Consider the following 115,343-nt stretch of genomic DNA (forward strand, 5'->3'; position numbering starts at 1 on the left):
TGGTTAAAATACACCAAGGCTACGGTGCTCTCAATCACAATAGCCAGCTATTGCTCAATCAAGCGTCTTGCCCTGATGCATTTTCTCTGCGCACAACAAGATCACAAATTTAATGAAAGTGGTATTACTCTTGGTTTTGCTTAAGCTTCTATAGCAAACGCCTAGATCTAGCTATTCAGACTACTCATAGCAGCGAATGCTGTCTTCTCAAGTGGCTTACTCTATTCTTCCCTAAATGCCTCTGCCGAAAGATGGTGGCGATTAAGCAGTTTGTAAAATTCGGTGCGATTTCTTTGTGCTATTTTTGCTGCTTGTGAAACATTCCCGGCCGTAATCTTTAACAGCTTGGCAAGGTAATCACGTTCAAATTTATCTCTGGCTTGGACAAATGAGGGTAAAATCGTGGTGTTATCGCGCAGTGCATTCTTTACCAACATTTCGCTAATTAATGGCTCAGTAGACAAGGCGAGTGTTTGCTCAACAACATTTTGTAATTGTCTGATATTGCCTGGCCAAGTTGCGCTGATCAACACTTCCATGGCTTCTTGCGAAAAACCAGTAATATTGATGTGTGATTGGTCTGCAGACTGACTTAAAAAATATTGCGCAAGTAATGGGATATCTTCTCGACGTTCAGACAAGGGTGGCAACTCTAATTCAACGACATTGAGTCGGTAATACAAGTCTTCACGAAATGTTTTGTCAATAATGGCTTGCTGTAAATTTTTATGGGTTGCTGAAATAATTCTAACATCAACTTTAATCGCTTGTGTGCTACCCACGGGGCGTATTTCTCGTTCTTGCAAGGTACGTAGCAGTTTTACCTGAAAACTCATGGGCATATCACCAATTTCATCCAAAAATAGTGTACCGCCATCTGCTGCTTGAAATAAGCCAATATGATTTTTTTCCGCGCCGGTAAATGCGCCTTTGCTATGACCAAATAATTCAGATTCTAGCAGCTGCTCAGGAATAGCAGCGCAGTTAATAGCGGTAAATGTTTGTTGATGTCGAGGGCTTGCCAAATGAATCGCTTTTGCCAACAGCTCTTTACCTGTGCCACTTTGGCTTTGAATAAGTAAACTAAAATCACTTTTTGCCACTTGCTTACTTTGTTGTAAAAGCGACTCCATAATAGTACTGCGACTAATAATTTTATCACGCCATCGGTTATCAGCCTGACTGTGGTTGAGTTCTGCCGGTTGCAGGCGAATGGCTTGTTGTACTATTTCCAGTAGCTCTTTACTTTCAAAGGGCTTAGTGAGAAAACTAAAAACCCCTTGTTTAGTGGCATTAATCGCATCAGGAATAGTGCCGTGGGCGGTCATGATAATGACCGGAATATGGGGGTGCTTAGCTCTTATTTGTTCAAATAGTGCCATGCCGTCCATGCCTTCCATTTTAAGATCGCTGATTACTAATTGCGGATGAAAACTCTCGAGTCGGCCTAGGGCTATTTTGGCATTTTTTGCTGACTCAACTTGATAGCCTGCTGCAGCCAAACGGATAGCAAGTAGTCGCAGCAAGCTAGGATCGTCATCAACGATTAGAATTTTACTGTCTGTTTTAACGGCAGTTGGATTAAGATTGGTCATGGGTTATTCTCGGTGCTTATCTATGGCTAAAATATAGTGCTAAAAATAGGACTTAAATTGATCGATAATCGCTAGTGCACTCAATAGTACCTTTAACTAGCAATTACTAATCTCTTTTATCAATAGCTTGTTCAATGTTTTTTAGTTGTTTAATAGTTTGCTCTAATAACTTCACTTGTTCGATTAATGTTTCTTGTTGTTTTATTGCTTGCTGTCGTTGTGATTGTTGAAGCTCTTGTTGCTGAGCGAGCAAGCGACTTCTCATCAGTAAATATTGATTTAATTGATCGCGCAATAAGGAAATAAAAGCCTGTTCGCTTGGGCTGATATTAGCGAATGCGGCATTGTTATCCTCACTGTTCAATTCATTTAACAACACTTTAGCGTTTAACGCATTGTAAATAGGTGACGTAGGTAGGCTATAAAGTAGCAGAAGTTTTATCTGCGCTTCATGATAGTGCATCTGGCTGTTTTTTTTTGTTGGTTTTTCAAGTGCTTTTTTTTGCTTACTAATCTCATCGGTTAGTTGTTGTTGGTCAAGTTGTTGCAATGTTAGGTAATACTCACCATAACTTGTGCTGCTATTATCGTGCTTTGTCATGAGTTGACAACCAGATAACAGTAGTACCACTATGCTTAGTACTATCATTACTGATGAAAATCGCTGTAAATTAGCCATTAAACAGATTCCTCTTGGCGAAAAGCGCGTGGTAAGGTGATTTTTATTTTAGTCCCCTGTTGGTCACTTTTTGCAGTCAAAAATTCAATATCGCCATTGAGGCGTAGTATGAGTTCTTTAACTATGGTGAGACCGAGACCACTGCCTTTGATTAAATTTTTCTCAGGTGGCGGACCTTGATAAAAAGCATCAAATATTTTGTCTTTATTTTCCTCAGTAATCCCCATACCTTGATCGCTAATAAAGAGCTGCAAGTGGCCATCTACTAATGCCGAAGAAATATCTATAACGCCTTCATCCGGTGAATATTTTATCGCGTTGGACAAAATATTGTCGATAATAACCGCTACTTGTTTACGATTACTAAAAAGAGCGATATCACTCAATTTATTATTAAGGATGATTTTTTTACGCTTTATAGCTAACTTTTGCTCTGCGATCACTTGATAGACTACCTCATTAATCTGTATTAACTTAGAATCTTGTAAACTGGTTGAGTCGAGGACAATATTGAAATCGAGTAAGTCTTCAATATGCTTTTGTAAGCGAAAGACGCTGTCTTTAATAATGTGAGAAATTTCTTGTTGCTCGGCATTGAGTTCACCAACACTATTATCATATAACAGCTCTGTGCCTTCTCTAATTGCTGCTAGGGGAGTTTTTAATTCATGTGATATATGGCGAATAAAGCTCGATTTTTGTAACTCTAATGCTTGTAAACGTGTACGCATGTTTTCCAAGGCTAGCACTATTTCTTGAATTTCTGGCGAACCTGTTACTTTGATTTCATGATCAAAATGCCCTTGTTGTAATCGAAAAATACTCTGGGCAAGTACTTTAAGCGGGCTAGTGATTAAGAAAATAAATATAGCCGCAATAAGTAGGCTAATAGGAATAATAATTAAACTCTGGATCATAATATCGCGGACAGCTTGCGCGGCCTGTTTAATATTTGTGATATGTAAGGTATTAAGTTCACCACTTCGCTGAGTAATTTGCTCATAAGTCATATTTAGGGCACTAAACTTGACCTGTATTGGCTTGATGATTGTGCTGTCAGTAGGCGATTTTTGTACAGCTTCTGGCATGGTCTGTTCAATCAGTGTCGTAACAGTTTGGGCATATTCAGTTACTAATAGCCGTAATTTTTGGTCTTGACTCGCCGCCATTAATTGTTGAGCTAAGTGTAATATTTGCTTGCACTGCTCATTATAGCTGGTTGCCAAAGCTGGATCTCGCAGTACTAAATATTGTGCAGCACTGCGTTCCAGTTTGATTTGACTACTTTTCAGTAATTGTTGCTGATCCAATATCTCCGTTATACCGGTAATTGCACTGGCACTTTTTTTAGCAAGCGTATTGACTTGCGAGGCACCAAAAATTAAAGCAATGACCAGAGGTAAAGCGACTAAACCAAAGCCTAATAAGGTTAATGATTTTATTGATAAGCTCTTTATCGAAAAATTTCTATTATGCGCTTTATTGGCGAGTGTGGTTGAATTGCTCACAATGCGTGCTTGGGCCTTTTTTCCTCATAAACATTTATATAGTGTTAGCTAAAAACGCAAAAAAAACAATGCTGTCTCAATACGGAGACAATAGTGCTGACAGCTTTTAATTTTTTTAAATTATTGTTTTATATGTATATTTTTTAAGTTAGTTAGTTTCAGTCACTATTTATAAATTATGGTGCAGACAAGTTGTTGCTAATTAGAGACATCCATTAGGAACGTTTATTATTTAAATCTATAAAAATCAATTGCCTATGTTTTGGCACGGGATGTGCAAAGTATCTATTGTAAGTGGCACGGGCCATGCTCGGCATATTTTTTGATGTGCTATTAATTAAAAGGATTCAGATATGAATAATATGAGCTTAAAAAAACTGTCTATCACTGTTGTTGTCGCATCACTGGCATCAAACCTTGCTTTTGCTAACAATGATGTTACTAAAACAACGCTTAAAGTGGCAGAGCCTACATCTTCTTTTTCTCAATTAGTCACAGATTATGACGTCGATAAAAGTAATAGCTTAAGTGCAAATGAATTAGCTAAAAATGAGACATTAACAAAAGTTTTTGTTCAGCTCGATATTAATGGCGATACAGAAATTAATGAAGAAGAATTTAACCAATATCTAGCTAAGATGAAAAAGCATTTATTATAAAAAATAATTTTTGTCTGTTAATAGCTTGTTTTTTCGACTGCTAGTGTTTTTTTAACCAAGCAGTCGATCATTTTTACTGACTTTAAGGACCTCCCCACATGAAAGATCAGTCTTCTGAAGATAGTTTGTCGCGTTATGTTAAAATTGATAAATGGATTTTTGAAGTGAAATCAGTACGGGCAATACGCGTTGAGGATTTTGGTAAACCTTACACTGCTGTTGCCAACATTGCCTTAAATGGTGACAGCGCATATATTGATGGCCTGTTGACTCGTGAAGATGATGACTTTACACGTGAAGACTATCAAACCTTTGGAAAAATGAGTCAGCAATTAGGACTTGAAACCATAAGTTTTGATCGTTTTAAGCAACAGCGAAAATTTTCAGATACGGTTAAAGTGCCGCCAATAAATTGTGTTCAACCCGATTTAAAATTAGTTATAGTATAGTTATTAGCACTGATTGCGTTTAGCATGGTGCGTTAACGTATTTTAAAGGCAGTCTAATGAATTCGGTTAAAGTTAATAATACTTATATTACACCATCTAAAATTATTTGTGTTGGTCGAAATTACACTTTACATATCAGTGAACTAGGTAATGAAGTTCCTGATGATATGGTGTTATTTATGAAACCCAATGCGGCTATTGGTGAGCAACTTTGCTCTTACCATCAAGAAACCTTGCATTATGAAGCTGAGCTTTGTTTTTTGTATCAAAAAAGTAAATTTTCTGCCCTTGCTATAGGTTTAGATTTGACTAAAAGAGCCTTGCAAACTCAGTTAAAATCTAAAGGCTTGCCATGGGAGCGCGCTAAAGCCTTTACAGGTTCTGCACTATTTAGCGATTTTGTGACGATAGATGTTATTGATAAATGCCTATCGTTAGCGCTTTTGATCAATGGTGAATGCCGACAATCTGCTTCAATAGCGATGATGTTACATTCACCGCAAGCCATATTGGATGAAATTCGTTCTTTTATTACCCTAGAAGACGGCGATATTGTGATGACAGGCACACCTGCCGGTGTCGGTGAAGTGGTATCGGGTGATGTCTTTGAAGGGCGAGTACTAAATAAAGATAAGGTTCTAGTGACTAAACAATGGCAAGCAACTTAGCTTGCAACCAATATAATATCTCACTGTAATGAGTGTGTTACGCTCATTCTATGCGATAATTGATTAAATTAACTTAACTGTTTAAAACTCACTTTATGCAACGTATCACGCTTTATACCATGACTAATTGCCCACATTGCCAGACGGCAAAACGCTACCTTGAAGAAAAAAAAATTGCGTTTCGTTTATGTAATGTAAAGACGCCAGCAGGCCAGAAAGAGTTTGCCAAATTAAACTTACGTGGTGTACCGGTATTAAAAATCGGTAATCAAGTTCTCAGAGGCTTTAACATTAAAAGCTTTAATGAACTATATCAAGATAACTAATCCTCAACAGACCAATACTAAAGCCATAAAAAGTACCTTTATTATCGAGAAGCTTGAAGAAATTGTTCAGAGGTTTTTCGCCAAGAGAATATTTTTTGGTATTGGCCTTGCAGTATCCTTGTGTGCTACCCAGAAAAAATATTGTTGTAACAACTAGGTTAAAGTCAAAAGTCACCAGTCACAGCCAAAAAAATCACAGCAAAACATTGTTGAGCAACTCTTAGTTAATTCATCACTGAACAATAGATAAATAACATCAAGCTAGTGTGACTATCAGTATCACGATTGCGACATTTATTTGTCTTGTCGTCCCAATCTGAAAATAATGTTCATTTTTATCTCAATACTGGTCAAGCTTTATATCAAGCAAAATACCAGAATAACAATCAAGTTAAAGTTTTTTAATCCTAAATCATTATTACTACGTATAACAAAACTATAAGTTACTTAGCTATAATTTTTCCTATTATCCAAGTATATTCAAAATATCAACGTTCAAGTATTTATCCATTATGAATAGTTTAAATAGGCTCGCAGAAGCCATAATTTCTGGTCTGCAAGATTACATCAATCAACGCGGCTTTCGCGCATTAATACACTTTGAATTGGAAGGGTGTTATCAAAAGCCAAAAGATAAGCATATAGATTATAGGCAGGTGAATAGAAATTTATTAGCACTGGGTATTGATGGTGAAGTGGTTGCTGAGTATTGGAGTAATCAGTGGGAGTATGTGTCTATTTTCAATGGCCAAAGCCCATTAAAAGAGGCACAAAACCTTAGTCGCGCTATTGAAATATTGCCGAAACTGTTTGCTGCTCAAGGCGCGACAAAAACACTTATTAAGCCTGTTATTTGGGCGGGTGACCATGGCAAGTTGGCTGCTGGGTGTGAAAGTATTTTCAGTGGCGATAACCGTGCGGTACATATCCCTAATGCGGTACAAATTAATGTTAGCGTACAAGATGTCAGTGGAAAAAATTTACTGGTTTCTGGTGATTTTGGTGAATGTTTACAGCAACATTTTTTACGTACAAGTTTAGCTTGTTGCTTAATTTATCTGCCAGAAGAAGAAGCCTTTGAACGCTTAGCATTAAAGTCGAAATATGGCTTAGCAGAAGAACTATGCTCCCCTGTTGATATTTCTGGCGGGCATCAAGGCAGTATTGCTTTGTACAGAGACATTGGTAAACACAATCAAAAAATGGGTGTTGAGCCACTATTATATGATGATAAAAATAATGTCATCGTGAGTCAGAATAATTGGCATAAAACCGCTAGGATTGAACACAGGTTAGGTGCGTCAAGTGAGCACTACAACCCCTATTTGAATGTGATTTTTGCTTTGTTAAATGTTATTGAAGCTATTGATGAGATGAAAAATGGCTACCAGGTGCAGAGTGAAACGTATGGCCAGTTACCGAGCTCGTTACATGATCAAGCCAACAGTGTTGGCGCTATTACGTTATTTGCCAATAATGATTGGTTCAACCAAAGTATAGACAAAGCACTCAGTGTAACCGGCAGTTATGGTGAAAAAACAACAGAGTTAAGTATGGGGCAATTATTGCAACATGGTTATTTAAAACAATTTCAACGGCCAAGTATCATTATTTAAAGCGTGAGTTTTGAAATACTAAGTCGACTACCAACATATTTAGCGAAGAATTAAATGATAAAACAATTAAATACCCCGACACTTGATGGCAACTCGACAGCAGAAAAGCGACAAGAGTTGACTGAATACTTTAAAAATACTTGGTCGACATATGAGTCATTATTCTCACTGATCAATCATGACCATGCCTATTTTTTAAGGCCAGAACGGTTACGTCACCCGTTAATTTTTTATTTTGGACATACCGCAACTTTTTATATCAATAAGCTGATACTGGGTAAATATATTAAGCAGCGAGTCAACAGCCGTTTAGAAGCTATTTGCGCGGTCGGGGTTGATGAAATGAGTTGGGACGATCTTAATAGCGAACACTATGATTGGCCAAGTGTCGATGAAGTTCGAATTTATCGCCAGCAAGTTTATGATTTAGTACTCGATTTAATTGACAATATGGCGTTGAGTTTACCCATTACGCAAGACTCGTTAGCATGGATGATATTGATGGGCTGCGAGCACGAACGTATTCATCTTGAAACGTCATCGGTGATTATGCGTATGTTGCCATTAAAGTGGTTAACAAGCCAAGATCAATGGCAGCCGTGCTTAAATTCATCAGTTGCACCTGAAAACCAATTAATACCGGTTAAGTCTCAGCACTTATCGTTAGGAAAAAAAGCAGATGACAAAACCTTTGGCTGGGATAATGAATATGGCCATCAAGACGTTGATGTTGATAACTTCAGTGCCGCTAAATTTCTAGTGTCTAATGATGAATTCATGGCTTTTGTTGTCGCCGGTGGCTATCGAACAGAGCAGTTCTGGTGCCAAGAAGGCCAAGCATGGCTGGAATTTACTCAAGCTGAAATGCCGAGATTTTGGCGCTATAGCAATGGCCAATATGCTCAGCGTAACTTAACAAGTGAGATGCCTTTGCCATTAGATTGGCCGGTAGAAGTTAATTACTTAGAAGCAAAAGCGTTTTGCCAGTGGCGACAAAAAACTACCACAGGTTTTGTTCGTTTACCCACAGAAGCCCAGTGGTATTGTCTTCGTGAGCATGTTGCTGGTGACCAACACCAGTGGCCTGAGGTGCCAGGTAATATTGACTTAGCTTATCAAGCATCATCATGCCCAGTTAACCGACATCAGCAGGGTGAATTTTTTGATGTTATTGGTAATACTTGGCAGTGGACTGAATCAGCCATTGACGGCTTTGCTGGCTTTAATGTTCACCCTTTATACGACGACTTTTCGACACCGACCTTTGACGGCGAGCATAACTTAATTAAAGGCGGGTCTTGGATCTCTACGGGTAATGAAACTTTAGCCTCTTCACGCTATGCCTTTCGTCGACATTTTTATCAGCATGCAGGCTTTCGTTATGTGGTTAGTGAGCATGCAGAAAAACCACCAACAGTAGTTAATAAATATGAAACAAGTAAAGATATTTGCCAGCAGCTTGAATGTTATTTCGGCGCTAATGCGCTTGGCCATGAAAATTATGGTCAACAAATAGCACAACAGGTGGAAAGTTTTATCGCCGCTGAAAATGTTGCGACTGAGCGCTTACTTAATTTAGGCTGTAGTGTTGGGCGAGTAGCATTTGAACTGAGTCAATCTTTTCAACATATTGATGCGGTAGACTTCTCTGCGCGCACCATTCAATATGGTGTGCAATTACAAACTGGCGCTAGTGTCCGTTATACCCATACGATTGAAGGAGATATCTGTGAGTATAATGAAATTACCCTAGCGGATAAGGTTAAACAGGCTAATAGTGACCGGATATTGTTCAGTCAGGCAGACGGTTGTAATCTCAAAGATAACTTTAAGCACTATGATGTTATTTTGATTCAAAATGCTTTGGAGCAGAGTTACGATCCTAAGCGTTTATTGGCTAATGCCGTAAGCCGTTTAAACCCGTTAGGGTTACTGATTATTATTTCAGATTACCATTATCAGTTGCAGACAACTGATAAAGCTAAATGGCTAAGTGGCATAAAAGTTAATGGCGAAAACTTATCAGGTATTGATGCCTTAACCAGTGAGCTCAATGATGAGTTTGACCTTGTAGCGACCAAAGATTTACCGCGCGTTGTTGCAGACTCTGCGCGTAATTTCAATGTCTCTTACTGTCAGCTTAGTGTTTGGCGAGCAAAATAGCTTGCTGACTTATCGCCGTATTTACATAAGCATTTATATAAAGAAGAATAGTTAACCTATGCCAACTTACTCACTGCCTAAACATATTGCTTATAGTCAAAGTCTTGCGGGTTATATACAGCATAATTTAAGTGATTCGACCGCACAGGCTTTGACATTAGCTCAGTTGTGTCAGCTTGGCACTGCTGGTTTAGACGCTAGCAGTTTAGGCACTAATAATCTAACTATAAGCGCTGTTGAAACAGACCCTATTGGCGCAACACTTTTAAGTTACTCGCCTGTTCAAGGCGATGAAGCGTTGCGGCAAGAAATCGTTAATTTTCACCAAGGGTTAAACTGCCATCGCCGATTAATAACAGCCGATAGCGCGGTGACATTTTGCGGCGCGCAGGAAGCCCTTTCAGCCATTTATCAAGCAGTATTAAGTGCCGGCGATGAAATAGTTGTCATGACACCCAGTTATCCGTCTTTGGTCAGTATGGCGAAGTCGATGGGCGTTATCGTCAGAGAAATAGCACTTTGCGCTGACAACCATTGGCAAGCCAATATTGACGATTTTAAGCAAGTGGTGAATAACAAAACCCAGCTTATTGTGCTGAATTCACCACATAACCCAACGGGTAGTGTTATTGACAGTGAACTCGCTGAGCAAATACTGCAACTGGCGCAGCATTATCAGTGTTACTTGTTAAGTGACGATGTTTCACAAGCCAGCAATTACGATGATTTAGCTTTAGCTCATGGTTATTTAGACTACGCAAAAAGTATTGTTGTGGGTGTGATGTCTAAGAGCTTAGGATTGGCCGGCGTTCGTATTGGTTGGGCGGTAACACCCAATAAGGCATTACAGCAAAGCTTAATGGCAATTAAAGCCGTTCATTCTATTTGCTGCTCGAAAATTGATGAAAAATTAGCGCTGCAGGCATTGCAAAATAGCCAAGAAATTTTAACACGCAATAATCAGCTTATTGCCGACAATATAGCGCTTTTTTTGGCACTTGTTGCACGACACCCAGAAAAATTACATTGGCATAAGCCTCAGGCAGGTATGCTCGCATTAGTTGAGGTTAAAAATATCGACTCAATAATATCTTGGTCAGATAAACTTGCCAAGCAAAGCGGTATATTAGCGCTGCCAAGTGAGCTTTTCGGACTTTCAGGTAATTATTTTCGCTTAGGGCTAGGCCAAAAGAGCTTCGCCAACACACTAGAAAAATTTGAAGATTATTTGCTAACAATGAATATGGATAGCGCTTAACAGCTGACAGTTTATAACGGTCAGCAATCACTTTTTAGTTATTTACAGTACGTAAAAAAACATCATAAAAAAGTGGCACAAAGCGGCTAAAAATACAAAAACATGCCAAATAGCATGACTATATTGCTTGTCTTTTCTGACGTAAAAAATAGTACCCAAGCCATAAATAATACCACCTAAAGCCAGTAAAATCATGCCTTCATAGGCAAGTTTAGCATTGAGCTTATGTATAAAGGTTAGGGAAATCAAACCCAAACCTAAATAGGTTGATAGCGATAACTTCTTATATTTGTTACCAAACTTAACTTTAAAAGCGATACCTAAAATGGCTAGCCCCCAAATAAGAGCTAACATTAGCGGGCCAATGTCATCAGCTAATGTAACTAGCATGAGTGGGGTATATGTGCCGGCAATCAATAAATAAATCGCACAATGATCGAGTAGCTTAAATACTCTTTTTGCCTTTTTATGTAATAGCGCATGATAAAGTGTTGAGGCACTAAACAGTAAAACCAGACTAGCGCCATAAATACTAAAACTGATGATTTTAACCATGTCAGTTTGTATCCAGGCTAAAGTGACTAAAAGTGTTAAGCCGGCGACACTAAGCAATGCTGCCAGTCCGTGACTAACTGCATTGACAATTTCTTCTGCTAAACCGTAATCTTGATTTTGCACGTTATATATTCCTATTTCAGTGTACACGTGTACGCCGAGCATGATAACAAGCCACAGATTGGAATGCTAGAGGCCTGACCTTTAAGCTTGTGAAGCATGATACAAAAGCTAACATGGTTTCATCATTGTTGAGAAATAAGGGCGAAGAAAAGTTACTTGAAAAAGGTGACTAAGAAAGCGCGTTTGAATAATATTTTTTAGAAAAATTTTTGTCATAACAGCAAAGGCACTATCCATGAACGGGTAGCAAGAGGGGAATTCAGTACTATTGCTTAAAATAAGTTGGAAGTTTTATTTATATCATTAAAATCAATAGGTTAAATTTAATCGTCAAGACACATAAAAATGCGCTTATATAGCGAGCGATATACAAGCGCAAATAAGCACTATAGTGCTAGATCGATAACCATTTCACGTAACTCATCTTTGGAAATTGAGTTGTCATGATTTTTATCAAAGCGATTGAATATGGTTTCACACATACGAATGCCTTTATCTTGTAGCAAGCAGTCAATCAATTCGACAAACTCACTTCTATTGATGACACCGTCTTTATCTTCATCAAACAATTCAAATAATTCATCTACCCACTGATTTAATTCCATCAGTCATCCTCTTATCTGGCGAATAATACTTATAACAGACTTTATCGTTATTTTAGGACTATGTGAATGATTAATTCTGTTATTTCGTGCAATCGTGTGTTTTTGCCACATAAGGCTATTTTTATAGAGCAAAGGGCATTGCTGATATCGAATAGCATGATGATCGCTCTTTAGCATGATAAATATCACAGCAAGTCATGTTATTTTTCAATTAACTATTTTTTACTTTATTTAGCGCTTAGCAACTTGGTTATGTGTTAACTTCTTAGCGGCTCTATCTCGCGGTAGTCGGTCGTGTTAGCCATTAAAAATAGTTTGAATTGAATTTTAAAAAAAAAGATGTAATAGAATCGCCAATGATAAGACTATGCAGTCAAGGTTTTAAAGGGAAGATAAAATGAAAATAAATTGGAAAGGTTTATTGAGTGCAAGTTTACTCATTGCAATAACCAACAGCAGTTGGGCTGAGAATAGTGTAAAACAGCCATTAACCTTAACAAGCTGTTATATAGAGGGTATTAGACAACAAGTACAGTGCGGCACTTTAGTTACACCAGAGAATTATGAAAAACCAGATGGCGTAAAAATTGATATAAATTTTGTGTTGTTACCGGCAATAGATAATAGTCAAGAAAAACACCCGCTAATGTTTCTGGCCGGTGGCCCGGGTCAAGCCGCAACTGAGCTGGCTAGCCATATTTTTCGCGGTTTTAACGAGATTAGAAAAACCCGCGATTTAATTCTTATTGACCAACGCGGCACAGGTCAGTCACATCCTCTGCAATGTGAAGACTCATTAGAGATTGATCCCTACACCAGTATACCTGAAGATTTTGCCCTTACTGATATTGAGCAATGTCTAGCGCAGCTTACGGGAGACTTAAGCCAATATAACTCAGAAAATTCGATTCGAGATTTTGAGGCGGTGCGAGCGGCGTTAGGTCATCAACAAGTACATATTTACGGCGGCTCTTATGGCACCCGTGCCGGTTTGGTTTATATGCGTATGTTCCCAAATTCGTTAAAAAGTGTGGTACTCGACAGTGTTGGCCCAATCGAAGTGCCTATTGGCTTATTTGGTAAAAGCGCAGAGCAGTCCTTTATTAAGCTGGTTGAAAACTGTCAGAACGAACTAAGTTGTGCGGCACAATACCCAGAATTGGCAAATGAGTTTGCCGCCATCACCAATAAATTATCGCAGGCACCGGTGACGGTAGAAATTGACCATCCAAGATTAGGCACTAATACCGCCTTTATTATTAGTAAGGATAAATTCATTTCAACCATACAAATGCAACTGTACTCGATGGAAACACGTAGCCTAGTGCCGCTGTTAATTCATCAAGCCTATTTAGGTAACTATAAGCCATTGGCGGGTGTTATTGCTCAAAGTGAAGGTGGCATGGGTATTTATATAGCTTTGCATTTTAATATTGTTTGCAATGAAGACTATCCCAGAATATCTGCCGGTATGAAAGCTGACGATGCCGACAATAATTTTGCTAAAGGCATGAGCTTAACTATGGTTGGAAAAGTGTGTGCTGTTTGGCCAAAGTATCAACCGAGCGACGATTTTTATCAAACCGTTAGTGCGGATATTCCAACCCTGATCATGTCGGGTGCATTAGACCCGGTCACGCCGGCCAGTAATGGTGAAAAGTCTGACGCGCATTTACCCAATAGTCATCATATTATTTCTAAAAACAACGCGCATATCGTTGCCTCAACCGCTTGCGGTATTAAAATCGTTAATGAATTTTTAGAGCAACAAACGCCAAAGGAACTTGATGAGTCATGTCTTGAAGAAATTCCTGACGAGTCATTTATGGTGGGTTTAAATGGTGGTGCAGCCCAAGTAACGCCTAGCGCTATGCCAACAAAAGCAAAGGAATAAATCATGATTGAAGTTAATAATTTACATAAAAGTTTTGTCAGCAAAAAAAATACCGTTAAAGCGTTAGATGGTTTGTCGTTTACTGCAAAAGATGGCGAAATTACTGGTATTTTAGGCCCCAATGGTGCCGGTAAAACTACTTGTTTGCGCACACTATACGGTTTACTTCGTGCCGATGAAGGTTATGTGACCATTGATGGTATTAAAGTGACAGAAGAGCCGATTAAAGCTAGAAAACTATTAGGCATATTTCCCGATAAATTTGGCTTGTATGAGCGCTTAACCGCTTATGAACAAATTGATTATTTTGCCAGTATTCATGGCATGCAAGGCGCAAAAAAGCATGCCGCCATTGAGCAAATTCTATCTGATTTAGAAATGACTGAATTAGCGCATCGCAAAACGGTGGGGTTTTCGCAAGGCCAGCGCATGAAAGTGACCTTGGCTCAGGCATTAGTTCATCAACCGAAAAATTTTGTACTTGATGAACCCACCCGTGGTTTAGATGTGATGAGTACGCGCGTGCTGCGTAACCACTTAGCTAAATTCAAAGCCAAAGGCCACTGCATTTTATTTTCCTCACATGTTATGCAAGAAGTTGCTGCGTTGTGCGATCGCGTGATCATAGTTTCAAACGGTAAATTAGCGGCCCAAGGCACACCGCAAGAGTTGTGTGATTTAGCAGGAGAAAGCTTATTGGAAGAAGCCTTCGTGAAACTCATTGGCTCTGATGAAGGAGTCGCCGCATGATGCAATTGAAAGCCTTAATGGTAAAAGAGTTTAAAGAAGCTTTTCGCGACCGGCGCGCACTAATGGTAGCGATGAGCATGGCTTTATTGATGCCGGTCATGATCATGGTCATGTTAAAAGTCGCGATTAAAGAAGCGGTAGACAACCCGCCAGTTTATGTGAAATATAGTGGTGAGCAACATGCACCAAAACTGATTAACGCCCTCAAAGACGAGAATATTTTATCTTTTGCTGATGTACCCGAAGATGAAGAGCGTAATTGGAATGAACGTAATATTGAACTGAGCATTCCTGATACATTCATTGTCGATATGGCAGCAGGTAAGCCGATTGAATTAACTTTGCGCGCTGATTATAACGAGAAATCGTTAACGTCACCTATTCGCCGAATTAAAGCTGTTATTAGCGAACACTCGTTAACTATTGGTTACAAACGGCTATTAGTACGCGGTATAGACACTAAATTATTGCAACCCATTAAACTGCTTGAGCAAGACACCTCACTGCCTAGTAGCAATGCAGTGATGATCTCACTCATTTTAGGGGTTTATTTAATGATGGCGGCGTTTATGTCGGGTTTACCTGTGGCGATTGATTCGAGCGCAGGTGAACGAGAGCGTAATGTTTTAGAAATGCTGCTGTGCCAGCCGGTAAGTACGTTGAAAATAGTGCTGGCGAAGTTGAGTTGTGCCAGCGCTATTTCAATTATCTCCATTATATTAATGCTGGTGTTGACCTCAGTGGCGATGAACTTTGTTGACCTAACTAAAATAGGGGCAACTTTTAGTATTGACGCTAGTACCTTTGTTATATTGTTGTTGTTATTGGTACCTATTTGCTTTCTCGCCGCGGCACTACAGCTATTATTCGCCTTTCAGGCCAAGAGTTTTAAAGAAGCACAATCAACCGTGACCATGTTAATTATGGTGCCTAGTGTTATTCCTTTTGCCTTAATGATGATGGATGATAAGCCTGCTTGGATCGATTGGATGCCAATATCTGGTCAGTCATTGTTGATGGAAGATGTTTTTAAAGGCTTAGCTATTGATTGGAGTGCCTTGCTATTTACCAGTGCAGCCACTATTGCCTTAACTGTGGTCTTGGTGTTAATTTTGGCGAAACGATTAACCTCTGAAAAAGTGGTGATGTCGTTAAGTTAGTCACAGTAAGTCAGTAACAGATAGAGCCGTTCCATAATAAGATATAGCTCGAGAACGGCTTTGGTTAAGCGGGTATAAAAAACTTCAGGTAAGTCGCATTAGTGTGCAAAAAAAGCCAGTGCAAAGTGGCTAAAGAGCCATTGAGTTATTTATTGAATTAGTTATTTACTTAGTAAGTAAGCAAGGCATATTGATTCATTGTCTGGGTAGGTTAACCAGGATTAAAGACTGCTACATCCTAGGAGCAATAGTTTTGAAACAAACTCTGCGATTCAAAACAAGCTGCTTTAATATATCGTGTTAACTATACGCGCGCATTACTCAGCTTTTCCGCCATCTCAAGGGGTAACGCTTTATTGCCCTTAAATATTTGAGTCATGCTTGCGTTTATTATTTGAGTTGGGGCTTAGATCGATAACAACGCCTTGCCACCTTGCTAAGCGCAGGATCTGGTTAACAGAACTAAGTGTTATTGGTGCCGAATAAATCACAGTTTATTTTTCTTAATTTGCATTTAATTTGATTAAATGTGTTGTTTTATGAATTAAATGTATTGTTTTTGCGCTTTTAAGACAGTATATTAGTTTCAACTATCTATTGATGTTAGTACTAAAAACTTTTACAGCTAACTGCAAAGTATATTTGATTGCAAAATGAACTAAGAGAGCACGGTTTTATCGTGTACAAGCTCAGCAAGTTCAGGCAAAATATGCCGCAATTAATTTAGAACTAAAGCCAACCCCCAGTATTGCCAATGGCAGACTATTTGAGGATATAACATGTTTACACGTGATATGAATATTGCTGATTTTGATCCAGAACTTTATCAAGCAATGAGTAACGAAGTTGTTCGTCAAGAAGAACACATTGAACTCATCGCTTCGGAAAACTACTGTAGTCCACGTGTACTCGAAGCTCAAGGTTCACAACTGACGAATAAATATGCTGAAGGTTACCCAGGTAAGCGTTATTACGGTGGTTGTGAGTATGTTGATATTGCCGAGCAGCTGGCTATTGATCGCGCAAAAGAATTATTTGGCGCCACTTATGCTAACGTGCAGCCACATGCTGGTTCACAAGCAAATTCCGCTGTTTTCCAAGCCTTAGTTTCTCCAGGCGGCAAAGTATTAGGTATGAGTTTAGCGCATGGCGGTCACTTAACGCATGGTTCACACGTAAACTTTTCGGGTAAGTCATATGAAGCTTTTCAATACGGTTTGCACCCTGAAACCGGTGATATTGATTATGTTGAATTAGAACGTTTAGCATTAGAGCATAAACCAGAGATGATCATTGGTGGTTTCTCAGCCTTTTCTGGTGTGGTTGATTGGGCTCGTATGCGTGAAATCGCCGATAAAGTCGGTGCTTACTTTTTCGTTGATATGGCTCACGTTGCCGGTTTAGTTGCTGCGGGTTTATACCCTAACCCAGTGCCACATGCCCATGTTGTAACGACAACAACACATAAAACATTAGCAGGCCCACGTGGCGGCTTAATTGTTTCGGGCTGTGATGACGAAGCGGTTTATAAAAAATTGAATAGCGCGGTATTTCCTGGTGGTCAAGGTGGACCATTAATGCATGTTATTGCCGCAAAAGCCGTAGCATTTAAAGAAGCATTAGCGCCAGAGTTTAAAGTTTATCAGCAAAACGTGCTAGATAATGCTAAAGCTATGGTGGCGGTATTACAAGAACGTGGCTATAAAGTTGTCTCTAATGGCACAGATAACCATTTATTACTGCTTGATTTAATTGATAAAGATATTACGGGTAAAGATGCTGATGCCGCATTAGGTCGTGCTCATATCACAGTGAATAAAAACTCTGTACCTAATGATCCACGTTCACCTTTTGTCACTTCTGGCCTACGTTTAGGTACACCAGCTATTACTCGTCGTGGTTTTGGTGTTGAAGAAACTAAAACAACTACAGGTTGGATTTGTGATATTTTAGATGATATCAACAACGAAGCCGTGATCGCTAAAGTTCAAGCCGGCGTTAGTGAGCTTTGTGCACGCTTCCCGGTTTATAAGTAATTATTTTTAGCTTTTAACTAATCTTGTTATTTCCTGATTAAATTTAAAATGGCCACTTTCGTGGCCATTTTTTTTGACTTTTTTTATTGGGCTAGTAATCGTTTGCCATTAATCGCAAACTATTTGGCTTAATGAAGTGTTTTCAATTAACATACCAAGATTAAATTGCTCATGACCTGTTAACTTTGGAACTCATCAATGTATTGCCCCTTTTGTTCAGCCAACGAGACTAAAGTTATTGACTCACGTTTAGTGTCAGATGGTCACCAAGTCCGTCGTCGTCGTGAATGTTTAGCGTGCCATGAAAGATATACCACCTTTGAAAGTGCTGAGTTAGTGATGCCACGCATTATTAAGCGTGACGGTTCTCGCGAACCTTTTAACGAAGATAAAATGCGTAATGGCTTATTGCGCGCGTTAGAGAAAAGACCGGTGAGTACTGAAGAAATAGAGTTGTCGATTAATAAACTCAAATCACAACTTAGAGCAACGGGCGAGCGCGAAGTGTCAAGTGAAATGCTGGGTACCATTATTATGGAACAGCTAAAGGTGTTAGATAAAGTTGCTTATATTCGCTTTGCTTCAGTGTATCGCTCGTTTGAAGATATTAAAGAGTTTGGCGAAGAAATCGCTCGTTTAGGCGATGAAAAATAATGAATGAATTCGACGGGTAGAAGCTTCATCACAGTTTAACTTTGAGTCCAGTAATGAGCCATTTTTCGTTAAAAGATCATCAGTTTATGCAGCGTGCCATTAGTTTGGCAAAGCGTGGCCATTTTACCACTTCACCTAATCCTCGTGTCGGTTGTGTCATTGTGTTAGAGGGCGAAGTGGTTGGTGAAGGTTTTCATCAAAAAGCAGGGCAAGGGCATGCTGAAGTTTATGCACTAAAACAGGCTGGAAGCAAAGCCAAAGGTGCCACTGCTTATGTCACGCTTGAGCCTTGTAGTCATTTTGGTTTAACACCGCCTTGTGCAGAAGCGCTGATTAAAGCACAAGTGAGCCATGTTATTGCTGCTATGGTGGACCCGGATCCAAGAGTTTCGGGTCGTGGCCTTGAGTTGTTAACTGAGGCAGGAATAACCACAGAGTTTGGCTTGCTTGAACAAGATGCTCGGGCATTAAACCCTGGTTTTATTCACTTAATGACTACCAAATTACCTTTTGTTCGTTGTAAATTAGCGGCAAGCTTGGACGGAAAAACGGCTATGGCCAGTGGTGAAAGCCAGTGGATAACCTCAAGTGAAGCCCGCACTGATGTTCAGCGACTAAGAGCGCAAAGTTGTGGCATTATTTGTGGCGCCGATTCTGTTATTTTTGACAATGCTCAAATGAATGTCCGTTGGGATGCATTAGGTGAGCTAAAGCAGCGTTATGCACAAGCAGATATTAGGCAGCCAGTTCGTATTATTATTGATGGTAAAAACCGCTTAACACCTGATCTTGCTGTCTTTAAAACCAGTAGTAAAATAATATTAATTCGACAAACTATTGAAAATAGCCAAACTTGGCCGCATTTTGTAGAACAAGTGATTATTTCTAAAGCGGTCGATAGTGAATATATCGATCTCAGTTTATTGTTAGCTTACTTGGCTCAACAAGGTTTGAATGACATTTTAATTGAGTCGGGTGCTAAGCTAGCGGGCGCTTTTATTAGCGCAAACTTAGTTGATGAACTGGTACTTTATCAAGCACCAAAACTTATCGGTAGTGATGGTAAAGGCTTACTTAATATGCCGGCGATATTGCAGCTATCAGCGGCTAAAAACCTCGATATCAATGATATTCGCATGGTGGGTAAAGATATTAGGATAACGGCAAAATTTAGTCGTTAACGTGAAGGTTTTGATTGGCCAAACAAGGCTCTGGCCAAACTAGGGTCAGTAGTAATAAACAATAAGCTATACAGACGACGAGACATAATATGTTTACAGGCATTATAGAAGCCGTAGGGCATTTACAAGCAATTAATAGCTCAGGTGATGGCGCGCGTGTCAGCATTAATACGGCAAGATTAGACTTATCAGATGTTAAATTAGGCGACTCAATTGCAACCAATGGTATTTGTTTAACCGTTGTTGCCTTAGATAGCACCAGCTTTAGCGCAGATGTATCTAGCGAAACCTTAACACGCACTGGTTTCGCACATTATAAAATGGGTGCTAGCGTTAATCTTGAAAAAGCCATGCTACCTACCACACGGTTCGGTGGCCACATGGTGTCGGGTCACGTTGATGCGGTGAGTGAAATTAGCGCCATTGAACATAAAGGCAATAGCATAGATTATTGGTTAACTATGCCGGCAGAACTATCAGCCTATATTGCAGAAAAAGGCTCAGTGACTATCGATGGTACTAGCTTGACGGTCAATAGTGTAAGCGCAGATCAATTTCGCTTAACGATTGTTCCACATACCACAGGTCAAACAATTATCAGTACATACCAAGTGGGTACTAAAGTTAATCTAGAAGTTGATTTAATTGCCCGCTACCTAGAAAGATTACTTACCAAGCAAACAACTGGCAAGCAAGACCCGTCAGGTGTTACGCATGCGTTATTAGCGCGTAATGGTTTTATTAAATAAAGAGGTTGTCATGAATTTACATACGCCACAAGAGATTATCGACGATATAGCTCAAGGTAAAATGGTCATCTTAATGGATGATGAAGATCGCGAGAATGAAGGTGACTTCATTATGGCGGCAGAAAAAGTAACGCCTGAAGCGATAAACTTTATGGCAACACATGGTCGTGGTCTTATTTGTATGCCAATGTCGGCCACGCGTTGCGAGTTGTTAAAGTTACCGTTAATGGTCGATAAAAACGACGCCCAGTTCACCACTAATTTCACTGTCTCTATTGAAGCGGCTGAAGGCGTAACTACCGGTATTTCTGCCGCTGATCGTGCTACAACCGTTTTAGCCGCGGTTGGTAAAGACGCTGATCACAACTCGATTGTGCAGCCTGGCCATATTTTCCCACTGATTGCCAAAGATGGTGGTGTGTTAAACCGTGCGGGTCATACCGAAGCCGGTGTTGACTTAGCGCGTTTAGCTGGCCTTGAAGCCGCAGCGGTTATTGTTGAGATATTAAATGAAGATGGCACCATGGCGCGTCGTCCAGACCTAGAAATTATTGCTGAAAAACATGGCATAAAAATGGGGACTATTGCGGATTTAATTGAATATCGTAATGCTAACGAAACCACTATTGAACGGATCTCAAAGTGTAAATTACCGACCGAATTTGGTGATTTTGATTTAACCGTATTTAAAGACACTATTGACGGCCAAGCACACTTTGCCTTAACTAAAGGTGAAATTAAGCCTGAAGAGCCAACATTAGTGCGTGTGCACTTAGAAAATACCTTTACAGACTTATTATTGAGTCAACGTGAAAGTGTCGCTAAATGGCCGATGTCGAGTGCAATGGAAAAAATTGGCAAAGAGGGTGGTGTATTAGTCTTATTAGGCAAGCACGAGTCACCTATAGAGCTTATTGCCCAAGTACAGAAATACGCTAAGCTTGACGCGGGTGAAACCGTGAAAGAAGTGAAACGTCATGTCGGTTCACGTAACGTTGGTGTTGGATCGCAAATTTTAGCTAATCTAGGTGTCAGTAAAATGCGCTTATTAAGCTCACAAACGAAATATCACTCGCTTTCAGGCTTTGGCTTAGAAGTCGTGGAATATATTGCTGAGTAAACAATTTTTTAGTGAATATTGTTACTATTTCACGGCTAAGTGAGTGCGATATAGCTAAGGTGCGACAAGTAAAAAAGCGATTTGAAGTCATTCAAATCGCTTTTTTGATGCCATATGAAACTCAGGTCAACAATATTTAAAGCTCTGGCGATTTTCTATGTAATGTTGATTGCTCATAATCATAGGCAACTTCAATCAGTTTACCTTCTTGTAATTTACCTGAAAACATTGATAAACCAACAGGTAAGCCATGAACATAGCCCATAGGCACTGTAATATGGGGATAACCGGAAATGGCTGCAGCAGAGGACGCTGCGCCTAAATAATGATCACCGTTTATCCAATCAGTTTTCCAAGCTGGCCCGGTTGTTGGTGCAATTATCAGATCAAGCTGGTGTTCAGCCAAGAGGGCATCAATACCTTCGTCTTGAGTTGATTTTTTTGCTAGCAGTAATGCTGCACGATAACGCTCATCAGTGAGTGCTCCTTTAGCTTGTGCCATCTCAAATATTTCTTGTTTAAAATAAAGCATTTCTTTATCCGCGTTTGCAAGATTAAAGGCAATTAAGGCTGCAAGTGACTTAGGGATATTATCACCTGTGTCTGCAAGGTAAGCATTTAAACCCTGTTTAAATTCGTATAGCAGCACTTCAAACTCTGCGTCACCCCAAGCATCAGTATTGGTGAAATTAGTTGCATCAACAATAATTCCGCCTTGAGCTTGTAAGTCGGCAATAGCTTGTTCAAAGACCGCATCAAGTTGGCCATGATAACCCATAAGGTTTCGGGCAACCCCGATGCGTTTGCCTTTAATGCCGCCTATTTTTAAATGACTAATATAATCAGTGGTAGTCGATAGTGCACCATGGTCACTGTTGTCGACCGCAGTTAATGCGTCAAGCAAAAGCACAGCGTCAGTTACTGTGCGCGCCATTGGGCCAGCAGTATCTTGGCTATGGGCGATAGGGATAATGCCATCTCGACTTATGGTACCTAAAGTAGGCTTGATACCGACAATACCGTTTATTGCTGATGGACAGGTTACAGAGCCGTCTGTTTCTGTACCTACAGCCAATAATGCCAGATCTGCTGCAATGGCTACACCAGAGCCTGCACTCGACCCACATGGGCTTGTAGTTAAGTCGTATGGGTTTTTACTTTGCCCCCATAGGCCACTCCAACCACTTGACGACGAGGTTGAACGAAAGTTTGCCCACTCACTTAAATTTGTTTTTCCTAAAATAATCGCACCAGCATTTTTAAGTTGCTGAACCAAAAAAGCATCATTTTTAGGGTAGTGGTTTTTTAACGCCCAAGAGCCTGCAGTATTGGCCATACCGTCAATAGTATCGATATTATCTTTTAATAAAACAGGAATGCCGTGTAATGGTCCTACTTTGCCTGATTTTTTATAAATCGCATCAAGCTCTTGCGCTCTTTTAAGCGCATTTTCATTGAGCTGAACTACAGCGTTTAGTTGTGGGCCTTGGTCATCAATTTTGGTTATTCGCGCTAAGTAATAGTTGACCAACTCTTCACTTGTTAGCTGTTTATTTTCCATCATGCGGTGAACTTTTGTCACCGTTAATTCGTGATGATTTATATTTGTTTTTGAACAAGCTGACAAAGTGCAGAGCATTAGCGCTGCTATAATGCTAATAAAAATTCGCATGGTACTTCCTTTTATTATTTGTACGCTTATATAACGTTAAAAAAAGCCACTTGTCGAGCCTTAAAGGTAAGCGTGGTAGTGAGGTTTAGCATGAGAGGTAAACATTTTTTGACGAAATGTGTTTGTACTGTGTTTAGTGTCGAGTAAGGAAGTACGCCATTTGCTTTGTCAAATGGCGTGTTTGCTATTAGCGGTGAATTAAGGCTTTTATAGTTGCATAAATTGTTTGATTTTCTCGATTATCCCTTGGCTATCTAAGCCTAATTCCTGATGAATTTCTGCTTGGGTGCCGTGCTTAATAAAACTATCAGGTAAGCCTATATTGAGAATTTTTTTCGCGATACCTTGGCTTAAGACAAATTCGTTAACACCAGAGCCGGCACCACCAGCAATGGCGTTGTCTTCAACGGTAACAATACAGTCGTGACTGGCACATAGTGTGTTGATAAGCGCTTGATCTAAGGGTTTAACAAAGCGCATATCAACTAAAGTGGCGTTAAGGGTTTCTGCCGCTATTTTCGCTTGCGTTAATAGAGTACCGAAGTTAAGCACAGCCACTTTACTTGGCACCTGGATGTTATCGTCTATCGCACGAATAATATTAGCTTTGCCGATCTCAAGTGTTTCTGATATTGCCGGTAGTGTTGCACCATTGCCACTGCCACGAGGGTAGCGCACGGCGGCAGGGGTATTTAACTGATAACCGGTATTTAGCATTAGCTGACATTCGCGTTCATCAGAGGGCGTCATGATAGTGAGGTTAGGAATGCAACGCATGAAACTTAAATCAAACGCACCTTGATGCGTCGCACCATCAGCGCCGACAATACCGGCTCTGTCAATGGCAAATAATACCGGTAAATTTTGAATCGCCACGTCATGAATAAATTGATCATAACCGCGTTGTAAAAAGCTCGAATAAATAGCCACCACAGGTTTTTGTCCACCAATAGCTAGGCCGGCAGCAAAGGTGACTGCATGTTGTTCAGCAATAGCCACATCATAATACTGCTTGGGAAAGCGCTGGCTAAACTCTACCATACCTGAGCCTTCACGCATGGCTGGCGTAATTGCGGCAAGCTGACTATCTTGCTCAGCCACTTTACATAACCAATCACCAAATATGGCTGAATAAGTGGGCAAGCTTGGCGCGCTTTTAGGTAGGCTTGTTTCTGTGTGATCAAATTTAGGTACGGCATGATACTTGATTGGATCTTGTTCAGCCTGTTGATAACCTTTACCTTTTTTAGTGGCAATATGCAGTAATTGTGGTCCTTTGAGGTTACGCATATTAGAAATAGTCGCCACTAAGCCATTTACGTCATGACCATCAATGGGACCAATGTAGTTAAAACCCAGTTCTTCAAATAAGGAGCTTGGCACAACCATACCTTTTAAATGCTCTTCAGCACGACTCGCTAATTCTTTAATCGGTGGAATGTTTTCAAGTATGCGTTTACTCCCTTCACGGATACCGGTATATATGCTGCCAGAAAGTAATTTTGCTAGATGATTATTCAACGCACCGACATTTTCCGATATCGACATTTCGTTATCGTTTAAGATAACTAACATGTTTTTATTGATATCACCGGCATGATTTAAAGCTTCAAAAGCCATGCCTGCTGTCATGGCGCCGTCACCAATGACTGTAACCACCTTACGATTTTTTGCTTCTTGATCAGCCGCAACGGCTAAGCCTAATGCAGCAGAAATTGAAGTGCTTGAGTGACCGACACTAAGCACGTCGTATTCACTTTCTTCACGCCATGGAAATGGGTGCAAGCCGTCTTTTTGTCGAATAGTGTGCAGTTGATCACGTCGGCCAGTGAGTATTTTGTGTGGGTATGCTTGGTGTCCAACATCCCAAAGTAAATGGTCAAATGGCGTGTTATAAACATAATGTAAGGCAACGGTTAATTCAATGGTACCTAAGCCCGAGGCAAAGTGACCGCTACTTTTACTGACAGAATTTAAAAGATAACGTCTTAGCTCTTCACTGACTTTTGTTAATTGCTTTTGCTCTAATTTTCGTAAATCAGCCGGGAAATTGATCTTGGCCAATAAAGGATATTCAGTTAAGTTTATAGTCATATGATTCTATTAAATTTAAAAATTAATGTTTGCGGCTGACAATGAAAGTCGCAAAGTCGGACAAGCTCTGGGTATTGTAAGGCAAAGTGGCTAAAGCTTGAAGCGCTTGTTGATATAAGTTTTCGGCCTTTTCTTGTGCGCCTTGTAAACCTAACAATGCGGGATAGGTACTTTTATTGGCGGCAAGGTCAGAGCCCGTGGGTTTACCCAGCTCTTCTTCTGTTGATGTTATATCGATAATGTCATCACGTACTTGGTAAGCCAAGCCAACAAGCTTAGCATAAAGGGCTAATTGTTCTTTGTCATATAGCGTGGCTTTATTGCTACATTCTGCGGCCATTTTTACCGAAGCTTCAAGTAAAGCGCCGGTTTTTAACGAGTGTAAATTTTCTAATGCGGCCAGTGAAATAGCTTTATCAGTGGCGGCTAAATCTAATGCTTGGCCACCACACATGCCTTGATAACCGGCGGCATTGACAAGGTGGCGTAATAAATTAATGCGCTTAGTGTCCACAGCCTCAGAAAACTCATGGTTGGCAATAATATCAAACGCTAGCGTTTGCAAACTATCACCAGCAAGAATAGCGGTCGCTTCATCAAAAGCTTTATGACAAGTGGGTTGGCCGCGACGCAAATCATCGTCGTCCATTGCCGGTAAGTCATCATGCAACAGTGAATAAGCATGAATGCACTCTATGGCAGCTGCTACACCGTCAATATCACTTTGCGTGGCGTCTAATGTTGCCCCGGTAATATAAGCTAAATATGGCCGCATACGCTTACCCCCAATGAGTAAGCCGTAGCGCATAGCGGCTAATAACTTTTCATCGTTAAGTGTTAAGCTTGCAAGCTTTTTACTGAGATAATCATTAATGCGCGTTTGCACATCATCAATATGGGCGAGTTTAGTCACGGATGTTAGTCTCATCGGTATTAAATTTTTCTAATGGCGCTTGGCCGTTTTTTTCCAGCAAAATATTAATTTGCTGTTCGGCACCTTTAAGTTTTTCTTGATTATGCTGGCTCAGGTGCAGGCCACGTTCAAATAAGGCCATTGAGTCTTCAAGGTTAAGATCACCTTGCTCTAAATTTTTCACAATGGTTTCTAATTCAACTAATGATTCTTCAAAGCTTAAGTTTTCAATTTTTTTTCTGGCCATGGACTTTTTTTTTGCGTGATATGAACTCTAGGCGCAAACTTACCTTAGCTAGGGCGCGGGGTCAATTAATGATGAATTGCTGCTGATAGCGATAATATTGATATTAGCTTCTTAAGTTATTGACAATATGGGCGATAACACAGGTATAACGAAAAATATAAGTATTCGCGTCAGACCTATTCATCAGGTATTATCAGCCTAATGAGTATATCTAAGAAAATTTATCGGAGGCATTTGTGGATTTAGCAACATTAATAGGCATAGTCGGTGCAATAGGGTTACTGGTTATGGCGATGTTACTCGCTGGCGACATTAGCATGTTTTTAGATACTCAGTCGGTGATTATTGTCTTTGGTGGTTCGATTTTTGTTGTTTTATCCAATTATAATTTAGGCCAGTTCTTTGGTATTGGAAAAATTATTGGTAAATCCTTCATGTTTAAATTGGAAACACCAGAAGAGTTAATTGAAAAGTCAGTAGAAATGGCTGATGCAGCTCGTAAAGGTGGTTTTTTAGCCCTAGAGGAAGCTGAAATTTCAAATGCTTTTATGCAAAAGGGTGTCGATATGTTGGTTGATGGCCATGATGCTGATGTTGTGCGAACCACGATGCAAAAAGATATCGACCTTACGACCGAACGTCATGAAACCGGCTCAAACATGATGATGGCCCTAGCCGATGTTGCACCCGCTATGGGCATGATAGGCACCTTGATTGGTTTGGTTGCTATGTTATCTAATATGGATGACCCAAAAGCAATTGGTCCGGCCATGGCGGTCGCATTGCTAACAACCTTATACGGTGCATTTTTGGCGAATGTTATTGCGATACCTATCGCGTCTAAATTAAAATTACGTTTAGCAGAAGAAAAAATGAATCAAGAACTGGTGCTTGATGCCGTTTTAGGTATTCAGGATGGTCAAAATCCACGTGTTATTGAAGGCTTGCTAAAGAGCTACCTTGCTGAAGGTAAGCGCGCTGTTAATACAACTGAAGAGTAGGGGGAGTCAATTATGGCAGATAAATGTAAATGCCCACCCCCAGGGTTACCGGCATGGATGGGCACATTTGCCGACTTAATGTCGCTATTGATGTGTTTTTTCGTCTTACTTTTATCATTTTCTGAAATGGACGTATTAAAGTTTAAGCAAATTGCGGGCTCAATGAAATTTGCCTTTGGTGTACAAAATAAAATAGAAGTAAAAGACATCCCTAAAGGCACCAGTATTATTGCTCAGGAATTTCGCCCAGGTAAACCTGAACCAACCCCGATTGAAGTTATTCAACAACAAACGATGGAAATGACCCAACAAATGTTGGAATTTCAAGCAGGTGATGAAACCTCCGCCGGTGGTCGACAAGAGCAACGCGGCACCCAACGCGGTGGTCAATCACAAAACACTGCAGATGCCACCTCAACACCGGCATCACAACAAGCTAGAGATAAACTAGAGCAAGCGTCTCAAGAGCAAGTTAATGATCTAGTGAAAAAAATAGCGGAGCAATTAGAAAAACAAATTCAAGACGGCGCTATTGAGTTAGAGTCATTGGGGCAGCAAGTTATTATTCGCATTCGTGAAAACGGCTCATTTCCATCCGGCTCAGCATTCTTACAACCCCAATTTAAACCCATAATGCGAGAAATTGGTTTGTTATTAAATACTGTGCCCGGTGAGATCATGATCTCTGGCAACACCGATAACCAAGGTATAAGTTCTGAATTGTTTACCTCTAATTGGGACTTATCAAGTAAACGCGCTGTGGCTATTGCGCATGAAATCATTAAAGTGCCTGATTTTGACCAGTCTCGTTTACTGGTTGTTGGCCATGCGGATACACGGCCATTAGTGCCTAATACTAATCGCTTAAATCGTCGTCGAAATCGTCGGGTTGAAATTGCTATTAACCAAGGTAAAGCGAAAGAAACAGCGCCAATTTCAATCCAGTGATGATAAAAATTTATCTCACCTGAAAGCAAATTATATGAGGAGTACCAATGAGGTACTCCTTTTTTATGGCTGAGCTTAAATCTAGTCTATCGCTACTGCTTTTAAATAGGCAGATTTTTGCACGTTAAGCACACGCCATTACCTTGATTATTTTGTTGTGCATAGAGATATACGCTAACTATTGTGCAATAACAGGTTTTAAGATGAATAACTTTTCTAATTTAAGAGCGCTTTATACTTAAACGCTTTGGCATTATTTTACAGTTAATGTTTATTACCTAGCAGACAAGCCGTTATCATTTTATATTAGGGTGCTTAGCGCTGAAATTGCATATTAGAGTAGAACAGGTATATAATGCGCGCCATTCTAAATAAGGGCGTTATTGTTGATGAGATTCATTGTTAAGCTACAGGCTGAAATAACCATTAAAAGCCGTCCAGTGCGTAAGCGTTTTACTAAGATTTTAGAATCAAGTATAAAAAATGTGCTACGTCGTGTTGATGAACAAGTGACAACACAAATGCACTGGGACAACATTGAAGTTAATACGGCCAATAATAGCCCCGAAAACCGTTTAAAATTAATAGAGACCTTAAAATCCACGCCAGGCATCCCGACGTTTCTCGAAGTGCAACAAGCCAGCTTTACTGACCTTAATGATATTTGTGAAAAAACCTTAGCGGTTCATGCTAAGAATATCGAAAACAAAACATTTTCTGTCAGAGTAAAGCGTTCAGGTAAGCACGACTTTAATTCCATGGACGTCGAAAAATATGTCGGCAGTGGACTAAATTTGCACGTTGAATCTGCTAGCGTTAAATTGACAAAACCTGATATAACTGTGTATTTAGAAATTAAAAACACACATTTATATATTGTTACCCAGCGTCACAAAGGTATGGGCGGTTTTCCCATTGCCACACAAGAAGATGTGCTATCGCTAATGTCGGGTGGTTTTGATTCAGGTGTTGCTAGTTATCAAATGATTAAAAAAGGTGCCCGAACGCATTATTGTTTTTTTAATTTAGGCGGTGCGGCGCATGAAGTGGGTGTTAAGCAAGTCAGTTACTATTTATGGAATAAATACGGCGCGTCACATCGAGTGAAGTTTTTCGCGGTTGATTTTGAACCCGTAGTTGCAGAAATACTAGAGAACATTGAAAACGGTCTAATGGGTGTTGTGCTTAAGCGTATGATGATGCGAGCGGCAACCACAATAGCCGACAAAATGGGTATTCAAGCTTTAGTGACCGGTGAAGCAATAGGCCAGGTATCTAGTCAAACATTAACTAACTTGAACGTTATTAATCGGGTGACAGACACCTTGATTTTACGACCATTAGCCGCCTACGATAAACAAGATATTATTGATATTGCGCGTAAAATTGGTACGGAAGACTTTGCCAAAACCATTCCTGAATATTGTGGTGTTATTTCTAAAAAGCCAACGGTAAAAGCGGTATTGTCTAAAGTTGAAGCAGAAGAAGCAAACTTTGACTTCTCAATTCTTGACAAAGTCGTTGATGAAACACGCATATTTGATATTCGTGATATTGGCAAAGAAAGTGAAGCAGAAATTCATGCGGTGGACACCTTAGATAACATTCCTGCCAATGCAGTTGTGCTAGACATTCGTAGTCCCGACGAAGAAGATGACAATCCATTAGCGTTAGAAGGTGTAGAGGTTATACATTTACCATTCTACAAGCTAACCAGTCAATTTGGTGACTTAGATAAGTCTAAAGATTATTTACTTTATTGCGACCAAGGTGTGATGAGTAAATTGCAGGCGCTCTATTTATTAGGTGCAGGCTTTACTAATGTGAAAGTGTATCGGCCATAAGTAACCACTCTGTTTCACCAAAATGTTGTTCGCTGATTAAGTCTAGCCTAAATGGAACCTAGGAGATAATAGCGTATTGGGCCATTTTTTCTAGGTCGAATTTAAGTCCGGCAAGCGTTAAATAGGCAATTAACCTAATGGGCCAAATATGCATAGGCTATTTATACATAGCCTAGTTATGAATAGCCCAGTTGATTTTATTTGAGACGACAAAAATCAACGACAACTACAGCTAAATAACGCTATAGGTTCAACGGCTATAGTTAACATTAAAAAACCCTTAAATAAGTCATTGTTTAAGGGTTTTTTAATGTTAAGTATGTCAGAGTACTAAACTTCTAACGCTCTAACTTGCTGTATTATTTTTTCATTTTGGGGGACACCAAGACCTGCCTTTCTAGCCAGATTAACAATGTAGCCATTGATATAATCAATCTCAGTTTTTCGTTGCTGTAGAATATCACTACGCATTGAAGAGCAATTTTTAGTGGTGTTTCTCGCTACCTGCAGTATGCTTGCTTGCAGTTCGTTAAAGTCAAAGTTAATGTTTTCATAAGCCGCTACAGCGATGATCTCATGAATTAATTTAGTGATGAGTGACTTGAATTTATCATCAAGTAGCTGACCATTATCGATGTTTTCTATCGCGGTTATCGGGTTAATAACACAATTTATCGCTAATTTAAGCCATTGCTTGTCTTTAATATTCTCTGTAAAGGTCAATATTGGCAAAGCTTGGCCCAATGTGGCGGTAAGTTCATCACGTATTGTTGAGCTCATATCACCAGAAATCAAGCCTAAATCATGGTGACCTAAACCCGTGTGCTGAGCATGAAAAGGGCGGGTTATTTTACAGCCATGGGTGGTTAATAGCGCTAAACAAGGTTGCTGAAGTTTGGCTAAGTCCTGGTATGCGCCCATACCATTATGACAAAAAACAATGATGGCTTGAGTTGATGTTTTATTGGTTAAAGCTGCTATGGCGGCTTTAACCTGATAAGACTTTACGCAGAGCAATATCAAGTCTGCCTTGGCAAAGCTAGTGTTATTGGCGAGCGTTAATAAACCCTGTGCGCTGTGGTTGTTAAGGTCAGTAAAGTGGTAATGTCTAGGCACAGAGCTTGCACTTGCTGAGCAGGATAAACTGACTGAGTTTTTCTGCGCTTTAGTTAAATGATGATACCAGAGCAGTCCGATAGCGCCTTGGCCAATAACCACAATATTCATGATGTTGACTTATTACTCGAACGATTACGGTAGATCAAAATTGCCCATCTAATAACGCCAAATAACGCTATACCGATTAAATCAGAAATAAAATCACTTACTTGCGCACTGCGAAAGCCTAAATAATATTGTCCTAACTCGGTGAGTATGCCGTAAAAAGCGACGGTTAACATGGTATTAAATAACGGCAGTTTTAATATGCTGTGTAGCACCCAAGTTAAGCAAAAAAAACTGATAATATGGCCAATAGAGTCGATTTCTGTGCTACGAAAAACCATGCGTCTCAAGTCTTCAGAACTAAAATAAAAGCAAAAAAATAGCATGACAATAATGGCGAGAATAGATAAGTGATAGCGACTTTTCATTGCGGTGTAGGTCATTGTGCTTAATAAAATCAGATGTTATTAATCATATCAGTGCTAAGCAATGAAAACTATCATTGTTGTTTTGAACTAAAGGCTTTATTTCAATTAACATAAATAATCGATCGCTGAGTTAATTCAACGGCTATTATTCCTAGTCAAAGCAATAATTTGTTATCTTGTGCATTGGTATTAATTTCATATATTGATAATATATGCCTAATTATTGTTAGATAGAGAATCATCATGCCTTCAATGGATATTGTTTCCGAAATTAATTTGGAAGAAGTTAGAAACGCAACTGAAAATGCTAACCGTGAGTTATCGACTCGATTTGACTTTCGAGGTGCAGACGCAAGCTTTACTTGGAAAACGCCAACAGTAACGATGAAAGGTGATGCTGACTTTCAACTTAAGCAAATGGCGGATGTGCTAAGAAGCCAATTAGTCAAACGCAATATTGATGCTAAAGCGCTGACACTGAGCAACACTGAGCACACAGGGAAAAACTTTAGCCAAGAGGCGACTTTTAAAGAAGGCATCGAACAATTGGTGGCCAAGAAAGTGGTTAAATTGATCAAAGACAGCAAGTTAAAAGTGCAGGCTTCAATTCAAGGTGAACAAGTGCGCGTTACCGGTAAAAAGCGTGACGATTTACAAGCGGTAATGCAATTACTCAGAGAAAATGAGTTTGAACAATCATTTCAATATAATAATTTTAGAGATTAATGCGCTAGTCATAGCATTATTTTCTATTGGTTAGTGTCGAATTTTTAAAAGAGGCTTTGGCCTCTTTTTTTAGCTTTAATCGTTCTCAAAGCTATAGCTAGTCATAAAAATACTATTGACTGTAATTTAGCCAGTAATGAAATGTTTACGCGAAAAATAGCGATTAAAAGCACTTTCATGAGCTTTTTTACCAACAAACACTGTTTATTTCTTAATACTTTAAGTAAATTAGCTTATTCAAATAATAATAATGATGGTTTTAAATGGCTGCTTCTAGAGGTGCGTTCAGTTCTCGTTTTGGTTTTATCATGGCGGCGGCGGGTTCTGCGGTAGGGTTAGGTAATATATGGGGTTTTCCAACCCAAACGGCAAGCAATGGCGGCGCTGCATTTGTGCTAGTGTATTTAGTGCTTGCCTTTTGTTTAGCGTATCCCGCTTTTATGGCGGAGTTACTGATAGGGCGATATGGCCAAGCCAATGCGGTGACGTCACTACAAAAAATATCACGCAATATTTTTCACAAACGTTTTGCTTTTGTCGTTGGCTTTGGCGGTATTGTTTGTGCGGCATTAATTTTAAGCTTTTATGGCATTTTAGCGGGTTGGATGATGTCATTCGCGATTGAGCCGATGACGACTTTGTTGGGCTTTAATGAAGCGTCAAACTGGCTAACCTCACAATCTATAGCGCGTAATTTAATTTTTTCTGCGTTATTTATGATGCTTACTATCGCGATTATTCGCCGAGGTGTTGAGCAGGGTATTGAAAAATGGTCTAAGCGCTTAATGCCTATGCTAATAGGTTTGCTGATTTTATTGATCTTCTATGTCTTTACGTTAGAAGGGGCAAAAGAAGGCTTCGCGGCGTATTTAAATCCTGATATTTCTCGTTTATTTGAGCCTGATTTACTGATTAGCGCATTGGGGCAAGCTTTCTTTTCTTTGTCACTAGGAACTAGTGTGATGGTGATTTATGGTTCATATATATCTAAAAGTGAAAACTTAGTATCGCTTGGTGCGCAAGTGACCTTAATTGACGTCTCGATTGCCTTCCTGGCCGGTTTGCTTATTATTCCATCCATGTATGTTGCTCAGGCACAAGGTGTCGCCATCTTTAGTGCAGATGGTAGTTTAATTTCTGGTCCTAATTTAGTTTTTGATGTCTTACCGACGTTATTCGACGGCATGGGGGCTATTGGTTTATTTGTTGGCTTTGGTTTTTTTGTTTTAATGTCAATTGCCGCGTTAACATCGAGCATTTCAATGTTAGAAGGGCCGGTTTCTTTTGTGGTAGAACGCCATAATATTGAACGGAAAAAAGCCACCACCTTTATCGGCCTGGGTATCTTTATGTTAAGTACCTTAATTGTATTTAATTTTGATGTGCTTTTTGGTTTAGTTATTTCGACTTCTACCGTTTATGGTCAGCCACTGATTGCTATGTTGTGCTGTGTGTTTGTCGGCTGGATTTGGTTTCGTAATGATATTTTAAATGAACTCAAGCAAGGTAATGATATGGTTGAACATTCGTTATTTTGGAAGATTTGGCCTTGGTACACTAAGTTTGTTTGTCCCACCGCAATCGGTATTGTTTTCTGGCATTCATTGTAATAAAGCCACTTTAAAATTTAGTGATTAAAAAGGGAGCTATTTTAGCTCCCTTTTCTTATGCTATTTTTTGCCATAATGGTGGTTAAGTATAGATTATAATGCCGGCCATGATTGTTGCCATGGTGGTGTCAGTTGCTTTATAACCGCAAGCGTTGAAGTGTTGTTGAAAACAGCCCCCGTGCTTGGCGGCAGGCAATACTGATATTGTTTATTGTGCAAACTAAAGCTTAAGGCAAAGGCGTGTAGATAACCTCGGTCAGTATTGAGTGCACTGTTGTATAGCGGATCACCCAGTATGGGTACGCCTATGCTATTTAGCGCCACTCTAATTTGATGTGTTTTACCCGAATGAGGCTTGATTAAATAGAGCCGTTGTTTGGCGGCGATAGTGAAAGACAAGAATTGGCTGATGGCTGGATTATCCATAGTGCGGAGCAATTTCCACATACCTCTGCGGCTTTTCTCCATATCACCTTTAATTAAACCTTGTTTTTTTTTCGGCTTACCCTCTGCTATTGCCAGGTAATATTTTTGCACTTGGTGTTGCTCAAATTGTTGTTGAAACGCTCTGGCGGTCGCACTATTTTTAGCCACTATAATCAACCCTGAGGTCATCTTATCTAATCGATGAACAGGATAAAGCTCAGTGAGGGAAAACTGGGTTTTTAGCTGCGCTTTTATTTGGGAAAATAAACCGCTGCCAAGGGTATCTTCATCATGAAAACTCAGCCCTTGGGGTTTATCAATGACGACAAAGTCAGCTTGGTGATCAATCACAGTTAATGTTTGCTCAGTCATTAAAAGCTCAACCCTATGATAATATAAATAATCAGTGTGAGTACCGCGCCCACTAAGGCATAAGGTAATTGGGTTTTAACGTGCTCAAAGTGATCACAGCCACTGGCAATTGAGGCGACAATGGTAGTGTCGGAAATAGGTGATGCATGATCGCCAAATATACCGCCACCAAGAACAGCAGCCACCAAAAATTCAATAGGCAAACCGCTTTGTTGCGCGATAGGTACAGCAATGGGGATCAGTATCGCAAAGGTGCCCCATGATGTGCCGGTTGCAAAGGCCATTATAGCCGCGGCAATAAATAAAATGGGAGCCATTAGATATAACGGTACTTCAACATTAATTAATTGGCTGACATAAACCCCGGTACCAAGCGCTTTAATAGCGTCGCCAAAAGCAAACGACAACACTAAAATGGCGACAACAGGTGACATATACTTAATACCGGTAACAATGGTTTTAACGATAGTCGACCAGGACATGAGCTTGTGGCCGATAATTAAGAGCACTAAGAATACTAGCGCACCAACCACAGACCAAAACACAGAGAAAGCACCAGAGCCTCGACGTATATCACCGTCACCAGTAAACCAAAGCAGTATAAAAGTGCCCATTAATAGCGTTAGCATCGGGAACCACATAATATAGGCGGGGGCAACATCATCAACAGTGGCTTTTTTTTGCACTTGTACTACTGATTCAGCACGCTTTAATGGTCCAAAAACTCGGCCACTAAATGCGGTGTAATAAGCTAAAGCAACCGCAATAATGGCGTAAAAATTATAGCCAATGGTAGCAATTAAAATACCGACCGGATCCTTAAATGAATAACCATCAAGTAAACCTAAAACATAAGCTCCCCAGCCATTAATCAAAAATAAAATACTGATGGGCGCACAGGTTGAATCAACCAAGTAAGCTAGCCTAGCTCGGCTAAGCTTGTGCTGGTCGAATAGCTTTTGACTCGCCATGCCGGCAGTAAACATACTGAGATTAGTATCAGTAAAAATGGTGGTACCGATCACCGTGGGCAACATGCTAGCTTGTCGGCTGTTTTTCACTAAGTTTAATGAGGCGAGGTGGTTAATAAAGCCGTTTACCGCGCCCGATTGATTCATCAAGGTGACTAACGCGCCAATTAATAAGCTGAAACTGACAATATATACGTTACCTAAAGAAGTAAATACTTGCGCAATACCAAGTGTAGTGCCAGTTAAACCGTCAATAGGATTGCCATTTGCTATCATGACATAACAAAGCATCACACCACATAAAAGTGCAAAAAGTGCTTTTTTTCGCCATATGGCAATGATAATAGCAACAAGCGGGGGGAGTAAGCTAAAAACACTGTCTTGCATAGTAAACCTTCATTATTTTATGTTTTGGGGGAGGAACTTGTAGCTATAACTTAAAAATTTACAGCAGTTAACTTTACCGTAAGCTCATTCAATAAGAAACTGTATGCTTGCAGACCTGAGGACAAAATTTTCAAAAAAAGAAACATACTTTCACTGAATTGCTGCAATATCTGAGTTAGATAAAGATAAGTGCAGCAATATAGCGTATATTTTATCAGAGTAAGGTGGTGAGTTTAAAGTTAGAGAGCAAATTTTTACCGTTTTGTTGGTACTTTATTTACTTGACCTACTCATATTTAAAGAATAATAAATCATTGTAGCCATTGAAAAATTCACATTTCACCCTTAAATAACAGTCACTCACTGGCGTAACGCATCAGGAACTATTTTGACATTAACATTAAACGAATATATCACGGCTTTTACTCAAGAAAAGCATCAAACTTCTTTGAGCCAATTTGGTCGAGGTATAGAACGTGAAGCACTTCGGGTGCTACCACAAGGCGGGTTGTCTGAACGCCCGCACAGTGAACGATTAGGCTCGGCGTTAACCCACCCTAATATTACCACCGACTACTCAGAAACCTTGATGGAATTTATCACCCCGGTCAGTTATAAACCTGAAACGGTTATTGCCCAACTCGAAGATGTGCAAAAGTTTACCTTAAGCCAACTTGATGGCGAGCTATTATGGCCAATGAGTATGCCGTGCTTTGTTGATGATGACGATAAAATACCCTTAGCTCAGTTTGGTAAATCTAACATAGGTAGAATGAAAACTGTTTATCGCCAAGGCTTAAAAAATCGCTATGGCAGCATGATGCAGGTTATCTCTGGCATACACTTTAACTTTTCCTTTCCAAAAAGTTTTTTTCAATCGCTGCAGACCATCGAAAAAAATACTGATGACATTGATGATTATACTTCTGATAAATATTTTGCACTGTTAAGAAACTACAAACGTTTTTGCTGGCTGATTCCATATTTATATGGCAGTTCACCCGCTATTTGTGGCTCTTTTTTAAAAAATAAACCGACTGATTTACCGTTTAAAAAAACCGAAAAAGGTTATTTGTACCTTGAGTATGCCACGTCGTTACGTATGAGCGATTTAGGTTATACCAACAGTGAACAGTCATCGTTGCAAATTTGCTATAACAACTTGTCAGGCTACTTAGACGGGGTGAAAAGCGCGATTAACTTACCCTCGAAAAAATTTGAGAAAATTGGTATTAAAGTGGATGGTAAGTACCAACAGCTCAATAGCAATGTTTTGCAAATAGAAAACGAATTATACGCGCCAGTGCGACCAAAGTGTGTTGCTAAAGCCGGCGAAAAGCCATCAGAAGCTTTAAACAATAGGGGCGTTGAATATATTGAAGTTAGAGCACTTGATGTTAACCCTTTTTCTGCCACTGGCATTACGGTTGAACAAGTACGATTTTTAGACATTTTTCTGACTTTTTGTATGCTGGAAACGAGTCCAATACTTGACTGCAAAGCACAGGCAACCAGTGAAGAAAATATGGATGCTGTGGTAGTAAGAGGTCGTGACCCAAGCTTATTATTACGAGATATTACAACAAGTAGTACAGAAGACAACCTAGCAAACAGCGCAGCAGAAAAGTCTGTACAGCAATGGGGTGGCGAAATTTTCGCTAAAATGGCCGGTATCGCTACGTTATTAGATCAAGCTAATGACAGTAAGTTATACAGCCAAGTACTGGCGGCGGAAGCGGCTAAAATTAACGACGCGAGTTTAACGCCGTCAGCACAAATTTTAGCGGCAGTGGTGGATGAAAATCAATCATTAACGAAAATGGCACTTACTAAGGCTGTTGATTATCGCCAACAGCTTTTAGCTAATGATTACCAAGAGTTTAACGAAGAATATTTTATTGAAACTGTCACCGATTCATTGCAAAAAAACGCCGAGATTGAAGCAAATGATAAAGTAGATTTTGATACGTTTTTACAGGATTACTTTTCCTGAGTAGTACTTAGCTTTTAATATCACGGTAATCGCCGGTCATTCGATTGTCATTATCCGTGGCGGTTATGATCGTCGTAACCGTTACCTAAATTGTTAGTAAAATTTTCAGTAAAAAAAAGCGCGTTAAGGTAACGCGCTGTAAATAATAAGAAAGCAATCCAGGAAGGTTTTACTTTCATGTATTATGACTGGTTATTTCTTTTGCAGTTCATTTTTTATACGATTTATTTGTTCTTTCCTCCTCTTTTTTCTTCATTTCTTAATGAACACTCAGCAGGAACTTGCTTCCATGACATGACATTAACGTTTGTTTTGTTTGTTTTATAATCAGCATGATTCACCAACAAGTCCATCAAAGTTAACTTAATAGTTAACATAAGTTTAGGGTAAAAAAATTCCCCTAGTAATGTAGATTCAAACAATGAATCTGCTGTGAAATAAATAAAGTCACTAGCTAGTACGTGCTTATTCACGAAACGAACATGACTAAAAGGTAATAAGTGCCTAAACGTAGATAAATTTTATATAGTATGTAGCGTCTATTTGAATATGATGTGATTATTGTGTTTTTATTTTATGCATCAGAATAGATTTTCCAAGCGGGTGCTAGAAAAAAGTGCCATATATGGCGACTTTAATCTGAAAATTCGACAATATTCTGGCATGATATTATCACTCAAAACTAAGTAACTGCATTCATGGCCTTTTTTAAAACACTTATTATTTCTGCGTTAGCTTGCTTAACGTTATCAAGTTGCGCGACTAGCCCACCAAAAAATCCAGAAAATTTATGCGAAATATTCCGTGAACATAGAGATTGGTACTTTATTGCAAAAGAAGTGCGCGAACGTTGGGGTGTACCTATTCATGTGCCGATGAGTATGATGTATCAAGAAAGCTCATTTAAAGCGGGTGCATTGCCTCCTAGGGACTACCTGCTAGGGTTCATTCCTTGGGGTAGAGTTAGCAGCGCTTATGGCTATTCACAAGCAAAAACTATGACTTGGGCAGACTACGTGAGAGAAACTGACAATTCGGGTGCTGATCGTGATGACTTTGAAGATGCTATCGATTTTATGGGGTGGTTTATTTTTAAAACTCAAAAAATTAATAAGGTCTCTAAATGGGATGGCTACAACCAGTATTTAAATTACCATGAAGGTTGGGGCGGCTTTAAACATAAAAGTTATAAGAAAAAACCTTGGTTAAGTAAGGTAGCCCGAAAAGTCGATCGTCGTGGTAAGAGTTATTCAAGTCAGCTTAAAAGCTGTGAAGAAGAACTTAATCATGGTTGGTTATGGCGTTTATTTTTTGGTGATTAATTCATTTACTACGACAGAGGTTAACAAGTTTTTAGCCTCTCGTTATTTTTGTCGCTTTATTACTAGCAATATTACTAGCCGCTACTAAAGCAATGGCAAGCTTTTATCCCACTTCAGATTGCCGATGCCTTACACTGTTAGTCTATTATGCTTGGCTCCTACGACTTATCCTTACCACGGGTTTTTATTCAATAGCGCGAGATTAATAGTAGAAAAATGACAATATAGTCAAGCTTGTAGGTGATTTATTTGGTTGAGCATACCGCTGTGTTGGGGGGTTAACCAACACAAGTGGGCCATACTTAATGAAATGGCTATTAGCTCCACTACTCTAAAAGCTGTGCTGTTGTTAAAGCTTAATCAAATGCCTGCTGACTGAATTAGTCCCATCTCGCTTTATAATTAGACTGTGCTATTACATAACTTTACTGCACCCTTTTATTCGTTAGTTCCATAGCATAGTTCTTGCCAAAGTTGATAAAAATAGTATTATTTTTTAACAACTCAATGTGAATAAGGGCTAGAAAATAAACGCAGTGATTTTTAAAAAAAAATTCATTTTATTTCAAAAAACCGATTGCAAAATTCAAAGGCTATTTGTTAGAGGGCTGGCATTTGTTATCCACAGAAATTGTGGAAAAATCGTCTTCAGATCTAGAGCTGTGTATAACCTTGTTAGTAAGTCTCGTTGGCGAACGTTCTATCCACAAAAAGCCTTAAAAATGAGCTGGGAATGCTTTGGGAACAATGTCATTTACTGATCGGCATTATAAGATAAAATGAATAACTGAGTAGGGTAGCTCGCTATTAAAGCTTAGTTATTGAAGAGGTCATAAGAAAAAGGCACCGTTGACTTACGTTCAACGATGCCTTTGCGCGAAAAGGTAGTTTAGCCTTTAAATCGCTAAGATTTCATACCATCATAAAAATCAGGTAAAATTCTAACTGTTTTGATCATATTGTCTTTTACTGCAATTATTTCCAACGGGTAGCCTGCTATTCTAACGCTTAAGTTTGCTTCTGGAATATCTTCAAGGTATTCCAAAATTAAGCCATTGATAGTTTTTGGGCCATCAGTGGGAAAATTCCACGCCATTTCTTTATTCACGTCACGTACAGTGGCACTGCCATCGACTAAATAGCTACCGTCGGGTTGAATATTAACTTCATCACTGGTGGTTGGCGTCATCGTTGTAGTGAAATCACCGACAATTTCTTCAAGAATATCTTCTAAGGTGACTAAACCTTGAATATCACCATATTCATCAACCACTAAGCCTATGCGCTCTTTTGCATGTTGAAATTTTAACAGTTGTACATTGAGAGGAGTACCTTCAGGAATAAAATAAATTTCTCGCACAGCACGTAACAAGGTTGCTTTGGTGAATTGTTCTTTTGAGACTAATCGCAAGGCATCACGCATGTGAACATAACCTACTACATCGTCAATATTGTCACGATATAATAATACTCGGGTATGGTTTGACTGAGTAAGTTGTTTTTGGATGCGTTTCCACTCGTTATTGATATCGATGCCAACCAGTTCATTACGCGGGATCATAATATCTTCAACGGTGACATTTTCTAAATCGAGAATACCCACCAGCATGTCTTGATCTTGAGATTTCAATAAGGCACCTGATTCATTTACCACGGTGCGTAATTCTTCAGAGCTTAAACTGTGTTGTTCACGTTGTTCTGAACTAATCCCTAATATGGCTAATATGCCATTGGTGATCCAATTGACCGCAATAACGAAAGGGTAGAGTAGCTTTAAAAGCAAAACGAGGATCAATGAACTCGGAAACGCAACTTTTTCTGGATACAATGCGGCTAAGGTTTTTGGCGTTATTTCAGCAAAAATCAAAATAACCAACGTCAGCAACAAACCGGAATAAAACACGCCTGCGTCGCCGTACAATCGTTGCGCTATGATGCCGGTAATTAGGGTGGCAAAAATATTGACTAAGTTATTGCCAATCAGGATCAGGCCAATTAATTTATCTGGTTTTGCCAGTAATTTACTGACCCTTTTTGCGCCACTATGATTTTGTTTTTCTAAGTGTTTTAACCGATACCGGTTAATTGACATCATGCCTGTTTCAGAACCAGAGAAATAGGCTGATATGAATATGAGAATGCCGAGTACGACAAACAGCATATCGGTAGAGATGTTATCCAAAAGGGATCCTATTGATGCGTTATTTATAAGCAGTATTACAAGACCAAGGTGGAAAAGTAATACAAAGTTAACTTATACCCTAAAAATTATAATAAGAGAAATTCTTTCACAAATCGGCTACCAAAATAAGCTAAAGTCAGTATGAAGGTGGCAATTACGGTTAATACTAGTACCCGTTGGCCACGCCAACCTTGTTTAAAATGCCCCCATAACGTTAAGAAATAAATACTGCAGGCGATCAGCGATAAAATAGTTTTATGCGCATTTACTTTTGAGATCATGCCGTCAAGAAACACAAAGCCTAATACTTGGCTGAGCAATAGGCAGATGCTACCCAAGAGTAAAATAATATATAACTGGCGTTCAACTTGCATTAAAGGCGGTAAGTGATGCACAGCTTGTATATTTTTACTTTTTAATTTTTTATTGATATAGGCAACTTGGAAGGCATACAAAGTGGCGATAACTAAAATACAATAGGCAATAAGGGCTAAAGTAATGTGGCTTAACATGGCAAGCTTATCGCTAACAATTGCCATATTACCTACAGGTGAAATGAAAATCATACTGAGTTGCCAAAGGCCAGCAAAACCATAAATCACGGGTAATAATAAATTTACCTTAAAGCGTAAAGCGACCGTAGAAATAACTAAGGTAATAATTAAACTGACCAGCGAAACCACATTAGGTAGTGAGAAATTAAGGTGGTTATGGGTAAATAAAAATTGTGAGCTACTTAATACATGAAAAACAATTGCCAAACAGGCAAAAATCAAGGTAATGATTAAGTTCGGTCCTTTCGGATGAAATAAACGCGATAAAATTGATACCGTCGCCACGCTGTAGCATACAAACGCAGTAAATGAACTGATACTTGAAAATTCCACAAAGAGCTCCAAAAAAATTAAAAATTGTCCACAAGGTAAATAATACGGCTAGTTAATATTTACTATAGCGATTCTAGCAGAACCACTAGCAGACTCCATACTATTGTTTATTTTATATCAAGAGTTTACGCAAAGGTTTAATGGCTAAGAATGTTAATATGCCAAGACAAGTTAAGCCAAACCAAAAAGGTATTAATTGGTGACTGTGTTGCATTTGCTGACTAATATCAATGTTAAAATAGACTAGCCCCCAGTCCAATAATAAACCAAAACTAATGGCAGAAATGCTAATGCCTAAAAGGTACTTTATCAATACACTACTACCCATTTCATTTTTGATCACGCCTAAGGTTGAAATGTTAGTGGCCGGCCCTGCCATCATAAAGACTAATGCAGTACCTGGAGAAATGCCTGCCATAATAAAGCCAGCGGCAATAGGTGTTGAGGCAGTAGCACATATATACATAGGAATCGACAGTGCAATCATCACCCACATAGCGCCTAAGCCACTGCCATAGCTTAATAAAAATGATGTAGGTACAAATGTTCTTACTGCAGTGGCAAACAATAAGCCTAATAATAGCCAGCGCACTAAGTCATCAATTAATTGTGTTGCGCTATAGCGAATGCCGGCTAATGTTTTCGCTATTACTGAATGGCTAAGTGCTGAATGGCTAAGCTTTGTTGACTTGTTTTCACAGCACGAACTGGATGGCTCGGCAGCTTTGGCTTTAGTTGCGGCTGTTGTTTTTGCACAACAAGTTGTTAATTCACCATGCGTGTTGTGACTTTTTACTCGGGTAAAGCTATCTTTGGATGTTGCAACTATCATACCGGTAAAAATTGCCGATAATATTGCCGTTACTGGGCGATAAATGGCGAGAACAGGCCCTAACAAAGCATAGGAAACCGACACCGAATCTACGCCAGTTTCAGGTGTTGCGACTAAAAAAGCTGCAGTGGCAGGAGCTGAAGCGCCTGAGCGTCGTAGCTCAGTCGCCACAGGGATCACACCACATGAACATAAGGGCAATGGAGCACCAATAAATGCCGCTTTAATAATAGCTTTATTCCCATGACCTAAATGCTGGCTTAAAATTTTAGTGGGTACCCAAGCTTTCATTAGGCCGGCAATAAGTAAACCGAGCAATAGCCACGGGCTAGCTTCGACGCTGAGCTGTAATAAATTGTCAAAAAATAAAATAAAGGTATTCACACTTGGTCCAAAAGTGAGGTAATTAACAAGAGTTTATCATAAATTTTTTCACTGTTATTGATCTATAACTAGGCTTTTTTGTCTACATATCGTGAGATTAAATCTCATCATTAGCTTAAAAACATAACTTCTACTTTCGCTAATTAATTGTACGGGTATAATAGAGGTAATTTTTTGCGCAAAGTTAATATTTGAGTCATTTATGTTTGAAAATCTTTCCGATCGTTTAACGAAAACACTAAAAAATATCAGTGGCCGTGGTCGCTTAACTGAAGACAATATAAAAGAAACTTTACGTGAAGTACGGATGGCCTTATTAGAGGCTGATGTCGCTTTACCGGTTATTCGTGATTTTATTGCCAAAGTAAAAGAAAGTGCTGTTGGGCAAGATGTTTCTAAAAGCTTAACGCCAGGTCAGGTTTTTGTAAAAATTGTTCGCACTGAACTTGAAATGGCCATGGGTGAAGTTAATGAAGCCCTTAACCTAAAAACAGCGCCACCAGCTGTTGTGTTAATGGCCGGCTTACAAGGTGCAGGTAAAACTACCTCTGTTGCTAAGTTAGCTAAATTTTTAACTGAGCGTGAAAAGAAAAAAGTGCTTGTGGTGAGTGCTGATGTTTATCGCCCCGCAGCGATTAAACAACTGGAAATGTTAGCCACTGAAATTAACGTTGGCTTTTTCCCGAGTGACATTAACCAAAAGCCTATTGATATTGCCAACGGAGCGATTGACCACGCGAAGAAAAACTTTTTTGATGTCGTTATTGTGGATACCGCCGGACGTTTGCACATCGACGGCGAAATGATGGCTGAGATCCAACAGTTACACGCCGCCATTAACCCCATTGAAACCTTGTTCACGGTTGATGCCATGACAGGTCAAGATGCGGCTAATACCGCTAAAGCCTTTAATGATGCTTTACCATTAACCGGTATTATCTTAACCAAAACTGACGGTGATGCTCGTGGTGGTGCGGCGTTATCTATTCGCCATATTACTGGTAAACCCATCAAGTTTATGGGGGTTGGCGAAAAAATTGAAGCCTTAGAGCCTTTTCATCCAGACAGAATTGCTTCTCGTATACTGGGTATGGGTGATGTACTTTCTTTAATTGAAGAGGTCGAGCAAAAGGTTGATCAGAAACAAGCCGAAAAATTAGCCAAAAAAGTAAAAAGTGGTAAAGGTTTTGATTTAGAAGACTTTCGTGACCAACTTGTGCAAATGAAAAGCATGGGCGGCATGATGGGCATGATGGATAAATTACCCGGTATGGGCAATATGTCGGAACAAGTTAAAGGCCAAATGGATGACAAAGTGACCATTCGCATGGAAGCTATGATTAACTCGATGACCAAAGCCGAACGACAACGCCCTGACGTTATTAAAGGTTCACGCAAGCGTCGTATTGCTGCCGGTTCGGGTACGCAAATACAAGACGTTAATAAATTGCTCAAACAATTTACTCAAATGCAAAAAATGATGAAAAAAATGTCGGGTAAAGGTGGCATGCAAAAAATGATGCGCTCAATGAAAGGCATGATGCCTCCAGGTGGTGGCATGGGCGGCGGTATGCCGGGTCGTTAACCTATTAAGCTAAATCATATTTTGAAACCAAAAAAGGTAGCATGTGGCTACCTTTTTTAGTTTCTACACTTTTCTATTCTAGAATTACATGACAGGAGTTTGTTATAAATCTCTGCTCTCATCTATGATTTTTCTTTACTCAATGTGGGTCATAGCGGCTAAATCAAGCGCTTTTATTGTTAAATCTTAAGTACTCTTTAACTGCATTTATATTTTTTCTATTAAGTATTCTATTACCGAGGGCAGTCAGCATTGAGCCTAACACCACAAAGCTGGCTCCAATATAAGCGAGCGCATTTAACTGTTGTGCTTGGAATGCGGTTGGCCAAATTTGCTCAGCGATAGTGGCAAACATCACGGTAAGTAAGGGTGTTATCGCCAAGGTTGCACTCACTTTGGCGGTTGACAGATATTCTAATGACTTGGCAAAAGTGCCATAGGCAATGAGAGTGTTAGCGCAGCAAAAAAATAACAAAAGTAATGCGGTATCATCTAAAGACTTTATTTTTTCCGGGCTTGCCAAGGGTAAAAAAAACAGGGCACTTAATAAGTAAATACACCACATTATTTGGTTTGAGCTGTAATAACGTAACATTTGTTTTTGCATGATCGCATAGGCCGCCCAAGTTATTGCCGCCCCAAACATAATGATAAAGCCAAGTAAAAAATCATGTCTATCAATACCACTGCTATTAATAAATTGTTGATTAAAAAACAATAACAAACCTGAGATAAGCACCAAAGAGCCGACCATTTGACCACGGCTAAAGTGTTCCTTCATTACAACAACACTGCCCAGTAACATGAAAAAGGGCGCCATTTGAATGAGCATTTGTGCAGTTTCTACTGGTATATAGTGCAATGAAACCAGATACAGTATGTAGTTAAAACTCAACAGAATAGCAGCAAGCAATAGTCGTTTCATGACGCTAGTTTGTTGCAGTGCTGAGCTAGGTATTTTTCTGGTTGCTGATAAAAATAGGGTCACAAAAAATGCAGCGAACACGAAGCGATACCAAGTAATAGTATAAGCGTCCATTAATACTAAAACAGATTTTAGCGCTAATGGCAGTAATCCCCACATAATAGCCGTGGTCATCGCTAGCATTAATCCTTTTATACGGGTGTTTGCGAGCTGAGTCATAGTTTTCGCCGGCTAGAAAGAGTGAATTAAAGCGCGGGTATATGGCGCTTGGTTTTGCAGACGTGGATTATATCGTTATATTAGTAACACAGGTAACTAATTTACGAAATAATTCATCCAAGGCTAGCTTTAGGTTGCTTTGTCAACAGAAAAGCGTAATATACGCGAGCTTTTCTGTTGCTTAGTCGACGGAAATGTCTGGGAAATTCGTTTTAACACTTAAATTATATAGAGGACGATATGGTTACCATTCGTTTAGCTCGTGCCGGCGCAAAGAAGCGTCCATTCTATCAGGTTGTTGTTGCAGATAGCCGTAACTCTCGCGATGGTCGTTTCATCGAGAAAGTTGGTTTTTTCAACCCTACAGCGCAAGGTCAAGCGGAAAAATTACGTTTAGACTTAGACCGTGTCAACCATTGGGTTGGTCAAGGTGCAACTGTATCTGATCGTGTGGCCAAATTAATTAAAGATGCTAACAAAGCAGCTTAATTTAATTGGTAGGTTTTAGGAGTTTGTTGTGGAAGTTATTGGTAAAGATGTCACTTTAGGTAAAGTAGGCGCAGTCTACGGTATCAAGGGTTGGTTGAAAATTCATTCATTCACAGATGACCAAGAAGCCATTCTAGACTATTTTCCTTGGTCTTTAAAATTAGGGAATAAGATTCAATCAGTAGAGATTACCGATTGGCGCAAACATAACAATGGTCTTGTGGTTAAAGTGGCAGGTATTGATGATCGCGATGTAGCCCAAAAGCTCGTCGGTTCAGAGATATTTGTCAGCGAAGAGGCGCTATCAGACTTACCTGAAGGTGAGTTTTATTGGCGTGATCTAATCGGCATGGCCGTAGTTACTGACAAAGGTTACGACCTGGGTCGGGTTTCCGACATAATGGAAACGGGCGCTAACGACGTACTGGTTGTTAAAGCTAATCTGAAAGATGGCTTTGGTAAAAAAGAAAGGTTAATACCTTACTTAATGGACCAAGTTATACTTTCGATAAGCGCTGAAGATAAACAAATTTGTGTTGACTGGGACCCAGGTTTCTAACTTGAGTAAGAGTGTATTAACAAACATGCTTAGTGATAAGAAAATGTGGATTGGGGTGATAAGCCTTTTTCCCGAAATGTTTGACGCAATTACTGAGTATGGGGTGACAGGCCGAGCGATACGTAATGGTCTAATTGAGTTTCATAAGTGGAACCCAAGAGATTTTACTCATGATAAACATCGCACTGTGGACGACCGACCTTACGGTGGCGGCCCAGGGATGCTTATGATGGTTAAACCATTACGTGATGCTATACAAGCTGCAAGAAAAGCTGCAGATGAAGATAGCAGCCTTGATCTTATTAAAGAAAAGGGTAGAGCGAAGGTTATTTATTTGTCGCCGCAAGGACGGAAATTGGACCAAGCTGGTGTACGTGAATTAGCACAACATGACCGACTGATATTTATAGCAGGACGTTATGAAGGTATAGACGAGCGACTAATAGAGTCTGAAATTGACGAAGAATGGTCGGTCGGGGATTATGTCTTAAGTGGCGGGGAATTACCTGCTATGAACATAATCGATGCCGTAGCACGCTTTGTGCCTGGAGTATTAGGACATCAACAATCAGCTGAGCAGGATTCATTTTCTGACGGCTTATTGGATTGTCCACATTACACTCGGCCAGAGGTTATGGACGTTTCGGTAAACGAAGCAAAGTCTGTTCCTAAAGTGCTATTAAGTGGTAATCACGAACATATAAGGCAATGGCGCCAATATCAGTCGTTAGAAAGAACTTGGACTAGAAGACCGGAACTTTTAACTAACCTAGCTCTGACAGCAGAGCAGCAAAAAATGTTAATTGCCATTAAGGCTAATAATAAAAATGCTGCTGATGACTGTGAAACCTAGGAAGAAGGTATTATGAGTAATATTATTAAGCAGCTCGAAGCCGAGCAAATGAGAACAGATGCACCAGACTACCGCCCAGGCGATACAGTTGTGGTACAAGTAAAAGTTACAGAAGGTGAAAAATCACGTCTTCAAGCATTTGAAGGTGTTGTAATCGCTATTAAAAACCGCGGCATCAATTCTGCATTCACTGTTCGTAAAACTTCGAACGGTGTTGGTGTAGAGCGTGTATTCCAGACACATAGCCCAATCGTTGACTCAATTGTAGTCAAGCGTCGCGGCGATGTACGTCAAGCTAAGCTATACTTCTTACGCGAGCTATCTGGTCGTAAAGCACGTATTAAAGAGAAATTGGGAAAAAGATAATTCCCCTTTAATACGCGTATTGTTAGTTAGTTTGAGAAAAGCCTGTTTGGGAAACCAAATAGGCTTTTTTGTGTGTTTTTTACTTATCGAGAAGCTGTAACGTTAGAAAAACTACAATAAAAGCAGGGAATATCCTTACCGTAGCAGTGCCTGAGCCAGCGACTGTAGGTTTATTTTCGTTGTTATTGTGTTTCTGTGCTTAGGCAAGTACAGAAAATAGTCAACACTGGTTTTATTTTAACGCCTCAATATTTGCTAGAGTTTATTCTATCCTCTTGATTTAAATATTTTATTTATTTTTAAAACGCTATTATGCCGTATTTCAAACATTCCTATTAGACTTATTCCATCTCAAACTTATATAAATAATTCATGAATATTCGACTTAAGTGGTGTGTCCCATCACGAAAAGTTAAGCTATTATGTTGGTAAGTTAAAAAATTGATCGATAGTTGAATGAGGTTTTGCTTCGACGTCTCAACAAGCCATTAAATAACAAGATTTCAAGGATTAAGCATGCAAAAACTAAAAAGCCATTTTCCCGTATTAGCACAAGCAAAAGCCCACACCTATATTGATGCAGCGAAATATGACGCAATGTACAAGCAGTCAATTGAACAACCTGATGTTTTCTGGGCTGAGCAAGCTGAACAGTTCCTTGATTGGTATAAGCCTTGGGACAGTGTTTCAGATGTAGACCTTAAGTCTGCTAATATCAAATGGTTTTCTGGTGGTAAATTAAATGTTAGTTACAACTGTATTGATCGTCATTTAGTCAGCAAAGCTGATGATATCGCTATTATTTGGGAAGGTGATGACCCTAGCGAAGATAAAAAAATAACCTATCAAGAGCTGCATGATCATGTCTGTCGTTTTGCTAACTTACTCAAAGCACGTGGCGTGAAAAAAGGTGACCGTGTCTGTATTTATATGCCAATGATTCCAGAAATTGGCTATGCCATGTTAGCTTGTGCCCGCATAGGCGCAGTGCATTCAGTGGTATTCGGTGGTTTCTCTACTGAAGCTATTCGTTCACGTATCGCTGACGCTGACTGTAAAGTCGTTGTTACCTCGGATGAAAGTCTTCGAGGTGGTCGCGTTATTCCATTGAAAGTAAATGTTGATGCAGCCGTTGCTGAATGTCCAAATGTTCACTCAGTTATTGTTGTGCAACGCACAGGTGGCGATGTGGCATGGAATGATAAAATTGATGTGAACTACCAACAAGAAGTCGCTAAGCTTCCTGCCGTTTGTGAGCCGGAAGTGATGGACGCTGAAGATCCACTCTTTATTTTATATACCTCTGGTTCAACAGGCACACCTAAAGGTGTATTACATACTTGTGGTGGCTATTTACTTTACGCCGCTATGACCCATAAATATGTTTTTGATTACAAAGACGGTGAAGTTTATTGGTGTACGGCAGATGCAGGCTGGATTACTGGCCATTCTTATATTTTTTACGGCCCGTTAGCCAATGGTGCAACCACACTGGTTTTTGAAGGTGTGCCGACTTATCCTGACGCTAGTCGTTTTTGGCAGGTGTGCGATAAGCACCAAGTCAATGTTTTTTATACCGCGCCAACTGCTATTCGCGCCTTGATGAGTGTTGGTGATAGCTTTGTTGAAAAAGCGGATTTATCATCGTTGCGTCTTTTAGGTACGGTAGGTGAACCGATTAACCCAGAAGCATGGCATTGGTATTATGAGGTTGTGGGTAAAAGTAATTGTCCTATTGTTGATACATGGTGGCAAACAGAAACGGGTGGCATTTTAATTACCTCTTTGCCAGGAGCTGTTGATATGAAACCAGGGGCAGCAGGTAAACCATTTTTTGGTGTTAAACCAGCACTCTTTGACAAAGACGGAAATACGCTTGAAGGCGCAAACCAAGGCTTATTAATGATGACAGGCAGTTGGCCTGGTCAATTACGCAGTGTTTATGGTGATCATGATCGCTTCTATCAAACCTACTTTAGCCAATATCCAGGTAATTATTTTACCGGTGATGGTGCTAAGCGTGATGAAGACGGTTTTTATTGGATAACCGGTCGTGTTGATGATGTGCTGAATGTTTCTGGTCACCGACTAGGTACAGCTGAAATTGAGAGTGCTTTGGTATTGCACCCCGCCGTTGCTGAAGCGGCTGTTGTTGGTTATCCGCACGAAATTAAAGGCCAAGGTGTGTATGCTTATGTCACCTTAATGAGTAATGCGACAGAGTCAGATGAGTTATTACGTGAGTTAACTGAGTTTGTAGCGAAAGAATTAGGCCGTTTTGCTAAACCTGACTACATTCAATATGCTCCAGGACTACCTAAAACCCGTTCAGGTAAAATTATGCGTCGTATTTTACGCAAAATTGCTGAGAATGACGTAGATACCTTAGGTGATACCTCAACTTTAGCTGATCCCGCAGTTGTCGAGAACTTAGTTAAGAATCGTATTGTGCATAAATAAAATTGTTTATATAAACAATTAAGAAAAAAGCGCCATTTGGCGCTTTTTTTATGTCATATATTTGATAATAGGGCTGTACGTGAGTAAATTATAGTGTAATATAAATGATACAAAACAAGTAAACTTTATTTTACAGTAAGAAGGGCGTAAGAAATGTACAATCTGCAGTATCGATATTATTACCTCCCATACTTTAACTAGTTGCTCTTCTCGTCCATGACTATTGATAGAAATAGTGGCTAGCCAAAATACTTTACTTAACATTCACATTTATTGTTCTATATTTAGGAAAGAATCATGTCAAACAATACCTTAACGGCGTCAGACGCAAACCAAATACCTAAAAGCAGGTTGAACGATATTCACGTAAATGCCGAAGATGTCTTAATTACCCCTAATGCTTTACGAGAAGAGTTACCGCTGCCAGAAGCAGGCCGTGTTTTTGTTAAAAATGCTCGCGAAATCATTGCTAATATTATTCACAAAAAAGATCATCGCTTGTTAGTCATTGCCGGCCCCTGTTCTGTACATGATCTTGAAGGTGCCAAAGCTTATGCAAGACAACTAAAAAAATTACACGATAAATATCAAGATAGTTTATATATTGTTATGCGAGTTTACTTTGAAAAGCCGCGCACTACGGTTGGCTGGAAAGGTCTGATTAATGATCCGCATATGGATGGTTCATTTGATGTGGAAACTGGCCTTCGCAAGGCCCGTGCATTATTGATTTATTTAACCGAGTTAGGTTTGCCGTTGGCGACTGAAGCGCTAGATCCAATCAGCCCACAATATTTAGCTGAGCTATTTAGTTGGTCGGCTATTGGTGCACGCACCACAGAGTCACAAACCCACCGTGAAATGGCCAGTGGCTTGTCGATGCCGATTGGCTTTAAAAATGGTACCAGTGGTGGTCTTGGTGTTGCTATTAATGCTTTGCAGTCAGCCGCCTCTTCACATCGTTTTATGGGTATCAATCGCTTAGGGCAAGTGGCACTGATTAAAACTTCTGGTAATCCTGACGGTCATGTCATTTTGCGTGGCGGAAAAAAGCCGAACTACGATGCGGTTAATGTCGCTTTATGTGAAGAAGAACTGGCCAAACAAAATTTAGAGCCGGGTATCGTTGTCGATTGTTCGCACGGTAATTCTAATAAAGACTACCGTCGTCAACCGTTAGTGGCTGATAATGTTTTCGATCAAATTTGTGCTGGCAATAAGACTATTATTGGCATTATGTTAGAGAGTAATATAAATGCGGGTAATCAAAGTTCAGAGTTACCCATTGACCAGCTGAAATATGGCGTTTCTGTGACAGATGCTTGTATCGATTTTGAAACTACAGAGCAGCTTATTTCAGCGGCGAGTGCTAAACTTGAAGTGGTTTTAAAACAACGGATTAATTCAACCGTTAGTGAATAGGAATAAGCAGCTACAATGAACAACGAACTTACATTTGAGCAAAGTTTAGGTGTGTTACGCGATGAAATTGACGATATTGACGGTCAATTAGTGGCATTGTTGGCAAAGCGTCGCCTTGTTACCACCAAAGTGGGTTCATTAAAAAGCGCAGCGGGTATGCCAATTTTTGCCCCTGAGCGTGAAGCGAGCTTATTAAAGGTACGTCGCCAGCAAGCAATAGATGCCGGTTTGTCGCCAGAATTAATTGAAGATATTCTGCGACGCTTGATGCAAGACTCTTATGTTAGCCAAGATGCTAGTGGCTATCGTTGTGTCAATCCTGATTGCAAAAAAGTCATTGTCATTGGTGGTAAGGGGCAATTGGGGCGTATTTTTGTTGATTTATTTACTCGTTCTGGCTATCAAGTACAGGTTTTAGAGCAAGCTGACTGGCCAAATAGTGCTGATATTTTAGCCGAGGCGAGTTTGGTCATTGTTGCTGTGCCGATTCGATTAACCACTTTAGTTATCCAAAAATTAGGCACCTTGCCTGAAAACTGTATTTTGGCAGACGTTACCAGTATTAAAGAAGCGCCATTATATGAAATGATGAAAGTACATGCTGGCCCTGTGGTTGGATTACATCCGATGTTTGGGCCTGATGTCACCGGTTTAGTTAAGCAAACTATTATTGCTTGCGAAGGTCGCTTTCCACAACAGTATCATTGGCTACTAGAGCAATTTAATGTTTGGGGGGCAAAAATCCATCCGGTTGAAGCACACACACATGATCAAGCCATGTCTATGGTGCAAGTCATGCGACATTTCTCAACCATAGCTTATGGTTACCACTTAATGACTGAAGGCGCTGATATAGCGCAATTGGTGGAGATGAGTTCACCTATTTATCGTTTGGAGTTAATTATGGTCGGGCGTTTGTTTGCTCAAAACCCTGAACTTTATACTGATATTATTTTCGCCAATCAAGACAACATTGCTATGATGAAGCGTTTTGCCTATCGATTTTTATCATTACTTGAAGATGTGCAATCAAATGATAAAGCCGCTTTTACTGAGACATTTTCACAGGTTGCTGATTACTTTGGTGATTATGCTGATATTTTTATGCAGGAAAGTAAAGTGATGTTGGCAAAAGCAGACCAGCTAAAAAAATACTAAACAAGGAATGAGATGAGAAAATTTGCGGTGACGCTATCAAGTATTATGCTTGTTGTTGTTTCTGGCTGCGCCAATAGTCAGGGAGAAAAAGCGCCGATGACTATTGGTGAAATTAGCCAACAGCAACTGATGGCTAATCATAAATTTTTCCAGCAAAATTATCAGGCATCTCAACTGTCTGCGCTTGAAATTACTGAAATTAACCGTTGGCCAAAGGATTTATACATAGAAGTTTACTTTGGCTCTTGGTGCCATGACAGTGTGCGTGAAGTGCCTAAATTTTTAAAAATAGTGGCTCAAAGGCCAACGCTTTCAAATCGCTTAATTGCCCTCGATTATGCAAAGTCAGAGCCAAGCGGCTCAGCTAAAAACCACGATATAAAATATACCCCCACTTTTATTGTTTATCAAAACGATAAAGAAATTGGTCGTATTATTGAACGTCCAAAAGTGTCATTAACCGCTGATATCTCAGCGATGTTATAGCTTAGTTTGCAATGCAAGTATGAGCATGTAGAGATAAAATCGCCGATGAATTATATTCTCTGCGATTTTTTTGATCATGGCTTACTTTTTTGATAATAGCTGAATTAGTAATAGCTTAATGGATAAGTAGACTTGATAGCTTGTCGTCTGATGATATTCTGTTACTCATTAAAGCAACAAATACCGTTATGATTAAGCGACTATAAAGTACCGCTGTGCTGGCTTAACGGATGGTGAGTTAACATATGGCAACAGGCATGAACTCGTTACATGGTAATGAAAGTAAGCACTTGAAATTTTAAGGATCTTTTTACGAATCTGTTGTTTTTTACATTATTTTACATTATTTTACATTGTTATATATTGCCTAGAGTAACAGCTTCAAGCTAAGAATAGGCGGATGCTGGCAGATGACTTAAGCGCTTATCAAGCTAAAATTTAATGGCGATTCCGACCGCAATTGAACTCTCTATCCAGAGCGAATCGCTAAAGTTTGCGCTGCAAATATCCTGCTGGCAAAACATGGCGTCATCCTCATCAATTAAGGTGGCATAGGCACGTAACTCGGTTACTAATGCCATTTGCGGAGAGACTTCATAGCGAGTACCCAAGGCGACACTGGCAGAAGGATACACTTCTTCACTACCTTGTTCGGCATCAAAATAAGCACCACCTAGCCCTAGACTCAAAGTCGTTACATAGTTTTGCTGACGGTACAAAGCGATACCATTAAAATGTGCATAAGTGATATCTAGCTCATTATTAGCTTGATTTTCGCCAATAAAATCATGACTAACGCGGTTCAACAGTATCTGACCTTGGCCATTAACATTTTCTTGCCACGCTATACCAACAGCCATGTTATTGCCAGAGTCAATATTGATATGGCTATTGTCACTAGTAACCAAGTCAGGACTGTATATTTTACCGAACATAACGCTGAGCTCTAATGGCTGTGCTATAGCGGCATGTGATAACAAAAAAGTGCAAAGCATTGCTAGCGGTGTTAATCGGTTATTTACTTTCATGATAAGGTGTCCTGTGATTTTTTTATAAACTCAGCCAAATGTAGTGGTTAATTTTGGCCAGTTTTGACCAATTTTGACTGAGTTTTAAGACCGCTAAAAACTAAAGTTAGCCAAATAAGTCAGTTAGTTTTTTCTTGGCTTTTTCTTGTAATTTCTCTTTAGCACTGTCTGTTAACTTTTTCTTTTGTGTGGCTTTTGCTTGTTGCCAAATTTGAGATAGTGCTTGTTTAACAATCTCGGCACCGAGTTGGCTTGCAGGCAAACCCGTTTCACCACCAACATTACTTAATGTGATATCAGGTAACGTGGCATTATGTACTTTATTACCAAAAGCACTTAAATCAAGCGTTAGCGCCGTGCCAGCAAGGATAATTTTACTGACTTTTATTTTAGGCTCTTCAGCCGCGTTAGTTTCAACAGCACTTGTCCCAGTTTCAGGGGTATTACGCTTGATAGCATCGAGAATATCTTTAATATTAGAGCCACCGGTTTGGGTGAACTGGACAAATGCTTGCGGTGATTTTATGATGATAGCATCAATAATAATAGGTGATGAGGCGAAGCTTTCTAAATTAATATCAAGCGTTACTTCCTCTAAAGCGAAGGCGTTTGGTTGACTATAAGTTTTAGGGTTGGCTAAATTAATACCTAAAATACTACCTGCGCCACTAGCGATCTTAATGTCAACGGTTTTTACTGTAACCGTTTGTTCAGTGACTTTGCTGCCCACCGTTTCAATTTGACCTTTAATGTAGCCATTAAGTGAGTTTCCTGCTAAAAACCAAAGAGCACCACCACTAAGTAATAATAAAACAATAATAATTGAGGCAATAATTTTCACGAGTTCAATCCTTAAAATGTAAAAATGAAGCATCGAGCGTACTCGCTATACTTCATTTGGTTTATGTCTCATTAAATTATATCTTAATAAGTACGAAGTTAATTACTTTTTCTAATTTGCGACCAAAGCCTTAAATCTTAGGTTAAGTTGTCTCGAGCGCTGTCAGTATCTAAGTTATAGTAATATTATTATAATTTACTCAATTTTAGAGAGTTTTGTTTATGTCTACTGCCATTGGTCGTCGCTTACCTTTATTATTACTGGTTGGAATGTTAGTTGCCTTAGTCATTTATTTACAATGGCCTGAAAAGACCTCCAGCAAAGAAAAATATCAACGTGTTGTCGCAGTAAAAACGGTTAAAATCGATTTAGTTGATTTTAACGATTCTGTCGAGGCCATTGGTACTTCAAGGGCGAATGAGCAGGTGTACATTACCAGTAAATATTCAGATGTTGTTGCTGAGGTTTTATTTCAAGATGGCGAAACGGTTAAAAAAGATGACATTTTAGTAAGGCTAAATAGCCAAGAGGAAGCGGCTAAAGTCGAAGAACTTCAGGCTAATCTTGCCGAATCTGTCGCGCAACTCAATCGTTTTCAAGGTTTGTACAAACAAAAAGCCACCGCTAAGTCGCTGGTTGATGAACAAGAAGCAAAAACTAAGGCCATTTCAGCACAACTACTCAGTGCCAGAATAAAGCTAGCTGAACTTACCATTAAAGCACCATTTTCAGGCATTTTAGGCTTTCGCGAAATTAGTCTCGGTGCGTTAATTAATGTTGGCGATGTGATCACCAGTTTAGATGATCTGAGTATTATTAAAGTTGATTTTTCAATTCCAGAGCGTTACTTAACTACCGTAGCGATTGGTCAGCGCATAGAAGCGAGCAATATAGCTTATAAAGACAAAGTATTTGTTGGTAAAGTCACCTCGATAGACTCTCGCATAGACAGTGTTACACGAACCTTAAAAGTACGTGCAAAAATTAACAATGCTGATAATCAGCTACGTGCGGGCATGTTGTTAAATTTGCATGTGGTACGCAAGGTTGAGCAAATATTACAGATACCAGAAAGTGCCATTATTCCGATTGAAGACCAACATTTTGTTTTTGTTGTTGAAGCGGGTAAAGCTATTAAGAAACCCTTAGATATTGGTCGTCGCTACCGTGGTTTTGTTGAGGTCATTGGTGGTCTAGAGGTAGGCACAGAAGTGGTTGTCGAAGGCGCTTTAAAACTACGTGATGGTACTAGTGTCAATACCATAGGGAATAAATCGTGATTTTATCTGACCTGTCAGTTAAGCGACCAGTCTTTGCCACAGTAATCAATTTACTCTTGATCACTTTTGGTATTGTCGCTTTTTTAACCTTACCCCTTCGAGAGTATCCTGATATCGACCCGCCGGTAGTGAGTATTAATACCTCTTATCCTGGCGCGTCTGCTGCCATTGTCGAAAGTAAAATCACGCAAATACTGGAAGATAGAATTAGTGGCATTGAAGGGGTTAAATCCATCAACTCTTCTAGCCGAGTGGGCCGCTCTAATATTTCAATTGAATTTGAATTGGACCGTGATATTGACGCCGCGACAAATGATGTGCGTGACAGAATTTCGCGCGCGTTAAACAACTTACCAGAACAAGCTGAACCGCCTGAGGTGTCTAAGGCAAATGATGATGAAAGTGCCATTGTTTGGTTTGTTTTACAAAGCGAGGTAATGAGTACATTACAGCTAACTGATTACGCCGAACGTTATATTGTTGACAGGTTTTCTGTGGTTGATGGCGTAGCACGTGTGCAAGTGGGTGGCGGTAGAACCTATGCGATGAATGTGGTGTTAAACCGAAAAGCAATGGCCGCTAGAGGCATCACTGTTAATGATATAGAACAAACCTTGCGCGCTGAAAATGTTGAATTACCGGCGGGAGAAGTGGAATCAATCGACCGAGATTTTTCGATTCGTGTTGAACGCAGTTATCTAACCGAAGATGACTTTGCCACTATGGTGGTAGCGCGTAATGATGATAAATCATTGGTCTATCTGGGTGATGTGGCTAAAATTGATTTAGCGGCGGAAGATGAAGAAAACATGTTTCGTGGTAATGGCAAAAACATGGTGGGTTTGGGCATCATTAAACAGTCAAAAGCCAATACCCTCGAAGTAGTCAAAGCGGCGCGAAAAGAGATGATGTCGATTCGTGGTGGCTTGCCAATAGGTACCACGATAACCAATAGCTATGACTCATCAGTGTTTATTCAAGGCTCAATTGACGAAGTATATAGCACACTGGCTATTGCCATGATCATGGTGGTGTTGGTTATATTTTTATTTTTGGGTAACGTTAGAGCAACACTCATTCCAGCCGTTACCGTACCTGTGGCGCTAATTGGCTCCATGATGGTGCTATCGTGGTTTGGTTTTTCAATAAACCTATTGACCCTACTCGCCATGGTACTAGCCATTGGTTTGGTGGTAGATGATGCCATTGTGGTACTGGAAAATATTTACCGCCGTATTGAGCGCGGGCAAACCCCGTTGCTCGCTGCATACGAAGGCGGGCGAGAAGTAGCATTTGCAGTTATTGCGACCACCTTAGTGCTAGTTGCGGTGTTTGTGCCATTAATTTTTTTATCAGGTAATGTCGGACGATTATTCACCGAGTTTGCGATTGCGATTGCGGCAGCGGTTATTTTTTCTAGCTTAACAGCATTATCGTTAACGCCAATGATGTGTTCAAAAATGTTAAAACATAAGGAACGTAGCTCATCGTTTGGTCAAAAGTTGGATCTAGGCTTTGCTAAGTTTGAAGCGGCTTATGGACGTTCGTTAAAAGCCAGTATCCATCAACCTCTTATGATATGTATTGTGATTATTTTGTCGCTATTTGCGGTCTACAGTTTATTTAATCAATTACCTTCAGAGTACACACCAAAAGAAGATCGCGGAAACTTCTTTGTCATGATGCGTGGTGCAGAAGGGGCAAGTTATGAAAATAACGTCAAAAATATGCAGCAAATAGAAGAAGAATTACTCGTGCATCAACAAAGTGGCGAGCTTGACCGAGTGCTTGTGCGTGTGCCCGGTTTTGGTGGTGCGGGTGGTATTGCCATTGTGGGTATGCCCGCTTGGAAAGATCGTATTACAGATACCTTCGATTTTATTAATAAAATAAATGGTCAGCTCGCTAAAGTAACCGATGTTAGAGCGTTTGCCATGATGCGCCGAGGCTTAAGTAGCGGTGGGTCTTCATCACCGGTTGAATTTGTCTTGCAAGGTAACACCTATGAAGAGTTAGCAAAGTGGCGTGATATTATTATTGCTAAAGCGCAAGAAAACCCGAATCTGCAAAGTATTGATAGTGACTACAAAGAAACCTATCCACAACTGCTAGTTAATATTGATCACAACAGAGCCTTCGACTTAGGCGTGTCGGTTGGCGATATCGGCCGCACCCTTGAAACTATGTTGGGTCAACGCCGCGTGACTAACTTTGTTGAGCGCGGTGAAGAGTATTATGTGGTGGTTAAAGGCGAGAAAAATGACTTTTCAAAACCTAAAGACATTGATAATATTTTTGTTCGCTCCACGGTCAGTAATAAATTGGTGCCCTTGTCGAACTTGATCACGATAGAAGAGAGTGCCACATCGTCGCAACTCAATCGTTTCAATCGCCTGCGCAGTGTCACTATTAGTGCCAACTTAGCCACAGGCTATGCCTTGGGTGATGCCTTAGCGTTTTTAAATACGGCGGTTGCTGAACATTTACCTGAACAAGCGCAAGTGGCCTACAAAGGCCAGTCGCAATTATTACAAGAATCAGGTAACTCTATCGCCTTTATTTTTATTTTGGCCTTAGTGATAACCTACCTAGTATTGTCAGCCCAATTTGAGAGTTTCATTCATCCTTTTGTGATTATGTTAACCGTGCCATTAGCCTTAGTTGGCGCTTTAGCAGGCCTGAAATTGATGGGAATGAGCCTAAATATATACAGTCAAATTGGTATTGTGATGTTAATTGGTTTAGCGGCAAAAAATGGTATTTTAATTGTTGAATTTGCCAATCAGTTACGTGACAAAGGCATCGCCTTTGAAGAAGCATTGATCACTGCCGCCACGCAACGTTTAAGACCTATTGTGATGACCACATTCACCACAGTCACCAGTGCTATCCCATTAGTACTTGCGGTGGGGCCTGGCGCTGAAAGTAGAATGGTGATCGGCGTGGTGATCTTCGCGGGTGTATCATTGGCCAGTATTTTTACTTTATTTGTTGTACCTGGGGCTTATTATTGGTTGTGCCGCAATACCGGCTCACCACAAGTGATCACTAAAGAAATTGAGCACCAGCAAGCTCAAGCCGCTATAGAGAAAATGTAGTTATACCAGTTGAGTTATACCCGTTGAATCAAAGCAGTGACCAATGATAAGTAAAGATAAATAGTTAAGAGTCAGGCGCTTGATTAAGCAATCACTGGCTATTGTGATGGTCAGCAAGATAGTTCTTGGTTGTTTAGGCTATTTTAAAAGGATCAATTATTTATTTCAATTGCTACTCAATAGCGCCGGTATCTAAAAGTCCCCATAGCAGTAATGTTATAGGGACTTTTCTACATTTAATGCAGGTTAAGCTTAATAATACTAATCTCACTAATTATCTGATCATTTTTACTGGTTAAAATAACCAACTACTGCGTTATTTAATAATTAGAACAATTAGTTATTAAAATAAATACCTTATATTTGGCCATTTTTCCTGCGTATAGAGTAGACCACCTGATTAATTAAGTTGGTATAACCCAAACACTGAGGTTAAATTACTGCTGACTATTTTTTGTATAAAAACCAGACTTCTTGATTAAAAACTATACTTGGGATATAAATAGGGGAAATAATAAAAATAAATTTGGGAAATATTGATGTTTAAGGTTAATAAAAAACTTTGGTCTTTTAATTTTGGTTGCCTAATTGCGGGGTCATTAATTTGGTTGGTTCAAATCGGTAATTGGGCACCAGTACCCAGCATACTTCACCCTCATACTGATTTTATGCTTGATTATTACCCTGGTGCAGTCACGGCTATTACCGCAAGTATCGTCAGTATATTGTTACTGTTTTTTATGCATAAAGGTTTTAAATTATGTGCGAGTGAACATACGTTTTGGCTATTATTACCAACAATGTGCTTTATTAGCTTAACCTTGTTAATGGGGCAGTTTATGTTTTCAGCCGTTATGTTCGCCGCTATGCCAATATTATTTATCTTAGTGTTTAGTGCTATTATTTTTCGGCTAAAAAATCGTAAACGGGTAGTTATCTAAACTGAACTGAGATTAAGTAGTGGTGTGTGATAAGTATTGAAAGCTAAGCATTTAGAATTAAGTAGTTAGAACTAATTATTTAGAACTAGGCATTTAGAAAGTCGATGTATTAATAAAGGGCAGTTTATCTGCCCTTTATTATGTTAAGTATTAGCGCTTATATGAGTGCGCTACTTGGGACACTGGTTGGACTAATGTGTTCGATAGGGTAACAACCCAGAATTTTAATGAAATTTGTTTGTTCAGTGATTTGACTAATAGCCTCTTGTAAAGCTAAGTGCTTCAAATTAGCTTCTACATCGACATAAAACATTTCTTCCCAAGGTCGGCCTTGAATTGGGCGAGACTCAAGTTTGCACATGTTAATGCCTTTATTTTTCAGTACAAGTAGGCACTCGACTAATGCACCAGGCTTTTGGCCAGTGGCAATAATTAAGGTGGTTTTTGCTGGAATTTGCTCTGCAACCTCAATAGGTTTACGCGCCACTAAAATGAAGCGACTGTGGTTTTCAATTTGATTGGCTATCTGTTTTTCCAACGCCTGAAGTTGGTATAAGTTACCGCCTTCTTCGCTACCAATAACCGCAACACTGTCGTCTTGCAATTGATAGACTTTAGCCATGGCATCAGCCGTACTCTCACAGTATTCAATGCGAATATCACTTTGTTTATCTAAAAAGTTACTACATTGCGCAAATGGCTGACCATGGGCATAAATGGTTTTGATCTTATTAAGTTTGGTATTTACGGCGGTCAGTAAGCAGTGCTCAATAGGTTGGGTTATTTCGCCAACAATCGACAAGTTGGTATGTTGCAGTACGTCATAAACTTCATTAATGCTGCCTGAACTGGTGTTTTCTATTGGCAACATGCCATAGTCAACCGAGCCAGATTCAACTTGCTGCATAATCTCAGCAAAACTTTGACAACCGCTTTCAATAATTTTTGCTGCACGGCGAGAAAAGTAACGATGGCTTGCTAAGTAGCTGTAAGAACCTTTATCACCAAGAAAAGCGACACTGACAGCCGGCTCTTGTATATTTGGATTTGCTAAGGTTTGCAGGTAAGCCTGCTGATTTAGTACTGAATCTTCAATAATGGTTTGAAACACACGGGTCACGTAATGCGCATCTAAACCTAGTTTTTTACCTTGGGTGATCAAGCGGATCAGTAACTCTTGTTCGCGCTGTTGGTCTCGTACTGGACGAATGAGATGAGCTTTGCTTTTTGCAACATTTAAAGTCAGGGCGCGGCGTTCAGCAAATAATGTCAATAGTTGCTGATCGAGTAGGGTAATTTTTTCACGTATTTTATTTAAATCTAATGCTTCGTTCACCGCGTTTTCCTAATAGGTAGTTATGAGTTTATTCGCTTTTATTATCATATTCTGCGAGTTATTTATTACTGTTACTTGTTGCGACCACTAAAAGTAAAAAACCTCCATTAGGTAGGAGGTTTTTTAGTGAATGCCAAAACCTAAAGCGCGCTCAGAGAACTGAGAGAAAGAAAGTGTTAAAGAAAAAGGCTAGTTTTGTCATTTGCATAGCTTTACTTTAGCCACCATCACACCAGAGTACAACCGTTTCTTTATGCCTTTTTTATCTAAAGGGATAAAAAAGGCTTATCAGCAAGAGGTTAGACCAATACACAAGGAAAAACTGAGCTCTAATAACTTAAAACGGATAGCTAATAACTATTATCTGTCAGTTAAATACATTGATAGATAATAGTGAAAGAACTCATGATGCCAACCCCCCATATTAATGAACGTATGACGCCGATATTCATTAAATAGGCAATATTGTAAAGCACTCTGGCAACAATATGGGTAATAGCGAGTTGCTCGATAAAAACGCCGGTGTTTTGTGTCGCGATGGCTAACAAAACGGCGGGGGAAAATATAAGCAAGGATTCAAAGGCATTTTGATGTGCAGCGAAAGCTCTAGCACCAAAGCCGGTTAGCTTAGCTTGTTGATCACGAGGGTGATTGTTGTTGTAACCGCCCATTTTATTCATGGCAATGGCAACTGGAATTTTGGCAATAAAAGGTAATAGGGTGGCGATAAATAAACAAATAATTAAAGTGGTCATTATTGTTCCTTAGTATGTTGATGGGTTGCGTTGCTTTGCTTTGCGAGTAACTGAGTAAGCTAGTAACTGAGTAACGTCAGTGTGTACTTGCTTGGGCCAGGCAAAAAGCTAGATGCCTGACCTTTTATCCAACTTTCATGTCCTAAACCATAATATGGGCTCCAAGGATGACCTGATTGACTAGTAGGCATATGAAAAATGCCACTTTCTTCGTGTCCAGGAGAAACAACCATGCGCTGTGACGCACCAAATGATTGTCCTTGTACTCTTGGCATGTAGCTATCACCGGGTAATTCTACTTCAGGCATATCAAGCCATTGGCCAATAAATGGTACAGCACGACTTAAGGGGTGCTGAATTTTACTGATGTTTTGTTTACCCCAAGTGGCGTTCGCCAGTGTGCTTGATTCGGTCATTTGGCTGAGTGTTGTCTCAAGGCTAGCTTCAAATAAGGCCGGCCAACTTTCATGACTACGCCAGAGAAAGTTCTCGGGTTGCTGATTGATTAATTGCCATAATGGCGTTTCTATTTGGTGACGTATGCTATGAAAACTGTAACTTTTATCAAGCTTGGTCATATTTTCATTGAAAATTTCAAACACTTGCTTTCTGACGGCTAAGCGAAAATTTCTGATCAGGCGATAGGCAACAGAATCTGTGCTTGCTGACAAATGTTCAACATCGATAATTTTCTTCACTTTATACCAGTCATGATGCTTAGCCAACATGGCGTCAGTGAGTACATCAGACAAGATAAATCTTTGCCAACGTAATAAAAATTTAGCGCGGTTATCAAGGGCAATATCGAGTAAGGCTTGTTCATCAAACGATGCTTTAGCCTCGAGGTTTTGTTTTATTTGTGAAGACCGCGCACCTATGGCATAGCCGCCATTACCGACTTTGTTCAACATATCGCCACCAATAACCCGTGAATTTGCTGTCCATAAGCGCGAATTGTCTGGGTTGATGACTTTGGGATACGCTTCAGCGGGTAAAAGTCCTAACCATTTATTTTCACCATTGGCCCAAGATGTCGGTATATCACCAAAATTTGCGCTGCGTTGTGGGATCGGCCCCATGATGGTCCAGCCAATATTACCTTGTTTATCACCCACCATTAAGTTTTGTGCGGGTAAGCCGGCACGAGCCGCAATAGCGAAGGCTTGCTCTACATTGGTAGCGGTTTCAAATTCAACAATAGCCATGTTAACCGCGGCTTTGTCGTGAGCAATCCAACGATAGGCAAGTAAGTCGCCTTGAGCATTTTCACCGATAACAGGCCCCCAAATGGTATCAGTTACCGTTATGTCGACCGCTTCTTGATCTTTTACCGCGATAATTTGTTTACGTTTGATAAAGTCTTGGTAGCCATCTGGCGTTAAGTATTGGCTTTTATCGGCATTGGTTTCAAGAATGATCACATCGCTCCAGTCGCCATAACTGTTGGTAAAGCCCCAAGCAATATGACCGTTACTGCCAATAATCATGTTGGGTGTGCCAGGTAATGTTGCGCCGGTGACTTTTACGGCCGTATTATCGACACTTTGATATTCAAAGGAGGCTCTAAACCAAGTGTTTGGTACCCGAATGCCCAGATGCATATCGTTGGCAACCATAGCGCTGCCGGTTGAACTGATATTACCGGCAATAGCCCAATTGTTTGAACCTGGGAACTCTTCATTTAAAGCTGATTTTTTTTTGGCCAGTGGTGAGGGAATCCTGTCAGCTATTAGCGGATCTAGCGCTTGATGCTTTAGCAAAGCCGCCATACCTTCACTTGAGGCAGAAGGCCAAGCTGCTTTTGGTAATGGCGATGCAGGAAACTCAGTGCCATCTATGGCAGCATCCCAACGACTGCCTTTAGGGTTAAGAAATGCATACACTTCAGAGCTTAAGAGTGAATGCATTAAGCCTAGAGTTCGTTCGCGCTTTCCATCTTGATACTGTAAGTCGATATACATACTGAGTACGGTTAAAATGGTATCTTCTTCTTGCCATTCGACGGGTGCTTGGCGTAGCAGTAAATATTCAAAAGGTGGTGCTTTAAGGTATTTTAAGCCCTGATTTACCCCACGAGTGTAGGCTTTTAGCAGGTCTAAATCTGCGGCTGATAATTGTGACACTATGCGAGTAGCGCGTTCACGAAAACGATGGCGGCGAATGTCACTGTCATAGGCTATTGCGGCATCACCAAATAGGCTGGCAAGTTCGCCAGCTGAATTTCGGCGTAATAAATCCATTTGAAAAAAGCGTTCTTGAGCATGAACAAAGCCTGTGGCGATGGCGATGTCTAAGCGATTATCTGCTTTGATGGTGACAATACCTTGCGAGTCTCGCTCGACGATAGTGCTGGCAGATAAGCCATAGAGTGTTTGCTTACCGTCTAATTGCGGTAAGGCACTGTCGATTTGACTGTATATCCAAGTACTCAAAGTCGCGATAACTAAGAAGAGAATAAATAGTATGCCGATCAGCGTATTCTTTAAATGTTTCATTAGGCTTAGCAAAGTAAACAATTTCGATAGCGTAGAGTACCTTAAAACAAATGAAGTTTGAATCTTGATGATTCGATAAATTCATCCTAACTATAGATTATACTTACATATACACTCATCACATATATACATTTGGTAAAGTCCGATGCTTGGTTGAAATCGCTTTGCTGATTTTATTTGATGTTACACTCAGCCAATTGGTATTCAGATGGTTTACCAAAAAAAGGGTTAGGATGATGGTAGAGATGAAATTAAAATGACGAGTTGCGCAAATAATAATTTTGCCATCATAGTGTTGGCAGCAGGGCAGTCATCTCGTTTAGGTCAGATGAAGCAATTAATTAATATCCACGAACAAAGCTTAATTGAATGGCAATTAGCGCAAGCTTTAAAGGTGACAAGCCAGGTCTATTGCGTTTTAGGTTTTAATGCCAGCCAAGTTCAAGCGCGTATTGACCATCTGCCCATCAAGACTATTATTAATAGTAAGTTCTCAGACGGCATGGCGTCATCGATTGCTGTTGGTGTTGCAGGATTAGCTTCTGATATAACAGCGGTTATGATTGTATTAGTTGACCAATGGCAGTTAACCTCAGCTGATTTGATTCGTCATCAAGGTTATTGGCAAGCTAATCCTCATACTATTGTTGTTGCACAAGACTTAAGGCCAGTTGCGTCAATCGAAAAAGAAAATATTGGCCCGCCGGTGATATTTTCTCAAGACTACTTTACTGAATTAACCCAGTTAACAGGTCAGCAAGGGGCTAAACCTTTGCTAGCGCAATACCAAGATAAATTATTAAAAGTACCACTCGCGCATGCGTTTATTGATATAGATACACCAGAGCAATTAAAATACATGGTTAAAAAGCTTGGCATTAATGCATAACATCACTAGCTAACGCTAGGCTAACCTAGGCAAGGTTCAACAAACTTAAAGGAAATGATTGTATGATCACCTTAACGGTCAATGGAAAAGAACATCAATTTAATGATGATGGCGATATGCCATTGTTGTGGGCATTAAGAGATATTTTAAAATATACCGGTACCAAGTATGGTTGTGGTAAAGGCTTATGTGGCGCTTGTACTGTCCATGTTGATGGCCAACCCATTCGCTCATGTGTTATGCCAGTGTCGGCTATTGCGCAGCAAAAAATCACCACTATTGAAGGACTTTCTGAGCATGGAGAACACCCAGTTCAACAAGCGTGGCAAGCATTAAATGTAGCACAGTGCGGTTATTGTCAGTCAGGACAAATGATGTCAGCGGTAGCATTGTTAGACCGTAAACCTACACCAAACGATGAAGATATTGAACTCGCCATGAGTGGTAATATTTGTCGCTGTGGTACTTATCAACGCATCAAACAAGCGATTCACCTTGCCGCTGACTTGGGCACTGAAGTAAAAGGAAGCGGATCATGAAACATATTGAAAATGTTAGCCGTCGCAGCTTCTTAAAAAAACTCGGTATCAGTTCTACGGCTTTGGTGCTTGGGGTGCAATTACCGTCCATGCTAACTATGCCAAAAGCCTTGGCAGGTGTTATAGCCGCTGATAAATTTTCACCCAATGTTTATGTCCAAATAGGTAGCGACAATATAGTCAGTATTGTGGTGCATAGGTCAGAAATGGGTCAAGGGATCAGAACCAGTATTCCGATGATTGTCGCCGACGAACTCGGCGCTGATTGGCAACAAATAACCGTTGTACAAGGTTTAGGTGATAAAAAATATGGTAGCCAAAATACTGATGGCTCACGCTCGGTAAGACGTTTTTATCAACCCCTGCGAGAAGCTGGCGCAGCGGCACGTATGATGCTGCAACAGGCGGCAGCCAAGCAATGGCAAGTTGATGTGAGTGAAACCGCAGCGCTAAATAGCACTATTGTCCATAAAGAAACGGGTCGAACATTATCTTTTGGCAGCTTAGTTGCCATAGCAAGCACGCTAGCCTTGCCTGCACAATCGGCCTTAATATTAAAAGATAAGAAAGATTTTAATCTTATTGGCAAATCGGATGTGGCTTTAGTTGACGGTGAAAAAATCGCAACAGGTGCTACTACTTACGGTTTTGATGTTGAATTAGACCAGATGCAATATGCTGTTATTGCTAGGCCACCGGTACTGGGGGCAAAGGTTAAATCATTTAATAGCGCGGCGGCAAAAGCCATTGTGGGTGTTATTGATGTAGTGCAATTACCTGATTTAGAAGAGCCTGCGGTATTTAAACCTTTAGGGGGCGTTGCCGTTATTGCTAAAAATACTTGGGCGGCAATGAAAGGTCGAGAAGCATTAGCAATGCAATGGCATGAAAGTGCGCATCAAAGTTACAACAGCGATGATTATAAACAAGCATTAGCAAAAAGCTGTGATAACCCGAGCAAAGTGTTGCGCAGTAAAGGTGATGTAGGTAAAGCATTAATTGCGGCTCAACAAGTGATCACAGCATCCTATTATGTGCCAGAATTAATTCATGTCCCTATGGAGCCACCAGCCGCAGCCGCACATTTTCATGACGGTATTTTTGATATTTGGGCTTGTACTCAAACACCACAGTCAGCGCAAAGTACCGTTGCACAAATTACCGGTATTGCGCCAGAAAATGTCAATATTAATGTCACTTTGTTAGGGGGTGGCTTTGGCCGAAAATCTAAGCCCGACTTTATTGTTGAAGCCGCGATACTCTCTAAACAGTTAAATGTGCCGATTAAAGTGATGTGGACTCGCGAAGATGAAATTCAAAATGGTTATTATCATGCGGTTAGTTATCAAAAGCTTGCGGCCGGTATTGATGAAAATGGCACGGTTACCGCGTGGCAACATCATGTGGCAGAGCCGCCTATTGGCTCAACGTTCAGCCAAGGTGAAGACTTAATTGGCTCAGAAGCTGATTTAGGCTTAATTGATATGCCCTATGATATTGCTAATGTCAGTTGTGCTGCCGGCAAAGCGCCAGCCCATACTCGTATCGGCTGGATGCGTTCAGTCACTAATATCAACCATGTTTTTGCAGTAAGTTCATTTGTTGATGAGCTGGCCCAAGCAAAAGGTTTGGACAGCAAAGACAACTTAATCGCCATGCTAGGCGCAGATCGTAAAATTGACTTCTCGAATGAGCAGGCCAAATACGGAAATTATGGTGAAACACTAGAGAAATTCCCTGTTGACACCGCGCGTATGAAAGCCGTAATAGAAAAAGCCAGTACCATGGCAAAGTGGGGCAGAAAGCTACCTAAAGGCCATGGCCTAGGTATTGCCATGCATCGAAGCTTCGTCAGTTATGTGGCTTGTATTGTTGAAGTATCAGAAAACAGTGACGGGAAAATTAAAGTTAATGACGTTTGGATGGCGGTAGATTGTGGTTTAGCGGTAAACCCTGAACGCATTCGCTCGCAAATGGAAGGCGCGGCTATTTTTGCTTTATCATTAACCTTTTTTAGTGAACTAACCGCGAAAGATGGGGCCATTGAGCAAAATAATTTTGACAGTTATCAAGTAGCTCGAATGGCAGATACCCCAACCACACATGTAGAAATAATTGACAGTGACGCGCCTCCAGGCGGTGTCGGTGAGCCGGGTGTTCCGCCTATTGCCCCTGCTATTTGTAATGCTATTTTTAATGCCACAGGTAAGCGTTATCGAGAATTGCCATTAAAAAAATATGGTATAGTGTAAATACGCATGGTTAGCTAGCTGCAGCGGTTTTAGGCTGTGCTAGCGGCCAATCTAATTTGGTAAATTAACCAGAAAAAAGCAGCAAATTATGCTGCTTTTTTATTGAATGCTGTAAAATGGTAAACGAACTGATAAAATAGTAAAAATCGATATTCAATTGGTATTCTACCATAGGAAAATAGATGGCTTCATTACAAGACCAGTTGCTTAAAGCAGGTTTAACCACCAAGCAAAAAGCACGACAAGCAAATAGTGATAAACGCAAAACAGGCAAGCAAAAACGCAGTGGCGTCAAGGTTGACACTAGTTTACAAGAGCAAGTTAAACAAGAGCTTGAGCTGGCGAAAAAAGACAAGCTAGCCCATGATATCGCCTTGAATAATGAAAGAAAACAAACCTTAGCAGCAAAAGAGCAACAGCAGAGAATTTTACAAATTTTGCAACATCATCAAGTGAGCAATGTTAAAGGCGAAGCAGAATATAATTACACTTTTAATAGCAAAATTAAGAAGTTATTTGTTGATGCTGTCACCCATAAAGCCTTAGTTAATGGCCGTTTAGCCTTATGTGGTGTCAATGATACAACTTATATCGTTACCACCGAAACGGCAGAAAAAGTAGCGAGTTTAGATAAAGCAGTTATTTTGGTGCAAAACACCAAGGTGGCTGATGAAGTTATTGCTGAAGATGACCCTTACGCAGAATTTCAAATTCCTGATGATATGATGTGGTAATAAAATCATGTCATTCTTTTAGTTTATTTACTTAACAGTGAGCACAAACCCTACTATGTTTTTAATTCGTTGGCCGATTGGCCGTTTAATTTTGTTATTAAATTTTATATTTTCTCCCAGTGCGCCAAAACGCTCGCCACAACTACAAAAAGAAGTGGATGCTAGTACGGCACATTTAAGCTTGTATCAATTACCGGCTTGTCCATTTTGTGTGAAAACCCGTCGCGCTATGAAGCGATTAGGCTTAAATATTGAATTACGCAATATAAACCAGCATGAGCAATACCGTGAAGAGTTGATCCGAGAAGGTGGTAAAAGAACCGTACCTTGTTTAAAAATTATCAATGCAGATCAATCAATTACTTGGATGTATGAATCAGGTGAGATTATTAACTATTTAGAGAAATTTTCTCGTTAAGCGCAATATTTAATTAAACATGACTTTTAATTAAATATTGAGCTTTTATTAAGAATTTTTTCACCTCTTTATAGGTCTGTATATTGCAAGTTAATCAGATGGCTATAACTAGATCGATCAGAGGTGAAAATGTTAATTAACACGAAAAAAAACCATCAACTGTCCGAGCAGCAAGTAACAGACGAGTCAGTTTATTATGGTCGACGTGAGCTGTTAAAGAAGCTTGGTTACCTAGGTGCGGGTAGTTTATTAGCACAATCTGCCAGTACGAATGCTGGCGCATTAGACTTTTTCAGTAGTAAAGAAGCCGAGGTGTTTAAGCGTCAAGCCTTAAAGTTTGCGCCAGCAGGCGAGTCTTTACAAATACTCACCCCTGAAGCTAAAATTTCCAGCCATAATAATTTTTATGAATTTGGTACGGGTAAGAGCGATCCCGTTGAAAATGCGCAAGGATTTAAGGTTAACCCTTGGCAACTCAGCATTTCTGGTGAAGTCGATAAACCTTATACCTTAGGTTACGATGATTTATTTAAACACTTTCCCTTAGAAGAACGTATCTATCGTTTACGCTGTGTTGAAGCATGGTCAATGGTTATTCCATGGGTAGGTTTTGGCTTAGCAGAGTTAATTAAAAAAGCAGCACCTAATTCACGAGCAAAATATGTCGCCTTTGAAACTTTATATGATCCAGAGCAGATGCCAGGACAAAAAAGTCGAATGGGCGGAGGTGTACAATACCCCTACGTAGAAGGTTTACGTATTGATGAAGCTATGAATCCGCTAACGTTTATGAGCGTAGGTTTATACGGTAAAACCCTACCCGCGCAAAATGGTGCGCCTATACGATTAGTTGTGCCGTGGAAGTATGGTTTTAAAAGTATTAAATCCATTGTCGGTATACAATTAGTTGAGCATAAACCACCCACAACCTGGAATATACTCGCTGACAGGGAATACGGCTTTTATGCCAATGTTAATCCAGCCGTAGATCATCCGCGTTGGAGTCAGGCAAGTGAGAGACGTATAACCACTGGCGGCTTATTTGCCCGTAATCGTATTGCGACCTTACCATTCAATGGCTATGGTGAGGAGGTTGCTCACTTGTATAAAAATATGGATTTAAGGAAGCACTATTAGTGCAAACTAGGGCAACTGGGGTGAGTAAAGAGGCTTTCAAAACCGTATTTTTACGCAATAGAGTGATGTTACTTAAAATTGCGATTCACTTGCTAGCTTTTTTACCCTTATTTGTCCTGTATTTTTTAGCCTTTACCGAGCAGTTGGGTGCAGACCCTGTAGAGGAGGTTATTCACTTTACCGGTATGGGCGCCTTTAATTTATTACTGATTTCTCTGCTGGTAACACCGGTTGCGAAAAAATATCGCCAAGGCTATTTATTACAAATAAGGCGATTACTGGGTTTGTATAGCTTTACCTATGCGATGTTTCATTTACTGAATTTTTTAGCTTTTGAAGTGCAATTTGATCTTGTGCTATTTTTTGACGAGATTATTGACAGACCTTACATTACGGTGGGTATGGCAGCGCTAATGATACTTTTTTCTTTAGCGCTCACTTCAATAACCGCACTAAGGCGCAAAATGGGTACAAAGTGGCAAAAGTTACACAACGGGGTTTATCTTGCGGTATTACTGATTGCACTACACTTTTTTTGGTCAGTAAAATCTGACATTGTTGAACCCACGATATATTTTACTATGGCTGTATTACTATTAATTTTACGCAAAGATAAAATTAAGCGCTGGTTTAAGTGATTGGCTTTTTAGTCAAAAAAAACGAAGGCATTAGCCTTCATTTTTTATTTTAGATGCGATACCTAAGGGTATTAAATCCTTTGGTCTTAGTCGTCTCGAGCAGTAATTTCAAGCAAGTGATAACCAAATTGAGTCTTAACAGGCCCTTGTACTTCATTCAATGGTGCTGTAAATACCACTTCATCAAACTCTGGCACCATTTGGCCGCGACCGAAAGAGCCTAATGCCCCACCTTGCGCTTTAGAAGGACAGTTTGAATGCGCTTGTGCGATGGCCGTAAAATCTTCACCGGCGACTATTTGTTGCTTTAATGTTAGACATTGCTCTTCAGTATCTACCAATATATGACGTGCTGACGCTTTTGACATTGTGTCTCTCTTATTCATTACTTTAAAAGTTATCGGTGGACTTTAACGTATTTTTTTTGAGAATAGAATAGCCAAAAAGATAAATTATATTACTTAAGGTAAGGGTGGGTATAACCGACAAACTAAATAACCTGATAAATTGAGCGTATATCGCTTGATAATTTAATTGATGATCAACTTCATAGGTTTTGTTACAGGGGAAATTATCAGGGTATTGGCCGACATGACCAGTTATGTTTCTGCATTTTAGCTAGTTATGACTATTTTAAATTATGCTTAATAAAACCTGAGTTAAAAATAGTATTGATAACACTTAGGGTGAGATTTTATTTAATCATTTATGTCGCTTGAGTTATTATAATAACTCAAGTCATTGATCATAATAGTGACTGGATTAAAACTTGCTGCATATGACACTCTTTGGTGTTACTCATGTTATTAGGTACCTTTTAAGCCCATTTTTTTTAAAAAAGTCATCATTAAACACCACTTTGTGAATGATGATTGTAATAAATTAAGGCCAATAAAAGCGGTAAACCATAACCAATTTTGCGAATAGGTTACGGCTAAATAAAGTGAAATTAAAATCATAATACCTGCGATTAGACGAAGTGCTTCATTAAGTGTCATGAGAATATCCTTTTAAGTTTAAGTTTAAGTCAGAATATGTACTTTATTATCTACATTAGAAAAACCTAACATAATTATATTATAAAAATCTAATGTACTTATATTAGGAAGGTGTAATGTATGTATATTAGGTTTTGCTAATGTAAAAAGCAAGGGTAATTAAAAATTAATTTTGATCCGCAAGTTGCATCAAGAGCCAAGCTAATGAGGGCTAAAGCTAGGTGATTAATTTTAATGACTCTTTTTAGTGATCATGCTCAGTGATTATGTCACTGGCTATGGTTTGGTAGGAATTTTAGTGATTAGGTTTAAGTGAAACACCGGCATTAAAAAACCGCTAAAGGGCGGTTTTTTAATATCATCAGTCAGATTCAGTGCCCTTAACCAGTGCTCAGTATCAATTGCTCTCAACTTTTGCTGACACTAGCATTGGCCTTTAATGCTTTATTGTCATTTTTAGCAATCAAGCTAGATTTTACTTAGCATTATTTTCGCTAATATTTTTGTTTTTACTGTCGGTTCTGGGGGATGAAAAGTCAAAATAGGCGAGTACTTGTTGCAGCTTGTCATTAAATTTAGCCGTAAACTCAAAGAGAGAATTTTTTTGAGTAAACTTACTGGGTACTAAGTTTGCAAAATCAGTGACTTTAATCCCTAGCGAGGGTTGTTGAGATGTTTGATTAGTTGACTGCATAGCGATTTGATTGTATTGATTGAATACCTCGCTGGTAATACTAGGGTAAGCGTAGTTATTTACATGGGGATTTGTTGGTGATTTTACCTCGCTAACAACTTTGTTTATTATTAAAACAACTTTAGCTTGGTCTTTCACTTTGGGTTCTGCTTGAGTTGCTGAGCAGTATAAGCCAAATAAGCCAATCATAAGCAGTATAGCGCCACTTAAGTTAAGTTTCCTTGGTTCTGTCTTTTTAGTTATTCTCATTAAGTTGTTACCCCGTATCCTTCCTTGGTGTAACGATTGTACCATTGTGTTACAAATTAATATAGATAGGGCTTGTGTTTATGCGCAAAAATATGCTGAGTTGTATGTTTTATCAGGCCAATAACATGATTTAGTCTATAATTGGCCTGATTTACTCATAGAGCCATTAGTTCGGTAAATTAGTTCAGTAAACTTTGGCTCTATACCGACGGCGATCTTGACGAAATTACACCGGATTAGCTTTTTTTAGCCATAAAAATAGGCCGGTGCTAATAAATACCATGATTTATCAGCACCGGCCTTTACTTAGCACCAAGCTTTAGGTGGCTGCAGCTATAGCCTTATTTGGCTTGAGCTTTAAATAACAGTCTATTGTTATGTAATAAAGGTTCAGTATAACCGTTAGGCTGTTTGTGGCCTTGCAGCACTAATGCTAGTGCCGTTTGAAAAGCTATGCTGTTATCAAAGTCATTCGACATAGCGTGATATTGACTATCACCTTGGTTTTGTTGATCAACAATGGTGGCCATTTTTTTCAAGCTGGCTAGCACTTGTTCTGGTGTGCAAATGTTATGTTGTAACCAATTAGCCATATGCTGACTTGATATTCTTAAAGTGGCGCGATCTTCCATTAAGCCAACATTATTAATGTCAGGCACTTTTGAACAACCAACGCCTTGATCAATCCAGCGCACAACATAGCCTAAAATTCCTTGTGAATTGTTGTCTAACTCATCTGAAATCTCTTGTGCTGACCAATGAGTATTTTCTGCTAAAGGTATGGTTAAAATATCATCAACGTTTGCCGGTACACGGTTTTTCAGTTGCTGCTGCAATTGCAATACATTCACTTTATGGTAATGCAAAGCGTGCAAGGTTGCTGCGGTTGGCGAGGGTACCCATGCGGTATTTGCGCCCGCTTTAACATGATTAATTTTTGTGGCTAACATATTGGCCATTTGATCAGGTATTGGCCACATGCCTTTGCCTATTTGTGCTTTACCACTAAAACCACAAGCTAAGCCAACATCAACATTATTATCTTCATAAGCAGAAATCCATTTAGTTAACTTGATATCTGCTTTTCTGGCCATAACACCGGCAGCCATTGAGGTATGAATTTCATCTCCGGTTCGGTCAAGAAAGCCAGTATTGATAAATACCACGCGCTCTTTGGCCTGATAAATACAGGCTTTTAAGTTAACACTGGTGCGGCGTTCTTCATCCATAATACCCATTTTTACCGTATGACGAGGTAGCGTTAACAGGTCTTCAACTCGGTCAAATAATTCATTGGCAAAAGCCACTTCTTCAGGACCATGCATTTTAGGCTTAACAATATAAACTGAACCTGTGTCACTGTTGCTTAAGGTATTTTTTTGATTAACGTCGTATGTGGATATTAATGAGGTAATAACAGCATCCATGATGCCCTCAGGTACTTCATTGTTGTGCTGGTCAATAATGGCATTGTTGGTCATCAAGTGGCCAACGTTACGGACAAACATTAAGCTGCGAGCTTTTAGTTTACCTTGTGTCCCATCAAGCTTTTGAAAAGATTTATCAGGATGCATCAAACGGGTTTGTTGTTTACCTGATTTTTCAAAAGTTTCAGATAAAGTGCCTTGATTTAAACCAAGCCAATTTTTATAGGCAATCACTTTGTCTTCTGCGTCAACCGCGGCAACCGAATCTTCACAATCCATGATAGTGGTTAATGCTGACTCCATTGAAATATCACTAACACCCGCCGTATCGCTTTTTGCAATCGTGCTATTTTGATCAAATTCAATAATAAAGTGTAAATCGTGGTGTTTAAAAACCAACTCATTGGGCGACGTTTGTTCACCGGTAAAACCAATAAATAATTCAGGCTCAGCTAAACAGGTGCTTTCATCATTACTGAGTGTAACAACAAGCGCATGGTTAATTATTTGATAACTTTTAACCTCCGTGTGAGAGCCATTAAGCAAAGGAATAGTTTGGTCTAAAAAGTCGCGAGCAAAGGCGACAACTTTAGCCCCACGTGCAGGGTTGTAAGCTTTTGTTTTTTCAGCGCCATCTGCTTCAGAGATCACATCTGAGCCATATAAGGCGTCGTATAAGCTCCCCCAGCGAGCATTGACCGCATTTAAGGCAAAGCGAGCATTCATTACCGGCACAACCAGTTGTGGTCCTGCGATAGTGGCTAATTCAGCATCGACATTTTTTGTTGATATGGTGAAATCAGCCACTGGAGGAACGAGGTAGCCAATAGCGGTTAAAAAGCTTTTATATGCTTTAAAATTAAATTTTTCAGCTTGATGTGCATGATGATAAGCCGTTATTTGCTCTTGCAATGACGTACGTTTTAACAATAGAGCTTTATTTTTTGGTGCTAAATCGACGATGAGTTGTGCAAAGCCAGACCAAAATGTATTCACAGCGATAGTTGTGCCGGGAAGAACTTGCAGGTTAACAAAATTATATAATTCTTCTGCTACCTGTAAATTTGCGATGGAAATTCTTTTTGTCATAGGGCACCTATTTTTAAAGTTGAAGAAAATTTTACGTATTACGAAAAACCAATACCTGCAATGTAGAAATATTGTCTACCTGATGCAATAGCTGCAATTTCACGATAGCGCTTGTTTGGGCTGACTTACTGTTACTTCTACGTGGAATATAAATCTAACTTGTTATTAACTATGAAAAAAAAATTATTTATTTTTAAACTTTAGACTTTTATTCATGTCATTGTTTATTATTATCTTTGGTATTCATAATGCGAATGTGTACAAGTAAAAAACGATGACTACCTTTTGATAAAACCTAGTCCATACCTGGATATAAATGATGCTCTTATGCCATTTTAATATAGATGACTAAGTCTTTAATCGCTATTGCTCAACTAAATACAGTGCCAATGAAGCTAGATTAGCCCAGCTAGAAAGGTGATCATAAATGGACTGATGAGAGCCGTTATGACCGCGGAAACAATCAAGGCCAATGAACTATAGGCCGCATGTTCGTAACTAATATTACTCACGATTGCGGTACCAATAGCATGGCTTGCCGCGCCAATAGCTAAACCTTGCGCCTTGGGTGATTTTACTTTAATAAACTTCAACCATGGTGGTCCGACTAAGGCGCCAAAAAAACCTGCGAGAATAATAGCAAAAGCGGTAATGGCGGTATTGCCGTCTAATTGACCCGCAATGGCGATAGCAATGGGTGTGGTGACCGATTTCAATGACAATGCAACTGCAATGGTGTAATCCCCTATGAGTAGCATAGTGATAATAAAGCTGGTGCTGATAGCAATAAATGCACCAATGAAGAGTACCAAAATAATACTTTTCCACTGCTTAGTAATAGTTTCTAAGTGCTGATAGAGCGGGAAACCTAGCGCAACAACCGCCGGTTCGAGTAACGCATTGAGTAGCCAAGAATTTGAGAAGTAACTTTCAAAACTTATATCTTGCCAGAGTAAAATAGCAATGGTCACTAAAATACTTACCAACATTGGCTGTAACCAAATGGCATTTAATTTACGTTGCAACACGGCGATCAGTTGAAACAATGTAATGGTGCCTGCGACAACAACGAATGAGGAAAGGATATGGGCGCTTAATAGCTCAGTTAATATCATGAGTTCTATTCTTCATCGACAGCATAGCGCTGATAATGTAACCCAACAATGGTAAGCAATATAAAGGTAGTAGCAAAGGTAATAGCGATGATAGTAAGACCAAATTGTTTAATTAATTCAAAGTGGTTAATAATGCCAACACCAGCGGGCACAAAGCATACGCCCATGTGCTTTAAGCACCAAATAACAGTGCTTTTAATATGAGCAGCATTAAAGAGGCGAAAATGTAATGTTAGCGTAAAAATAATCAATCCGTATAAACTACTAGGTAATACAGGCACAAAATATGCACATAGCTTGCCCAGCGCAACACAACTAAATATGGCAAAAATGCTATATAACGCATTGAATGTTTTTTTCTTAAATGCTATCACACTCGCTACAACCTTCTTGTATTACAAACCTTCATTTGCGGCTTCTATGACCAACTGTCTAAACCAGATGTGGCTTGCATCATGATGTAAAAGTGGGCTCCAAATCATTTTTAGCTCAATGTCAGGAATATCAAATGGTGGCTTAAGAATAGTGTAATTTGAATCGTTTTTATGAATTAATGCCGCCCGCGAAGGTAGTGTTGCTACTAGATCACCTTCAAATGCTAGCTGCATAGCAACATGATAATTTCGGGTAAATACCTTAATGTCACGCTGTTTACCTAAGCGTGCTAAAGCCTCATCAACCCAACCAAGTTTTTGCACATCTTTTGGATCCATACCAACGCCAACACCAAAGCCAGTTTTAGATACCCAAACATGCTTAGCGCTAAGGTAGGTATTGAGGTTAAATTTTTCAACAACTGGGTTATCAGCACTTAATAAGCAGGCGAATGAATCTCGCCAAATGGTTTTTTGATGAAAAGATTGCGGTAATTCGTCAAAACGATTGATGGCCATATCAATTTTACCTGCTTCAACGTCATGAAAGTTGACATCACTGGGTGTCATAATATCAATGGTAACATTTGGTGCTATTTGATTAATGCGCTTCAATAATTTTGGTAACAAAGTTGAGGCGGCATAATCACTTGCCATTAGGCGAAAAACCCGTTGACTACTTTTCTCGTTAAACTCTTCTTCACCTTGCAGTGCTTCTTCGAGTTCCATTAAAATTTTACGAATAGCGGGTGCTAAAGCTCTAGCGCGTTCGGTCGGTACCATACCATCCGACGTTCTCACTAAAATAGGATCGTTGAAAAGCGTGCGCAACCTTTTTAAACCATTACTCATGGCGGGCTGGGTGATATTTAACTGACCAGCAGCGCGGGTAACATTTTTCTCTCTGAGTAAGACATCAAGATAAATTAACAGATTTAAGTCAATTTTTGAGATATTCATAAAATTAATAATCTAGAACATAAACATAATCTAGATATATGTCATGGCTTATAATGATAATCAAGTAAATTTAACGGAAATATAAATTATTTTCATCGATATAATCCCGTTTTATGAATACATAATTTTTTTTAGTGGTTGAATTTATTAAGTTATATCGATTTATTGTTTAGAGTTAATACACCATTATTTAGCTGGTGAATGGTAGGGATGTGTATTATATATTTCATTTATTTATGATTGTTGGTTTAGTATTTATGTTGTCTGGTGTGACAGCTTACATAAGCAGTTACATGATCAAACATATAAATACTGTCAGTAAAAATTTTGGAGAAAGTCATATGTCTAATTATCAAAGTGCAATCGAAGCAGTTCAAGCAATTAAAGAAAAAGCTGGCAGTTCATGGAATGCCATTAATCCTGAGTCTGTCGCTCGTATGCGAGCGCAGAACAAATTTAAAACGGGTTTAGACATTGCTCAGTATACTGCAAACATTATGCGTGCTGATATGGAAGCTTACGACGCTGATAGTTCTAAGTACACCCAATCTTTAGGTTGTTGGCATGGTTTTATTGGCCAACAAAAAATGATTTCTATCAAGAAACATTTTGCCGGTCAAACAGACCGTCGTTACTTATATCTTTCGGGTTGGATGGTTGCTGCACTACGCAGTGAATTTGGTCCTCTTCCTGATCAATCTATGCACGAAAAAACCTCAGTAGCTGCTTTAGTTGCCGAACTTTACACCTTTTTACGTCAAGCTGATGCCCGTGAATTAGGCGGTCTTTTCCGTGACCTAGACGCAGCAAGCGAAGGCGATAAAGCGGCTATACAAGACCAAATTGATAACCACGTAACACATGTTGTGCCAATTATTGCTGATATCGATGCCGGTTTTGGTAACGCTGAAGCGACTTACATCATGGCTAAGCAAATGATCGAAGCCGGTGCATGTGCACTTCAAATTGAAAACCAAGTGGCCGATGAAAAGCAATGTGGACACCAAGACGGTAAAGTGACGGTTCCTCATGCAGATTTTCATTCTAAGATCCGTGCATTACGTCATGCTTTCCTTGAGTTAGGTATCGATAACGGTATTATCGTTTCACGTACAGACTCTGAAGGTGCTGGCCTGACTAAAGAAATCGCCGTAGTTAAAGAAGTTGGCGATCAAGGCGACATATATAACTCTTTCCTAGACGTTGAAGAAATTGACGTAAGTGATATGGCTGAAGGGGATGTATGTTTCAACCGTAACGGTAAGCTAGTTCGTCCTAAGCGCTTGCCTTCTGGTTTATACCAGTTTCGTCAAGGTACCGGTGAAGAGCGTTGTGTATTTGACAGCATCGAAGCGATTAAAGCGGGCGCTGACTTACTTTGGATTGAAACAGCAACACCCAACGTTGCTGACATCACGGCAATGATGAACGAAGTACGTAAAGAAATTCCAAATGCTAAGCTGGTTTACAACAACAGCCCATCATTTAACTGGACACTAAACTTCCGTCAGCAAGCCTTTGACGCCATGGTAGCTGCAGGTGAAGACGTGTCTAACTATGTTCGTGCTGATTTAATGAATGTTGATTATGATACGACTGAGTTAGCGATGGCTGCCGATGACAAAATCCGTAGTTTCCAAGCGGAGACTTCACGTGAAGCGGGTATTTTCCATCACTTAATTACACTACCTACTTACCATACCGCGGCGTTATCTACCGATAACCTTGCGAAAGAATACTTTGGTGATGCAGGTATGCTGGGTTATGTTGAAGGTGTACAGCGTAAAGAAATTCGTCAAGGTATCGCCTGTGTTAAACATCAAAACATGTCAGGTTCTGATATGGGTGATGATCACAAAGAGTACTTCGCGGGTGAAAACGCGCTTAAAGCTGGTGGTGCTAATAACACTTCTAACCAGTTTTAATTGCAGACTAGCATAATAGTTGGCTGGTAAAAGCACAGCCAACTGCAGTTAAAACAACACTGCCTTTAAGCAGTCATGCCAACAAGAGAAGCACATTTAGCTTGAAAGTTGGCAAGAAAACCAAAATCCGATGAATAGCTTTCATCGGATTTTTTTATGTTCATTTTTTAGGTTCATTTTTAGGTAGTAAAGGTTTTTAAGCATTTAAAAGCTAAGCTAGTTGTAACAGTGATGAAATTATTACCAGCCGCCTCAACCCCACAAAATTTATCTGTTCACGGATATGATTAACCTTTAAGTGCCGCTATTTATCTTGGAATTTATGGTTGAGTTATTAGCTAAGATGACTATTTAAAACGATACGACCAAGGAGGGTAATTGTAATTAACGTGATGTTTTTTAATGTGAAAAAAAACCATTAGTATAAATTAAATAATAATGTATGGGCAAAATACTCGTACTGTTTTACTGGTAAGAGCTTAAATTATTTTATAAAACCGCACTGTCAAACTGCAGATAAATTAAACCTTATTATCGATTTCTATTCATTATTAGCTAAAGGTCCGATATTTTTCGTAGGTAAATGTAAATTGGTAACATAATTTTACATTTAAGTTAAGTGTTATATGGACTTACCTGTCAACACCAAGTTTTATTTGCTGTAAAAAGCTGCTAATTTATTTTAGTTAAATAGTATTTTAATGAAAAAACACAAATAACTATAAAAGCACAAAAAGGAAGGAAACATGAAAGTCTTAAATAATCGTAAACACGCACTCGCCTTAAGCATTACCGCCGCATTATTTGTTTCACAAAGTTATATTGCCGTTGCGGCAGAAAAAGACAGCGTAGAAAGAATACAAGTTACCGGTTCTCACATTCAGAGAACGGACATGGAAGGACCCTCTCCATTAACATCACTCAGTGCAGAAGATATTGCCAATAGTGGCGTTACTGATCTTATTGGCCTTTTTACTAAATTACCGATGGCAGGACAAGGTACTTTTTCAACGCAAGGAAATAGCAGTGACAATACCAGCAATGGTGGTTCAAGTGTTTCATTACGTGGTTTGGGTGCTGACTCTACATTAATATTAGTGAACGGCAGACGCGTGTCGGTGTCACCATTTGCTAATAATATTGATACTGCCTTTGTTGATATCAATAATATTCCATTAGCGGCTATTAAGCGCGTTGATATTCTAAAAGATGGTGCGTCAGCCACTTATGGCTCTGATGCTGTCGCCGGCGTTATTAACATTATCTTAAGAGACGATGTTGAGGGTGCCGAAATTTCAGCCAAACTCGGTGACACCGCTGATGGCGGTGGTAAAGAAAAAAACCTTAGTATTGTTTGGGGCAGCTCAACAGAAAAAAGCAGCCACACTTTTGCTTTAGATTACTTTGACCGCGAAGAAATCCTTTATGCTGACCGAGATTATTCAAAATCAGCTAATCAAGAGGCATTAAGACCTAACGACCCATTTGCTACCGACTTTAGAAGTTCATCAGGGTTCCCAGGCACAATTGCATTAGCAGATGCGCCAGGTAAGCGGGTAGCTGATGTTTGGGGGAATGATACCTGTCCAACTGCAGATATTACCCAAGATAGCGATCAGGATGGGAACCTAACCGGTTATAACCTTTGTCGTTATGATTACGCGTCAGTAATGACTTCAGTTCCTGCTACTGAACGTGCTAGCTTTATTTATTTAGGTAAATACGAAATTAATGACAATTTACGTGGCTTTGCAGAATTAAACGGTCAACATTCAAAAACCACTATTCGTGGTGCCGGTAGCCCAAGTTTTAACGAGTTATTTATGGCGGGAGATAACGTTAATCACCCCTTTGCCGACTTACCTGAACATGAATTTTATCAGCAAGATTTAACCATGCGTCGACGTATGCTCGATATTGGCAACCGTGAAAAACGCGTTACTTCTAATTATTATCGCTCGATTATTGGTCTACAAGGCGAGATTAAAGATTGGAGCTGGGAAGTTGCTTATAACTACATTAAAAGTGAGTCGACTGAGCGTGGCGTAAATGGTTTCCCTAATTCTCGTCGTACGCAAGAAGCGATTGACAGTGCTTTATGGAACCCGTTTGAACCCTCAAGTAACAGTCAGGAATCATTAGACTTTATTGAAACTACTACCACACGTATTGGTAAATCAACCAGTAAGTCATTTGATGGTAAAATCAGTGGTTCATTAATGGAAATGGCACACGGCGATCTTGGTTTAGCGGTAGGTGTTGAATACAGAGAAGAGAGCATTAGTGATAACCCCGATGATCAATTCTTGCGTGGTGAAGTTTTTGGTACGGAAGCAACCCAAGCTAACGGTTCTCGTGACAACACCTCTATTTTTGCTGAGTTAGCTATTCCAGTACTTGATAACTTAGAAGTACAGGTGGCGGTACGTCATGAAGATTACAGCGATTTTGGTACCACTACCGATCCAAAAGTAGCCTTTATTTGGCAAACAACTGATTCATTATCACTACGTGGTTCATACGGTACAGCGTTTAGAGCACCGTCATTACATCAAATTGGTTTAGGTAATACAGATGAGTCGCCTAACTTAGTTGATACTGTGCGTTGTGCTGCTGTTGGCAATGTTAACAAAGCCTGTGAGCCGCAAGAATATACCGCAGTACTATCAGGTAATGCTGATTTAGGTCCTGAAGAGTCTAAAAGCTATAACTTAGGTTTAATTTATGAAATCGCTGAAAATATGGATTTTTCAGTAGATTATTATGATTATGATATCGAAAATGTTATCACTAAAGACACGCAGTTTAAATTTAGTACTTTGGGTAACGATCCCTCTGTAGTTGAACGTTTACCGTCAAGTGTTGCTGGCGATCCGGGTGAAGTAGTGCGTATTTTTGATCAATATGAAAATATTGGCAATATCACCACATCAGGCTTAGATGTCGAAGCTAATTACGGCTTAGAAACAGATATGGGTGATTTCAGATTTACCTATGCGCTAAATTACGTTTTATCTTATGAAGATGCTCGTCCGAATGCTGATGGTTCTATGCGCATTGATACTCAAGAAGGTGACTTTGAACAACCTGAAGTACGTTGGTCATTTAACACGGCTTGGGTACAAGGTGACTGGAATGCAAGTATGGCGGTTAACTATGTTGGCGAATTTAAACAAGATGCTGCAGTAGCTACTGAAGGAATGAATGATATAGATTCATTGACAACGGTTGACACCACAGTGAATTATATCGGCATTAAAGATACCACCTTAAGTATTGGTGCCACCAACTTGTTTAATGAAGAGCCTCCGTTTTCTTATCATGACTTTATGGGCTTCGTCAGTGGCACACACAATAGCCAAGGACGTTTTGTCTATGTTAAAGCAAGCTACAAATTTTAAATAATACTGAGTATGTAACCCTATAGAAAAGTATTTAACATGGTTAAAAAGCTCTTACTCAGGTAAGAGCTTTTTTTTGATGCAATTTTTAGGCTCTGTTTTACAAGATTGTTGCTAGGCTATAGAGTCACTTGTTTAAAGGATTACAGGAAAAATGAGTCTGTTAGCCAAAATTTATTTTACAGGTGATCATGTAGCGCGGAGTGAGTTTCTTGTAGATCGCACTTTAGTCTGACAACCGTTAAACGGGCCATTAATGTAACGTTGAGCAATTTTTGTAGGTCAGACTTTAGTCTGACAACCAGTAAGCAGGCCATTTAGGTAACGTTGAGCAATTTTTTGTAGGTCAGACTTTAATCTGACAACCTGTAAGCAGGCCATTAATGTAACGTTGAGCAATTTTTTGTAAGTCAGAGTTTAGTCTGACAACCGTTAAGCGGGCCATTAATGTAACGTTGAGCAATTTTTTGTAGGTCAGACTTTAGTCTGACAACCGTTTAGCGAGCCATTAATGTAACGTTGAGCGATTCTTTTGTAGGTCAGACTTTAGTCTGACAACCGTTAAGCGAGCCATTAATGTAACGTTGAGCAATTTTTTGTAGGTCAGACTTTAGTCTGACAACCGTTAAGCGGGCCATTAATGTAACGTTGAGCAATTTTTTGTAGGTCAGACTTTAGTCTGACAACCGGTAAGCAGGCCATTCAGGTAACGTTGAGCAATTTTTTTTAGGTCAGACTTTAGGGCTATGTTGTAGTTTAGTGTGGGTTATTGGCTGGAAAATTGGAGTAGGCGGATTGCTGGCAATGCCGTTCAAAATTTATCATAAATATAAAAATGATGAGAATAGAGTGGCTATTCTCATCAAAAAAATATCTCTATTGATTAGAATAAAAGAATTATTAGAACAATTCCTTTATTCTAATCAAAAATAACGCTATTGTGATTAGAATGCAAAAGGTAACTAATATGAGCTTAAAATATAACTGGCAACATCCTAATTGGCCAAAATTTACATTTCAATCTGATGGTATTAACAAGATCATAAGTGAATATACTAAAATTTCTTCTAATCTTCAGGGGCAAGTTTCCCAACTTAATCAAAATAATAAATCTGAAGCCTATATATACTTAATGGTTGAAGAAGCAATTAATACCAGTGAAATTGAGGGTGAAAACTTAAATCGTGAAGAAGTGCGCTCATCTCTTGCTCGTTATTTAGATCTAGAATTATCTCAACCTAAAGGTATCTTCCATAAAGAAAATGGCATTGCTTCATTGCTTATTGATGTTCGCAACAATTTTACCAATAATTTATCTAAAGAAATTGTTTGTAGTTGGCATAAACTACTTTTAACAGGACAAGAGGATTATTGCGCTAGAAAAAATATTAAAGTAGGCGATTATCGTAATGGACCAGTAGATATTGTTACTGGTAATGGTGATTATGAAGAAGTGGTTTTCGAAGGACCTCCAGGTGAAACAGTTGAAATTGAAATGGCCGCTTTTATTGATTGGTACAATGAAACATCTCCACTTAATGATAATGGCACATTCCTTCCAGGCCCTGTTCGCTCTGCAATTTCTCATATGTGGTTTACCTCAATACATCCTTTTGGTGATGGCAATGGACGTATAGCTCGTGCCATATCAGAACATGCACTATTTCAGGATTTTGAAATACCACCTTTATTTAGTATATCTACACCAATTAATGAAAATAGAGATGAATATTACAAAATGCTTGCCGAAAGTTCTCGTATTAACCCATCTGTAGATCTAACCAACTGGGTAAAATGGTTTTCTGAAACAACAAAAAATGCCCAAGTTGATGCTAAAAACAAAATTGATTTCATCTTAAAGAAATCTATCTTCTGGGATCATCACAAAGATACAATCTTAAATAAACGTCAGCAAAAAATCACGAGTAAGTTCTTTGATTTTGGCGAGAAAGGTTTGATTGAAAGTGGGATAAGCCCTGATAAATACCAGTCTATAACTAACTGTTCGTCAGCTACAGCTACGCGTGATTTAAAAGATCTTGTTCAAAAAGGTATATTAACTCCATCTCAATCTGGTGGACGTAGCTTGCGTTACCATATAAACCTTATTGAAGAAAAGCCTGTATTTAATATCTTTTGGAAAGGCAACGATAAAAAGTTAATAGAGGTCAGTATCAGGAAATTATCAGAGGATATTCAGAGAAACATTAATTTTCATCAGTCTCCAAATAAGCAATTAAATAAACTTATTGATAAGTATAAAGTTTTTTCTGATGATAACCCTGAGCATCTAGAGAAATTAAATGAGCTATTATCACAACTTGATAATAGTGGATTTACACCATAAATTGATTGAGGTCGCATGTTGCGACCCCAACTAATGTACACACTTTTGTAAACACAAAAAAAACAGTAACACCTATAAGGTTAAGTATTTTCTGAAATTGAATTAATTATTTTTTTAGCTGAGCACTATCTTGAATTGCTATGTTGTAGTTTAAAATTTAGATCATAAAGCCTCTTTTATCCACGTTTGATCTGAATACTCACCGTTATCTTCCATAAATCTAAACCAACTTAAATAATTCTCAACGTAGTCTGTTCCAATGCCATTAAACCTTTTCAACCAACCTTTCCAGCGTTTCATGTAATTATTCAAGGTTTGAATATGGTATACACCATCGATAACTCGTTGATTATCAAGTCCTATCAATCGCTTATGGTCAACATCTAGTTCCTTCGCAATACCTTTGTATGATAATTACCATCCATACAAAGCACTGAACCTGATGATAATAGCGGCTTTAATTGGGCTTGAATATTTTCTTTTGTATTGCGTTCTAAAACCTTGTGCGATACAGCGCCCCTACGATCAAGCGCAATAAAGATAGGGACTTGTTTGATTCGTCCACCACCACGTTTGCGTGATTTACGGTCAATAACTCTCTTACCTTTAAAAGATTCCGGTAAGAATGTTTCATCGGCTTCAATAACGCCTGTAAGTTCTGATGGATTGAAGCTAGCAGGGGCTTTGATAAACATATGTCGCCAGCAAAATGACGTTCTAAGCGTTATGTCTAAGGCTTTAGCTGATTTACTCAGGGATACTCCTTCCCACATTAGTTTCGTGTACTCAATCCATTTCTCCGATTTTTTCATGCGATAAAGAGGTGAATCAGCAAGTGCATTAAAAGTTTTGTTGCATGATTTACATTTAAACCGTTGAATTCCTTGCCTTGTCATCCCCCAACGATTTAATTGATGAGAATTACAATGAAGATAGTGAGATATTGTTTCTTCATGATCGCAATAGCTTGACCTACCTGATGGCTAGCTATATTTGATTCGACTTCATGGCGAAGTTTTTTAAGCTGGGAGTAGTTTAAATTTGTAACGTGATGTAGTATCTTTTGAAACTGCTTGGAAGCCATGTTGCACCTACCATTATTAGGTTTTAGTACGTTAAGTATAGTTTACCCACACCGAAAGACGACATAGCCGACTTTAGCCTGATCAGGTATTAGTCACTAAATTTAGTTTAAATTTTTCGCCTTTCTTCATTAAGTGGCGTTCCTTGATTTTTAATCATCTGTCGAAAAGCGCCAGGAGTTATGCCATAGCGGCGTTTAAAGTGTCGGTATAAATGGCTTAAATTACTAAAGCCTGTAGCGAATGCTATTGCTGTTATATCGGTGTCTGAGCTGGCAAGTAATTTAGCCACAGCATCGCAGCGCACCTTGAGGAGATATTCAATGACACTGAATCCTGTGTGCTGACGAAATTGACGAGCAAAATGACTTCTCGATATGTTAACTTGATTTGCCACCATTTCCAGCGTGATATCCATGGCATAGTTGTCATGAATCCAATTCTGAGCTTTAGTCATTCGCAGCGATGATTGCGCACTTGTATTCTGTTCATAACCGGCACTGCTCATATGAATAAGTAATAACCGCAAGTATAAATTTTCTTTTAAACTGGCATGCAGTAGCGAGCTGGAATCAGGAGATGCTTCGATTTCATTAGCAATTTTTTGCATTTCCTCAGTACTATCATCGCTGTTAACTTGGTTATTGTTTATTAAAAAGCCACCTTCAGATAGCGTATTTAAAAACAGCCGGTTAGTAGGATTTGACAAAGTATCAAATGACGGTGGACTAATGCAGACAAAGAGTAACTTGGTAGCGTTCTGCTTATCAATAGCAATAGTATGTAGATATGTAGCGGGGATAAAAATAGAGTGTCCAGCTGAAAAGTGATGCACTTCGTCATTAATGCTGATGTTTACACTGCCTTGTAAGCAGACAACAAACTCATGCAGGTTATGGTGGTGTTGCTTAATATCATGCTGTAATACAACACTGGAAGTCCAAAGCATGAAAATAGTCCGATAGTATAGTTATAGGGTTCAATCCTATGCGACAGCAAGTAATAAAGATACTAAAATAACACAGGCTTGCATTATTGTGCCCTAAGTCATGCCCTAAGTTGTGGCCATAAAAAATGGCTTGCCAAGGTAAATGCTAACTCTGGCAAGTGAGTGGCAATCGAATGGCAAAAGCTTAGTTGATATTTTATCTTACTGGAGAAAACTATGGTTGTTGTACATCACTTAAATAATTCTCGGTCTCAACGGGTGCTTTGGGCTTTGGAAGAACTCGGCGTACCTTATGAAGTAAAACAATATCAACGTGATCTCAAGACTAATTTAGCGCCTGTCAGCCTTAAAAAAATACATCCTTTGGGTAAATCTCCAGTAATTACCGATGGTGACATTACTGTGGCAGAATCGGGAGCGATTATTGAATATATTGCTCAAACTTATGGTGAGGATAATTTCATTCCTGAGACCAAAACTGAAGCGCATCGCCAGTATCTATACTGGTTACATTTTGCTGAAGGTACTATGATGCAGCAATTACTGTTGAAACTCATTTTAGAAAAGGCAGTGCAAAGATCTAAGCCATTTTTTGTTAAATACATAGCTAAAGCCATTATGAAAAAAGTCATGGCGGGCTATGTTGGGCCCAATATCACGGCTAATTTAGCGTTAATTGAAAGCCATTTAACTGATAATGAATGGTTTGCTGGCGATCAGCTATCAGGCGCTGACATTCAAATGAGTTTTCCTTTAGAAGCATGGGCGGCAGGGAAGACAGTTGACCAAGATTATCCAAAAATTATTGCCTACGTTAAACGTTTTCAGGCTCGAGCAGGGTATCAAAAAGCCTTAAAATCGGGTGGCACCTACGATTATGCCTAGTTTTGATCGTTTAATAAAAAGCCATTAATAAAAAGTGTTAAATTTAGCGCTATAAAACGGCGTTGTCAGTGTGATGTTAATCGCTGGTTTTGTTAGGCTCTAGAGTTCGATTAAAATGTTGAATATCGAAAAATATAAGATGTAATGTTAACGGTGCTTTGGTTGGCCTAGCGGTTTTTTTCGAGAGAGCAGTGCCCTGAAAACATCGTTTTATTAAGCTCTGTGAGTGCCAAGCACGTTTAGATAAATAATTAGCCACTTTCATAAGTGGCGTACTTAATAAATTGATGAGTTGTTAATATTTCAACTCAATTTTGGAAGAGAAAGCTATGATTGTATTCAAGTTAAATGGGAAAAAGGTTTCCTCTGCTGCTGATGTAAACACACCATTATTATGGATTATCCGTGATGAATTTGGTTTTAAAGGCACAAAGTTTGGTTGTGGTATTGGTCTGTGTGGTGCTTGTACCGTACATATTGACGGTGCGCCAGTTAGAACATGCTCTTTTCCATTAATAGCCGCAGAAAATAAAAATATCACCACGATTGAAGGTTTAGAAAACAAACATCCATTACAACAAACATGGATTGATGAACAGGTGCCGCAATGTGGCTACTGCCAGTCGGGACAAATTATGCAAGCCGCTACTTTATTAGCCAGTAATTCGTCACCGAGTGACCAAGAAATTGTTGATCATATGAGTGGAAATTTATGTCGCTGTATGGCTTATGTACGGATTAAAAGTGCGATTAAAAATGCAGCAGGTGTGATGCCATCCGATGTACAAACTTTTGATCCTAGCTCTTCAACGCAACAATCATAAAGGCGTATGGCAATGAAAAATATTAAAGATGCAAAAAATGATGTCAGCTTATCTCGACGTCGATTTTTAGTAGGTTCGGTCAGTGGTTCACTATTAATGGCTTTTGCCCCCTTAGTTGGCGCAGTAGGCTTAGGTGATAGTCCTCAAGAAACACTGAAAAATAAATTATTTTCCCCAACGGTTTGGTTTGAAATCAACCCATTAGGTGAAGTGAACATTAATATTGCTAAGGCAGAAATGGGCCAACATATTGGCACTGCACTAGCACGTGTTGTTGCTGATGAACTAGGAGCTGATTGGTCTAAAGTCTCCATCACGCATGTCGACACCGATCCTAAATGGGGTTATATGGTCACGGGTGGTTCATGGTCAGTTTTTCAAACATTTAAGCCCATGTCTCAAGCGGGTGCTGCAGGTCGTGTAGCCTTAATAGCAGCGGCAGCGAAAATCTTAAATTGCCCTGCAGAGCAATGTAGCGTAGAAAATGGCGCGGTACTTTATCAAGATCGCTCGATTAGTTTTGGTGACATTGTTGCCAAAGGCCATTTTAATCGTGCCTTTACACCAGAAGAGATTAGCGCCTTACCGTTAAAACCTGCAAGTAAAAGAAGCTTAGTAGGAAAACCGGCCTTAGCGCTTGATATTCCAGCTAAAACCAATGGCTCAGCCGTTTATGGTATTGATATAGAGTTGGCCGGTATGGTCTATGCTCGACCGATTATTCCACCGACCCGATATGGCAGTAAAGTCACGAATATTGACGACAGTGCCGCCCAGAAAATCAAAGGTTATTTGGGTTATTATCTCTTGCAAGACCCGAGTGACAACCTTCAGGGTTGGGTTAGTGTCGCGGCTGATAGTTATTATGGCGCCATTCAAGCGGCTGATGCCTTAAACGTTAGTTATCAAGTGGGTAAAACCGCTAAGGTTAGTGAGCAAGATATTCTCCAAGAAGGAGAGCGCTTAGTTGCCGATAAGAGCGAAGGCGGATTGTTTGTTGATGAGGGCGATTTCTCAGCGGCAAGCACTAAAGCTGATAAAGCGATTGATGCAGTTTATCGCACGCATACCGTTTTACACTTCGCTTTAGAGCCAGTTAACGCCACCGTAGAAGAAAAAGATGGTCTTTGGCATGTTTATACCGGTAATCAATGGCAGTCATTAACCTTGCCAGCCATTGCTAAAGCGCTGCAAGTAACTGATGACAAAGTTGTTATGCATCAGCAATATCTTGGTGGTGGTTTTGGTCGTCGTTTATTCGGCGATTATGCGATACCTGCGGTATTAACCGCTAAAGCAATTGGCAAGCCAGTAAAAATGGTATTTACTCGTGAAGATGACTCTCGATTCGATCAACCCAGATCGCCGTCTGTCGTCTCGTTTCGAGCGGTGTTTGATCAGGAAAATAAATTTACCGGTATGGAGCATGCACTGGCTGCCGGTTGGCCAACCTTAGCCATGGCACCAGGATTTATGCCTGAAAGCTTAGATAAAAAAACGCGTGTTGATATGTTTTCTACCAGTGGTGCCGATCACTGGTACAGCATGGACAATCATCGTGTGCGCGTGGTCAATAATAGCCTAGCACAAGAAACCATACTGCCTGGTTGGTTAAGATCTGTTGGGCAGGGTTGGATTGTTTGGGGATTAGAATCATTTATTGATGAAATTGCCCATCAAAGTAAAACTGATCCGATTGATTTTCGCTTATCCATGCTTGACGGTTTAGGTAAACAAGCCGGTAAAGCACCAGAAAGTGTCGGTGGTGCCAAGCGATTAGCGAATGTACTCAACATTCTTAAGCAAAAAACCAAAGAGGTTAAACTCGCTAAGAATGAAGGCATGGGTGTTGCGATAAGTTCGGGCCAAGAACGTACCATGCCGGCTTGGATGGCTTGTGCTGCTCAGGTTCATGTTGAGCCTAGCTCAGGAAAAATAACCGTTAAAAAGCTCACCATGATTGTTGATGCTGGTGTTATTGTTCACCCTGATGGTGCATTAGCGCAAGTTCAAGGCTCTATGCTTTGGGGAACAAGTTTAGCCTTACACGAACAAAGCCCGATAGAAAATGGTCAGGTGAGTAATCTCAACTTAAACACCTACTCACCATTACGTATGAGTGACGTACCTGAGCTCGATATTGAATTTGTTGAAAGCGATGAGTTTCCTGTTGGCTTGGGCGAACCAGGCGTAGTATCGATAGCACCGGCGATAGCCAATGCTATTTTTCAAATAACGGGTGTTAGAGTGCGAGATTTACCTATTACCGCCGCAGCAATCAAAAATGCTTAAGCAATAAAGGTTGTCACTTTTAAGTGAGTTATAGTGAGTAATAAAGACTATAGTTAACCCGTTTATTAAAGCCCTTAGTTGTCTTCATCGCGACTAAGGGCTTTTTATTTTCATCTTCCATGCTAAATTTTACTGCAAATTTTAGACTCAATATTTTTTAAAGTGCCTGTACAATCAACAGCAGCAATAGAATAAGACTAACCCATTGCCAAAACATGACAGGATCACGCTGCATTAGCGGCGGCTTATTTTTTGCTAAAAATAATTTATTCGGCTGTCGCAAGTCATGAACAAACTCTGATAACACAGAGTAGCGTTTTAAGGGATCAATTTTTAAGGCGCGTTCAAGTGTATCGTCAATCCAAAAGGGTAATTCAGTATTATCATTGATCATCGATTTATAGTTGAGCTTACGTTGTGCTGATACGCTGTTCGCTTGTGCTATTTCACGACCATATGGAAATTTACCTGATAACATTTGATAAGTGATCACGCCCAACGCATAAAGGTCAGACGCCTGTGTGCCTAAATGTCCTAAAAAATATTCAGGAGCTGAATAACGAATGGTACCGCGCATAATTTCTTCGGTGTCAGCATCGGTCACACCGGCAATAAAGGTTGAGCCAAAGTCTATTATTTTTACCGTCTTAGTATTGTCAATCATGATATTAGCTGGGCGTAAGTCTTGATGTATCATGTCTTGGCGGTGAAAAGCCTGTAAGCCTTTTGCGGTTTGCTCAATAATATTTCTAACTTGTTCTAAGCTTGGTTTTGGATGGTCTATCATCCATTGACTTAACGAAATACCATCAATAAATTCTGTCACTAAATATAAATAATGACGCTTTCTTTTTGGAATAATGGCTTTAACAACATGTGGATTGTTAATGCGTTTAGCTATCCATTCTTCTAGCATAAAACGCTCAAGGTATTGCGTGTCGGTTCTTAATTCAGTGGATGGCGTTTTTATCACTACGGTTTGCTGTGTGTCGTTGTCGCGCGCTAAAAAAACATGGCTTCGGCTACTAATATATATTTCGCGAATAATTTCATAACCATCAAACTGCATTCTGGGTGAAAGTCTTGGCGGCAATGGCAACAAGGTCAGTTGATGCACTTCATCAAGCTGATAGCTGGGCACGTTATCAATACGGACAATTTGAACACTGAGGTTGTCATCACTCCCTAAGGCAAGTGCTTCTGTAATGATGGTATCAGCAGCATTATCTAAGCTCTGGGCATTGTTAATGCTATTGGCGATTTGAGCATTATTTAAAAACTCGTAAACGCCGTCAGTGGCAATGATATAGATATCGCCTTGCTCAAGTAGCTGGCTTTGATAATCAATGTCAAATGTTTGGTTAACCCCTAAAGCGCGGGTTAAATAGCTAACATCGGCGGAAACAACTCGGCGGTGATCTTCGGTTAACTGCTCTAATTGTTGACCTGATAAACGATAAATTCGTGTATCACCTGAATGAAAAAGATGTGCCGTATTTGATTTTAATATCAGTGCACTGAAGGTGCAGACGTAGCCTTTGTCTTTATCAAAGCGATAAGGGCTATTACGTGTTTGCGAATAAAGCCATGAATTAATCGACTTAATGACTTTTTGTGCAGAATTTTTAACAGACCACGAATCAGAGGTACAGTAGTAATCCTCTAAAAAACTCGATATTGCTGTTTCACTGGCAATTTGGCTGACGTTACTTGAGCTAATACCATCAGCCATGGCAAGTACAATCCCTTTGCTGCTAAGCATGGGTTCTTTAGGAATGATGCTGCCGAGAAAATCTTGATTGATTTTTTTTCGACCTTTATTGGTAGCGCCGCCAATACTCACAGTTAATGCTTGACTCATTACTTGTTTCCAATGGATTAAAATTAGCTTAAATCGGTAAAGTTTGAAGCAATAAAAAGACTTCGTAACCTAAATTACGAAGTCTTTTATCTACATTGATATTATTCCAAGTTGATTAATTACCTGATCATTTTTAATGGTTAGAATGAAAAAATACGGCGTTATAAAATTTATAAGTAGCATAACTACAGACTAAATTTTATGGCTTGTATTTAGCCATTTTTCCTCATGAAAAAGTACATCACTTATTTAATCAAATGGGTATTCGTTATTTATTAATTGACTCATACAAGCTTATGCTTTGAATAAACCATTGATAAATAGTGAATTAAGCAATTTTTCTGCTTGGCGATGTTTTAACATGTGTAAAGTATAGTGGTAAACCTACTAATAATAAGCCACCGGCAAGGTTACCTAATACCGTTGGAATTTCGTTCCATACCAAATAATCATAAACAGTAAAGTCACCCCCCATGATCATTGAGAATGGGAATAAGAACATGTTAACAATTGAATGTTCAAAACCCATAAAAAAGAACAACATTACGGGCATCCACATGGCGGCCATTTTAGCACCAGCAGAAGTAGAGATCATCGCACCAACCACACCCATTGATACCATCCAATTACATAACATGCCACGGAAGAATATAGTGATCCAGCCGCTTAAGCCATGTTCTTGGTAACCTACGGTTCTTGCTTCACCAATACTTGCTACTTTAGCTGCAATAGCACCGCCGTCAGCCGAATAACCATAGGTTAAAATAAAGGACATTAAAAAGGCTGTGGTCATTGCTCCGCCAAAGTTACCTAAAAAGACCAGGCCCCAGTTACGCATTACGCCGCCAAAGGTAACACCGGGACGCTTGTCTAATAAGGCTAATGGTACCAGTGTAAATACACCAGTGAGTAGATCAAACTTCATCAAATAAAGCATGATAAAACCAACAGGGAAAAGACAGGCGCCTAAAATAGGGCTACCTGTTTTAGTTGCCACCGTAATCGCAAATATCGCAGCTAGGCCTAAAATAGCGCCCGCCATAAAAGCACGTATAAGAGTATCTTTGGTAGACATGTAAACTTTCTGTTCACCTGCGTCCACCATCTTGGTTACAAATTCACTGGGTTCTATATAAGCCATTGTTATATCTCTATTTAATAGTAAGGTTAATTCATTTTACTGTTTACCTAACAAAGCAAGTTAAATGCCAGTCATGTAACGTATTGATTTTTATTTAATATATAATTCATCACTTAGTTTTTTTTGCTTTATTTGCCAGCGTTGCACAACTTTAATTAGCTTGGCGCACCAAATAAGATCACCACGATTTATAGGGTAAAAATTTACCATTCAAGGTTAAAATGACTCTATCGCCTTTTGGATTTTCTTCTTTTTCTACTTCCATAGAGAAGTCGATAGCACTCATGATGCCGTCACCAAACTTTTCTTGAATAACCTCTTTAAGGGTATCGCCATAGACGCCTACCACTTCGTATATACGATAAATTAATGGGTCTTGTGGTACTGACTTATCCCACTCTTTGGTTGGGTAGGCCATTAGGGCTTGCTTTGTTTCTTTAGGTAAGGCTAAAAATTCAATTACTTTATCAGCTTCAACTTCAGGCCAACTGTTCATGCCTAAACAGGCTGAGGTTGTCCAAACGATAGACATACCGACAGCATCTGCAATATTCTGCCAACTAAGTTCTTTTTCAATTTTTATTGCAAATATTGCTTCAGTTACATCGAGCTTATTCATGTGACTTCCTTAAGATTAAAAATATTATTTTATTAAGTTAGCTGTTTAATCTTGGTGCGTTATTTTCAACACAGTGCAAGCACTTTAAATTACGCGTTGATTTAACCATCAAACGACTAACCTTGTTATCTACTGACATTAACAATTGCGAAAATTATGCCAATAGCTGTATTTTAATTAAGTAACTGATTTTTATTGATATTAATTGTTTTACTAGTCTGTGCAATGCAACGATTTTTCGTGATAAACGATATTTCGTGCTATTTTTCACGAAATATCGTTGCTTGGCTTGGAAATTGAATGGTGGGGTTAGTTGATAAGTCATCAGGAATATTTTATGCAAGCAAACTTATTTTTAAATGCACCTAACGCACTGTTATATATTGATCCTTTTAATAATAAAATTTTGCAGTTAAACCACAAAGCTGCAGTATTATTTGCTATCGAAAGCGACGTTGAGCTAGAAAATAATACGTTAACAAAGGTTAGCGTAACGCAGTTTTTTACTGGCTGTTTAGATAAGTTAATTCACTTTACTCAACAAATATTAGCGCAGGGCGAAGCGTGGACAAACGATCTATTTCTCACCATCAATAATGAAAAAGTATATTTAGATATTACCGCTAGCACTTTTGACAATAAGCTTTTGTTTTCTTGTCAAAGTGCGAAAGTGACTTATGCCCGTTACCACCAAGCAACAGCGCAAGCTAAATATAAAGCGGGTATTGTTCATTGGAATGCTAACGAAAGTGTATTTGAAGAAATTGAGCGACAAAATCAATTGTTACTCAGTGCGGTAGGTGACGGTATATATGGCGTAGATGTTGACGGGAATACCACTTTTGTAAATGCAGCGGCCGAGCAAATATTAGGCTGGGAAAAAGTAGAACTTGTTGGGAAAAGTATTCATGACGTGATTCATCATTCGCATGCCAATGGCGAGCATTACCACGCTTACAAATGCCCGATTTATGCTGCTTTTAAAGATGGAGAAGTACACAGTGTTGATGACGAAGTGTTCTGGTCAAAAAGTGGTATGCCAGTGGCGGTAGAATATAAAAGTACCCCAGTAACTGAAAATGGTTTATTAATCGGCGCCGTAGTTATTTTTCGAGACATAACACAAAGAAAGTCTATTCAAGCTAAATTGTTAAACGCTTTAAAAGAGGTAGATACACTAAAAGAACGCCTTGAAATGGATAATGCGTATTTGCTTGAAGAATTAAATGCAGATTTTAATCATCACCAGATCATTGGTCAGAGTATGCAGGTGCAGCATATGGTTAATCAAATAGAGTTAGTGGCAGCTACTAATGCGAATGTCATCATTACTGGCGAATCAGGTACAGGTAAAGAGCTAATTGCTAGAGCGATTCATGAAGTCAGTGAACGAAAAGCCCGGCCATTAATTAGAGTTAATTGTGCGGCAATACCGGCAGACTTATTTGAAAGTGAATTTTTTGGTCATGTAAAAGGCGCTTTTTCAGGCGCAATATCAGACCGAGTTGGACGATTTGAACTGGCGGATGGCGCGACTATTTTCTTAGATGAAGTCGGTGAAATTCCTTTACAACTGCAAGGGAAATTATTACGGGTATTACAAGAGCAGCAGTTTGAGCGGGTAGGAGAGTCGAAAACCATACATGTTGATGTCAGAGTTATTTCAGCCACTAATCAAAAATTAAAGACTTTAGTTCAGCAGAATAAATTTAGAGAAGACTTATATTTTAGGCTCAATGTATTTCCTATTCATTCACCGGCATTACGAGAGCGTAGCGATGATATTCCGCTTTTAGTAACACATTTTATTGATAAAGTGTGTTTAAACTTTAATCGACCTAAGCCACAAGTGTCAGTTTCGCAAATGCAGTATTTAACTCAATACCCTTGGCCCGGCAATATTAGAGAACTGGAAAATATTATTGAACGTCAGATAATCTTAGCCAAAAGTAATAAAATAAACTTCGAATTTTTGGCTAATGAATCGGTATTTAATCATGAATCATTTAACCCTAAAGTGGCTCCGCAGTTGATGAGAGTAGAAGAACAAAAATCACTTGAAAAAACTAATTTGGCTAATGCGTTAAAACATTGCCAAGGTAAAATTTATGGTGAGGAGGGTGCTGCTCAGCTATTAGGCTTAAAACCGACAACATTGGCGTCAAAGTTAAAAAAATATGGCTTAAATCGTCAGGAATTTACGCCTTAATCAGGTGATAGCTAGTGGCTGTTTGATGTTATAGAAATACTATGGGCTACACATTTACCACATTCTATTATCTTGACGATTGAGAGCAATGTTCTGATTATTTCTCGTTAGATTAATTCTATGCAGACCTGAGATGATTTAACACCTTGTGGTTCCCAGGCTGCTTATAATAGTTGCAGCATATTATTTGTGTAGCCAAGCTTGATATGGCTGCCAACTGCTCAGCCAGGTTGGAATATCACTGGCGGGCATCGGCCTTGCTATACCGTAACCTTGCGCTAATTTACAACCCAATTGTAATAAAGCCGTACCATGCTCAACAGTTTCTACTCCTTCAGCGATCACCTCAAGCTGGAAGGCTTTCGCCAAACTAACAACAGCCAAAACAATGGCTAAATCATCTGCGTCAGTGAGCATGTCGCGTATAAAACTCTGATCTATTTTAATTAGGTTGGCGGGTAGGCGTCTAAGGTACGTTAGTGAGGAATATCCGGTACCAAAATCATCTAGAGCAAACTGCACACCAAGCTCAAGGCAAGATTTCATGGTCGGTATAATGTAGTTGATGTCACTAAATGCACTGGTTTCTAATATTTCTAATGCTAACAAATGCGGTGACACATCAGGATGTGAAGCCAATAATATCGCTAAGCGTTGAACAAAATCAGTTTGCTGGAGTTGATAAGCACTGATGTTGACGCTAATCGGCAACGTGATACCGATACTTTGCCATTGGCTTATTTGATTCAGCGCTGTATCGATAACCCATTCACCTATATCTAGGCTAATGGCGTGATTTTCTATTAGCGATAAAAAATCTAATGGCGGCACTAAGCCACGGACAGGGTGCTGCCAGCGGATTAATGCTTCAACGCCCACGACTTCACCTGTAGACATATTGACTTTCGGTTGATAGTACAAAACAAACTCATGTTTATTCAGTGCTGCTCTGATATTACTGATGCTTTCTAGTTTAAGGTTAACGGCGTTATCGAGGGCGCTATCAAACAAGTGATAACAATTTTTACCTGCTTTTTTCGCCATATACATGGCTTGGTCGGCATGACGGATAAGTATGTCAGCATCGGCATCATCTTGAGGATAGATCGCAACACCTATGCTAACGGATACTTTTAATACCACATCGCCAACAGTGATAGGCTTTGATGCGGCAAGGAGTAAGCGTTTTAATGGCATTTTGTAATCTTCAGCGTTAACTAAATCATTTAATACGGCGACAAATTCATCACCACCGATACGGGCAAGTGTGTCCACTTCACGCAAGGTATCACTCATTCGATGAGACACCATAATAAGTAATTCATCACCGATAGCATGACCATAGGTATCATTAACCTCTTTAAACCCATCTAAATCCATAAAGATAACCGCGAGCGAGTTATGATGACGTTGGCATTGCAGCATAGCTTGGTTTAATCGATCAGCAAATAATGCACGATTAGGTAGCTTAGTTAAGGCGTCAAAATGGGCCATCTCTTCTAGTTGGCATTGATGATCTCTTTGCAGGGTAATATCACTAAAGAGGGCAACATAATGGCTAACTTTGCCAACAGCATTTTTTACAGCACTGATGGTGATGCTAGCAACATATTTTTCACCATTTTTGCGATGACTTAATATTTCACCAGCCCACTGGCCAGAAGATCTAATGACTTGCCACATCGCGCTATAGAACTCAGGTGGATGACGGTCTGTTTGGAAGAAATGTGGGGCTTGGCCAACGACCTCCTCACGGGAGTAACCGGTAATGGCAGTAAATTTTTTGTTAACATCAATAACCCTATTTGCCGCATCAGTAATAAAAATACCTTCTAGGGCGTGGGTGAATACACTCGCGGCAAGGGCTAGTTCATTTGCTCGTCTATCTATCTCTTGGTTGGCACGTATTAATTGAGCTGTGCGCTTATCTTTTTCTTTATTTTGAAAAGCCAGTTTTTCGTTCGCAACCACGAGTGCTTTTTTGGCTTTTTTGCGCTGACTGATATCTCGAACAAGCGCATTAAATTCAAAGCCATCAGCTAGCTTAATAAAAGAAATTGTTAACTCTATTGGAAGATTATGTCCGTCTTGATGTAATGCTTCAACCTCAATTATTTTATTTAGAATAGGACCTTCACCCGTGGCCATAAAATGCTCCAAGCCCTTTTTATGTGCAGCACGCAATGGTATTGGGATAATCAGATTTGCCAGTTCCTTTCCTACAGCTTGCTTATTTGTCCAACCAAAGACACCTTGTGCTTGAGCGCTCCAGCCAACAATATCGCCTTTGGCATTCATTTGAATTAATGCATCCTGTGATGTATCCATCATGGCATGGAGACGTGCTGCATCTTGGTTCACTGTATTAATTAGCTGCTTGTATCTTAGAAAATACGGAATGATAATCGCGGGGAGCAATAGTAGTAATATCATCACAGTGACCATTAAGGCTAATGTGTTTGCAGCAAGGCCATCAATGACTTTGTTGGGTGTTTGTGGAATAAACTGCAACGCTGTCATCGCGGGATAGTACATACCAGAGAAGGCTAATCCCATAACTACCGCACTAACAATTTGTTTTTTAGTTGTAAATTTGTATTGGCTTTGGTGAATAGCTTGATACTGTATTTTCAGTGCCACTATGGCCAATGCCAGAGCAATAAAGCTGGCAAGATAAACTAAACCAGCGTTATGAACCATCACTGTGTTTGAGCTGATGGTAGCTATGTTTATATAGTGCATCAGGCTGATAGCTGAACCCAACAACAATCCAGCGGCTAATAGTCGGAAATAGTTAAAAGCTTGCTGTGTTATCAACCACAGAACAATGCTACAAGCACAAATTAAAGGCAGAACAGACAAGATTATTGTGGGTACATTATAGTTAACGGGCATTGCAGGCTTTAACGCTAAAAAGCCAATAAAACCCATGGCCCAAATACCGATAGCCATCATGGAAGCCGCGAATAAATTCCAAGCTATTTTTTGACTGCTTTGGCGGCTGGAAATATTTCGCTCAACCATGCCAAAAGCACTGAATGATGACAAGATAGCAATGAGTATGGATAAAAAGACTAATATAGGATCATAAGCTGTAATCAGTGCTTCAACAGTTACAACATTATAGTCGGGATTCATTGCTATCAAACCTCAAGCACTTAATGAAAATTAGGCGTATCTTATTTTAATATAGCTTATCCATACTAAGTTTCAAGCCGCACTGAAAGCCTGACTTGTAGGTTTTCTATTATGAAGATAGGCATTTTTCAGTTAACTCTCATCTTGTCTGTATCCATTAATAATCAGCAGATTTACTGATGACAGCATTAAGGTAAACTTTGTAGTGACGCTAACTTTTGAGCCGATTATATTAACTTTATGACTAATCTAGTTTTGCTAATTTAATGTTATTTTACGTTTAACACTCATACGCTAAACATCTTGGTTTAGGACTTGTCGGCTAGATCATTCACCACCAAATCTAGTAATTGCATTAGCTGGTTTGCTTGCATGCTGTCGATACTATTGAACTTGCAGCTTATTTCATTAGGAATGTTTACCGCCTTTATTTTCAAGGCCTGCCCATCTTGCGTTAGCTCAACAAGACGCTTGCGCTTGTCGTGCTGGTCTTTAATTATGGCTAACAAGCCTTTGTCAGCCATTTTCTTTAAAATTTGTGTCATCGCACCACCATCAATCACGGTTTTTTCTACCAGCGCTGCAATGGTTATTTTGTCTTGCTCCCACAATGCCATCATAACTACATATTGTGGATAGGTAATATTAAGCTTCATTAGTGGCTCACGATAAGCACGAACAATGCTGTTTGAGGCCATATATAAACGATGACACAGCTGATTTTTGAGCGTTAATTGTTCAAATGACATAAGTTGCTCCTTGAAGTGATATTTTAAGTGATATTTTAAGTGATATTTTAATTTGCACACAAAGTATTTGCAATCAGTATTTGTTTGATATATTATTTTGCATGCAAACTAAATTTAAACTATTGTCACTTGGAGTTAATGATGAACGTATTAGAAAATATTGCTTACACAGCAAAAGCAACGGCAACCGGTGGACGTGAAGGTATAGCAAAATCTGACGATGGCCGTTTAGAGCTTGCATTATCTACGCCTAAAGGTTTAGGTGGTGATGACGGGCAAGGTACAAACCCTGAGCAATTATTTGCTGCAGGCTACGCCGCTTGTTTTATTGGCGCACTTAAATTTGTCGCGGGTGAAGAAAAAACCAGTTTACCTAACGAGACTTATATTAATTCAGAAGTGTCTATTGGTGCTATTGACGGTGGTTTTGGTATCGCGGTTAAGCTAGCGATATCATTAGGCGATATGGATAAAGCACAAGCACAAATCATGGTAGATAAAGCGCATCAAGTATGTCCTTATTCAAATGCGACTCGTGGCAATATTGCAGTGGAACTTTCAATTATTTAATATGCGACATAAGTTGATATAAAAGCACGCATTGCCAACAGCAAGAGCGTGCTTTTTTGTGCTTGTAATAATATGCCTGTAATAGTGTGGGGGTAATAGCCTGGGGAAATAAATCAAGCTATTACCCTGATTTATTTCCCCAGGCTATATTTTATTTTAAACTAAGTAAGCGCTAATATAGCCGTTTTATGCCAAACAATGCTGTTATGGGATGTTTAAGGTTAAGTTGCCATTTTCATATGATATTTACCGGTTAACAGCCTTTTCATTTTACAACACCACAGGCTTAATATTGATAAAACTCATGGTGCTGCCATTTTTATTTGTGGCTTGTTCACCGATAAATATAAGAAGTGTTTTGCCAAAGTTGGCGAATAAAGTAGCCATGCAAAGTAGCCATACTTAACAGCTTGCTTGGCTGGTTTTCTCAAATTTGAGTAGTCGTCTTGAGATAATATCAATGGCGACATTAAGCAGGGCTGTAAAGGTGATAAGAATGAGTGCGTTACTATAGCGTATTTCGCTGAAATTACTGTCGATATAAAACCCCAAAGTCATAATGCCTAAAATACCAAACACGGCGGTTTCTCGCACTATGATCTCAAAGCGATAAAACATCAAAGCCATCATACTGGGATAGATAGTTGGCATGATGTGGTAGTTAAATTGATTTAGCTTACTTATCTGCATTTCTTGGCGCGCAATAGCGTTACTTTGTTTCACCGCCAAGTAAGCGATAACACAGCCATTATGTATGGCTAAAGCAATAATAGCAGGTAGCATTGATGGGCCAAGCAGCATTAAAAAGATAAAGGCTAAGATATATTCAGGTACTGACCGACCGATTAATAAGCTGAATCGGCCGAGCCAAGTTAGGGGCGCAGGCCATAGATGCTTACTCGCCATCATATGGGCGCTTAAGCTAACAAAGTGAGTGGCTGCCAAGGCCAGTAGCGCCAAGGTAATGGTGACTATTGCCCCAGGAATAGCTTGCTCTGACAACAAAGCGCTAAACCAAGCCGTGACTGATGACCATTGAACCTCAGCCAATGTCGCCGCGTTTGCTATGGCGGGAGGTAAAATATCATGGCTAATAAAACGTACCAGTAAGCTGCTATCGATGTGAGGAATATCTATCAGTGTCACACAGGCAATCACCAGGTAAACCCCGAGTAACTTAGGTGGGCACCAGTAACGAATGGTGCCGATAAGAGCAATAAATATCATTAATAACGCGGCCCCCTCGCTATAGTTGCCCTGTCTAAAAGCCGTTTCCATGTAAAAACCTAGCGTGGGCATACCGATAAAACCGAGTACGGCGCTACTGCGCAGGGCACATTCAAAACGGTAGCGCGTGTAACTCATCAGTTGCGGCATAACTTGGGCGATTTTACCATAAGTGAAACGGCTAATCATATCGGCACGGCTATCAATACTTTCTAAAGGGCTATTTGACGATTGATTGATGATATCGTGAAACACGCGGGCAAAAGTGGCGGCAAATGGGATGCTAATGGCCAAAATTCCGGTCAGGGGAGACAGCCCAAAAACTTGTAAAAATAGCAGTGCCCAAAAAATTTCATGAATGGCCCGCAAAAAAGCACAGCAGCTGGATATTAACGGGTGTTGGTATATTAGTGCGAGGGGAGCACCAATTACTAGGCCTAAACAGACGCCGATAATGGCAAAGTTAACAGTTTGCATAATGGCTTGTAATAAGTATTCAGTGGCGAAAAAGTCAGGGGTTACTAACCCATTTGCCATACGAGTTAACTCGAGGAAAGGGTCAAAATTAACAATTTCTATATCCGCAAAAGGCAGAATAATCAGGGCAATAAGCCAGATTGATAACGTGACTTTCTGCCAATAACCTAAAGCATATTGTGGGTTTTTCAATGATGGTATTGGTTGCAGCTGCTTGGGTTGCGACATAAAAGCAGCTTACGCGCTTGCGCTAGTTTGATATAGCGCCGTAATTTGCTCTTGGTCGATACTCTGCTGTTGGCTATCGAGTATCAAGCGACCTTTATCTAACGCGATAACACGGTCAAAAGCGCTCATGGCTAAGGCTCTGTCATGAATCACCATAATGACACTGTTGTGCCGCGCTAATACGGTGTTAAGTAGTCTTGATGTCATTAAGGGATCTAGCGCTGAGAAGGGTTCATCGCCAATAAAAATATCTTGTTGTTGATACAAAGCTCTGGCTAAGGCTACTCGTTGTCTTTGCCCACCAGAGAGTTGATCCACTTTCTTTGTTAAGGGTTGGTCTAATTCTAACTGCTGACAAAGCGCTGCAATATCGTGTAAATCTTGCTTGAAAGGTCTCATTAAATTAACTAAGTTGTATAACCAGTGGTGTCGAGCTAAAGCACCCATAAATATATTGTGATAGATGCTGAGATTATCCACTAAACCCTGGCGCTGTGAACACAGAGCCGCACGGGTTATTAACGCTTGATAAATATGGTGTAGCAGACTAGATTTACCCGCACCAGAGGGACCGATAATCGCAACTTTTTCACCTTCATTGATGGTCAGGCTCAGATCAAAAATTACCTGAGTAGACTGCTTGTTTTTACCGGTTTTTTTACGGGAATTTGCGCCAGCAGTTTTATCATAATGCAGGTTTAGGTTGGCAAGGGTGAGCATTAATCGATAAGCCCTATTTGTTTAGCCACGTCTTCCACCGGTTGAAAATCTTTGTTTTGAGCTTTAACAAAAGCAGAACGTGGAAAACTTTTTAACAGCTCAGGACTATTCATATTAAGCAGTGCTGCTTGCACTTTGTCAGCAAAGCCGGCGCCAAAATTGGCTTCAACATCAGCGCGTATTGTCCATTGGTAATCAGGGTAGGTGGGGCTCTGCCAAATAACCTTGACTTTATTAGTGTCTATTTTACCGGCGGCGAGGGCACTTTCCCACACTTTATAATTTACCGCACCCACTTGGTAAGTACCTGATTGAACTTGCACAATAGTACGGTTATGGTCGCCCGAAAATCCCACCCGTTTAAAGGCTTGTTGTGGTTTTTGCTTTAAGTGCTGCTCGATATAATATTGTGGCATCAAGCGACCTGAGGTTGAACCTTTTGAGCCAAAGGTAAAGGTTTTGTCGGTGATATCAGGAAAACTCTCACTCAGTGCTAAGCCTGTGCTGTAGTGGGCAATAAAGTAGCTTTTAAAAAACTGATCTTCATAACCTTGTGCAATCGCTTGTGAGCCTGGCACTAATCGTCTGGCTTGTACTCCAGATAAACCACCAAACCAAGCAAGCTGCACCTGATTATTTCTAAAGGCGGTTACCGCGGCTGAGTAAGACTTAACGGGCACATATTTTACCTCAACGCCAAGTTGCTTGGATAAATAGAGGGCAACCTGCTCAAAGCGGGTTCTCAGCTGAGACTCATCTGCATCGGGAATAGCGGTAAAAGTAAAGGTGGCCGCACTCGCGTTGGCACCTACAAAAAGGCTTAGGGTTAACGCACATAGTGCGAATAGTTTGGTCATTTTTTTCATAAAATCTCTTTTTATTAGCGCTTTATCATGATCATTAATGCCATAAAATTGCGAGTGTTCAGTGCTACATTATCTCTTAAAATAAGCATTAACACACTGTTTACGGATAATACTGTGTGTTAATGCTAGGGAATAGGGTTTAATTACCTTTTTTAGAAGCTGTTACTTGATTCACTGCTAGAAAAACTAACACAGCTACTGAACGTTAATTAACCAATCGCAGGTATTCACATAAACACTTAGCCTTAATGACCCCCTCACCCCCAATAAAACTAATAATAAGATAACTAGTGGGTAATGCTTACCAAAGATAAAATGTCTGACTTGATTCGAATTAAGCTGGCATCAATCAGAAGTGGTCAAGTTAACTAAAAACTTGAGGTGTATTAGGGATTTCAGTTTAAAAATTAAAATACACTATGTTGGCTTATATAATATGCATCTATTGACAATGAAAAGTGACAAGGGCAATGTATGGCTATAAGGGATTATAAAGGATTATGTTCTTACATTGGAAAACCTAAGTTCAACGGATTTGAAAACCATTCTTCATTCAAAACGCGCCAATATCTATTACTTAGAATATTGTTGTGTAATGCAAAAAGATGGCAGAGTTCTCTATCTCACCGAAGCTAAAACAGAAAACCTCTATCTTAATATTCCAATAGCCAATACTACCGTGCTTTTGCTTGGAAATGGCACCTCTTTTCAACAAAAAATAACAGGCAACACTGCATCTAAGTTAGAACCTTACCGAGATGAATGGGTGTCGTTAAGGTTATTTGAAGCATTTGTGAAAGGTTTAACTGATAAGCAATGGTTAACGCAATTAGCTAATATTAATCAAGCTAATCAAGGCCTAAATATAGAACAGAAAGTACAAGATAAACTAAATAAAGACATTGATTGGCTTGGCCGACGCTTTATTAGCCACTTATCGCGCTTATCACTTATGTTAGCAGACCATTTTTACTCTTCACTTGAAAGCAAAGAATCAAAAACACAATGGCGGGATAATACTTACCAAGCCAATGCTAATACCGACAGAAAAACCAATCAGTTAAAGCAAAAGTTAGACGAGCATAACATTGGCGTTGCTCATAATGCGCTTCTATTTGCCAAAAATTTACCAGCTTTAAAATATTCACTACCTGCGATAGCACAACATAGATTATTTTCACAAAGCGCTAAGCAGAAAAAATATCAATGGCAAGATAAAGCCTTTAAAGTTGCAAAAACCTTTGCTAAAGCCAGTGAGAAACAAGGTTTTTTTGGCATAAACATGGCGTCAACTGGCTGTGGAAAAACCATGGCAAATGCACGTGTTATGTATGCCTTTGCTGATGAGCGTGAAGGGTGTCGGTTCTCTGTTGCGCTTGGTTTACGCACTCTAACACTGCAAACAGGTGATGCTTATCGTGATTTACTGAAACTCGGTGATGACGAACTAGCCGTCTTAATTGGTTCAAACGCGGTTAAATTACTACACCAGCTAGATAAAGAAGAAACAGATTCAGCAAAGCCTGATCATGGTGGCGAGTCAGCCAACGATCTTTACCAACAATTTCATGTCAGTTACGAAGGCCAAATTTATGATGGTCGTTTAAAGCGTTGGTTGGCAGCTAGTTCAAAATTAGAGCCGTTAATTAGTGCGCCTGTATTAGTTAGTACCATTGATCATCTAATGCCAGCAACAGAGAGCAAACGAGGCGGTAAACAAATAGCCCCCATGTTACGTTTGTTAACCTCTGATTTGATTTTAGATGAGCCTGACAACTTTAGTTTAGAAGATTTATCTGCCTTATGTCGTTTAGTCAATTGGGCCGATATGTTAGGGTCACGGGCATTATTGTCTTCAGCAACTTTACCGCCTGCGTTAATTGAAGCGCTATACAATGCTTATAGCGCTGGGCGAAAGCATTACAACCAAGCGAATTTTCCACATAACAATAATAAAGATGTTATTTGCGCATGGTTTGATGAAAACAAAAGTGAAGCACTCGCCATTAACAACGACAAAGCATTTAAGCAACAAACGATAAATTTTGTTGCAACACGATTAAAAAAATCAACCAAAAACACAAGGGTTTCACGTAAAGGTAAAATCGTGAATGTGGACCATGAGTACTCAGAAAAAGTACAACAAGAAAAAAATCCACAGGCCATTTTTGATGCGGTAGCACAGGTTATTCATCAACAAATTCATCAGCTACACAACGCGCATTTTGTCACTCATAACAATGGAAAAAAAGTATCAATTGGTGTTATCCGCATGGCCAATATTAATCCGATGATTGCCATGGCTAAAGCGCTGTTAGCTATGTCGCCAAAGGCAGAGTACAGCTTTCATTTTTGTATTTATCATTCGAAATTTCCGATGGCGTTACGCTCTTACAAAGAATCACGTTTAGATAAAGCACTAACACGCTACGACGCTGAGTTGTTATGGCAACAACCTGAAATAGCCAAATCACTTGTAAATAGCACAACCGAAAACAACGTGTTTATAGTGTTAGGCACATCGGTCGTCGAAGTAGGGCGCGACCATGATTATGATTGGGTAATTGCTGAGCCCAGTTCGCTCAGGTCAATTATTCAATTGGCGGGGCGTATTCAACGCCACAGACAAAACCCACCGACTAGCGCTAATGTGGTTATGCTCAATAAAAATATACGCGCCTTAAAAGGTGAAAGTGTCGCTTATTGTAAACCAGGCTTTGAAACCCCTGACTTGCCGTTAAATTGCAAAGATTTAAATGAATTATTAACGACTGAACTTGACAGTATTTCGGCAATACCAAGAATAAAAGAGCCACCGCTAGACTCAAATAACTTCTTAAAGGTAACAGCGCTGAATACAAAGAAATCGGTAAAACCGGTCGATTCATTTGCCGTACAAGAGCACCGTGCTTTAAGAATAAACCTTAGTGTCATGGGTGAAAATATCAACCATGAAAAATTTTATAACGCGCCATATCCAGCATCAGTATGGTGGTGTGATTCTCCCGCAATAGACTGGAGTGGTGAATTTATTCAGCAAACCGAATTTAGAAAATCTCAACCACAAGAAGAGTTTGTTTTACGGCTACCTGAAGATGAAGAATTGGTGTGGAGTCAAATAGATGATACGCGCTACCCACCTAAATATATCGCACAAGATAATCATTTTGTTACTGAGAGCATTGCATTAGCGCAGGGTAATTATTGGTGGTTCAATTTAACCACAGCGCAAACCTATCAATTTTTTGCCGACAAATTAAATCAGAGCCTACAAAAACCAGCGAATAGTTTGGTGATAGGTTTAAGAATATTAGAAAAAGATGAAAATACAACTAACCTTAGTGTCATGGGTAAAATATCAATCATGAAAAATTTTATAACGCGCCATATCCAGCATCAGTATGGTGGTGTGGTTCATCCGCAATAGACTGGAGTGATGAATTTATTAAGCAAAACGAATTTAGAAAATACAACCACAGACTAGTTTGTTTTACGGCTACCTGAAGATGAAAAATTGGTGTGGAGTCAAATAGATGATACGGGCTACCCACCTAAATATATCGCACAAGATAACCATTTTTTTACTGAGAGCATTGCATTAGCCCAGGGTCATTATTGGTGGTTCAATTTAACCACAGTGCAAACGTATCAATTTTTTGCCGATAAATTAAGTCAGAGCCGACAAAAAACCAGTGAACAGTTTGGTGTCATAGGTTTAAGAGCATTAGAACAAGATGAAAATACAACTTGGCACGGGCATCAACAACCAGGTGTTTACCAAATCAAGTAAAAGGACTACGTATGGAAGCCACATTAACACAAGCAATTGCTGATTATATTGAACAGCGTAAACAGAATAAGCTTGAACCGTTACAAAAAGCACTGAATAAAGTGCTAGAAAAAGCGGATGAAACCGCTATTGCGAGAGCAAAAGCTGACTATGCTGAACAGGCAATGCCAATAGAAGAAAGTTTTAAGCCTGAAGTATGGTTAACCGATGCAGCAAGGCGAGCTAAACAAATTAGTTTAGCAACGCATGCTGCTAAATTTACCCATAGTGATGCAAAAGCCAGTAGTGTTTTAGTGAATAACATCAGCACTACTGATAACCAATATCTTGCTACCGCCAAACTAACGGATAAAGCCATTGATGTAGTGGGTAATGCCGCCGCATTAGATGTTGCTAAACTATTAAAACTACAAGTGAATGGCGATAGTTTAATCGCGCAATTACAACAGAATAAAGCCGATGCGTTAATAACATTTACTGATAAAACTGAATTAATACAAAGTTGGATTGTAGGTTTTAAACTCGCATTGGCCGATGAAAAGCTTTCATCTCACACACTTAGCAAGCAGCTTTATTTTCCATTAAAAAGTGATGATGGCGAAACTGAATACCATTTACTGTGCCCGTTATTTTCATCATCGCTAGCGCATAAACTGCATAAAAAAGTAACGGGCACACGTTTTGGTGACTCAAAAGAAATACGTGATGCGCGCAGAGCCAATAAATACCATGACGCTATTGATACAAGTTTTCTAAATACCGTGATACAAAGTTTTGGCGGTTCAAAACCGCAAAATATTTCACAGCTAAATAGTGAACGTTATGGTCAAAATTATTTACTTAATGCTGCTCCACCTGCGTTTAAAGCGCAAATTAAACCCCCTATAACTCAGCTGAGTATATTTAATCGACAATTTACCTCTACAGTATCAAGTTATTTACGCGACTTTAAAGCCTTTTTAACGAACCTAACCCCAGAACAACGTAATTTTAAAATACGTTATCAGCGTGACCATCATTTTATTTTACCTATTATTGATCAACTCATGATGCACGCCGCCAATATTCAACTACTAGAAGCTGGCTGGGCAACATTACCAGATACTGATAACAAGCTTAAACAAGCGCATACATTATGGCTTGATGTTTACAATCCAAACCATGCCTTTCAACAAGAGCGTGAAAAACAAGATTGGCTAACAATAGTTGCCGCAGATTTTGCGAGCTGGTTAATCAAACAATTAAAAAATAACGAGCATTATCAGCTAAGTGATATTGAACACGCCTATTTTGCCAAGTTGTGTTTACATCAATTAAAACGCTTTGAGCGTGCCACACTAAAACGAGGAGAACTCTAGTATGAGCCAATATTTATTACTGAAAAAAATATCAGTACAAAACGCCAATGCTATAGCGGGTTTAACCTATGGCTTTCCAGCTATTACCAATTTTTTAGGTTTTGCTCATGCGCTTTCTCGTCAATTGCCGGCAGAATTAAAGGTAGCTTTAGGTGGTGTCGCTGTTGTTAGCCATCAAAATACAGTGCACGCACGACAACCCAAAGGCTGGGGTGATTATGTCTTTGCGTTATCGCGTAATCCGTTAACTCAGCAGGGTAATACCGCACCGATAAATGAAGAAGGGCGCATGCATATGCAAATTTCCTTATTAATTGAAGTTAATGGCTTAATAAGTGGCGATACTGAAACTACAGAAGGCTTAATTGCCAATGTTAAGCAGAACATTCCTAGATTACGTTTAGCGGGCGGACAAATAAGCCATATTGAAAACATTGAAATGACGGTGTTAGGTGAAGAAGACAAAGCATTACGTAAGCTCATGCCCGGTTTTGTGTTAATTGATCGTAGTGATTATTTAGCAAGCTATTATAAACAAAAAAAGCAAAAACAACCTGAGTTTTGTTTATTTGATGCATGGTGTGACTTTGCGCAACTTAAATATAAAGCACAAAAAACAACCTCAAATGAACACGACGAGACAAGCATAAATAGCACAATAAAAGCTGAAGCCAATAATAAGGCTGAGTGGCATTATGTAAAAAAACCTAATACGGGTTATTTAGTACCTATTACCACAGGCTATTGTGCCATATCTCCTATTTATGACGCAGGTAAAGTCGCTAATGTGCGTGATGCTAAAGTGCCGACTGTATTTACGGAAGCGGCCTATAGCGTAGGTGAATGGCAAAGCGTATACAGGGTAAAAAATATCACTAGGATACTGTGGCACTACGAACATAAATACCCCTGGTATGTCGCTAAATCAAGCCCATTTGTTGAAGAAGTACTTGAGCCAGATCTTTTTGAAGAAACGCCTTTTTAACTAATAGCGTACATAACTAACACATAACTAAGACAAGACTAAATGTAAAAACGAAGACCAAAAAAAGATGAATTTTATTAAATGGAGTAATAAACATGGCTGAATTTAAATTAAAAACCCCTTCAGTATTGGCATTTGAAGCGAAATTAGTACCATCAGACGCCTTAATGTTTTCAGGGAATTGGAACGAACAAACGTGGCAGGCAATACAAGTAGGTGAAAAATCCGTACGAGGGACTATTTCAAATCGCTTAAAATCAGTAACGGCCAACGCTCCTGAAAAATTAGATGCTGAAGTATCAAAAGCTAATTTACAAACGGTTGATATTGCCGCATTACAGCACAGTACAGATACACTTAAAGTGGTATTTACCTTACGTGTATTAGGGGGTTTATCAACCCCGTCTACCTGTAATAGCCCTGACTATCAAACGGCGTTAGCTGAAAAAATTCAGCAATATCAAAGTGACACTGGCTTTGCTGAATTAGCACAACGCTACGCCTTTAATATTGCTAGTGGGCGTTTTTTATGGCGAAACCGTGTTGGTGCTGAAAACGTGAAAGTAGTGGTTACCGTGGCCGACGAGCAAATAACATTTGATTGCCAAGATTATAATTTGCGCAAATTTTCAACAGGCGAAAAAATCGCCAAGTTAGCAGGCTTTATTCAACAAGGGTTAACACAAAACCATACCTTTATAAAAGTTGAAGCTTATAGCCAACTAGGTGAAGGCCAAGCAGTTTATCCTTCCCAAGAATTAGTCATTGGCGGTGGTAAAGGTGATAAAAGTAAGTTTTTATATCAACTTCAAGGCCAAGCAGCCATGCACTCTCAAAAAATTGGTAACGCATTACGCACCATAGACACTTGGCATCCAGCGGTAGAAGACGTTGGGCCTATTGCTGTAGAACCTTATGGCTCTGTCACTAATCGTGGTGCGGCTTATCGTCAACCCAAGGAAAAAAACGACTTTTATAATTTATTAGATACTTGGATGATTAAAGGTAAAGAACCAACAACAGAGCAGCAGCACTATCTAATGGCTATGTTAATTCGTGGCGGCGTATTTGGCGAATAGGAGGCATTATGGATTTTTATTGCGATATAAAATTATTACCAGATCCAGAGGCGACCGAGCCTGTGTTGCTAAGTAATTTAATGTCTAAATTACACCGTGCATTAGCGAGACAGCAAACTAATAATATTGGCGTGAGTTTCCCTAATGTTGAAAAAACATTAGGGAATACCCTACGTTTGCATGGTAATGAACAAGGTATAAATAATTTACATCAAACCGATTGGTTAAAAGGATTAAGAGATTATTGTTCGGTTGAAAACATTTTACCAGTGCCAGATAGTGTCCAATACCGCGTTATAAAGCGTGTACAAAGTAAAAGTGCCAATAATAAACGTAAGCGTTCAATTGCAAAAGGTTGGTTAAGTGAGCAAGATGCGTGGGTAAAAATATCGGATACACAGCAAAAGTTATTAAAACTGCCGTTTGTGCAAATCAACAGTGCATCAACCAAGCAAAATAATATTAAACTATTTATTGAGCATGCTGTATTACAATCAACGGCAGTTAGTGGTGAATTTAATACTTATGGTCTAAGCAAAGTCGCCACAGTGCCTTGGTTTTAGTTTTAACTTGTATAAAAGTAGGTTAGTTATTTACGGCTAATCTACTTTAGATTTTAATCTAAAAATTGTTCTTTAAAAATTAACCTGGTAAACAATGA

The 115,343-nt window shown here is 39.5% G+C and carries 93 protein-coding genes and 3 pseudogenes; 56 read left to right on the plus strand and 40 right to left on the minus strand.

Going from position 1 to position 115,343, the window contains the following annotated elements; translation table 11 throughout:
* Positions 1–221 precede the first annotated feature (221 nt).
* The 3 genes from H4J59_RS12430 to H4J59_RS19675 all read right to left on the minus strand — a co-directional run bounded on the left by H4J59_RS12430 (position 222) and on the right by H4J59_RS19675 (position 3,782).
* Positions 222–1,595, minus strand: coding sequence for a sigma 54-interacting transcriptional regulator (locus H4J59_RS12430; RefSeq protein WP_182239820.1), 1,374 nt, complete (start codon positions 1,593–1,595; stop codon positions 222–224).
* 106 nt (positions 1,596–1,701) lie between these two features.
* Positions 1,702–2,274, minus strand: a complete 573-nt coding sequence (locus H4J59_RS12435; RefSeq protein ID WP_182239822.1) for a hypothetical protein — start codon at positions 2,272–2,274, stop codon at positions 1,702–1,704.
* A complete protein-coding gene (locus tag H4J59_RS19675) occupies positions 2,274–3,782 on the minus strand; it encodes a HAMP domain-containing sensor histidine kinase (RefSeq protein WP_182239824.1) in 1,509 nt (502 codons plus the stop codon). Before H4J59_RS19675 ends, H4J59_RS12435 begins: the two co-directional genes overlap by 1 nt.
* Positions 3,783–4,135: 353 nt before the next feature.
* Here H4J59_RS19675 and H4J59_RS12445 point away from each other — a divergent pair, with 353 nt between their 5' ends.
* The 7 genes from H4J59_RS12445 to H4J59_RS12475 all read left to right on the plus strand — a co-directional run bounded on the left by H4J59_RS12445 (position 4,136) and on the right by H4J59_RS12475 (position 10,921).
* The gene (locus tag H4J59_RS12445; RefSeq protein ID WP_182239826.1) at positions 4,136–4,441 is read left to right on the plus strand and encodes a hypothetical protein; all 306 of its coding nucleotides are present in this window, start codon (positions 4,136–4,138) and stop codon (positions 4,439–4,441) included.
* 98 nt (positions 4,442–4,539) lie between these two features.
* On the plus strand, positions 4,540–4,890 hold the full coding sequence (locus H4J59_RS12450; protein ID WP_182239828.1) for a hypothetical protein: 351 nt from the start codon (positions 4,540–4,542) through the stop codon (positions 4,888–4,890).
* Positions 4,891–4,946: 56 nt separating this feature from the next.
* Positions 4,947–5,558, plus strand: a complete 612-nt coding sequence (locus H4J59_RS12455; protein WP_182239830.1) for a fumarylacetoacetate hydrolase family protein — start codon at positions 4,947–4,949, stop codon at positions 5,556–5,558.
* Positions 5,559–5,653: 95 nt separating this feature from the next.
* Positions 5,654–5,884, plus strand: coding sequence for a glutaredoxin family protein (locus H4J59_RS12460; protein ID WP_182239832.1), 231 nt, complete (start codon positions 5,654–5,656; stop codon positions 5,882–5,884).
* A 512-nt stretch (positions 5,885–6,396) separates the two neighbouring features.
* A complete protein-coding gene (locus H4J59_RS12465) occupies positions 6,397–7,500 on the plus strand; it encodes a hypothetical protein (protein ID WP_182239834.1) in 1,104 nt (367 codons plus the stop codon).
* 54 nt (positions 7,501–7,554) lie between these two features.
* Positions 7,555–9,663, plus strand: coding sequence for a 5-histidylcysteine sulfoxide synthase (gene ovoA, locus H4J59_RS12470; RefSeq protein ID WP_182239836.1), 2,109 nt, complete (start codon positions 7,555–7,557; stop codon positions 9,661–9,663).
* 58 nt (positions 9,664–9,721) lie between these two features.
* Positions 9,722–10,921 carry a pyridoxal phosphate-dependent aminotransferase gene (locus H4J59_RS12475; RefSeq protein ID WP_182239839.1) on the plus strand — a complete coding sequence of 400 codons (1,200 nt, stop codon included), beginning with the start codon at positions 9,722–9,724 and terminating at the stop codon, positions 10,919–10,921.
* Between the two features lie 42 nt (positions 10,922–10,963).
* Here H4J59_RS12475 and H4J59_RS12480 read toward each other — a convergent pair whose 3' ends face one another.
* Together H4J59_RS12480 and H4J59_RS12485 are read right to left on the minus strand one after the other, a co-directional pair.
* Positions 10,964–11,599, minus strand: coding sequence for a hemolysin III family protein (locus tag H4J59_RS12480; RefSeq protein ID WP_310733187.1), 636 nt, complete (start codon positions 11,597–11,599; stop codon positions 10,964–10,966).
* A gap of 386 nt (positions 11,600–11,985) precedes the next feature.
* Positions 11,986–12,204, minus strand: a complete 219-nt coding sequence (locus H4J59_RS12485) for an EF-hand domain-containing protein (RefSeq protein ID WP_182136059.1) — start codon at positions 12,202–12,204, stop codon at positions 11,986–11,988.
* A 397-nt stretch (positions 12,205–12,601) separates the two neighbouring features.
* Between H4J59_RS12485 and H4J59_RS12490 the strand changes: the two genes are divergently transcribed.
* The 8 genes from H4J59_RS12490 (at position 12,602) to ribBA (ending at position 21,748) form a co-directional block, all read left to right on the plus strand.
* A complete protein-coding gene (locus H4J59_RS12490) occupies positions 12,602–14,098 on the plus strand; it encodes an alpha/beta fold hydrolase (RefSeq protein ID WP_182239843.1) in 1,497 nt (498 codons plus the stop codon).
* A gap of 3 nt (positions 14,099–14,101) precedes the next feature.
* On the plus strand, positions 14,102–14,848 hold the full coding sequence (locus tag H4J59_RS12495; protein ID WP_182239845.1) for an ATP-binding cassette domain-containing protein: 747 nt from the start codon (positions 14,102–14,104) through the stop codon (positions 14,846–14,848).
* Positions 14,845–16,008, plus strand: coding sequence for an ABC transporter permease (locus tag H4J59_RS12500; protein ID WP_182239847.1), 1,164 nt, complete (start codon positions 14,845–14,847; stop codon positions 16,006–16,008). The genes H4J59_RS12495 and H4J59_RS12500 overlap by 4 nt, the downstream gene beginning before the upstream one ends.
* A gap of 779 nt (positions 16,009–16,787) precedes the next feature.
* Positions 16,788–18,044: a serine hydroxymethyltransferase gene (gene glyA, locus H4J59_RS12505; protein ID WP_182239849.1), complete on the plus strand. Its 1,257-nt coding sequence runs from the start codon at positions 16,788–16,790 to the stop codon at positions 18,042–18,044.
* 198 nt (positions 18,045–18,242) lie between these two features.
* Complete coding sequence (gene nrdR / locus H4J59_RS12510; RefSeq protein WP_182190102.1) at positions 18,243–18,698, plus strand: transcriptional regulator NrdR; 456 nt, start codon at positions 18,243–18,245, stop codon at positions 18,696–18,698.
* Between the two features lie 53 nt (positions 18,699–18,751).
* Positions 18,752–19,879: a bifunctional diaminohydroxyphosphoribosylaminopyrimidine deaminase/5-amino-6-(5-phosphoribosylamino)uracil reductase RibD gene (gene ribD, locus H4J59_RS12515; protein ID WP_182239851.1), complete on the plus strand. Its 1,128-nt coding sequence runs from the start codon at positions 18,752–18,754 to the stop codon at positions 19,877–19,879.
* Positions 19,880–19,968: 89 nt separating this feature from the next.
* A complete protein-coding gene (locus H4J59_RS12520) occupies positions 19,969–20,628 on the plus strand; it encodes a riboflavin synthase (protein WP_182239853.1) in 660 nt (219 codons plus the stop codon).
* A gap of 10 nt (positions 20,629–20,638) precedes the next feature.
* A complete protein-coding gene (gene ribBA, locus H4J59_RS12525; RefSeq protein WP_182239855.1) occupies positions 20,639–21,748 on the plus strand; it encodes a bifunctional 3,4-dihydroxy-2-butanone-4-phosphate synthase/GTP cyclohydrolase II in 1,110 nt (369 codons plus the stop codon).
* Between the two features lie 136 nt (positions 21,749–21,884).
* On the opposite strand, the gene H4J59_RS12530 is transcribed toward ribBA, so the two are convergent.
* The 4 genes from H4J59_RS12530 to xseB form a co-directional block, all read right to left on the minus strand.
* The gene (locus H4J59_RS12530; RefSeq protein ID WP_182239857.1) at positions 21,885–23,420 is read right to left on the minus strand and encodes an amidase; all 1,536 of its coding nucleotides are present in this window, start codon (positions 23,418–23,420) and stop codon (positions 21,885–21,887) included.
* A gap of 207 nt (positions 23,421–23,627) precedes the next feature.
* Positions 23,628–25,514, minus strand: coding sequence for a 1-deoxy-D-xylulose-5-phosphate synthase (dxs, locus tag H4J59_RS12535; RefSeq protein WP_182239859.1), 1,887 nt, complete (start codon positions 25,512–25,514; stop codon positions 23,628–23,630).
* 22 nt (positions 25,515–25,536) lie between these two features.
* The gene (gene ispA / locus H4J59_RS12540; protein ID WP_182136047.1) at positions 25,537–26,427 is read right to left on the minus strand and encodes a (2E,6E)-farnesyl diphosphate synthase; all 891 of its coding nucleotides are present in this window, start codon (positions 26,425–26,427) and stop codon (positions 25,537–25,539) included.
* On the minus strand, positions 26,420–26,674 hold the full coding sequence (gene xseB / locus H4J59_RS12545; RefSeq protein ID WP_182198411.1) for an exodeoxyribonuclease VII small subunit: 255 nt from the start codon (positions 26,672–26,674) through the stop codon (positions 26,420–26,422). Before xseB ends, ispA begins: the two co-directional genes overlap by 8 nt.
* 236 nt (positions 26,675–26,910) lie before the next feature.
* On the opposite strand from xseB, the gene pomA reads away from it, so the two are divergent.
* From pomA to thiI, 3 genes are all read left to right on the plus strand, one after another.
* Positions 26,911–27,675: a flagellar motor protein PomA gene (gene pomA, locus H4J59_RS12550; protein ID WP_182239863.1), complete on the plus strand. Its 765-nt coding sequence runs from the start codon at positions 26,911–26,913 to the stop codon at positions 27,673–27,675.
* A 12-nt stretch (positions 27,676–27,687) separates the two neighbouring features.
* Positions 27,688–28,623 carry a flagellar motor protein MotB gene (locus tag H4J59_RS12555; protein ID WP_182239865.1) on the plus strand — a complete coding sequence of 312 codons (936 nt, stop codon included), beginning with the start codon at positions 27,688–27,690 and terminating at the stop codon, positions 28,621–28,623.
* A gap of 389 nt (positions 28,624–29,012) precedes the next feature.
* The gene (gene thiI, locus H4J59_RS12560; protein WP_182239867.1) at positions 29,013–30,467 is read left to right on the plus strand and encodes a tRNA uracil 4-sulfurtransferase ThiI; all 1,455 of its coding nucleotides are present in this window, start codon (positions 29,013–29,015) and stop codon (positions 30,465–30,467) included.
* A 330-nt stretch (positions 30,468–30,797) separates the two neighbouring features.
* Here thiI and H4J59_RS12565 read toward each other — a convergent pair whose 3' ends face one another.
* Both H4J59_RS12565 and H4J59_RS12570 read right to left on the minus strand, forming a co-directional pair.
* A complete protein-coding gene (locus H4J59_RS12565) occupies positions 30,798–31,694 on the minus strand; it encodes a ketopantoate reductase family protein (protein ID WP_182239869.1) in 897 nt (298 codons plus the stop codon).
* Positions 31,691–32,074: a VanZ family protein gene (locus H4J59_RS12570; protein ID WP_182239871.1), complete on the minus strand. Its 384-nt coding sequence runs from the start codon at positions 32,072–32,074 to the stop codon at positions 31,691–31,693. The genes H4J59_RS12565 and H4J59_RS12570 overlap by 4 nt, the downstream gene beginning before the upstream one ends.
* Before the next feature lie 228 nt (positions 32,075–32,302).
* On the opposite strand from H4J59_RS12570, the gene H4J59_RS12575 reads away from it, so the two are divergent.
* Complete coding sequence (locus H4J59_RS12575) at positions 32,303–32,785, plus strand: YajQ family cyclic di-GMP-binding protein (RefSeq protein ID WP_182136040.1); 483 nt, start codon at positions 32,303–32,305, stop codon at positions 32,783–32,785.
* Between the two features lie 263 nt (positions 32,786–33,048).
* Positions 33,049–34,395, plus strand: a complete 1,347-nt coding sequence (locus H4J59_RS12580) for a sodium-dependent transporter (RefSeq protein ID WP_182239873.1) — start codon at positions 33,049–33,051, stop codon at positions 34,393–34,395.
* Positions 34,396–34,488: 93 nt separating this feature from the next.
* Here the strand turns inward: H4J59_RS12580 and H4J59_RS12585 are convergent, their stop codons facing one another.
* Both H4J59_RS12585 and H4J59_RS12590 read right to left on the minus strand, forming a co-directional pair.
* Positions 34,489–35,193, minus strand: a complete 705-nt coding sequence (locus tag H4J59_RS12585; RefSeq protein WP_182239875.1) for a TIGR01621 family pseudouridine synthase — start codon at positions 35,191–35,193, stop codon at positions 34,489–34,491.
* Positions 35,193–36,551, minus strand: coding sequence for a Na+/H+ antiporter NhaC family protein (locus H4J59_RS12590; protein WP_182239877.1), 1,359 nt, complete (start codon positions 36,549–36,551; stop codon positions 35,193–35,195). Before H4J59_RS12590 ends, H4J59_RS12585 begins: the two co-directional genes overlap by 1 nt.
* 388 nt (positions 36,552–36,939) lie before the next feature.
* On the opposite strand from H4J59_RS12590, the gene gshA reads away from it, so the two are divergent.
* Positions 36,940–38,544, plus strand: a complete 1,605-nt coding sequence (gene gshA / locus H4J59_RS12595) for a glutamate--cysteine ligase (RefSeq protein ID WP_182239879.1) — start codon at positions 36,940–36,942, stop codon at positions 38,542–38,544.
* Between the two features lie 224 nt (positions 38,545–38,768).
* On the opposite strand, the gene H4J59_RS12600 is transcribed toward gshA, so the two are convergent.
* Positions 38,769–39,017 (minus strand): hypothetical protein, encoded by a 249-nt coding sequence (locus tag H4J59_RS12600; protein WP_182239881.1) that lies wholly within the window; start codon positions 39,015–39,017, stop codon positions 38,769–38,771.
* Between the two features lie 225 nt (positions 39,018–39,242).
* Between H4J59_RS12600 and H4J59_RS12605 the strand changes: the two genes are divergently transcribed.
* Positions 39,243–39,866 (plus strand): hypothetical protein, encoded by a 624-nt coding sequence (locus H4J59_RS12605; RefSeq protein WP_182239883.1) that lies wholly within the window; start codon positions 39,243–39,245, stop codon positions 39,864–39,866.
* A gap of 904 nt (positions 39,867–40,770) precedes the next feature.
* Here H4J59_RS12605 and H4J59_RS12610 read toward each other — a convergent pair.
* The 3 genes from H4J59_RS12610 to H4J59_RS12620 all read right to left on the minus strand — a co-directional run bounded on the left by H4J59_RS12610 (position 40,771) and on the right by H4J59_RS12620 (position 44,151).
* Positions 40,771–42,048, minus strand: coding sequence for an HlyC/CorC family transporter (locus H4J59_RS12610; protein WP_182239885.1), 1,278 nt, complete (start codon positions 42,046–42,048; stop codon positions 40,771–40,773).
* Positions 42,049–42,134: 86 nt separating this feature from the next.
* Positions 42,135–42,935, minus strand: coding sequence for a cytochrome c biogenesis protein CcsA (locus tag H4J59_RS12615; protein ID WP_182239887.1), 801 nt, complete (start codon positions 42,933–42,935; stop codon positions 42,135–42,137).
* A gap of 112 nt (positions 42,936–43,047) precedes the next feature.
* Positions 43,048–44,151, minus strand: a complete 1,104-nt coding sequence (locus H4J59_RS12620) for an SO_0444 family Cu/Zn efflux transporter (protein ID WP_310733188.1) — start codon at positions 44,149–44,151, stop codon at positions 43,048–43,050.
* Positions 44,152–44,353: 202 nt separating this feature from the next.
* Here H4J59_RS12620 and ffh point away from each other — a divergent pair, with 202 nt between their 5' ends.
* Complete coding sequence (gene ffh / locus H4J59_RS12625) at positions 44,354–45,736, plus strand: signal recognition particle protein (RefSeq protein ID WP_182239889.1); 1,383 nt, start codon at positions 44,354–44,356, stop codon at positions 45,734–45,736.
* A 163-nt stretch (positions 45,737–45,899) separates the two neighbouring features.
* On the opposite strand, the gene H4J59_RS12630 is transcribed toward ffh, so the two are convergent.
* Positions 45,900–46,880 (minus strand): DMT family transporter, encoded by a 981-nt coding sequence (locus tag H4J59_RS12630; RefSeq protein ID WP_182239891.1) that lies wholly within the window; start codon positions 46,878–46,880, stop codon positions 45,900–45,902.
* 240 nt (positions 46,881–47,120) lie between these two features.
* On the opposite strand from H4J59_RS12630, the gene rpsP reads away from it, so the two are divergent.
* The 8 genes from rpsP (at position 47,121) to H4J59_RS12670 (ending at position 54,673) form a co-directional block, all read left to right on the plus strand.
* On the plus strand, positions 47,121–47,369 hold the full coding sequence (rpsP, locus tag H4J59_RS12635) for a 30S ribosomal protein S16 (RefSeq protein ID WP_146879194.1): 249 nt from the start codon (positions 47,121–47,123) through the stop codon (positions 47,367–47,369).
* A gap of 28 nt (positions 47,370–47,397) precedes the next feature.
* Positions 47,398–47,928 (plus strand): ribosome maturation factor RimM, encoded by a 531-nt coding sequence (gene rimM, locus H4J59_RS12640; protein ID WP_404851647.1) that lies wholly within the window; start codon positions 47,398–47,400, stop codon positions 47,926–47,928.
* Positions 47,929–47,971: 43 nt separating this feature from the next.
* The gene (trmD, locus tag H4J59_RS12645; RefSeq protein WP_182239975.1) at positions 47,972–48,781 is read left to right on the plus strand and encodes a tRNA (guanosine(37)-N1)-methyltransferase TrmD; all 810 of its coding nucleotides are present in this window, start codon (positions 47,972–47,974) and stop codon (positions 48,779–48,781) included.
* Positions 48,782–48,793: 12 nt separating this feature from the next.
* Complete coding sequence (gene rplS, locus H4J59_RS12650) at positions 48,794–49,147, plus strand: 50S ribosomal protein L19 (protein WP_182190079.1); 354 nt, start codon at positions 48,794–48,796, stop codon at positions 49,145–49,147.
* A gap of 516 nt (positions 49,148–49,663) precedes the next feature.
* A complete protein-coding gene (acs, locus tag H4J59_RS12655; protein ID WP_182239893.1) occupies positions 49,664–51,607 on the plus strand; it encodes an acetate--CoA ligase in 1,944 nt (647 codons plus the stop codon).
* 297 nt (positions 51,608–51,904) lie between these two features.
* Entirely contained in the window at positions 51,905–53,029 is a 1,125-nt protein-coding gene (locus H4J59_RS12660; RefSeq protein WP_220469815.1) for a 3-deoxy-7-phosphoheptulonate synthase, read from the plus strand.
* Between the two features lie 15 nt (positions 53,030–53,044).
* Positions 53,045–54,187 (plus strand): bifunctional chorismate mutase/prephenate dehydrogenase, encoded by a 1,143-nt coding sequence (gene tyrA, locus H4J59_RS12665; RefSeq protein WP_182239895.1) that lies wholly within the window; start codon positions 53,045–53,047, stop codon positions 54,185–54,187.
* Between the two features lie 12 nt (positions 54,188–54,199).
* On the plus strand, positions 54,200–54,673 hold the full coding sequence (locus H4J59_RS12670) for a thioredoxin family protein (RefSeq protein WP_182239897.1): 474 nt from the start codon (positions 54,200–54,202) through the stop codon (positions 54,671–54,673).
* Between the two features lie 431 nt (positions 54,674–55,104).
* On the opposite strand, the gene H4J59_RS12675 is transcribed toward H4J59_RS12670, so the two are convergent.
* Together H4J59_RS12675 and H4J59_RS12680 are read right to left on the minus strand one after the other, a co-directional pair.
* Positions 55,105–55,701, minus strand: coding sequence for a hypothetical protein (locus tag H4J59_RS12675; protein WP_182239899.1), 597 nt, complete (start codon positions 55,699–55,701; stop codon positions 55,105–55,107).
* Between the two features lie 106 nt (positions 55,702–55,807).
* Positions 55,808–56,542 (minus strand): hypothetical protein, encoded by a 735-nt coding sequence (locus H4J59_RS12680; protein ID WP_182239901.1) that lies wholly within the window; start codon positions 56,540–56,542, stop codon positions 55,808–55,810.
* A gap of 221 nt (positions 56,543–56,763) precedes the next feature.
* Between H4J59_RS12680 and H4J59_RS12685 the strand changes: the two genes are divergently transcribed.
* From H4J59_RS12685 to H4J59_RS12695, 3 genes are all read left to right on the plus strand, one after another.
* Positions 56,764–57,822, plus strand: a complete 1,059-nt coding sequence (locus H4J59_RS12685) for an efflux RND transporter periplasmic adaptor subunit (protein WP_182239903.1) — start codon at positions 56,764–56,766, stop codon at positions 57,820–57,822.
* Entirely contained in the window at positions 57,819–60,920 is a 3,102-nt protein-coding gene (locus H4J59_RS12690) for an efflux RND transporter permease subunit (RefSeq protein WP_182239905.1), read from the plus strand. The genes H4J59_RS12685 and H4J59_RS12690 overlap by 4 nt, the downstream gene beginning before the upstream one ends.
* A 539-nt stretch (positions 60,921–61,459) precedes the next feature.
* A complete protein-coding gene (locus tag H4J59_RS12695; protein ID WP_182239907.1) occupies positions 61,460–61,861 on the plus strand; it encodes a hypothetical protein in 402 nt (133 codons plus the stop codon).
* Between the two features lie 160 nt (positions 61,862–62,021).
* Here the strand turns inward: H4J59_RS12695 and pheA are convergent.
* The 3 genes and pseudogenes from pheA to H4J59_RS12710 all read right to left on the minus strand — a co-directional run.
* Positions 62,022–63,197 (minus strand): annotated as a pseudogene (gene pheA / locus H4J59_RS12700) (prephenate dehydratase); the annotation flags it as partial.
* 371 nt (positions 63,198–63,568) lie between these two features.
* Entirely contained in the window at positions 63,569–63,952 is a 384-nt protein-coding gene (locus tag H4J59_RS12705) for an MAPEG family protein (RefSeq protein ID WP_182190062.1), read from the minus strand.
* 59 nt (positions 63,953–64,011) lie between these two features.
* A complete protein-coding gene (locus H4J59_RS12710; RefSeq protein WP_182239909.1) occupies positions 64,012–66,447 on the minus strand; it encodes a penicillin acylase family protein in 2,436 nt (811 codons plus the stop codon).
* Between the two features lie 256 nt (positions 66,448–66,703).
* On the opposite strand from H4J59_RS12710, the gene H4J59_RS12715 reads away from it, so the two are divergent.
* The 7 genes from H4J59_RS12715 (at position 66,704) to msrQ (ending at position 73,054) form a co-directional block, all read left to right on the plus strand.
* On the plus strand, positions 66,704–67,336 hold the full coding sequence (locus tag H4J59_RS12715; RefSeq protein ID WP_182239911.1) for an NTP transferase domain-containing protein: 633 nt from the start codon (positions 66,704–66,706) through the stop codon (positions 67,334–67,336).
* Positions 67,337–67,398: 62 nt separating this feature from the next.
* Positions 67,399–67,875, plus strand: coding sequence for a (2Fe-2S)-binding protein (locus H4J59_RS12720; RefSeq protein WP_182239913.1), 477 nt, complete (start codon positions 67,399–67,401; stop codon positions 67,873–67,875).
* A complete protein-coding gene (locus H4J59_RS12725; RefSeq protein ID WP_182239915.1) occupies positions 67,872–70,127 on the plus strand; it encodes a xanthine dehydrogenase family protein molybdopterin-binding subunit in 2,256 nt (751 codons plus the stop codon). Before H4J59_RS12720 ends, H4J59_RS12725 begins: the two co-directional genes overlap by 4 nt.
* Before the next feature lie 182 nt (positions 70,128–70,309).
* Complete coding sequence (locus H4J59_RS12730; protein WP_182183736.1) at positions 70,310–70,861, plus strand: DUF2058 domain-containing protein; 552 nt, start codon at positions 70,310–70,312, stop codon at positions 70,859–70,861.
* A 55-nt stretch (positions 70,862–70,916) separates the two neighbouring features.
* Entirely contained in the window at positions 70,917–71,279 is a 363-nt protein-coding gene (locus tag H4J59_RS12735; protein WP_182136013.1) for a glutaredoxin, read from the plus strand.
* A gap of 129 nt (positions 71,280–71,408) precedes the next feature.
* Positions 71,409–72,416, plus strand: coding sequence for a protein-methionine-sulfoxide reductase catalytic subunit MsrP (gene msrP, locus H4J59_RS12740; protein ID WP_182239917.1), 1,008 nt, complete (start codon positions 71,409–71,411; stop codon positions 72,414–72,416).
* On the plus strand, positions 72,416–73,054 hold the full coding sequence (gene msrQ / locus H4J59_RS12745; RefSeq protein ID WP_310733189.1) for a protein-methionine-sulfoxide reductase heme-binding subunit MsrQ: 639 nt from the start codon (positions 72,416–72,418) through the stop codon (positions 73,052–73,054). The genes msrP and msrQ overlap by 1 nt, the downstream gene beginning before the upstream one ends.
* Positions 73,055–73,140: 86 nt before the next feature.
* On the opposite strand, the gene H4J59_RS12750 is transcribed toward msrQ, so the two are convergent.
* The 7 genes from H4J59_RS12750 to H4J59_RS12780 form a co-directional block, all read right to left on the minus strand.
* The gene (locus H4J59_RS12750) at positions 73,141–73,440 is read right to left on the minus strand and encodes a peptidylprolyl isomerase (RefSeq protein ID WP_182239919.1); all 300 of its coding nucleotides are present in this window, start codon (positions 73,438–73,440) and stop codon (positions 73,141–73,143) included.
* Positions 73,441–73,860: 420 nt separating this feature from the next.
* The gene (locus H4J59_RS12755; protein ID WP_182239921.1) at positions 73,861–74,052 is read right to left on the minus strand and encodes a DUF2892 domain-containing protein; all 192 of its coding nucleotides are present in this window, start codon (positions 74,050–74,052) and stop codon (positions 73,861–73,863) included.
* A 475-nt stretch (positions 74,053–74,527) separates the two neighbouring features.
* The gene (locus H4J59_RS12760) at positions 74,528–74,995 is read right to left on the minus strand and encodes a hypothetical protein (RefSeq protein WP_182239922.1); all 468 of its coding nucleotides are present in this window, start codon (positions 74,993–74,995) and stop codon (positions 74,528–74,530) included.
* A gap of 341 nt (positions 74,996–75,336) precedes the next feature.
* The gene (locus H4J59_RS12765) at positions 75,337–77,511 is read right to left on the minus strand and encodes a malate synthase G (RefSeq protein ID WP_182239924.1); all 2,175 of its coding nucleotides are present in this window, start codon (positions 77,509–77,511) and stop codon (positions 75,337–75,339) included.
* A gap of 395 nt (positions 77,512–77,906) precedes the next feature.
* Positions 77,907–78,626, minus strand: a complete 720-nt coding sequence (locus tag H4J59_RS12770) for an LrgB family protein (RefSeq protein WP_182239926.1) — start codon at positions 78,624–78,626, stop codon at positions 77,907–77,909.
* Positions 78,627–78,631: 5 nt separating this feature from the next.
* Complete coding sequence (locus tag H4J59_RS12775; protein ID WP_310733190.1) at positions 78,632–79,000, minus strand: CidA/LrgA family protein; 369 nt, start codon at positions 78,998–79,000, stop codon at positions 78,632–78,634.
* A 21-nt stretch (positions 79,001–79,021) separates the two neighbouring features.
* A complete protein-coding gene (locus tag H4J59_RS12780) occupies positions 79,022–79,960 on the minus strand; it encodes a LysR family transcriptional regulator (protein ID WP_182239928.1) in 939 nt (312 codons plus the stop codon).
* A gap of 341 nt (positions 79,961–80,301) precedes the next feature.
* Here H4J59_RS12780 and H4J59_RS12785 point away from each other — a divergent pair, with 341 nt between their 5' ends.
* The 3 genes from H4J59_RS12785 to H4J59_RS12795 all read left to right on the plus strand — a co-directional run bounded on the left by H4J59_RS12785 (position 80,302) and on the right by H4J59_RS12795 (position 87,633).
* A complete protein-coding gene (locus tag H4J59_RS12785) occupies positions 80,302–81,885 on the plus strand; it encodes an isocitrate lyase (RefSeq protein ID WP_182239930.1) in 1,584 nt (527 codons plus the stop codon).
* Positions 81,886–82,631: 746 nt separating this feature from the next.
* Positions 82,632–85,286, plus strand: a complete 2,655-nt coding sequence (locus tag H4J59_RS12790; RefSeq protein ID WP_182239932.1) for a TonB-dependent siderophore receptor — start codon at positions 82,632–82,634, stop codon at positions 85,284–85,286.
* A gap of 967 nt (positions 85,287–86,253) precedes the next feature.
* Positions 86,254–87,633 carry a Fic family protein gene (locus H4J59_RS12795; protein WP_182239934.1) on the plus strand — a complete coding sequence of 460 codons (1,380 nt, stop codon included), beginning with the start codon at positions 86,254–86,256 and terminating at the stop codon, positions 87,631–87,633.
* 162 nt (positions 87,634–87,795) lie between these two features.
* Here H4J59_RS12795 and H4J59_RS19865 read toward each other — a convergent pair.
* Positions 87,796–88,717, minus strand: a pseudogene (locus tag H4J59_RS19865) (IS1595 family transposase).
* Between the two features lie 107 nt (positions 88,718–88,824).
* Positions 88,825–89,664, minus strand: a complete 840-nt coding sequence (locus H4J59_RS12805; protein ID WP_182239938.1) for an AraC family transcriptional regulator — start codon at positions 89,662–89,664, stop codon at positions 88,825–88,827.
* A gap of 216 nt (positions 89,665–89,880) precedes the next feature.
* Here H4J59_RS12805 and H4J59_RS12810 point away from each other — a divergent pair, with 216 nt between their 5' ends.
* The 3 genes from H4J59_RS12810 to H4J59_RS12820 all read left to right on the plus strand — a co-directional run bounded on the left by H4J59_RS12810 (position 89,881) and on the right by H4J59_RS12820 (position 93,665).
* On the plus strand, positions 89,881–90,549 hold the full coding sequence (locus H4J59_RS12810) for a glutathione S-transferase family protein (RefSeq protein WP_182239940.1): 669 nt from the start codon (positions 89,881–89,883) through the stop codon (positions 90,547–90,549).
* Between the two features lie 329 nt (positions 90,550–90,878).
* Positions 90,879–91,373 (plus strand): (2Fe-2S)-binding protein, encoded by a 495-nt coding sequence (locus H4J59_RS12815; protein WP_182239942.1) that lies wholly within the window; start codon positions 90,879–90,881, stop codon positions 91,371–91,373.
* A 6-nt stretch (positions 91,374–91,379) separates the two neighbouring features.
* Positions 91,380–93,665, plus strand: a complete 2,286-nt coding sequence (locus H4J59_RS12820; protein ID WP_404852023.1) for a molybdopterin cofactor-binding domain-containing protein — start codon at positions 91,380–91,382, stop codon at positions 93,663–93,665.
* 157 nt (positions 93,666–93,822) lie between these two features.
* On the opposite strand, the gene H4J59_RS12825 is transcribed toward H4J59_RS12820, so the two are convergent.
* From H4J59_RS12825 to cynS, 3 genes are all read right to left on the minus strand, one after another.
* Positions 93,823–95,526 (minus strand): bifunctional protein-serine/threonine kinase/phosphatase, encoded by a 1,704-nt coding sequence (locus H4J59_RS12825; protein WP_182239946.1) that lies wholly within the window; start codon positions 95,524–95,526, stop codon positions 93,823–93,825.
* 328 nt (positions 95,527–95,854) lie between these two features.
* Positions 95,855–96,667 carry a formate/nitrite transporter family protein gene (locus tag H4J59_RS12830; protein ID WP_182198434.1) on the minus strand — a complete coding sequence of 271 codons (813 nt, stop codon included), beginning with the start codon at positions 96,665–96,667 and terminating at the stop codon, positions 95,855–95,857.
* Positions 96,668–96,845: 178 nt separating this feature from the next.
* Positions 96,846–97,286, minus strand: a complete 441-nt coding sequence (gene cynS, locus H4J59_RS12835) for a cyanase (RefSeq protein WP_182239948.1) — start codon at positions 97,284–97,286, stop codon at positions 96,846–96,848.
* Positions 97,287–97,623: 337 nt separating this feature from the next.
* Between cynS and H4J59_RS12840 the strand changes: the two genes are divergently transcribed.
* Complete coding sequence (locus H4J59_RS12840; RefSeq protein WP_182239950.1) at positions 97,624–99,495, plus strand: sigma-54-dependent Fis family transcriptional regulator; 1,872 nt, start codon at positions 97,624–97,626, stop codon at positions 99,493–99,495.
* A gap of 183 nt (positions 99,496–99,678) precedes the next feature.
* Here H4J59_RS12840 and H4J59_RS12845 read toward each other — a convergent pair whose 3' ends face one another.
* Positions 99,679–102,633 (minus strand): EAL domain-containing protein, encoded by a 2,955-nt coding sequence (locus H4J59_RS12845; protein WP_182239952.1) that lies wholly within the window; start codon positions 102,631–102,633, stop codon positions 99,679–99,681.
* A 308-nt stretch (positions 102,634–102,941) separates the two neighbouring features.
* Positions 102,942–103,382, minus strand: coding sequence for a MarR family winged helix-turn-helix transcriptional regulator (locus tag H4J59_RS12850; protein WP_182239954.1), 441 nt, complete (start codon positions 103,380–103,382; stop codon positions 102,942–102,944).
* Positions 103,383–103,523: 141 nt separating this feature from the next.
* Between H4J59_RS12850 and H4J59_RS12855 the strand changes: the two genes are divergently transcribed.
* On the plus strand, positions 103,524–103,952 hold the full coding sequence (locus H4J59_RS12855) for an organic hydroperoxide resistance protein (RefSeq protein ID WP_182135993.1): 429 nt from the start codon (positions 103,524–103,526) through the stop codon (positions 103,950–103,952).
* 402 nt (positions 103,953–104,354) lie between these two features.
* Here H4J59_RS12855 and H4J59_RS12860 read toward each other — a convergent pair whose 3' ends face one another.
* From H4J59_RS12860 to H4J59_RS12870, 3 genes are read right to left on the minus strand one after another with little or no spacing between them, the layout of a single operon-like run.
* Entirely contained in the window at positions 104,355–105,884 is a 1,530-nt protein-coding gene (locus H4J59_RS12860; protein ID WP_182239956.1) for an ABC transporter permease, read from the minus strand.
* 9 nt (positions 105,885–105,893) lie between these two features.
* Positions 105,894–106,604 carry an ATP-binding cassette domain-containing protein gene (locus H4J59_RS12865; RefSeq protein WP_182239958.1) on the minus strand — a complete coding sequence of 237 codons (711 nt, stop codon included), beginning with the start codon at positions 106,602–106,604 and terminating at the stop codon, positions 105,894–105,896.
* Positions 106,604–107,470: a putative selenate ABC transporter substrate-binding protein gene (locus H4J59_RS12870; RefSeq protein WP_182239960.1), complete on the minus strand. Its 867-nt coding sequence runs from the start codon at positions 107,468–107,470 to the stop codon at positions 106,604–106,606. Before H4J59_RS12870 ends, H4J59_RS12865 begins: the two co-directional genes overlap by 1 nt.
* A 511-nt stretch (positions 107,471–107,981) precedes the next feature.
* Here H4J59_RS12870 and H4J59_RS19480 point away from each other — a divergent pair.
* From H4J59_RS19480 to cas6f, 7 genes and pseudogenes are all read left to right on the plus strand, one after another.
* Positions 107,982–108,185, plus strand: a pseudogene (locus H4J59_RS19480) (subtype I-F CRISPR-associated endonuclease Cas1); the annotation flags it as partial.
* A 78-nt stretch (positions 108,186–108,263) separates the two neighbouring features.
* Positions 108,264–110,897, plus strand: a complete 2,634-nt coding sequence (gene cas3f / locus H4J59_RS12875; RefSeq protein ID WP_310733192.1) for a type I-F CRISPR-associated helicase Cas3f — start codon at positions 108,264–108,266, stop codon at positions 110,895–110,897.
* 90 nt (positions 110,898–110,987) lie between these two features.
* The gene (locus H4J59_RS12880) at positions 110,988–111,260 is read left to right on the plus strand and encodes a hypothetical protein (RefSeq protein ID WP_182239962.1); all 273 of its coding nucleotides are present in this window, start codon (positions 110,988–110,990) and stop codon (positions 111,258–111,260) included.
* Between the two features lie 11 nt (positions 111,261–111,271).
* On the plus strand, positions 111,272–112,618 hold the full coding sequence (gene csy1 / locus H4J59_RS12885; RefSeq protein ID WP_182239964.1) for a type I-F CRISPR-associated protein Csy1: 1,347 nt from the start codon (positions 111,272–111,274) through the stop codon (positions 112,616–112,618).
* 1 nt (position 112,619) lies between these two features.
* Positions 112,620–113,603: a type I-F CRISPR-associated protein Csy2 gene (gene csy2 / locus H4J59_RS12890; protein WP_182239966.1), complete on the plus strand. Its 984-nt coding sequence runs from the start codon at positions 112,620–112,622 to the stop codon at positions 113,601–113,603.
* Between the two features lie 95 nt (positions 113,604–113,698).
* On the plus strand, positions 113,699–114,682 hold the full coding sequence (csy3, locus tag H4J59_RS12895) for a type I-F CRISPR-associated protein Csy3 (protein WP_182239967.1): 984 nt from the start codon (positions 113,699–113,701) through the stop codon (positions 114,680–114,682).
* 8 nt (positions 114,683–114,690) lie between these two features.
* Entirely contained in the window at positions 114,691–115,245 is a 555-nt protein-coding gene (cas6f, locus tag H4J59_RS12900) for a type I-F CRISPR-associated endoribonuclease Cas6/Csy4 (protein WP_182239969.1), read from the plus strand.
* Positions 115,246–115,343: the final 98 nt, after the last annotated feature.

Source organism: Colwellia sp. MB02u-10 (genome assembly GCF_014077185.1).
GTDB lineage: Bacteria > Pseudomonadota > Gammaproteobacteria > Enterobacterales > Alteromonadaceae > Cognaticolwellia.

Coding starts and splice junctions, on each gene's coding strand:
- H4J59_RS12430 (WP_182239820.1), bottom strand. CDS start 1,595: ATGACCAATCTTAATCCAACTGCCGTTAAAACAGACAGTAAAATTCTA.
- H4J59_RS12435 (WP_182239822.1), bottom strand. CDS start 2,274: ATGGCTAATTTACAGCGATTTTCATCAGTAATGATAGTACTAAGCATA.
- H4J59_RS12445 (WP_182239826.1), top strand. CDS start 4,136: ATGAATAATATGAGCTTAAAAAAACTGTCTATCACTGTTGTTGTCGCA.
- H4J59_RS12450 (WP_182239828.1), top strand. CDS start 4,540: ATGAAAGATCAGTCTTCTGAAGATAGTTTGTCGCGTTATGTTAAAATT.
- H4J59_RS12455 (WP_182239830.1), top strand. CDS start 4,947: ATGAATTCGGTTAAAGTTAATAATACTTATATTACACCATCTAAAATT.
- H4J59_RS12460 (WP_182239832.1), top strand. CDS start 5,654: ATGCAACGTATCACGCTTTATACCATGACTAATTGCCCACATTGCCAG.
- H4J59_RS12465 (WP_182239834.1), top strand. CDS start 6,397: ATGAATAGTTTAAATAGGCTCGCAGAAGCCATAATTTCTGGTCTGCAA.
- ovoA (WP_182239836.1), top strand. CDS start 7,555: ATGATAAAACAATTAAATACCCCGACACTTGATGGCAACTCGACAGCA.
- H4J59_RS12475 (WP_182239839.1), top strand. CDS start 9,722: ATGCCAACTTACTCACTGCCTAAACATATTGCTTATAGTCAAAGTCTT.
- H4J59_RS12485 (WP_182136059.1), bottom strand. CDS start 12,204: ATGGAATTAAATCAGTGGGTAGATGAATTATTTGAATTGTTTGATGAA.
- H4J59_RS12490 (WP_182239843.1), top strand. CDS start 12,602: ATGAAAATAAATTGGAAAGGTTTATTGAGTGCAAGTTTACTCATTGCA.
- H4J59_RS12495 (WP_182239845.1), top strand. CDS start 14,102: ATGATTGAAGTTAATAATTTACATAAAAGTTTTGTCAGCAAAAAAAAT.
- H4J59_RS12500 (WP_182239847.1), top strand. CDS start 14,845: ATGATGCAATTGAAAGCCTTAATGGTAAAAGAGTTTAAAGAAGCTTTT.
- glyA (WP_182239849.1), top strand. CDS start 16,788: ATGTTTACACGTGATATGAATATTGCTGATTTTGATCCAGAACTTTAT.
- nrdR (WP_182190102.1), top strand. CDS start 18,243: ATGTATTGCCCCTTTTGTTCAGCCAACGAGACTAAAGTTATTGACTCA.
- ribD (WP_182239851.1), top strand. CDS start 18,752: ATGAGCCATTTTTCGTTAAAAGATCATCAGTTTATGCAGCGTGCCATT.
- H4J59_RS12520 (WP_182239853.1), top strand. CDS start 19,969: ATGTTTACAGGCATTATAGAAGCCGTAGGGCATTTACAAGCAATTAAT.
- ribBA (WP_182239855.1), top strand. CDS start 20,639: ATGAATTTACATACGCCACAAGAGATTATCGACGATATAGCTCAAGGT.
- H4J59_RS12530 (WP_182239857.1), bottom strand. CDS start 23,420: ATGCGAATTTTTATTAGCATTATAGCAGCGCTAATGCTCTGCACTTTG.
- dxs (WP_182239859.1), bottom strand. CDS start 25,514: ATGACTATAAACTTAACTGAATATCCTTTATTGGCCAAGATCAATTTC.
- xseB (WP_182198411.1), bottom strand. CDS start 26,674: ATGGCCAGAAAAAAAATTGAAAACTTAAGCTTTGAAGAATCATTAGTT.
- H4J59_RS12555 (WP_182239865.1), top strand. CDS start 27,688: ATGGCAGATAAATGTAAATGCCCACCCCCAGGGTTACCGGCATGGATG.
- thiI (WP_182239867.1), top strand. CDS start 29,013: ATGAGATTCATTGTTAAGCTACAGGCTGAAATAACCATTAAAAGCCGT.
- H4J59_RS12565 (WP_182239869.1), bottom strand. CDS start 31,694: ATGAATATTGTGGTTATTGGCCAAGGCGCTATCGGACTGCTCTGGTAT.
- H4J59_RS12570 (WP_182239871.1), bottom strand. CDS start 32,074: ATGACCTACACCGCAATGAAAAGTCGCTATCACTTATCTATTCTCGCC.
- H4J59_RS12575 (WP_182136040.1), top strand. CDS start 32,303: ATGCCTTCAATGGATATTGTTTCCGAAATTAATTTGGAAGAAGTTAGA.
- H4J59_RS12580 (WP_182239873.1), top strand. CDS start 33,049: ATGGCTGCTTCTAGAGGTGCGTTCAGTTCTCGTTTTGGTTTTATCATG.
- H4J59_RS12585 (WP_182239875.1), bottom strand. CDS start 35,193: ATGACTGAGCAAACATTAACTGTGATTGATCACCAAGCTGACTTTGTC.
- H4J59_RS12590 (WP_182239877.1), bottom strand. CDS start 36,551: ATGCAAGACAGTGTTTTTAGCTTACTCCCCCCGCTTGTTGCTATTATC.
- H4J59_RS12605 (WP_182239883.1), top strand. CDS start 39,243: ATGGCCTTTTTTAAAACACTTATTATTTCTGCGTTAGCTTGCTTAACG.
- ffh (WP_182239889.1), top strand. CDS start 44,354: ATGTTTGAAAATCTTTCCGATCGTTTAACGAAAACACTAAAAAATATC.
- H4J59_RS12630 (WP_182239891.1), bottom strand. CDS start 46,880: ATGACTCAGCTCGCAAACACCCGTATAAAAGGATTAATGCTAGCGATG.
- rpsP (WP_146879194.1), top strand. CDS start 47,121: ATGGTTACCATTCGTTTAGCTCGTGCCGGCGCAAAGAAGCGTCCATTC.
- trmD (WP_182239975.1), top strand. CDS start 47,972: ATGTGGATTGGGGTGATAAGCCTTTTTCCCGAAATGTTTGACGCAATT.
- rplS (WP_182190079.1), top strand. CDS start 48,794: ATGAGTAATATTATTAAGCAGCTCGAAGCCGAGCAAATGAGAACAGAT.
- acs (WP_182239893.1), top strand. CDS start 49,664: ATGCAAAAACTAAAAAGCCATTTTCCCGTATTAGCACAAGCAAAAGCC.
- H4J59_RS12660 (WP_220469815.1), top strand. CDS start 51,905: ATGTCAAACAATACCTTAACGGCGTCAGACGCAAACCAAATACCTAAA.
- tyrA (WP_182239895.1), top strand. CDS start 53,045: ATGAACAACGAACTTACATTTGAGCAAAGTTTAGGTGTGTTACGCGAT.
- H4J59_RS12670 (WP_182239897.1), top strand. CDS start 54,200: ATGAGAAAATTTGCGGTGACGCTATCAAGTATTATGCTTGTTGTTGTT.
- H4J59_RS12675 (WP_182239899.1), bottom strand. CDS start 55,701: ATGAAAGTAAATAACCGATTAACACCGCTAGCAATGCTTTGCACTTTT.
- H4J59_RS12685 (WP_182239903.1), top strand. CDS start 56,764: ATGTCTACTGCCATTGGTCGTCGCTTACCTTTATTATTACTGGTTGGA.
- H4J59_RS12695 (WP_182239907.1), top strand. CDS start 61,460: ATGTTTAAGGTTAATAAAAAACTTTGGTCTTTTAATTTTGGTTGCCTA.
- H4J59_RS12705 (WP_182190062.1), bottom strand. CDS start 63,952: ATGACCACTTTAATTATTTGTTTATTTATCGCCACCCTATTACCTTTT.
- H4J59_RS12710 (WP_182239909.1), bottom strand. CDS start 66,447: ATGAAACATTTAAAGAATACGCTGATCGGCATACTATTTATTCTCTTC.
- H4J59_RS12715 (WP_182239911.1), top strand. CDS start 66,704: ATGACGAGTTGCGCAAATAATAATTTTGCCATCATAGTGTTGGCAGCA.
- H4J59_RS12720 (WP_182239913.1), top strand. CDS start 67,399: ATGATCACCTTAACGGTCAATGGAAAAGAACATCAATTTAATGATGAT.
- H4J59_RS12725 (WP_182239915.1), top strand. CDS start 67,872: ATGAAACATATTGAAAATGTTAGCCGTCGCAGCTTCTTAAAAAAACTC.
- H4J59_RS12730 (WP_182183736.1), top strand. CDS start 70,310: ATGGCTTCATTACAAGACCAGTTGCTTAAAGCAGGTTTAACCACCAAG.
- H4J59_RS12735 (WP_182136013.1), top strand. CDS start 70,917: ATGTTTTTAATTCGTTGGCCGATTGGCCGTTTAATTTTGTTATTAAAT.
- msrP (WP_182239917.1), top strand. CDS start 71,409: ATGTTAATTAACACGAAAAAAAACCATCAACTGTCCGAGCAGCAAGTA.
- H4J59_RS12750 (WP_182239919.1), bottom strand. CDS start 73,440: ATGAATAAGAGAGACACAATGTCAAAAGCGTCAGCACGTCATATATTG.
- H4J59_RS12755 (WP_182239921.1), bottom strand. CDS start 74,052: ATGACACTTAATGAAGCACTTCGTCTAATCGCAGGTATTATGATTTTA.
- H4J59_RS12760 (WP_182239922.1), bottom strand. CDS start 74,995: ATGAGAATAACTAAAAAGACAGAACCAAGGAAACTTAACTTAAGTGGC.
- H4J59_RS12765 (WP_182239924.1), bottom strand. CDS start 77,511: ATGACAAAAAGAATTTCCATCGCAAATTTACAGGTAGCAGAAGAATTA.
- H4J59_RS12770 (WP_182239926.1), bottom strand. CDS start 78,626: ATGATATTAACTGAGCTATTAAGCGCCCATATCCTTTCCTCATTCGTT.
- H4J59_RS12780 (WP_182239928.1), bottom strand. CDS start 79,960: ATGAATATCTCAAAAATTGACTTAAATCTGTTAATTTATCTTGATGTC.
- H4J59_RS12785 (WP_182239930.1), top strand. CDS start 80,302: ATGTCTAATTATCAAAGTGCAATCGAAGCAGTTCAAGCAATTAAAGAA.
- H4J59_RS12790 (WP_182239932.1), top strand. CDS start 82,632: ATGAAAGTCTTAAATAATCGTAAACACGCACTCGCCTTAAGCATTACC.
- H4J59_RS12795 (WP_182239934.1), top strand. CDS start 86,254: ATGAGCTTAAAATATAACTGGCAACATCCTAATTGGCCAAAATTTACA.
- H4J59_RS12805 (WP_182239938.1), bottom strand. CDS start 89,664: ATGCTTTGGACTTCCAGTGTTGTATTACAGCATGATATTAAGCAACAC.
- H4J59_RS12810 (WP_182239940.1), top strand. CDS start 89,881: ATGGTTGTTGTACATCACTTAAATAATTCTCGGTCTCAACGGGTGCTT.
- H4J59_RS12815 (WP_182239942.1), top strand. CDS start 90,879: ATGATTGTATTCAAGTTAAATGGGAAAAAGGTTTCCTCTGCTGCTGAT.
- H4J59_RS12820 (WP_404852023.1), top strand. CDS start 91,380: ATGGCAATGAAAAATATTAAAGATGCAAAAAATGATGTCAGCTTATCT.
- H4J59_RS12825 (WP_182239946.1), bottom strand. CDS start 95,526: ATGAGTCAAGCATTAACTGTGAGTATTGGCGGCGCTACCAATAAAGGT.
- H4J59_RS12830 (WP_182198434.1), bottom strand. CDS start 96,667: ATGGCTTATATAGAACCCAGTGAATTTGTAACCAAGATGGTGGACGCA.
- cynS (WP_182239948.1), bottom strand. CDS start 97,286: ATGAATAAGCTCGATGTAACTGAAGCAATATTTGCAATAAAAATTGAA.
- H4J59_RS12840 (WP_182239950.1), top strand. CDS start 97,624: ATGCAAGCAAACTTATTTTTAAATGCACCTAACGCACTGTTATATATT.
- H4J59_RS12845 (WP_182239952.1), bottom strand. CDS start 102,633: ATGAATCCCGACTATAATGTTGTAACTGTTGAAGCACTGATTACAGCT.
- H4J59_RS12850 (WP_182239954.1), bottom strand. CDS start 103,382: ATGTCATTTGAACAATTAACGCTCAAAAATCAGCTGTGTCATCGTTTA.
- H4J59_RS12855 (WP_182135993.1), top strand. CDS start 103,524: ATGAACGTATTAGAAAATATTGCTTACACAGCAAAAGCAACGGCAACC.
- H4J59_RS12860 (WP_182239956.1), bottom strand. CDS start 105,884: ATGTCGCAACCCAAGCAGCTGCAACCAATACCATCATTGAAAAACCCA.
- H4J59_RS12865 (WP_182239958.1), bottom strand. CDS start 106,604: ATGCTCACCCTTGCCAACCTAAACCTGCATTATGATAAAACTGCTGGC.
- H4J59_RS12870 (WP_182239960.1), bottom strand. CDS start 107,470: ATGAAAAAAATGACCAAACTATTCGCACTATGTGCGTTAACCCTAAGC.
- csy1 (WP_182239964.1), top strand. CDS start 111,272: ATGGAAGCCACATTAACACAAGCAATTGCTGATTATATTGAACAGCGT.
- csy2 (WP_182239966.1), top strand. CDS start 112,620: ATGAGCCAATATTTATTACTGAAAAAAATATCAGTACAAAACGCCAAT.
- csy3 (WP_182239967.1), top strand. CDS start 113,699: ATGGCTGAATTTAAATTAAAAACCCCTTCAGTATTGGCATTTGAAGCG.
- cas6f (WP_182239969.1), top strand. CDS start 114,691: ATGGATTTTTATTGCGATATAAAATTATTACCAGATCCAGAGGCGACC.